Raw genomic sequence first — 111,814 nt, 5'->3', positions numbered from 1 at the left:
GCGTACATGGGCGCCGCCGCCTGGGCAGGCCACGAAGCACAGGACACAGACCTGGTGTGGCCCACCATGTTCGCCGCCGTAGCGCAGGAGTACGACCGCCGCTACGGCCTCGACCCCACCCACCTGCACGCCATCAGCGAACTGAATATCGCCAACGCCCGCCTGAACCCACTCGCACAGACCCGCGAATGGTCCTACACGCCGGAGAGTTTCACCACCGACGACACCGCCAACCCGCCGGTAGCGGGGCCACTCCGCCGGCAGGACTGCAGCCAGATGACCGACGGCGCGGCCGCGGTGATCCTGGTCTCCGATCGATTCCTGGAGCAGCACAGGAACTTCCGCACCAAACACGCGGTGATCACCGGGTGGGGACACCGGACGGCAGGACTGCCCCTGGACCAGAAGTTCGCCGCCTCGGCAGCCGAACCGTACGTCTTCCCGCACGTGCGGCAGACAATGCGGGATGCGCTGACCCGGGCGGCTCTCACCGATATCACCGAGGTGGATGCGGTGGAGGTGCACGACTGCTTCTCGATGTCCGAGTACATGGCCATCGACCACCTGGGCATCACCCCGCCCGGGGAGAGCTGGAAAGCCATTGAGTCCGGCGAGATCAGCCGCTCGGGAACCCTGCCCGTCAATCCGGGAGGTGGGCTGATCGGTATCGGCCATCCTGTCGGAGCGACCGGGACCCGCATGCTGCTCGATGCCTACAAACAGGTCACAGAGCAGGCCGGTGGCTACCAGGTTGATGGCGCTCGACGGGTTGCGACGCTGAACATCGGCGGGAGCACTACGACCTCCGCTGGGTTCATTGTCGAAACATGGGGTGTCTAGCCATAACCCGAAAAGACAAGAACCCGAAAAGACAAGAGACGCCTGGACAAGAAGGGCCAAAGGCCCAAGAGACAAAGACCCGCGTACACAGGTTCGGACGCGACAGCACGTTTGAGGACCCCGCAACACCTACACAAGCCGATGCGTTGAGGGCTCTTGGTTTTGGGTCTTCGCTCGAGATCGGGACCACAGCCATCCAGCCCGGCTGGGTGGTGAGAGTGCGGCTCCGGAAAGGGGAGCTAAAGCCGGGTACGGCACGCGACGCCACCAGCACTGCCGCGCTTGTTTTGCGTGTCCTCCCGAACCCCGCTGGGACCGTGAGGTTCTACTGGTTCCCTGCTACGTAGGCCCCTGGTAGTAGCCCGCTGGTCTTTCGACGGACCACGGCCCGAGTGGCAGCCCAGGCGGTGAAAGGCCTACGGGCGCAGAACAAACGCCTGTAGCACCGGCGGGTGGGTTCCCTGTCGGTGGTACAGGCTGCTCAGCGTCGCTATCGCCGGGTGTGGGAGGTGTTGCGGGTGTTGAGCCATTCCTCGAGCCGTGCCCGCTCGCGTTCGTCACGGGCGTGGATACGGGCCAGGGTCGCGGCCGTCAACTCTCCCGGATGGTGCCGGTGATTCACTTGGGGTGTGCCGGTGGGGTCGATGTGCGGGGGTGCGATCCACCCCGTGTGGCCGGGGTAGTCGGTGTCGGGGCCCATGACCACGGTTTTCCATCCGCCGGGGCCGTCGTGGACCAGGCCGTGGCAGGCATCGCACGCCAGTGTCAGGTTCTCGATATCGGTCGGTCCGCCCTTGACCCATTCGGTGATGTGATGCACCGCCGACAGCGAGGCGGGCGCGCTGCATCCCGGTCGGGTGCAGCCCTTCTCGGCGGCGATCAACGCCAGCCGTTGGGCTCCGGTGGCCAGGCGCTCGTTCTCACCCAGGTGCAGGGGCAGGTCGGAGACGCTGAAACCGGATGCGGGACTGGCCGATACGGCACCGACCGCGGCAGGCGTCGCACCACGAGTGGTGACCGGCGTCGCGCTACAGGCCGCGCCGGATGCGGCGCCGGTGGTGCGGGCCGCCTTTCCGCGAGACCCAGCGGAGGTGCGGCGGATGCGGGCCAGGTGGGTCGGGGCCCCGGCCTTGTCCAGCACCGCGACGAAAGTACTCGAATCAGTCGCGGTGGCAGCGAGTTTCAAGGCCTCGGACACCGACAGGGTGCCCCCGGTCGCGGTGGTCGCGATACCGGCACCACGCTCCACATCGGCCACCGACATACTCAACACCGCCGCGACCGGCAGACCACGATGGCTGCCGAGCATGGCCGGATCCACACCGAAACGCAGGAAACCCAGCAGCGCATCATGATTGCGTTGCGCGGCGGTGCGGCCATCACGCTTGGCCGCCGCCGCCAACACCCCACGGTCGGCGGCATCGGCGGTGCTACGAGGGCTGTCGGTGTCCTCGGGGTTACACACGCCCGGGCGCGCCCACTTGGCCAGCATCGGATCCAACACCGCACGCAACGCCGGAGTGATCTCCCCCGACACCGGGGACATCCCGTTCACCCGCTGATGCCCGATACTCAACCCACGCAAACGTTGACGATCACGCTCGGCGGCCAACTCCCCGTCCGGGTACACCCGGATCAGGATCTCGTTCCCCAACCGCGGCAGGGCATCGGGCAAACCCGCGCGCGCGTAGTCGGTCAGGATGCGTTCGGCGGTCTCCTTCCTCTCATCCGGGAGGGTGTCGGGGAGTTTGTGCAGCGCGGCCACGATGTGCCGGGTGTGATCAGCCGAGATCGCACCCGCACGCTGAGCCTCGGCAACCAAGGGCAGTATCGGGTCGAGTTCTCCGGTGGGAAACACCCGGGGCGACACCAGTTTCGCGGTGTTCCAGCGCCCGGTGGCCTCGGCATGGGACAGGCGCAGGGTTTGTTCCAGGAACTTGACCGGGGTCGACACACCCGCACGCGCGGCCAGGCAACGGACACCGGTCTCGACCGTGAAACGATGTTTGACGGCCTCCGTTTTGCGGATCGCTGTTTCGACCACCCGCATTACCTCGATGAATTCCTCATCGGAATGCGGCACCAAGGACGCGTCCAGGACAGAGTTCACCGCCGTGAGCAGCGCGGAAGCGCTGCTCACGAGTGCGGTGGTCCCTCCCGAATTCATGCCTTTATTCTACCGTGATAGAACAGGGCGGGAAAGGCTGATTCTATTGTGATACAAGAATATTCAGAAGGAATGGCCTTTCATTGCAGGGCGGAAAGCAAGTCCAATCTTTTCGAATCCCGAACCGCTCCACGGTCCGCGGAAGTGGCGAGCAACGCGTAACTCCGCAGCGCCACGGAGACTGCTCGCTCCCGCGCGATCGGACGATATCCTCCCGCTGCTTCCAGGTGACCGCGACGCTCATTCAGTTCGTCATCCTCGACATGCAATGTCATTGTCCGAGAGGGGATATCGATCGTGATCCGATCCCCGTCCTGGACGAGTGCGATCGCCCCGCCAGCTGCGGCCTCGGGTGAAACATGGCCGATCGAGAGGCCGGAGGAACCGCCGGAGAACCGCCCGTCGGTCACCACCGCGCATTTCCCGGCCAGACCCCGGCCCTTGAGATATGAAGTCGGGTAAAGCATCTCCTGCATTCCCGGCCCGCCGCGCGGTCCTTCGTAGCGGATCACCAGCACGTCTCCGGGCTGTAAGCGTCCGGAGAGGATCGCGTCGACGGCGTCTTCCTGAGATTCCGCGACGATGGCGGGGCCGGTGAACGTGTGCATGTGTTCGGCGACCCCGGCCGATTTCACCACCGCGCCATCGGGTGTGAGGTTCCCGCGCAGCACCGCCAGTCCGCCGTCGCGCGAATACGCGTGGGCGCGATCGCGAATGCAGCCCTCGGCGGCGTTCACGTCCAAGGAATTCCAGCGCTCGGATTGTGAGAAGGCGGTCGCGGAACGTTTTCCGCCGGGCGCGGCGTGGAACATCTCCATCGCCTCGGCGGATGCTTTGCCACCGCGCACATCCCATGCGCTCAACCATTCGTCGAGCGAATCCGAATGCACCGCCAGCACATCGCGATGCAGCAGTCCGGCGCGGTCGAGTTCGCCGAGGATGGCGGGGATGCCGCCCGCGCGATGCACGTCCTCCATGAGGTAGTCGCCATTCGGCGCGACCTTGCACAGGCACGGCACCTGAAGGGACATCTTCTCGATATCGGTCAGGCCGTAGTCGAGTCCGGCCTCTTGGGCGGCGGCCAGGAGATGCAACACCGTATTGGTCGAGCCGCCCATGGCCAGATCCAATGCCACCGCATTGTCGAATGCCTTGTGCGAGGCCAGGTTACGCGGCAGCACACGGTCGTCGTCCTCGTCGTAGTACCGCCGGGTCACCTCCATGACCGTGCGACCGGCGGCCTCGTACAGCGCACGCCGGGCGGTATGCGTCGCGAGCACCGTGCCGTTGCCGGGCAGTGCCAGTCCGAGCGCCTCGGTGAGGCAGTTCATCGAATTGGCGGTGAACATGCCCGCGCATGAACCGCAGGTGGGGCAGGCGTTCTCCTCGATGAGCGCCATATCCTCATCCGACACCAGCGGCGACACCGCCTCGGACATGGTGACGATCAGATCGAGTCGTGAGCGCACGGTGCCGTCGACCAGCACGGCTTTGCCGCCCTCCATCGGCCCGCCGGAGACGAAGACCGTCGGGATGTTCAGTCGCATCGCGGCCATGAGCATGCCGGGAGTTATCTTGTCGCAGTTCGAGATACACACCAGCGCGTCCGCGCAGTGCGCGTTCACCATGTATTCGATCGAGTCCGCGATCAGATCGCGCGAGGGTAGTGAGTACAGCATTCCGCCGTGGCCCATGGCGATGCCGTCGTCGACGGCGATGGTGTTGAACTCGCGGGCGATACCCCCGGCCGCCCGCACGGCCTCGGAGACGATGCGCCCGACGGGCTGAAGATGAGTGTGCCCGGGCACGAACTCGGTGAAGCTGTTGGCGATCGCGATGACCGGCTTGCGGCCGATATCCGCGGACGGCACGCCGCTGGCTCGCATGAGCGCGCGGGCCCCCGCCATATTCCGGCCGTGCGTGACCGTGCGTGAACGCAATTGCGGCACGATGCCACCTCCTTCAGAAACTGCAACCGTGTGGTTGGAGTTTGGCATATGAGGCGGGGCAACTGCAACCATGCGGTTGGAAATGGTTGGATGGAACACATGGCGTGGGATACCGAGGGAACCAAACAGCGGCTGCTCGATGCCGCCGTGCACGAATTCGCCGAGCGCGGGCCGGACGGCGCTCGCGTCGCCGCCATCGCCGCCCGCGCCTGCGTCAACAAAGAACGCATCTACCAGTACTTCGGCGATAAGCAGGGCCTTTTCGAAGCCGTACTCACCGACCAACTGGCCCAGCTCGCGGCCTCCAGCCCACTCGATCCCGAAAAGGCCGGGGACCTGGCCGAATACGCGGGGCGCGTCTTCGACTACCACCGCACCCACCCGCAATTCCTGCGGCTACTGCACTGGGAGGGCCTGCAGACCACCGGCGGTGAACTACCCGCCGAATCCGCCCGCGCCTCGCACTACGCCGACAAGGTCGCGGCACTCGCCGAGGCGCAACGCGCGGGCAGGCTCACCGCCGACGTCGCCCCCGGATACCTGATGTACGCCGTGGCAGCCCTCGCCGCCTGGTGGTTCGCGGTACCCCAGGTGGTACGAATGCTGCTCGTCGAGGACATCGACAACCCGGACGCCATGCGGGCGGGGCTCATCGGCCTGGTTCGCCGACTGGAGATCCGGGAGTAGGTGCGGCACGCGCCAGCCGCTCGGCCAGCGCGGTGAGTACCGTCGAGCAACCCGCCTCGATTTTGAGTTTGGCCAGTTCGTCGCCGCGGGTCTCGCCGCGGTTCACGATCACCACGTCACGGCCGGTTTTCGCGGCTCGGCGCGCGAACCGCAGACCGGACATGACCGTCAATGACGACCCGGCCACCAGTAGTACTTCGGCGGCCTCGACCATCGAAAACGCCTCGGCCACACGCTGTCCGGGCACACTCTCGCCGAAGTAGACGATGTCGGGTTTGAGCATGCCGCCGCAACGCGCACAGTCCACCATGCGAAAACCGCTGGTATCGGCGACGACCGCGTCCGCGTCGGGTGCGACCTCGAGGCCGGTGATGCGCATGGTCTCGGCGAAGCCGGGGTTGGCCGCTTCCAGCTGTGCGGCGAGGGTCATCCGGGACAGCAGCGCCTCGCAACCCAGGCAGCGCACTCGCGCGTACACCCCGTGCAGGTCGATGACCGCGCGTTGGCGTGCTTTGGTGTGCAGGAGATCCACGTTCTGGGTGATCACTCCGGTCACCACCCCGGCGCGCTCCAATCGCGCCAGCGCGTGGTGACCGGCATTGGGACGCGCCGCGTCCATGTACCGCCAGCCGACGTGGTTGCGTGCCCAATAGCGTTGCCGGAAAACGGGATCGCCGACGAACTGCTGATAGGTCATGGGATTGCGGGGTGGTGAATCCGGTCCGCGGTAGTCGGGGATGCCGCTGTCGGTGGAGATGCCCGCGCCGGTCAGCACCGCCACCCGGCGGCCGGTGAGCAGGTCGTGCAGCTGCTCCAGCGAGGTATCGGACATGGTCGACAGCTTACGAGCCCGGCCGTGTTGTGTGCCCGGTCACACGGTGTCGCACCTTGCCCGGCCGGCGAGATCGCCGCACCGGTCCGGTCCGGAATGGCCCGCGCTTGTCAGCGTGGGCCGTTGGTATTGAGGAAGACGACGGGGCCGCGGCCGAAGCGGCCCTGTCCGTTCATATCCAGCAGTGCGGCCATGGCCTTGGCGGTATAGACCGGCTCCAGGGTCAGCTGCTCCAGATCCGCCGAGAGTGTCTGCGCGGTAGTGGCTTCGGGGGTGGGACAGCCGTAGCCGGGGCCGAGATAATCGGTGACGATATCGAGATTGCCGGTGGTGGTGACGGTTTCGGGCAAACGCGCACCCCGTTCACGCAGCAGTCGCGCCGAGCGGTCGGCCAGCCCGGACAGCGTCGGTTCGTCCAAGCGCAGCGTGTCATTGACCACGACGCCGACCACCCGGGTGGCCAGCCCCGCCAGCCGCATCCCGAGCGACAGTCCGGCCACCGTGCCACCGGAGCCGACCGGGGTGACGATATGCGTGGGCTCGGGCAGCTCACCCGCCCGGACCTGCGCCGCGATTTCGAGCGCGGCCTCTACGTAACCCAGTGCGCCCACCGCCGAGGAACCACCCGCGGGCAGGAAGTACGGCGGCCGCCGACCGGAGAAGCTCCGGGCCAGAATGTACGGCGCGGAGAGAATCGTCCGCGTTTTGGTCTTGGTGAAGTACAGCTTCGCGCCCGATACCCGCAGCCGCTCCAGCTGTGCGCGCACATGCTCGTCCATCGGCTGATCGATAAGCGCCAGAACGGTTTTCAGCCCGTGTTCACGTCCGTAAAGCGCGGTCGCCAGCCCCCAGTTGGTGCCGAGCCCGCCCACGGTGACAATCGTGTGCCGGTGCTGACGCAGCGCGTCGGGCAGCAGCCACTCCAGTTTGCGGACCTTGTTGCCGCCCCAGCCGCCGTCGCCGAATTCGCTGTCATCCTTGACCCACAGGTCGGCCGCGACCGAATCGAGTGAGGTCAGCCGCCGCACCGGGGTCGGACTCTTACCCAGGGTGAGGTGCGGCAGGGTGTGCTCGAGTTCGGGGTACTGCTGATGCAGATGCGGCGTCACCTCACCAACGTATCGACTGCCCAGTCCTTATACGAGCGTGGCGAGGCGCACATGAGGCCTGCTGGAGCATGACCGGCTATTCGGAGCCGTCCCGGGACGCTTTTCCGGCGGGTATCGGCGGACATACCGTGGCCCTGGAGCGTTTCGTAATCATCGAAGTGCACTGCTGATCCGAGTAGAATGTCGGTGGCGGGCAGCGGGGACCGCGAAGGGGGCGAACACGATTCGGGTGGCTCGCCTATCGCTCATCTAGGAGCATCCATGCCTGGTGTCATCGACCGAGTCCTCATAGTCACCGGTGCGGGCGGCGGTCTGGGCCGCGAATACGCGCGATTGCTCGCCCGTGCGGGCGCACTGGTGGTGGTCAATGATCTCGGCGGCAGCCGGGACGGCACCGGATCCGGTACCGAGATGGCCGATGCCGTGGTCGCCGAGATTCGCGCGAACGGCGGTACGGCCGTTGCCAATTACGACAGTGTGAGCACCGAGCAGGGTGCGCGCTCGCTCGTCGACACCGCCGTGCGCGAGTTCGGCGCGGTGCACGGCATCGTCAACAATGCGGGCATCCTGCGCGATTCCAGCTTCGCCAATATGGGCGCGGACGACTGGGAAGCGGTGCTACGCGTGCACCTGTTCGGCGGGTACAACGTCACCCACGCCGCGTGGGGGCACTTCCGCGAGCAGGGCTTCGGGCGGATCGTCATGGCCACCTCCACCTCCGGTCTGTTCGGGAACTTCGGCCAAGCCAATTACGGCGCAGCCAAACTCGGCCTCGTCGGCCTGCTCAACACCCTTGCCATCGAGGGCCGCAAGTACGACATAACCGTCAATGCCGTCGCACCCATGGCCGCCACTCGCATGACCGCCGATATCGCCCCCGCCGATCTGCTGCAACGACTTCCACCCGCGCATGTCGCCCCGGTGGTCGGCCATCTGCTCAGTGACGAGTGCGAGGACACCGGCATGGTGTTCATCGTCGGCGGCGGTTCTGTGCAGCGTGTGCAACTGTTCACCAATAAGGCCGTGTTGTTCCCGGACGTCCCGAGCATTGACGAGGTGCGCGACAATTGGGGTCGTATCACCGATATGGCCGACGCTCAACCCGGGGCCAACCCAGTGGGCTGAGCTGCCCAGAAGGAGCCTCGCCATGAGCGGGAACCATTGGGACGCATTGGTTGTCGGAGCCGGGGCGGGTGGACTCTGCGCCGCCGCCCGGCTGTCGCACCAGGGCTACCGAACACTGGTGGTGGAGTGTCTGGACCGGGTCGGCGGGCGCGCCTCGACCATCGATATCGATGGCTTCAAGGTGAATACCGGGTCCATCGGCGTCGAACTGGGCGGTATCACCGAACAGACCTTCGCCGAGGTGGGCGCGAAATTCGAAGTGCGCCCGGCCAACCCGCCGATCCTGTATCGAATCGGCGGGCGCACGGTGGATATCACCACCGGCGGCTGGGAACTGTTGATCTCCCAGCTGATTCGACAGGGCGAACCGCTACTGAAGGACTCCGCGGCGCGCGTCAACGGCGCCATGCCCGACCGCGAGCTCTGTACCGCCGACTGGGTGCGACAGCACACCTCGAATGCGGCGGTGCACGGTGTCTTCCGAGCCATGTGCGGCACCGCCTTCGAGGTCGGTCCGGAGGAGCTGCCCGCGCGAGTCTTCCTGACGCACTTCTCCGATGCGGCCAAGTTCGAGAACTTCGGCTTCTGCCCGGAGGGCACCATCGGGCTCTGGAAGGCGCTCGCCGAGGTGGTCGAGCGCAATGGGGGAGGGGTGCTGCTCGATACCCAAGCCGAGCGGCTGCACGTCGAGGCCGGTCGCATCGCCGGGGCCCGGTTGCGGCGGGACGGCGAAATCATCGATATCACTTGCGATTTCGCGGTCAGCGATATCGGCCCGTCGGCGACCCTGGATCTGGTCGGACCGGAGCACTTCCCGTCGGAGTACATCGGCACGGTGCTCCAGGGTGATCTGCCCAGCGGTATGATCTCGGTCCATTTCGCCAGTCGCGAGCGCCTGCTGGACGCACCCGGACTACTCAGCTTCGTGAACACCCGAAGGCTCTGCTACGCGGCGGAATTCACCGCGACCTGCCCGGAGGTGGCACCCGAGGGCTGGTATCTGTACGCCGGCATCGGCGTACCCAAACCATCGGTCGGCGACTTCGACGCGGATGCCGAGGTCGCTCTCGTGCTGCACGATCTGCGCTGTGAGATAGCGGGTTTCGAGCGTGCCCGGCTGCTGTCGATCGATGTCACCCGTGACGACTGGCCACCGCAGCGCACCGTCGCCGGCTACGACCTGCCGCACGATACGCCGATCCCGAATCTCTGGAATGTCGGTGACGCGGTGAAGGAGTACGCGCACGGCGGCACCACCGCCTGTGCCGAGACCGCCAAGATCGTGGTGGACAAGATCGCGCTCAGCGGAGTTTCTCGGCCGTCCCAGGTAGCCGATCGACCATAGCCACCACATAGTCGGCCACGAGCTCGATGAGCATGGGCCGCTCCACCTTCAGGCCACCGTCCAACCACACCAGGATGAGTTCGGCGGCCCCGCCGGTGATGAACTGCGCCAGTGCGGTGAGCGCGATGTCGTCACCCTCGGGAATATCGAGCAGTACGCGGGTCTGCTCGATAATCGTCTCGGCCACCCGGCGCATACCCTCGAAGCGCATACGCATGAGCGCCTCACTGCCGTACGCCTGCGCGAAGGCGATCTGCGCGCGCCGCGGATCATCGGTGACGGCGATGATGAGCGCCGCGACACCCGCGCGGATCTTGTCCTCGGGTTCGCCGGGTGTCTCGATCATGGTGGTGCGGGCGTGATCCAGGGCAGCGGTCTGCACCTCCTCCAGTAGCGCCGCCGCCAAAGCGTCCAGATCGCTGAAGGATTCGTAGAAGAAGCGCGGACCCACCCGTGCCTGTTCGCAGACCCCGCGCACGGTCAGCGCGACCAGGCCCTGGGTGCCGACGATTTCCAGGGCGGCGTCCAGGAGTCGGCGTCGCCGCTGTTCCTTGCGCTCATCGGTGGAGGTTCCGCGATAGGTCCCATTGAAAGTTCGCGTCACCTTCACAGCTTGGCACAGATATCAGGAAACGACCGTTTACGGAAACGGGCGTTTCCGCTACCGTGGATACATGGTGCACCGTAGAGCCGTCCTGAACCATCGAATTCAGTGCCGGGCGGCCGGGGTACTGGAGCGCTACCCCTCCGCGCCGCGCGCCCTCGCCACCCCACCACCCGGTAGCGGGCTCAAACCCGTCATGGGTGATTTCGGCCCACCCGGTATCGGCCATATCGTGGGTCAGCTCGCCGATCCGATCGGCTTCTCACGCAAGCGGATGCAACAGTTCGGCCCGGTGCAGTGGAGCGGTGGTTTCGGGCGGCGCATCGTCGGGCTGCTGAGTCCGCAGGCCGTCGAGGAGCTGGTGCTGGATCGGCAGCATGTGTGGTCCGCGCAGCGCGGGTACGACTTCCTGATCGGACCGTTCTTCCGGGGCGGAATCCTGTTGCGGGACTTCGACGAGCACGCCTTTCATCGCCGTATTCTGCAGCAGGCCTTCACCCGCTCGCGGCTGATCGGTTATCTCGATCTGACCACCCCGCGCATTACCCGGGGCGTGGACGGCTGGCGGCCCGGGCCGGGCTTCCCGCTCTACGATCACGTCAAGGCCATGCTGCTGGAGCAGGCCACCGTGGTCTTCGCCGGAGCCGAACTCGGTCCGGAGGCAACACGTTTGGGGCATGCCTTCGAAGACGCGGTGCGCGGCGGGCAGGCCATGATGCGCTTCAATATGCCCGGCGGGATCTGGGGCCGAGGGCTGCGCGGGCGGCAACTGCTCCAGGATTACTTCCGCCGGGAGCTGCCCGCCAAGCGCGCGGGGCAGGGGGATGATCTGTTCAGCGTGCTCTGCCATGCCGAGACCGAGGACGGCGAATCCTTCACCGATACCGACATTGTCGATCACATGATCTTCGTGATGATGGCCGCGCACGACACCAGCACCAATGCCATCTCCATGATGAGCTATGAGCTCGCCCGGAATCCGCAGTGGCAGGACCGATTACGCGCGGAGTCGCGGGCGCTGGGCAAGCCGACCCTGGACTACGGCGATCTGGACCGACTCACCGGATTGGAGCTGGCGTTCAAGGAGACGCTGCGCATGTACGCGCCCGTCGGACAGCTGGTGCGCGAATCCATTGCCGATACCGAGATTTCGGGCTTCTACATCCCGAAAGGCACGCTGACCATCAGCGGGCCGTACGCGATGATGCGCACCGCCGAGTACTGGAAGAACCCGGACGTGTTCGACCCCGAACGCTTCGGACCCGAACGCGCGGAGGACAAATCGCACCGCTTCGCCTGGCCGCCCTTCGGTGGCGGCGCGCACAAATGTATCGGGCGGTACTTCGGCGGTATGACGGTCAAGGCGACCATGCATCGCATGCTGCTGAACTACCGCTGGAGTGTGCCCGAGGGCTATCGGGTGCCGCTGGTGGCGGGCACCGGTCCGCAACCGGCGGACGGGCTGCCCATCACCCTCGAAAAGCTTTAGCGCACGTCCCGTGGCACCCCGAGTTCCATATCGAGATAACGCAATTCGGGATCGCGGCGCTTACCGTTGCGGAACGCCCGGAACACCAGATCCTGCGGATGCCGTACCGCGAACACCTCGCGGAAGGTGATCACCGTGCGCCGGGGCGTATCGAACAGCCGCGGGTTGTAACCGGTCTGCGCGACCGGGCCCTCCCAGATCAGCGCCGCCCCGCCGGGCACACTGTGCGGGGCGAAGCTCCAGCCCAATTCCCGCATGCGCCGGTCGAATTCGCTCGCGCCGAGTCCGGCCACATCCCAGCCGCTGGCCTCGTTGAACAGTTGGCGTCCGTGCAGGAATTGCACGAAGCACGGATCCGGGCCGGGATGCGGGGTGCTGAGATTGATCACACCGTCCCAGGGCAGCGTGGTGAGCGCCCAGGCCAGCCGCGTCTCGAAATCGTCCCAGTCGGCGCAGAGGACGGGTGCGTCGCGCTCGCTGGGGCGCTCGGGGGCCAGGCCGTAATCGCCGACGGTATCGGGCGCGTCCAGGCTCCACGCGCTGAACCGCAGCCGATCCGGGCGCATGCCCAGGCCGCTACGCAGTACCGTCACAATCGATTCCGCGATCCGCTTGCGCTGTTCGAGACCGGCCCCGCGCCGCCAGCCGGTGCTCCACTCGCGGGCAGTGTGCGGTTGTTCGCGGACCCGCTTCACCGCCTGCCACTGCGCATCCGGTGCGGCGGAGTCGGTTTCGAGCGGTAGCGGGCACGGATCCCAGATGTCGTCGGGTTGAACGCGCAGTACCGAGACGAGTCGATCGGCGGCCTCGGTCCCGGTAGGCACCGCTACGACGGCCTCGATATCGCTGCCCTGCTTGGCGAAATGTATGTGCCGCCCGGTGCTTTCGTCGCGAACCTGGATGAATCGTGGATTCCACTCCAGTCCGAATTGATCGGCCTCCTCCTCGTCATCCTCCTCCAGGAAGAACGGCAGCCATTTCAGTAGTACATCCCAACCCTCTGCACCCATATCCGCCTCCCTCCAGGCTGCTCGCCAACCTACCGGGCGGTAGAGGCCGCGCCCGGCCATGGGTACCGGACAGTATGCCCGGCGTGGTAGAACCTGTTCTAGTTTTTCGACGAAGGACCCTGAATGAACTGGTACACCGGTAACACCGTTTATGACACCGTCTTGACGATCGCGTTCGGATTCGCCGCGTTCGTGCTGGTGGGAGGGTTGTTCGGGCAGAGCCCGTACGGCCGCTTCGCCACCGCCAAACTCGGCCTCAACCTCAATCCGAAGCTCGGCTGGTGGCTGATGGAGATTCCGGCCACCGTGGTCTTCGCGGTCGCCTACCTCAGCGGTCCGAACCGATTCGAGCCGACTTCCCTGGTGCTGGCGGCCATCTGGATTCTGCACTACGCCAATCGCGGCTGGTTCTTCCCCCTCTCGATTCGCCAGGTGCCCGGTAAGACCAGCAGTTTCAATGTTTCGGTCCTCGGCATGGGCATGTTCGTCACCGCCATGCACGGCTACCTCAATGGTGCGCTCTTCAGCCACGACTATCTGGGGCAATACGGCTCCGACTGGTTGACCGATCCGCGTTTTCTGATCGGGCTCGTCATCTATCTGAGCGGATTCGCCCTGCTGACCAGCTCCGAATGGATCGTTCGCAATCTTCGCGACAAGAACAATCCGGGTGCGACGGAGTACAAGGTGCCCTTCGGCCTCGGCTTCCGATTCGTCACCAGCCCCACCTATCTCGGTGAACTGCTGGCCTGGGCGGGCTTCGCGATCCTGACCTGGGCGCTGCCGGGCGTGGTCATCTTCCTTATCACCTTCGGCAATCTGGTGCCGCGCGCCTTCGCCACGCACACCTGGTACCGGGAGAAGTTCGCGGACTATCCGGCGGAGCGAAAAGCGCTGGTGCCCTTCGTGATCTGAGCATTGCGAACTAACGCCGCTGGCGGGTCGCCTTGTCGAGATACATGGCGGTGTCCACGGCGTGCATGAGCTCATCGATGGCGGTGGAGTGCGTATCCACCAGTGCGGTACCGATACTCGCGCCCACCGTCACCGAAAGCCCTGCCACATCGAACGGTTCGCGCAGTGCCGCCAGGATCTTCTCCGCGACCGCGGTCAATTCCGCTCCGCCCGTGCACTCTTCGACCAGCACGATGAATTCGTCACCGCCCAGGCGGGCCGCCACCGCGTTCTCCGGCAGCGCGGCGCGCAGGCGCTGCGCCACATCGCAGAGCACCCGGTCGCCGGCGGTGTGACCGCGCCGGTCATTGATCTCCTTGAACCCGTCCAGGTCCAGATAGCAGACGCCCACCTGACCGTCGGCCGCGGCGAGCCGGTCGAAGAAGAGCAGTCGATTGGGCAGGCCCGTCAGCGAATCGTGGTGCGCGTCGTACCAGAGTTGATCGGCGAGCTGTTTGCGTTCGGTGACATCGACGGTGACGCCGATCAGGAAGCGCGGCTTGCCCACACTGTCGCGCACCACCGACATGGACAGGTCGATGATCGTCACCGAACCGTTGGGCCGAGTGTGCACGGTCTCGGTGCGGAAGCTCTCCACCTGCCCGGTGATCAGCTGCTGGAAGCGCTCGAACGCGGTGCCGATATTGATCGGGCCGAGAATATCGGCCACCGACCGCCCCGGCATGGAATCGGCTGGGACACCGAGTGTTTCGGCCATGGCGCTGTTCACATCCACCACCCGGCCGGTGGTGATGTCGATGGTGCCGATACCGACCGACGCGCCGTCGAAGATGGCCTGGAAGCGGGCCTCGGACAGCTGCCGTCTGGCCTCGGCCTCGCGGGCCGCGACCAGCACCGCCGCCATGGTGCTCTCCTGTTCGGTCAGTGCGGCATTGCGCAATCCCGCCGTGAACGCGGCGGCGAATTCGGCGGCCACATCGATCGCGCGATCGCGCACCACCTCACCGTCGGGCGCTTCGGGATCGGCGCAGACGGCCCGCACCAGATCCTTGCAGAGCACCAGTACCGAACGGTGCACCGCGAGTGGGTCCCGGTAATTCGCCGCGACCAGCGCCTCGGCGGCCTCGCGGGCCACCTTCGAATCGGCGGTGCCGCGCACCGCGGCGATCAAGCCCTCGGCAAAGGGGTCCAGAAGCTGCTCGACCTGGGCGCGGGTGAGCGTGGGCGCGACCGCGCCGTCGAGCATGGCCGCCCACCGCACCGCCAGATCGTGTGCTGCTCCCACCTGAGACCCCCTGCCCCGAAAACCCTACCGCCGCTCAGGCTTTCCGGCCGACACCGGCCAAACCCAGAGAGCGGCCGGGTGTTTCGTGTTGATCGAGATCGGACTCCGGTCGCCACAGCGGTAATTCGACGACGCCCGGCTCCACCAGTTCCCAGCCGTCGAAGAAGGCGGTGATTTCCTCGCGGGACCGGAAGTGGATACCGACCTTGCTCTGATCGGCCGCGTTCGCACCGAGCTTGGCGGCATCCTCGGGGCGGGTCGCGGTGGTGAGATGCGAGATGGCCACATAGCTGCCCGCCGGTACCGCGGCATGCAGGGCGGCGACCGTCTCACCCGGACGGTCGTCCGCGCTGAGCAGGTGCAGGACCGCGAAGAGCAGGACGCCGACCGGACGCTCGAAATCGATGATGCCGGTCGCGCGGGCGGCGGCCAGCAGTTCGGCCGGTTTACGCAGATCCGCCTCGATGGCGGCGGCACCCGCATTGCCCTGCAGAATCGCGCGCGCGTGTGCGACGGCCACCGGATCGATATCGACGTACAGCACGCGGGAGTTCGGATCGATCTCCTGCGCCACCTCGTGCACATTGCCCGCGGTCGGGATGCCGGAGCCGATATCGAGGAATTGGGTCACGCCCTGATCCATCAGGAAGCGGACCGCGCGGCGCAGGAACGCGCGATTGCTGAGCGCCACCCGAGGCAGGTCCGGAACGAGAGTTTTGCCCATTTCCGCGGAGCGCCGGTCGATTTCGAAGTTATGCGAGCCACCCAGCAGTGCGTCATACATGCGGGCCGGGCTGGCCAGCGTCATGTCCACACCCTCCGGGGCCCATACCGGTCTTTCCATCCTGCACCCTCCTGCGATCGATCGAACCCGGCCGGAGGATCCCGTATTCCGATCACCCGGACGGTGCACCGCGATGTTAGCCCGGGTTCTCCAGAAATCCTGTAGCGGCATCGATCTCAGCGCAGCGGTACACCGGCCAACAGCAACCGGGCACCCAGGACCAGCGAGCCCAAAGCCACCAATCCGAACACCACCACCCACACTAGTCCCGGGATGTGCGTGAGGTGTGCCAGCTGATCGGCATCGGAGTTCGGCTCGTGACGGCGATTGCGCTGCAACTCGATCACCGGGCGCACCGCGGCCAGCAACAGGAACCACGCGGCGAAGTAGGCGAGTCCGGCCTGGGTCTCGTCGGTGCCGAACCAGGACACCGCGAAGAGCACGCCGCCCACCACGAAGATGGAGAGCAGGCCGTACCAGTTTCGCACCTTCACGAGCAGGACCAGCAGTAATGCGATGGTCAGCCAGAGCATCAGCGTGATTCGGTGCGCGCCGAGCAGTCCGGCGTACGCCAGACCCAGCAGCGCGGGCGCGGGATATCCGGCGGCGCTGGTGAGGATCATGCCCAAGCCATACGGTTTTCCGCTGGAGACCGTGAGTCCGGAGGTGTCCGAGTGCAAACGGATGCTGTTGAGTCGCCGACCCGTCAACAGCGCGGTGAAGGCGTGCCCGCCCTCGTGCGCGATCGTCACCACATTGCGCACCAGCCGCCAGGTCGGCCGGAACGCGACCAGTAGCAGGGCGATCACTCCCGTCACGATCACCAATTGCCACGGCGGCGCGGACTGGGTGGTGGTCAGTCGATCCACGATCGAGCTGCCGTGTTCGACGAACTCTGCGCTGTGCATCGCCGAACCATAGCGAGTGCGGCTGAGAGGAGCCAGACAGCCGCACACCGGCATCCGCTACCGGCATGTCACCTCGGGCGTGGCGGCGGCTGCCCGGCGCGCCGGTGAATCCCGGAGCGTGACAATGATGTTCACCGCCGGGGTGTCGCCATGGCAATGCTCGGGTTCGGCGGACGCGGCACCGAGGACGGCGCGATAATCGGCGCGGGCCCGCTACCGGGGCCGCCCCGCGGAGAGGAGACCACCGTGTCGGACTCGCAGGATCGGAAAACGTTCGCGGTGGGCACGCTCACCGGTGTCAATCCGCCGTTGGCCGCAGCGCGATCGGTGGTGCGGATGGCGCGGCTCGGGCGATTGGATTCGATACTCGCACCGGATCATCTGATCAGCGTATTTCCGCGGGCGATATGGGACTCCGACTTCACCGCGCAGGCCAGAACCGTCGAGAGTCCGGACGCGCAGCTCGACTTCGCACCGCTGCTCGCGCATCTCGCGGCGGGGGCGGGGCGGGTGCAGTTGGGGGTCGGGGTCACCGACCCGCATCGACGGCATCCGGTGCTGCTGGCGCAGACATTCCTCACCCTCGCGCATATGACCAAGGTGCCGCCCATTCTCGGAATCGGCTCGGGGGAACGGGAGAATCTCGATCCCTACGGATTCACCTGGAACCGGCCGGTGGATCGGCTGGAGGAGGCGCTACCGGTGTTGCGTGCCGCGCTGTCCTCGACCGAGCCGATCGACTTCTCCGGTCGCTACCATCAAATCGACAAAGCGCCAATGGATTTGACCTGTCCGACGAATCGTATGCCGCAGGTGTGGATCGGTGCGCACGGACCGCGCATGCTCGAGCTCACCGGGCGGTACGCCGACGGCTGGTACCCCTGGGAGTCGCTGTCGCCGGACGAATACGAGCGGCGGCTGCGGGTGGTCCGCAAATCCGCGGTCACCGCTGGTCGCGATCCCGATGCCATCGTCCCCGCCGCCATGCTGCAATTCCTCACCGCGCGAACAGAATCCGGTATCAGCCGACTGCTGCGTACGCCCTCGATGCGCTATGTCGGCCTGTTCGCCTCCGCTCAGGTGTGGGCCCGCTCCGGTGCGAAACATCCGCTGGGAGAGGACTTCCGCGGCCTCATCGACCTGATGCCGCACCGCCTCACCAAAACCGAAGTCCGCGAAGCCATCGCCGAGGTCCCCGAAGAGGTCCTGCGCAACTGGCTCATCGTCGGCACCCCGAACCAGGTACTGGCCCGCATCCGGGAGCTCGCCGACGCGGGCCTGCGCCACGCCATAATCCTGCCCTCCGCGGCCCTGGTCTCCAATGCCGACGCGGCCTTCGGCTACGGCGTCCTGCTCTGGCTCGCGGCCAAACTCCGTCGCCCGGGCGGTCAGCCGGTTGCGGCCGCGTGAAAGTGCGGGGCCAGATCGAGCGTGGCGGCTTCGGCGGGGGTGGCCCACCTGTGGGCGTCGTGTTCGGCCGGGTTGAGCGTTATCGAGGCCGGGCCCGGTTCGGCGGTGTTGTAGATATGGGCATGGATTCGCAGCGGGCGGCCGGTGATATCCATCCAGGAGTGGGTGGAGTGCGGGTCGGTGACTTCGACGGTGAGCCCGGTTTCCTCGGCCGCCTCGCGGATCGCGGCATGTTCGGGGTGTTCGCCGGGCTCGATGGTGCCGCCGGGGAGCTCCCAGCGCCCTGCGAGAAAGACACCGGGTGCTCGGCGGAGCAGCAGCACTGTGCCGTTGCGCTCGATGCGGCAGTAGGCGAGGTGCTTTTCTTTCATTCGATGATCATGATTGGCTCGTCGCCGGATGGCCAGCCGTCGTTGCGGGTGGTGGTGATCGACTAGCGGAATCAGCTGGGGGTCAGTCGGTTCCGGGCCTGCTCGGCGCGGCGCTCCAGCCCTTCCAGGGTTTGCTCGGCGCGGCGCAGAGCGTCCCGTGCGGAGCGCTCGGTGGCGGCGGTGAAGCGGCGCTGCTCCTCGGCGTGGGTCAATTCGGCGCGCAGGTCGGTAATGCGGGATTCGAGGCGAGTCAGGTCGGTGGCGGCACGATCGTGCTCGGATTGGGCGTGAGCCATTGCGGTGCGGGCCGATTCGAGCTCGGCGAGGGTCCGCTCGAGGTCGCGGCGAGCCTCGGCCCGCGGATCCGGCTCGGCGGCCGGAGCGGAGTCGCGGGGAGTCGCCGTCCTCGCAACGGGTTTCTCGGCCGGAGCGGCGGGAACGGAAACCAATGCGGCAGGACCGAATCCCTCGTAACTCGCAGCCGCCGTCAGCGTTCCGGATCGAACCTGGGCACCCACCTCGGGATCGGCCAGCGCCGCCTGCAAAGTGCTCCCGACATCACGCAGCACCGATTCACTCAACCGCTGCCCATGCTCCGCCGCCAATCCCGCCGCCTTGCGGGTCAGCCCGTTGACCGCCTGCTGTCGCTGCGTCGACAACGTCCGCAGCTGCTCACCGGACAACCGACGCTGCGCCTCCCGCAGCGCGTCCCCGACCTCGAGGAGCGCCAGCACGTCCTCCCGTGCCGCGCGAGCCAGCAGATTCACCGCCCACGCCGCCACGGTAGGCCGCCGCAATGCGCCGATAGCGGTGGCGAGGGCCTTGTCCCCGCCGTCCCGAACCTTTCGAGCCCGCTCGTCTCGCGCCGCCACGAACTCTCCGGGTGGCAATCCATAGAGCTCACCCGCAACCTCGTCGAGTGTCATACCACCCAAGCCTACGAGCCTCCCGTACCTCGAACGCGCATGTCCGCGCGCCCGCCGGCCGCGTCGAGGTTTGGCAGGCCGGGACGCGGGCATCGCTCCAGACGACAGGATCGCCCGCGAATACGTTCGAAGGAGCTGGCGGATGAGGGCTGGGGCCGGTTCGATCGCGCTGTGCGCGGTGACGCTCGCGCTGACACTCGGCGCCTGCGATTCCACTCCGGGGAGCGGTGTGCCAGGGACCTCCAGTGCGTCGGTCACCAGCGGTCCACCCGGCGCCGCCACCACGACCGAGGTCACCCTCCCGCCAGGGGGCTCGAAAACGGTTGCCGCGCCATCGGCGGCGTCACCGGATCAGGTGCGGCGCAAGACCTGTGAGGACCTTCGTCCGCGCTTCGACAAGATTCGCGCGGACTCCGGGCAGGCGGCGGTGGATCGGGCGGCCGATGAGGCGATCGAGGGATTCCCCTCCTCGACGGAGTGGGCGGTACTCACCGATGAGCAGCGGCAGGCCGTCATCGCTGGCGCGCATCAGGCGGCATCTGGTAAGTGCCAGTGAGGGAAGGGAGTTCGGATTCTCAGCCGCGCAGGCCGAAGAATGTCAGGCTTCCGATGCCCGCCACCAGGCAGTAGACGGCGAAGGGCGTCAGCGTCTTGGTCTCGAAATAGGCGACCAGGAATTTGATCGAGATATAGGACAGCACGCCCGCGACGATCGAACCCGCCAGCGCCGGGCCGAGGATGTCGTGATGCTCGGGCTTGAACAGCTCCGGCACCTTGAGCACGCCCGCCGCGAGAATGACCGGCGTGGCCAGCAGGAAAGCGAAGCGGGCCGCGTCCTCATGGTGCAGGCCCTTGAACAGTCCGGCCACGATGGTGCTGCCGGAGCGGCTGATACCGGGGAAAAGCGCTGCGATCTGGGCTGATCCGATCAGCAGCACATCTTTGGCGCTGAGCTGGGACAGGCGCAAATCGGAGTGGAGTTCGGGGTTCACCACCGGCAGTACGACGGTGTCGTCGAAGCGCGGATCGGCGTGATGCCCGGTCGGCATGGCAACCCGCGCGGGCACAGCGCGCTTGCGCATCAACTCGGCGGAGAGCAGCACGAATCCGTTGAGCGTCAAGAAGATCGATGTCGGGACAGGGGTGCCGAGATAGTTGCGCACCGCTTTCTCCAACAGCAACCCGGCCAACCCGACCGGAACGGTCGCGACAATCAACAGCACACCCAATCTGGCTTCGGCCGTGCGGATTTCGCGTATCCGCACCGCCTCCCAGAGCCCACCGGCAATGCGAATCCAATCCCGCCGGAAGAAGATCACCAGCGCCAGCGCGGTTGCCACATGCATCGCCACCAGCAGTGCCAGATACGGCGAATTCGGCGCGGCCATATCCAGATCCCGCGCCCACTGCCCACCGACCCATGCGGGCAGCAGAATGCTGTGGCCGAGGCTGGAGACCGGGAAGAGCTCACTGACTCCCTGCAATGCGCCGACGACTATCGATTCCGGATAAGAGATGGCCATAGCCGGTGAAGATACGCAGCACTGCCTGTGACGGCGCTGAGAGGTCGGCGAAGATTTCACAGATCTCCGCTGGACAATCCACTTTTCGAGGGGTAGATGAGTGGGTATGGCTACCGTTGTAAGGGGTAGTCGCGACGCTGTGCGGGAGGTGGTCCTGGTGTCGGAGGGTGCTTCCGCGTCAATGCGGCTGTGGCGGGTGCGGCCGTGGAATCCCAGTCCGCTCATGCGTGTTTCGGATCGGGTCGAGATCGTGGTGCGGGCACTTGCCGTGGTGGCGGTGGCGGTGGCCGTGCCGGTATCGGGTGCGGTCGGGACCGTGAGCTATACGGGGGCGGTGGCTCGTATCACCGCACAGGATGCCGGTAAGGAGCATGTCGATGCCACGCTGACGGCGGATGCGCGGCGACTACCGGCGGCGGATCGGTATGGGGTGCATCAGGATCGGTATCAGGCGCCCGCGACCTGGAGTCATGACGGGCGCACCGCGACCGCGACCATCGATGTGCCGGGGCCGCAGGCGGCGGGTGCGACCGTGCCGCTGTGGATCGGCGGGGACGGCAATCCGACTATCGCACCCGCGCGACCGGGAGCGGCCGCGGCCGAGGGTATCGGCACCGGGCTGGCCGTCCTGGTCGAAAGCTGGTGTGCGGCAGCGGCATCGGTGTGGATCACCGGGACCGCGCTGGAGGCGCGGCGCAACTCCAAGCTGGAGCGCGAATGGCGGCTGATGAACCGGCCGATCGGCAAGGACTCGCTGTAGCCCCGGTGGAATCCGCCGTGGTGGATCAGTATTCGCCGTGCACCAGATTCTCGGGAGCCGCACCCGAGAGATAGCGGCGGATCTGTTCGGTGGCAATGGCCCAGCCGCGCTGCTGACTGCCCCGGCTGCTGCCACCCACATGCGGGGTGATGAGTACGCCCGGCGCATCCCAGAGCGGATGCCCGGCGGGCAGCGGTTCGGGATCGGTGACATCGAGAATCGCGCGCAGACGGCCCTTCTGAAGTTCGGCGAGCAGGTCGTCGGTGCGTACCACCGGGCCGCGCGCGGCATTCACCAGGATCGCGCCATCGGCCATGCGGGACAGGAATTCGGCATCGACCATGCCGGTGGTCGCGGCGGTCACCGGCACCATCATCACCACGGCATCGAAATCGCCCAGTAGCGAGGGCAATTCGTCCACCCCGCGAATACCCTCGCGCGCCTGCGTGCCGACCATGACACAGCCGGCATCGAATGCGAGCAGCTTGCGCTCCAGCTCCCGCGCCAGATCACCCGCGCCGACAATCAGAATCCGCTTCCCGGACAACGTATCGGTCTGATGCTGCGTCCACCGATGCTCGCGTTGGGCCTGCGCGAACTCGACGAACTCCCGGTACACCGTGAGCAATCCGGTCACCGCCCACTCGGCGGTACTGGCCCCGTGCGCACCCCGCGCGATGGATAACAGCACCCCCTCTGGCACCTTGCCCACCCAAGCCTCCGCACCCGCGGTCAACAGCTGTACCAGCCGCAATTTCGGCAGCTCCCAGGTCATATGAACCGCCTCGGGCCCGACCAGGAACCCGGGCACCAGCACCTGCGCCTCCTCGGCCCCGGCGGGCAGCGCCTCCCCGAGCCGGAACCGCAGTCCCCGCACCCCTTCCAGGCGTGAGACCGCCGCGAGGCCGTAATCATCGGGAACCAGCACAGTCACCGTCATGGAGGTGACGCTAGCCGATGGGCCGCGCGGCGGTCGCGCGCCTATCTGGCGGGGGCGTCAGTAATACCAGCGCCGACCACCGACCGGGCGGCCCATCGAGCCGAGTGCCCACAGTACGAGCCCGGCCACCAGCACGATGATGCCGAGGGTGGTCAGCAGCGGGATACCCACCAGCCAGCCGACGACGAGCAGAACAAGTCCGAGAACAATCATGATGAATTCCTATTTCGAGGTTGTGGCGGGGTTGGCCGATTTATCGGCCGACGGCCGGTGCAGGAAGCGGTTCAAGGACCACTGCGGCTGCTGTTGTGCGGCCGGTGCGGGTTTCGCCGCCGGTTTCGCCATGACCGGTTTGGCCGCGGCCGGCGCGGCCGCGGGCTCGGCCGTCGGCGGTGCGAACCGCTTGGCGGGTGCAGCGGGGGTGACAGGCTTGCCGAGTTCCTTTCGCGCGGCGGCCATTTCGCGCCGCGACTGTCTCAGGTCCCGGCGCGCGGCTATCCCGCGCCGAGACGTGGTCCAGGTGCCCGCCAGCAGCATGATGAGCCCGCAGATGCCGATGGCTCCGATGAGGATGCCGTAGGCGAAGAGCAGGCCGGAGGAGCCGACGTAGGTATGACCGAAGACGGTGAATCCGCCCTGAAGCGTATGGCTTTCGCCGCTGTTGGCCACTATGCCCGCGACTCCGACGACCACGGCCGCGACCAGCACGATGAGCCCGATGATGGTGAACATGATTAGGCTATGCCCGCTGGTAGTGGCATGAAACCCCATGGACGGGGCGTTGTCCGCGGCTCGCCGAGCCGCTCTGTCCCCGCATCGTCCCGTCTCGCGCTCGAGCCTGCCCATCGCGGGGTTTCCGGCGGTGCGAGCGAAGACATAGTCGAGCGTGTGAGTGTCGGTGCCGGGCAGCTCCTGGACCCTCGCCCGCCATAATTACCCTTGCCTAACAAGGACTTTCGTCGCCAAGAGGGGGACCGATGGCCCGTGACAGTCGTTGCGACCGGGCGCAGACTCGAAATGCCCGCCGTTCATACCGCTCGAATCGCTTTCAGAGTGACGGCGCGCAGACCGCTTCGACCAGCTCTCCGACGGCTTGCTCCGGGAGTCGGCGCGCGATGTCACCCTCGGTGATGATCCCGACCAATCGGCCGTCCTCGATTACCGGCAGCCGTCGAATCCGACTGTGCTCCATGATGGCCAGCACATCGGTGACATCGCTCTCCGGGGACACGGTGAGTAGTTCCCCCTGCGCCAGTGCGCCTGCGGTCATGCTCATCGGATCCTGGTCACCGGCAAGACATTTCACGACGATGTCGCGATCGGTGACGATTCCGACCGGATAACCTTCGGAGTCGCATACCGGCAGCGCGCCGATGTCCAGATCGCGCATGCGATGTGCCGCCTGAGTCAGGGTGTCGGTGTCGGTGACGGTTTCAACGCCCGCATGCATGATTTCGCGTGCTGTGGTCATGACGAGAGTCCTCTCGAATTATGGTCTTGGGCAGGGGATGACTCTCATTCTCGAGGCAGCCCCCGACTCCGCCGCGATGCGATTGATCGATTCATACTCACCCCGCTGCCCTGTCCATGGGTAGAGCCGGAAGTCCCGCGGTCCGCGGCCGGCCATCGGTCGTGTCAGGGCAAGCTTTCGCACCCTTGGCAGGGCGGAAGCGGACCGCGTCGACAGGCGTTGCCCTCGATGTGGGTGACTTCGATGATCTACTCGTGCAACCGAATCCGATCACCTGGTCCTTTCGGTGTGATCCGGCCCCCGAATACCGTGCTGACAAAGAACCCTGGGCCGCAGGTGACCTTCGTCCCCCGGCGGGAGGATATCGTCCTCCAGATCCTCGACGTCCGCCGTGCAACGCTGGAGATCGCAGTGCGGTATGGGAGGAGTGTCGATGGCGCACAAGACTGTTGCCGATGTGATGACCCGAGATGTGGTCAGCGTGCCGGAGGATATGCCTTTTCACGAGGTGGTTCGGGTGCTGGCCGGGCACAATGTCAGCGGTGTGCCGGTGCTCGACCGCAAGCGTCGGGTGGTGGGCATGGTGAGTGAGGCGGATCTGCTCGATCGGCAGGCACGTCTCGGCGGTGCGCCCGGTATCAAGACGTGGATATCGCTGCGCCGCAAAGCATCTGCCCGCAAGGGCGTCGGACGGACCGCCGTTGAACTGATGAATCACCCGTTGGTGGCGGTCGGTCCGGATACCCGGGTGAGCGCGGCGGCGGCGGTGCTGGCCCGGCACGGCGTCAAGCGGGCGGCGGTGGTGGATCCGGGGGGAGTGCTGGTCGGTATCGTCAGCCGTAAGGATCTGCTCACGGTCTACCTGCGTAGCGATGCCGAACTCGCCGACGAGATTCGGGCCGAGGTGCTGGAGAAGGCCATGTGGCTGACACCGTCCGAGGTGGGCGTCGATATCCGTAATGGTGTGGTCACGCTGCGCGGGACGGTGGAGAGCTCTGGAATGATCGAGGTCATCACAGCGCTCACCGAGGCCGTGGACGGTGTGGTCGGGGTGCACAACGAGATCGTGGCCGACACCGCCCGCGACATCATGCATCCCGGGGTGCAGACGATCGCCGAGAGCGATTCGATCGCCGTGGCGGCGTGCCGGATGCGGGATCTCGGTGTGGGCGCGCTACCGGTCCACGACCATTACGGTGCACCGGTCGGGATCGTCACCGATCGTGATCTGCTCGTGAAATGTGTTGCCGCTGGTAAGGATCCGTATCGGACCTCGGTCGGGTCGGTCGCGACCGGCCAACTCGTCGCGGTGCGGGCCGACAGCAACGTCACCGACGCGCTGGGCTTGATGCGGCAACACCGGATCCGGCGGCTGCCGGTCGTCGAGAACAACCGGCTGATCGGCATCATCACCGAGGCCGATCTGGCGCGCCGACTGCCCGCGCGAACCGTCGGGCGCTTCCTGGCGAAGTTGTATACGCCGACCGGCTGACGGACGACCCGTCCGGCTCGCACATCCAAGCCGACCCGTCCACCCGCTCGGCGTGTGACCACTGCAACCGGTGTATGCCGACCATCTACACCGGTACCCGTTGCGTACATCGGTTGAATTCGCCTGCGCCACAGCGATGAACACGCCCCGATGGACTTCGGGTTTCACCCGCGGCGCGCCGGTCATTGCGGAGGTATCCGCGAAATCCGAACGAGAGGCAGGCACCATGAGCGCCTACACATTCCAGCTACCCCATTTCACCAGCGATGCCGATCAGGCCGAACGGGCGCTGCGGGGAATGGATTCGACCAGTGCGGTCAACGCCGACAAGGCGTCGGAGACCCTGACCGTGGACTCCTCGCTCAGCCATGGCGAGGTGCTGGACGTCCTGCGTCAGCAGGGGATATCCGCTCAGTAGAGCGGTAACGAAGCGATCGCTCACGGCGAGCCGCACCCTCGGATTGGCGATCATTAGGCAAACTCCCGGGGCATGTCCCTATTGCCCGATTGTCAGCGCGGGTAGCGGCTCGCCGTGGCGTGGCCGCTCCAGGGTGTCCCGGCCCCCATGCTCGCCATCGGTGGTGCGCCGCCGGACGAGCCGGGCTGGGCGCGGGAGATGAAGTGGGACGGGGTTCGGGTCATCGCGGTCTGCGCGGCGGGGGAGTGCGCGCTCTACAGCCGCAATGGCAATCGGGTCGGCGGCTCCTATCCGGAGCTCGTGACGGCGCTGCAGGGCCTGGCGGGTAAGCGAGCACTGATCCTCGACGGTGAGATCGTGGCCCAGGAGGCCGACGGCGCACCGTCGTTCGGGCGGTTGCAACGACGCATGCATGTGGCCCGGCCCGGCGAGCAGTTGATCGCCGAGGTTCCGGTGCGGTTGTTCGCCTTCGACATCCTCACGCTGGACGATCGCGACACCATGCGTGAGACCTATCTGATTCGCCGTGAGATCCTCGCCGAACTCTCCTTCACCGCACCGCTTTCCGCGCCCCCGCAGTGGCTCGAAATGGATGCGACCAAGTTGCTGGACGTGGCCCGTGAGCATCGCCTCGAAGGCATCGTCTCCAAGCGCGTCGATTCGGTCTATCTTCCAGGCCGTCGCTCGCCCGCCTGGATCAAGACTCCGCTGCGGCAGAACACCGAGGTGGTGATTGCCGGGTGGACGCCCGGGACCGGTGCGATGGCCCCGACCTTCGGTTCGCTGGTGCTCGGCGCGCACGACGAGACCGGTCGATTCGCCTACATCGGCAATGTGGGCACCGGCTTCACGCAAGCCGCCCGGCGCGCAATTCGCCGCACGCTGGATGAAATCGCGCTCTCGACAAGCCCTTTCGATCCGGCGCCGCCGGAAGCCGCTGTGGGCGGCTGGCACTGGGTGGAGCCGATCCTGGTCGGTGACGTCGAGTACCGCGAATTCGCCGGCGCCCGACTGCGTATGCCGAGTTGGAAGGGGTTGCGCACCGACAAGGCTCCGGCGCAGGTCGAAGTGCCTCCGGTGCGGTAAGGCTTTGCTACGAACCTCGTGTTGCGACAACGTAATTGGCGAAATTCGCAAGATTGGACCACAATCGGAGGAATGGGCGGTGAAGGGCACCGAAAGCTGCGCGAGCTCTCGGTTGCCGATTCCCTGAAACGGTTGGCGAGTGCGCAATACGGCCGAATCGTTTTCTCGCGCCGCGGAGTTCCGATCATCAGACCCGTGAACCATATTGTCGAGGCGGACACCGTGGTGGTGCGGGCGCATCTTGGCGCAAGTCTGCTGCGAGGTGACGGGCAGATCGTCGCCTATGAGGCCGACGACTTCGACGAACACACCCGGCGCGGCTGGAGCGTCATCGTCACCGGCGTGGCCCGGGTGGTCATGGATCCCGAACAGGTGCAGCGCTACGAGACGCTGCTGGACCCGTGGATCAATATGCCGATGGACCATGTGATTCGAATCGAGACCGAGATCGTCACCGGCCTCGAACTGGTCGACGAGAATCCGCGGTGACATTACCCATGAGTAGTTTCCCGGTACCGGGGACTGTGACGGCCGATACCTCTCCGGTAGCCTGACACGCCGTTGGACCGAGCGCGGCAACCCGCTCGCAAGCTCGGCGCGGCCCACGGGAATCGGTGTTCACAATGCCGGAAGCGTTGCGGCCGCACGCACGTGGAAGGAACACCATGACAGCATCGGATAGGCAGGCGGTCACCGCGACCGGGTCGACCACCGCCGACGAGGGCTATTCGCGCGGTCTGTCACCGCGCACCATCCAGATGATCGCCATCGGCGGCGCCATCGGCACCGGCCTGTTCTACGGTGCGGGCGGGGCCATCGAACAGGCGGGCCCCGCGCTCATCCTCGCCTACCTGGCGGCGGGCCTGGCCATCTTCGTCATTATGCGGGCGCTGGGCGAGCTGCTCACCTATCGCCCCGTCACCGGCAGCTTCGCCGAGTACGCCAACGAATTCCTGGGCCGCTTCGCCGGCTTCGCCACCGGTTGGACCTACTGGGCGGTCTGGGTCAGCACCTGCATGGCCGAGATCACCGTGGCCGGCAAGTACGTGCAGTACTGGTTCGATATTCCGCAGTGGGTGACCGCGCTGGTGGTGCTCGGCATTATGTTCGGGCTCAACCTGGTGTCGGTCAAGCTGTTCGGTGAGGGCGAATTCTGGTTCTCCATCATCAAGGTCACCGCCATCATCGCCATGATCTGCATCGGTATCGGCGTGCTCGTCCTCGGCTTCGGTCATGCGGCCGACCCGACCGTCACCAACCTCTGGAGTGACGGCGGCGTCTTCCCGAACGGCTTCAACCAGGCGCTGCTGGCCCTGCAGATCGTGGTCTTCGCCTACGTCGGTGTGGAGTTGGTCGGCGTCACCGCCGGGGAGGCCCGCGACCCGAAGCGAACCCTGCGCAAGGCGATCAACACCCTGCCGTTCCGTATCGGCCTGTTCTATGTGGGCGCGCTGGTGGTGATCATGTCGGTCTCCAGCTGGCGCAATTTCCACGCCGGGCGCAGTCCGTTCGTGGAGGTGTTCGAGCAGATCGGTATTCCGGGCGCGGCCGCGATCATCAACTTCGTGCTGTTGACCGCCGCGCTGTCCTCGTGCAACTCCGGTATCTACTCCACCGGCCGCATGCTGCGCAGTCTGGCGCAGCGCGATGAGGCTCCGGCCGGGCTGGGCACGCTGAGCTCGCGATCGGTGCCCGCCACCGGTATCGCGGTCTCGGCGGCGGTCATGGTGATCGGCGTCGGGGTGAACTACTTCTCGCCGGAGAAGGCGTTCGGCTATGTCACCTCGGTCTCCACCATGGGCATCATCTTCGTCTGGGGCATCATCCTGGTCTGCCACCTGATCTATCGCGCTCGGGTGAAGGCGGGGCTGCTTCCGGGCAGCGATTACCGACTACCCGGTGCGCCATTCACCTCGGTGCTGGCACTGGCCTTCCTGGCACTGGTCGTGGTGCTGCTGTTCTTCACCGAATCGGGTCGTACGGCCCTGGTGGTCGGCGTGGTCTGGGGCATTCTCGTCTGCGCCGCCTATCCACTGCTCACGGGTCGCCGCGCACAGCGCGAAAGCGTTTAAACAGCAACACGTTTCAACCGAACGCGGCACAGGCGCGCTCCCGGAGGACTACCTTGCCAGCAGAAGGCAATGGCTCCGGGAGCGCGAATGAACGATCCGCGACAGTATGTGGTGATCGGGGGCGGCCTCGCGGGTCTGGCCTCCGCGGTCTGGCTGGCCGAGGCCGGAAAACAGGTGACGCTACTGGAGCGCCGCGGGCGACTCGGCGGCCGCACCCATGCCCTGGAAGTGCCTGCGCTGCACGATATTCCGGACAATGGCCAGCATGTCATCGCCAGCGGATACGACCATCTGTTCCGCTATCTGACCAGTGTCGGCACCCGCGAATTCGTGAAATTCCCGCATCAGGGCGTCCTGCGCTGGCCCGGCGGGCGCACCACCGTCATGGGCACCAAGGGGGTTCGGGCGCTGCGCTCACTGCTCGGCGCGCATCCCGATGCCGGTCCGGCGGATCGGGCCCGCGCCGCGCTGGCCACCATGCGGATGGGCTGGCAGTGCCTGCGTCAGCCCGCCGATCTGGCGGATCTGACCACCGACCAATGGTTCCGGCGACTCGGTATGCCCGATACCGCGCGCGAGGCGCTGTGGGACTGGCTGGCGCTCGGCATCGCCGCGGAGCCGGTGCGCCAGGAGTCGGCCAAGGTCTTCGCCGATGTGCTGGCCACCGGAATCAGATTGGGCGTCAAGCATCGTCAGCCCGTCAGCATCGGCTATCCGACCACCGATCTCGATTCGCTCTTCGTGACCGGAGCGCACCGCGTGTTCGATCGGCACGGGGTGCGGGTGCGCCATCGCGCGGTGGCGCGGCGTATTCGGATCGAGGACGGCAGTGTGACCGGGGTGATCCTGGCCGGTGGCGAGGTGGTGCCCGCGGACGCGGTGGTGTGCGCGGTACCCAACTCCTATCTCGGCGGATTACTCGACGACCTGCCCGAACATGACGAAATCTATTCGGCCGCGGATAAATTGGGCTTCACCCCGATCGTGAGCACCAACCTGTATCTGGATCGCCCGCTCGGCACCGAGGGGGCGATGGAGGCGCTCATAGGCGGGGCCGATGTCATCGATCAGGTCTTCGATCGGCAGCGGATGCACGGACGCGGCACGGAACACGGCTGGCTGTACTGCCTCACCACCAGCGGGGCCTACGCCCAGATCCACAAACCCCACGACGAGGTGGTGGACGAGCAGATGGAGCTGCTGCGCCGGTACTATCCGGCCGCCAAGGATGCCAAAGTGCTGCACGCGCAGGTGGTTCCGATGCCCCGCGCCACCTTCTCCCAGGTGGTCGGGACCGACGGTCTGCGTCCCGGGCAGCGCACCTCGGTGCCGACGCTGGTCATCGCGGGTGATTGGACCCGAACCGACTGGTCGGCCACGATGGAGAGCGCCGCGCAGAGCGCCGCCCGCGCGGTCGATCTCCTGCTGGCCCTGCCCGCCCGGTAACAAGTGCGCCGCGTGGTCGGCCTACTCGCGTTCGACTCGTGGCCGGGGATCGCGGAAGTAGTTGAGCACCAGGCGGGTGATATCGGCCAGGAAGCGATCGCGCGGGATCGGCGGGTCGTCGAGTAGGTAGCGGATGGTCAGATGCTCCACGGCGCGCACCAACATCCAGGCCGCCGCGTCGAAGTCCACATCCGCGGGGACTTCGCGTGAGCGCATGGACAATCCGAGCCGCGCCAGCTCGCCGATCTGCTGTTCGAAGGCGAGTACCGTCGCCCCCGAGGACAGCCGCGGAGTCTGCTCCACCACCGCGCGCAGCAGCTCCCGATGGGTGCCGAGCGCATCCAGCAACTCCGAAATGGTCTCCGGCACCGCCACTTCCGGCGCACGGGTCATATTCGCCACCACCCGCGCCCGCACCCGTTCGGTGACCGTACCGGTATAGCGCTCGATGACCGCCGCCACCACGGCGTCCTTGTTCGGGAAGTATTGGTACAGCGATCCCGGGCTGATACCCGCCGCCTCGGCAATGCGATTGGTGGACGCACCGTCGTAACCGTGTGCGATGAGCACCCGCTCGCCCGCGTCCACAATCCGCCCGACCATGGCTCGGGAGCGCTCCTGCTGCGGTGATTTCCGGGGTGCGCCAGGGGTTTTCGGGGCTTGGCGTTTCGGTGGCATGTCATTTCCACTGCGGTTCGGAATGCGAATTGAATGCGAGTAAATATTCGTGTCAGCCTGTGGCCATGGTGTCACAAGCCGCAGTCGCAAGCGACCCCCGTCCCGAGCCGATACCCCTGGGCCCGGACTCGCTGACCTGGAAGATCTTCGGATCACTGTTCTACGCGCCGACCGGATTCTTCATGGGCATGGTGCAGAACATGCATCCCGGACTCGGGGCGGGCGTGGAGTTCCACTCCGAGATCGCGGGGGAGCCGTATCAACGCGTCCTGCGCTCGGCCTACCCGATTCTCGGCGTCGTCTTCGACGGGCCGCGGGCCAGGCGCACCGCACAGGAGATCGTCGGGTACCACCGGGAGATCAAAGGCGTTGACGCACAGGGCCGCCGGTATCACGCGCTCGATCCCGGCACCTTCTACTGGGCGCACGCGGTGTTCTTCGTGCAGACCCTGCGCACCGCCGAGCTCTTCATGGGCGGGTTGAGCGGTGTCGAGCGCGAACAACTCTGGCGTGAGCACTATCGATGGTACGAGCTGTACGGCATGAGTACGCGGGTGGTGCCGGAGTCCTGGCCCGCGTTCCAGCGCTACTGGCGCGATATGTGCCGGGACACCCTGGAGCCCACCCGCGCGGCCTGGGATGTCTACAACCTCATCGACACCGCACCGGTGCCGCCGTTCCCGGTATTGCGCCATCTCCCCGAACCGTTGTGGGAGAGGCTGATTCGTCCCGGCGGTGGGCGGCTGGTCAAATTCGTCACCATCGGCCTGTGCGATCCGGCGATTCGCCGCACCATGGGCTTCACCTGGACCGCCCGCGATCAGTGGCTCTTCGATCGACTGTGCGGGGCGCTCTCGGCCGCCAATCGGGTGACACCGGCCGAGCTGAAGTACTCGTTCCCGCGGGTGCGCGCCGCGCGCCGTCGAGTCGCAGGAAAGCGGCCGGACACCATGCCGCCCCCGGAGGCGCCCGAATTGCTGTGGCCCGCAACGGAACACCGCGGCGACCCCAAGCACTACTGTCCCGTCCACGCCGATCCCGGCGCGGGTTCGGTCACCAAATTCCGTCAGCTGACAGGGTTTTAGCGATGCGACCACACACCGGCGCACAGCCCGCGACCACCGGCGGGCATCCGTACGACTACTACTACCGGCCCGGAATGCCGTTACGCCCGCCGCCGCCCCGCGCGGTGGCCTCGGAGCTCTGGTACGAACCGCGCAAGGCCATGCTGTCCCCGTGGATGACGGTGCGCCGCGAACCCCGGGACACCCCGCGCACCCGATTGTTGGCCGATCATCTGTGGCAGGGCGACGAACCCATGGACGAGGTGGTCGCGGCCTTCGGTCGGCTGGGCACCGCGGGCGGTCGTCGCATGCTGAACCGGGCCTTGGAGCACGGCATCGACAGCGTCGACGATCCACCCGTCGAGCTCGTGAATCTCTTTGCGCGCATAGACAATCCGCCGCAGTGGTACGACCCGGACCGGTGGGAGTACGGCCGCCGACTCTGGATCAATGTCTCCACCGCCGGGAAGATGGCCATGGGCGTACAGGACTTCATGGGCACGTTCGTCGGTGCGGAGGTCGCCTCGGCGGTGGGGGAGACCGGGCGTTTCGTCAAAGATCCGTACCGCCGCAATCTCGAATCCGCCGTCTGGTTCGGGAGTGTCACCGCCCCCGGTGCGCTGGAGCGCCGCTCACCGATTCTGCACGACACCGTTCGCGTGCGGCTCATGCACGCTCAGGTGCGTGCCATGCTGCGCCGCCGCTGGGGCGCGGAGCACTTCGCCCGGCACGGGAACCCGATCTCCAATGCCACCACCATGGGTGCGGCCGTCACGTTCGGTCTGACCCCGATCTGCTTCGATCATGTACACGGAAGGCGCTGCACCACAGCACAACTCGATGCCGTCATGCACTACTGGGCCTATATCGCCTACTGCTTCGGAGTCGCCGACGAACTGATTCCGCGCTCGGCCGCCGAGGGGATGGAGATGGTCGATTACATGGTCGCCACCGCGGGCGTCGCACCGGAGCGGACCGCGGGTATGGCCGGTGCGGCAACCCGCGCCTTCTCCGATAGATCGTTGATGGGCAGAGTGCGGATCGCTGCCACCGCACCGGTATTGGGTGCCTTCGCGTTCTACAGCAGTGCACCGCTGATTCGAACCCTGCTGGCGGACACTCCACTTCGCGCGGTCCCGGTCGAGCCGTGGTCCACCGCGACCGCCCTGGCCACCACGGCATCGGTGCGCCTGCGCGCATTCGATGACCGGCTGCCGGGTGCGCGCGGGCGCATGATCCGGCGTACCGCGCACTCCGATCCCTTCTGGAATCGCAATATCGAAGTCGCGAGATTCCTGGCCGCGCGCGTGGGAATCCGCGGCACGCCATTCGATCATCACGATGGGTCCGCATGCCCGATGTGAATCAGGTGGAGCCACCCGCGATGCTCAGATAAACGATCATCACTGTGAATAGGAACCATCCGGCGCCCTGCCAAATAGGCCAGGTACGCCCCGCTCGCCACTCCCGAAAGGTAATCAGGAACGCGCCGATTCCACCGAAGAGCAGAACCAGCGCGGGCCCAACCCCACCGCCAGCCTCGAGGCCGAATCGCAGAGCATGGAATCGGAGTTCGAACACTCCGGCCGTGCGGCCGCCCACACCAGCGCCAGCGCCGCGACAATGGCGGTGAGTATCAGCACCCCGACGACATAACGCGCGGCGCGTCGAAAGGTCGGCGGGCTGTGCCACCGCTTCTCCACGTCATCAACCATCGCGCACCTCCTCGCCGGTGAATTGCCCGCGGCTGCCGAAACAAACAATTCAGCGGGCGTCGGCTGCCAGACCGATACCGAGCCCGATAAGGATCGCCGCGAGCGCCCGCTCGACCCGCTGCCGGATCTCGGTTCGCCGCAACCAGGCCCCGGCCCGATCGGCGGCGAGTACGACGCCCGCACACCAGAGCGTATCGATGACGAGTTGGATGGCGGCCAGAATGATCACCGTCGGCAATACCGGGCCGTTACTCGGCAGGAATTGCGGCAGGATGGTCAATCCGAATACCGCCGCCTTGGGATTGGCCGCAATGGAGATGAGCGAGGCGCGAAACGCCGCCGCCGGCGTCTTGCCACCGCGCAGGACCGAGGTCAGCGCCGCCCCGAAGGCATCCGCACCCGCGGACCGTCGCATACCGCGGGTGCTGCGCCAGGCTTGAATCCCGAGCCAGATCAGTACGACCGCGCCGAGAATATGGATGCCCACACTCAACATCCGGTTGGCGACCAGGAGCGCGGACAGCCCGGCTCCACCGGCGAGCGTCCAGCCGAACACCCCGATCTCATTTCCGGCCACCGCCGCGAGCCCGGCCCTGCGCCCATCGCGCACCGACCGCTGTAGGAACAATGCCGTCGCCGGGCCGGGCAAGGCGGCCAGGATCAGGCAGGCGAGGGTGAAGGCGGGGAGTACATGAACCCAATGCGGCATCACGCGATGCTGGCATGCGAATCGGTCCGCCGCCAGGTCTTTTCCACTTAGCGTCCGGCAGTGGCGAAGTCCTTACCGCCCACGTAGATGGTGTGGCCCGGAGCCGCGATGACCGTGGTCGCGTCGGCGACCGCGGTGGCGAACTCCTCGACGGTCGGCAGCTCACCGTGTTCGCGGCGGGCGGTCACCGCGCCGGGGTCGCGGCGCTCGAGGAGTCGGACGATGATGGTGCCGTCGATCATATCGCCGGAGACGACGGTGAAATCGATTCCATCCGAGATGAATTCGGGGATCATGGCGCGCAGTCCGTCCTCGCCGGCGCGTTTGCTCGCGGCGATGGGCTCATAGCCCGCGGGGACCGGGCGGGTGGGGGAGAAGTGGGCTTGGTGGCTGGTGACGAAGACGATCCGGCCGCCGCGCGGTAGGTGGGGTACGGCCAGTCGAGCCAGCCGGGTTTGCGCGTCGCGGTTGAGTCGCATGGCGTAATCGGGCGCGGCGTCGCGCTCCAGGCCGCCGGAGGCATTGAGGATCAGCACGTCCAGGCGGCCGAACTCGGCGATGACGGCTGAAATCAGACCTGCCGCGCTGTCGGTATCGGCGATATCGGCACCCGCGACCGAGGCGCTGCCCCCGGCCGCCGCGATCTCCGCGGCAATGGTCTCGGCACGTCTGCGCTTCTCCCGATAGTTGACGATCACGTGGTCGCCGCGGTGTCCGAGCACCCGGGCGGTCTCGGCGCCGATGCCGCGAGACGCGCCGGTGATCAACACAATTCGCTTCATATCCACTCCTCCGGCCCCGACCAACGCTTCTAATTCAGAACCAATATGGTAGTTCTGAATGAGAAGCGCAAGCCGAACCCCGGACCCGCACCTGGCCGCCATGGAGCTGCTCGGCCAGCGCTGGATGCTGCGCGTGATCTGGGAGCTCGAACCCGGTCCGCTCGGCTTCCTCGAACTGCGCCGCCGCATGGGTAACTGCTCGTCGAGCATGCTTTCGGTGCGCATGCAGCGGTTACAGGAAGCCGATGTGGTGCTGAAGAAGTCGGATAAGTCGTATGAATTGACCACGGCCGGGCGGGAACTGGCGGTGGCTCTGAAACCGTTGTGGCAGTGGTCCGAACGCTGGGGCACCAAGCTGGAGCGGGCCGTCGACGACAACGGATAGAGATCTTCATGCGACGCAAGCGGCTCATCGGCTCCGCCCTGGGCGCGGTGCTGCTGCTGCTCATCGCGGCCGGGCTCTATGTCTTGATGAACTCGCGCACCTTCCAGGTGGCGGGCCGGATCGTGCCGCGCGTGGACACCGATCGCAAGGTCGTCGCCCTCACCCTCGACGACGGGCCCTCCGACCGCACCCCACTGGTGTTGAAAGCCTTGGCGGACGCGGGAATTCCGGCCACCTTCTATCTCATCGGCTCGGAGCTGGCCGCACATCCACCGCAGGGCGCGGCAATCGCCCAGGCGGGCAATGAGATCGGCAATCACAGCTACACCCATCGCCGCATGATCCTGGTCGGCCCCGGTACCGTGCGCGAGGAGATCGAGCGCACCGATGCCGAGATCGCGAAGACCGGCTATCTGGGCGAGATCACCGTCCGCCCGCCCAATGGGAAGAAGCTCATCGGCCTGCCCATGTATCTGTCTCAGCATGACCGCACCACGGTCATGTGGGATGTGGAGCCCGATTCGGGTACCCGGGCGAGCACCGATGAGATCGTGGACGAGACACTGGCGCAGGTGCGACCGGGTTCGATAATCCTGCTGCATGTCATGTACGAATCGGGTGCGTCATCGCTGGCCGCGATTCCGCGAATCGCCGCCGGACTGAAGGCTCAGGGCTATACCTTCGTCACGATCTCGGATCTTGTGCAGTTGTCCGACTGAACACATACACTGTCTGGGACGTGAATCAGATGTGGAGAGGTGACACGATGGGAGACCGGACGGTCGTCGCTGACGTTGCCGACGAATTGGCGCGCCGCGTGGCATCGGGACAATACGCACCCGGTGGACTCATGCCGTCCGTTCGACAGGTGGCAGACGAGTTCGATCTGAATCGTGCGACAGCGCAGCTGATTCTGGGACGGCTCGAGTCGTACGGATTCGTGGATGCGCACCGCGGCAAGGGATTTGTGATCCGCGATGTGCGCGCCGCGGGCGGCGTGGATGTGTACCGGCGACTGTTCCGGCTCTCCATGCCCGAGCCCGAGGTGGCCGCGGAGATGTTCGGCAATATCGTCGAGGAGGAGCGCGGTATCGCCCTGGAGGCGCTGCTCGCCTACACCGGCAGTGACCGCGGGGTCGATCCGATCGATCTCAAGGCCGATATCGACGAGCTGGAAACCCTTGCACGCGGTGCTGATCCGGATCCGCACCGCATGCTGCGCATCGAGTTGAACCTGCTGCGCCGGCTACTCACCGCGCTCGGGCACGGTATGCAGCGCGCGGTGCTCAACTCCATCGGCGAGATGATTCTCGAGGTGCCCGAGGCGGTGGATGCCTACTTCGCGGTCTCACCGGATCTGCATGTGCTGGTCTGGCGCGCGCTGGTCGCGGTCTGGGACTCCGAGGGCGGGCCGAGCGAGGCGCAACTGGCGCTGTTCGAGGATCTGTTCGGGCTCTACCACCAGAAGGTGGTGGCCCGATTCGAGGAGTTGGTCGGCACCGCCGAGGGTGTCGAGGAGACAGTTCACGCGGCCACCGCGTAATTCGTCCGATTTCACGCCGCCGGGCCGGTCTTGTCTGAGACGACAGGACCAGCCCGGCGGTTTTCGGTCTACCCGGCTTGCGCTAGGTGCCGATGACGGCATTCATGATTGTGCCTGCGCTGGTGGCGATTACGCCGCCGACCAGCGCTCCGGCGATCTGCTTGGGGGCGGTGAGCGCGCCACCGCTCCATTTCTCCCAGGCGAAGCGGCCACCGGCGTAGATGATGGCGAGCAGTCCGGATAACAGGACGAACCACGTGAAGTAGCGGACCAGCTTCAACAGCTTGTCCGCCACCGGCGGCGTTTCCGGTGTGGGATTGAAGATTTGGGCCAGAACGTCTTGGCCCAGCAGATCGTGGGCGGCAGTCAGAATCATCTCGGCGCTCTTCCACGTGACGGCGGGTTCCTCTACGGAGTACCCGCCGGACGGTGGTTTGCGCAAGGTGTGCATCAAGTTTCGCGCGTGGCGCGCGACCCGATTGCCGCACAAGAGGATTCAGTCGACGTCATTGTCCGCGGAGAGATACGCGATGGCCGCTAGATACTGCCGGCACGCGAAGTGCTGATCGTGTGCGCGCAGAATGGTGCGGGCCCGGCGGTAATTCAAACCGCGCGGTTCTATTTCGCAGTCATCACCGGAGAGATCGGTGCTGTGGGCGAGCATCTGTGTCATTGGATGCCTCTGGCCGAGGGGGAATTGGTGCACCGAGTGTATGAGGCTGCAAGTCGCAGATGCAAGTGCATCTGTACGTTCGACGACACGTGTCGGATGTAGTAAGTCCGATTCGGTGTTGTTGGGGCGTATGGGATTACGCGTCTTGCGCCACTGTGACGAAATGTCCGGAATGGCGAAGCTCCCTCCGGATCACCCTGCCACATTCGGGGCGGTCGGTCGAATCGGCTCGGCAACCGTTTGCCATTCCGCCCGTCAGAGGGTCTGCCGCCCTTTATCTATGGCCCGCTTTGTGTGGCTCGAGGGTCGGCCGGGGTGTTCGCCAGATATTGCCCTGCGCGGGTCCGAAGACGTCACGCACCTGATCCGGGCAGACCGTCCGGTATGAAATGTCGGGATTTCTTCACAACTTCGCATCGCCACACCGGTCTTCAAGATCAAACATGTTGTGTTGCAAAGGATGTGCCGAAAACGAGGGATCGATAGCGGGCTACTCGCGTGCTATCGTTCATGTTGCGGTTGCAACTGTAAGAACATTTGACCGAACATTTGCAAGTACTGGGACACCACCCACGGGTGGTACTGGCAAGGAGTCTGAAATGATGGACAACCCGGCAACCCGTATCGACATCGACGGCGCTCAACTCGCTTGGCGCAAGAGCACTTTCAGCAACCCGAGCGGTAACTGCGTGGAACTCGCGAAACTGGCGAACGGCGAGGTGGCCATGCGAAACTCTCGTGATCCGGAAGGATCGGTACTGGTCTACACCCGCCCGGAGATCGAATGCTTCCTGTTGGGCGCCAAGAGCGGAGAGTTCGACGATCTCGCTCTCTGAGCGGTAGCATTGGCAACTGGCGCGGTGGTACGCGACGTTGCGGTTGCGGTTGTGGCCCACTGCCGGAAAACCCGAGCATCGGAGTGGACCCCATGATCGCAGAACCCGTTCCTCACGGTCGGGCGAATTCCGCTGTCGTAGACCGTGGTCCGACCGCATTGCGTATCGCAGTGGGCGGGCAGCTACGAAAGTTGAGGGAAGAGAACGGCATTACCCGGGAAGCCGCCGGTGAACACATCCGCGGCTCCCATGCCAAGATCAGTCGCCTGGAACTCGGGCGAACCGGATTCAAGGAGCGCGATATCCGGGACCTGTTGACCCTGTACAAGGTCGACGATCCCGGAGAGCGTGAACAGTTCCTGGATCTGGTCCGAAAGGCCAATGAGCCCGGCTGGTGGCATCGCTACAGCGACCTGCTCCCGCAGTGGTTCGAGACCTATCTCGGCCTGGAGTACGCGGCCAAGTCCATCAGGACCTATGAGGGCCAACTGGTTCCGGGCCTGTTGCAGACCCCCGATTACGCCCGCTCGATCGTCGCACTCGGCCATGACGAGGACGGCGAGCGGCGCGTATCGCTGCGCCGGACCCGTCAGGAATTGCTGACCCGTCCGAGCGCGCCCAGTTTCTGGGCGGTTCTGGACGAGGCGGTGCTACATCGCCCGGTCGGCGGTGCGGCCGTACTGCACGATCAGATCCTGCAGTTGATCGAATTGTCGAAGCTGCCCAATGTCACCATCCAGGTGTTGCCGTACACGGCGGGAGGGCATGCGGCGGCGGGGAGTTCGTTCACCATGCTGCGCTTCGCGGAGAATGAGTTGCCCGACATCGTCTATCTGGAGCAGCTGACGAGTGCGCTGTACCTGGATCGTCGACAGGATCTGGAGCTGTACCGTCAGGTCATGGATCAGCTGAGTGTGCAGGCGGAGCCGCCGGAGCGGTCCCGCAAACTCCTGGCGGAGGTTGCTGCCTCGCTCGTCTGAGAGCTCGAACTACCGTGTGACAGAAGAGCGGTCGCCGGATTCAACTTCGTGACACACAGCTGTGGGGCCCCATACGGGGCCCCTATCAGCGTGTGTCGGGCAGAAAACTATTGCGCTGATCTATTGCCGGATAAAGCTGGAAGCGATTCGCCAGAAAGCTTCGGGCTGCATCATGTGCAGATCCCAGTCGTTCACCATCGCGTGCGCGGTGGTGACTATTCGCTCGATATCGAAATCATACCGAGTGGCCGCTCCAGTCGATTCGACCTGATGAATGACGAAAGCGGTTGCCGTCTCATGCGAGCATGATTGCTCGGGCTGGGTTCTTTCGGCAAACCCGAGTCGGCTGAGGTTGATTGGCTGATTCATTAGAACGCCCCTGATGCCAAGCCGAGGGTTAAACCGATGGCGCGGAATCGCCGGTGATCCACCGCTCGGCTCCCTGGTTGTCCCCTACGGTGCCTTGCATGTTGAGTCTATGACCGTGCTCCGCACAGATGCAAGTACATCTGTAACCTCGAATATGTAGGGCGAGCAGGGATTTGGGGATGCTAAAAGTTTGCGAGCTACCTTTTATCGAAGTCTTTGTGGGCGTTCGGACGTATCGTCCGAGTGGGCCGCACGCCGTTGTTCAGCGAGTTCGATGGATATACCGAACCACAGCAGCAGGGCGCTGGCCAGACCGCTCAGAATCGCCCAGCCGGAAAAACCGTATCCGGCGATCGCCATGGTGAGCGCTACCGAGACGAGCCCGACCGCGGCGAGGGGCAAACCGATGTCATTCCGGGGCCTCTCGGCGGAATTCTCCGGCTCCGCGGCCATCACCACAGTCCTTCCCACATCGAATTCGCACAACCGATGTAGCGGGGATACCCGTACGGACACGCCCCAATCACGTTCGATGGGTGATGCTCCGCACGAGACATGTTGGCGCGCGCGGCGTTTCGCTCCGAGGGCCCCGGGTATCGCCGCTTTGTCAGGCAAATACCGACACTGTGGAGGTGAATCTCTTGTCCGAGCACGAAAAGGGCGGGTTCCGCGAAGGCTTCGAAGGCACCGTGGAGGGTGCCAAGGGCAAGATCAAGGAGGCCGCCGGCACCGTCGTCGGCAATGAGGATCTCCGTGACGAAGGCCGGGCCCAGCAGGGCAAGGCCGAGTCCCAGCGCGAAGCGGCCGCTCGTGAGGCCGAGGCCGAGAAGGCTCGCACGGAAGCCGAGACCGACAAACAGCGTCAGCGCGCGTACCAGCAGAACGACTAGTGGCTGATCGTGCACTGAGCTGACCGAGCACACCGGGAATCGCCCGGCGAGGAGTCCTCGCCGGGCGATTTCGCCGCATCCTGTGCGGTGCGTCCGACATTGCGGCACACTGGATTTCATGATCGATCCACGCAGTCTGGAGGCTCGCCGCACACAACTGCTGCGCGAGCTCGCCACACTGCGCGAACGCGTCGCCGACTTGCGGGCCGACTACGGCACGCTCGCGGACTCCGGCATGCTCGTCGACACCGAGGGCATTGCCGCACTCCTGACACCCGGCCGCTGTATCGCCGGTGCGCGCGAGGTCTTCGAGGAGGCCGAGATCGAGCTCGCCGCGGCGGCGGACGCGGTCGACCGCGCGAGCGTCTTCACCACCCGGCTGCGCCCGGTCCTGCTGGACTGAGCTGTGGGAAATGCCACCGCGTGGTAGCGGGGCGGCATATTGAAACCGGTTCCAACCCTGTGTTACGTCTGGGAGCAGTGGTTTCGATCAACTGAACCGGACAGGTGGACCCGTGGTGGATGTGCCCGCGTATTTCGATGAGGTGGACGGTGGCTTCCTGCCCACCGGGTTCGCCGCCAGTCAGTGGTCCTCGGCGCAGGTGGTCGGGCCCGCGCTCTGCGGGCTGATGGCGCGGGAGCTGGAGCGCGCGCACGCCACCGACGGTTTCGTCCCCGTACGCCTCACCGTGGACATGTTCAGCGCGGCGCGCTTCGAGCACACCACCACGCCCATGGTTCGGGTGCGGGACGGTAAGCGCATTCGCGTCGCCGATGTGACGGTGGTGCAGGGCGGCAAGGTGGCCGCGCGCGCCTCGGCGGTGCTGCTGCAACCCTCGGAACAGCCGCCAGGCGGGCTCTGGCAGCGTGAGTTCGAGCCGAGTCCGCCCGCGCTCGATATCGCGCCGCCGTCGCCGCTGCCGCAGATCCCGCTGTTCAACAGCGACGGTAATCCGAACCAGTGGTCGTCGGTGCCGACCGAGCATGAGAACGCCACCCGCAAGCGCACCTGGCAGAACCCGATCCGGGTGATCGCGGGGGAGGAGCTCTCACCCTTCACCCGCGCGGCGGTGGTCGGTGAGGCCACCAGCATGATGACCAACTGGGGTGACGCGGGCATCGGCTTCATCAATACCGATATGACACTTGCCCTTTCGCGTATGCCCGAGGGCTACGAGATCGGTGTGCAGGCGGACAGCCACTTCAGTGAGCGCGGTATGGCGGTCGGCGTGGCCACCCTGTTCGATCGGCGCGGATCCTTCGGCAGCGCCATGGTCACCTCGGTCTCCAATGCCGCCCGCCAGATCAGCAGTGCCCAACTCGACGCGGTGATGATCGCGCGCAGCTGAGGCGGGCTTGCTCGCCGGGCGCAGATGGGGTGGGGCGGAGCCGATTCCGGCCCCACCGATCCGCCGCCGGAAGCGCGGTCGGCAGCGGATAATCATGAGGTGATACCCAGCGGGGAACTCTCCAACGATGCGCAGTCGCTAGATCAGATAATCGGCAGCGGCCGGCCCCAGAGCGTCGGCAGCTTCCGATTCTGGTCCGCCGAGCGGCGGTGGGAATGGTCCGATGAGGTGGCGGCCATGCACGGCTACACCCCCGGAACCGTGGAACCGACCACCGAATTGCTGCTCACGCACAAGCATCCCGAGGACCGCGCTCAGGTGGCCACCTCCCTTGCCCGGGCGGTCGAGCACGGTGAACCGTTCTGCAGCCGCCACCGCATTCTCGATACGAGCGGTGCGGTGCACCATGTGATCGTGGTGGGTGACCATATGGTCGATGACGACGACAGGGTGGTCGGCACCGCGGGCTACTACATCGACGTCACCGACACACTGGCCGAACACCGGCAGGAGACCTTGGACGGCACGCTGCCCGAGCTGTATCGGGCGCGCACCGTCATCGAACAGGCCAAGGGGGCGCTCATGCTGGTCTACGGCATCAGCGCCGAACAGGCTTTTCGGGTGCTCACCTGGCGATCTCAGGAGACCAATACCAAAATTCGGACCCTCTCCCAGCAACTGGTCGCCGAGGCGGTCGATATGGGCGGCGCGGCGGTCGAGCTGCGCACCCGCTTCGATCATCTGCTCCTGACGGTGCATGAGCGGGTCGAACCGGATTAATTGCCCCGCAGACGTTTCGACACATAACGCTCGGGTATCGCACCCAGTGACGATGCCGGGTGCCGCTATCTGGCGTAAAAACCTCATGCGATCGACATCCGAGATACCAGTGAATGCTCGAAGATGATGCATCGGACGAATGGATCGGACAACGGCCGGGCGCGGCGTATTCCGTCTCTGTGGCTCGGCGACACGGGGACGGAGCGACGCATGAGTGAGTGGATATCACAGCCGATGACGGACACCAGTGTGGTGGGTATCCGGATACCGGCTGAGCTCGGACAGTTGACGATGTTGCGTGCTCTGGCCGAAACCGTGGCTCTCATAGGCGATTTCGCCCTGGACGAGGTGACCGATATCCGGGTGGCGGTCGATGAGGTGGCGACCGCGCTGATAGTCGCCGCCGTGCCCGGCAGCGGTATCGGCTGTGATTTCGACTATGACGGCCTGCGCATGCGGGTCCGAGTCTCCGGGGTGATGGTCGACAGTGGCAGTCTGGATCAGGGTGGATTCGGCTGGCATGTGCTCCGGACATTGACCGAAAGCATTGCCGCGCAGACGGGTCCGTACGACGCGACCACGGGGGGATTTCCGACAACCGTGGAATTCTGCCGATCTCGCGGTGAAAGCGATGGCGGATGAGCGCATTCCGAGCAAGGTCTGACCCGGCTCCGTGAGCGGGCCGTGGCCGATCGAGGCTCGGACAGCCCACTCGCGGAGTCGAATTGGATACGGCGACCTCAGATCACATCCGGCGGGGAGGGTGGCGGCTGTGGAATCGGCGGCACCGGCTCCGGCTGCGGATACGGCGGCACCGGCTCCGGCGCGGGGTCCGGTACGGGGGTCGGTGGCGGGGTGGGTATCGGATCGGGTGTGGGCAGCGGGGGTGCCGGCTCGGGAGCGGGTGGTACGGGCTGGGTCATTGTTCCTCCTGATTCGTATCGCGGCGGTCCGATCGGTTCGGGGGGCGCAGCAGCGCACCGACGCCTTCGGGCAGCGGCACTTCGCCTGTGACGGGTACGATTTCGCTCCCATCGGCGAGACCGGCCGCGGGGATGGCCTCATCGGCCCGGCGGATGACGGCGCGGCCGGCGAGTTCGTGCGCGGCGATGGCGACCATGGTGTGGTTCGCGCCGCGCAGGATTCGGGTGTGCTCGATCGCCGCGCCGTCGATGAGCAGGTGCGTGACCGTGTGCGCGCGCAGGGCGGCGGTGGTATCGACCAGGCCGCCGGTGGCCAGACTCGGACGCCCGCGCGCGGCCCGGAATCGATCGAATACGGTGCGCTGCTGGGCCTCGCTGGTCTCGGTGACGATCTTGTCGATCTGTGCGGCGGCGGAGCGCCGGTCACCGCCGACCTCCACAATGCGCCGGAGCGCGGCGGGGACCTGTGGTCGCGCGGTCGCCATCAGGGCGTCGCCGCACAGGGATTCGGCCCGGTCGGACTCGATCGCGGCGCGGACGGCGGCGCGGGCTACGGGTTCGCCGGTGAGGACGATCAGGGTCGCGTCGACCTGATCGGCCAGCGCGTCGGTCGCGTCGGCGATCCGATGCACCCCGTGCCGCACCAGATCGCGGGCCGGTCGGCGGGCGGTACGCGGCGGGCGACCGCGGTCGCGCGGGTTCGGTAGTTGGCCTGCGGTGTTGTCGACGGTGCGGGTCACGGTGTCGCCATTGCGATCGGTACCGATCAGGCGCGCGCCGTGATGTTCCACGGCGGCCACCACATGCGGCGCTCGTGGTAACCGCTGTTCGAGCAGGGGGAGCAGATACGGCAGTGGTGATACGCGGACCTCCTCGCGCGACGGCGGGGCCCGGAGCTGTTCATCCACCAGCACGGTGCCGGGATCGGCGATGAGGGCGCGGCCGGAGCGACCGGTATGCACCGGACCCGCCGCGATGGCGATGCCGAGCGCGCCGATCATCTGCTCGGACGCGCCTGCCGCGGTGAGCTTTTCGGTGATCTCGCGGTGGCGTGGGTCCGGGCCACGCGTCGGATCCTCGCTCGTATCGGTGCTGTCGAAGTACACCGAGGCGAACGGTCCGGTTCGGTCGATCAGTGCTCGGAGACTTGTTCTGGTCACCTTGGTCGCATACCCCCGCATCCCGTCGGCAATCATGACGACCCGGCGACACGCAAGACGCGATCGGCACGGTGTGGTCTCGATGCGGACTCGAACGGGGCACGGCGGAGTGTCGCCATATACCTCGGGTTTACGCTCGCCAGGACCGCCGAGCCGCTGAATCGTGTTGGGGGTGTCTTGTTCTCTGTCCGGCGAATCCTCGCCGCCGTCTTGCTGATCGGCGGATTCGCGGGAGTCGCGCACGCTCAACCTGCTGATCCGCAACCTTCCGGCATACCCATCTCCGGGGTATTGCCCGCCTTTCAACAGTGGATCGATTCGGTGGTGCCGCCTCCCGCGTTCCCCAATGCGCCCGCCACGCCGCTGGTGGACGCCGGGGGGCTGTCGCCGGATCTGGCGGCCCTGCGCGCGGCGACCCTGCCGACCCCCATCGGTGATGCGTTCGTGGACGAATGGCCCACGCGGCTGGAGGACTTCAGCGCAGGTCAGCTCATCGCCTGGCGCGATGTGACCGCCACGGCCGGGCCCGCGCTCATCGCACCGGTGAAGCAGGTGGTGCAGCTCAAATACCGCACCACAGATTCACACGGCGCGGCCTCGTACGCCATCGCCTCGCTGGCCCTGCCGCAGGGAGAGTGGACCGGCGGGGGTGAGCGGCCGGTGGTGGTGCACAATCTGCCGATCAATTCGCTCGGTCGCGATTGCAATCCGAGTTACACGCTGGCACATGGATTTTCGACCAGCACCAATCTGGCGGAGTATCTGCCGCCGACCACGCAGCTGGCTCTGCTGCGCGGGTACGCGGTGCTCATCCCGGACCATGAGGGTCCGCGGATGGCCTATGCCGAACCGTTCGTGGCCGGGCACGCGGTACTGGACTCGATTCGCGCGGTTCGCGGTTCCATGCCGAATGAGTTCGGGGACAGTCGCTTCGGGATCATCGGATACTCGGGCGGGGCCATTGCCACCAAGGGTGCGGTCAAGCTCATGTCCGATTACGCGCCGGAGCTGGCGGATGTGGTGGTCGGGGCGGCCATGGGTGGCGTGCCCGCCGATTACGAGCTGCTCTCGCGCAGTATGAACGCCAATCTGGCGTCGGGGGTGTTCATGGCCGCGACCTTCGCCATCGGCCGGGAGCGGCCGGAGATCCTGGCGCATATGAACAATCTGGCGCAGTGGATCGCCTTGGTCATGAAGGACACCTGTATGAATTCGTACGGGCTACCCGGAATTCTGCAGCTGCCCATGGATATCGCCGCGAACTTCCCGGATTCGCTGCACAGCGCGCTGGCCCAGGACATCTACCGGGTGACCCGGATGGACGGCATGAAATCGCCTGTGCCGCTGTATATCTACAACGGCGGGCAGGAGTTCTGGATCCCCTCAGCGGGGGCGAGGAACCTCTATGACGAGCAGTGCGCGTTAGGTGTACCGGCGGTCTATCGCACCGTGCTTGGCGAGCATATAATCGCCGCCTTCACCGGCTTCCCGGAGTCGCTGGAGTGGCTCGGCGAGAGACTCGGCGGTGTCCCCGCGCCCAACGAATGTTGAACGCGGGCAACTGATCTCGCCCTGCCCTACATCGGGAAGAGGTTGTGCTTGCGCGGGTTGTGCTTGCGCACCGCGCCCTTGTCGCGCAGCAGCTGCAAGGCCTTGCGGATCTCCAGGCGGGTGGCCGAGGGTTCGATGACCGCGTCGATGTAGCCGCGCTCGGCCGCCGTCCACGGGGTGGCGACGGTGGCATTGTAGAAGTCGATCATGCCCTGCCGCACCGCTTCCCGCTCCTGTGGCGGGGTGGCCTCGAGCTGACGCTTGCCGACGATCGGGATCATGGACTCCGCGCCCATGACCGCCAGTCGCGCGGTCGGCCAGGCCAGCGAGATATCCGCGCCGAGCTGCTTGCAGCCCATGACCGCGTACCCGCCGCCGTACGCCTTACGGGTGACGATGGTGACGATCGGAACGGTCGCCTCGATGAGCGCGCGGAACATGCGCCCGCCGCGCTTGATGACGTGATTGCGTTCCTCATCCACGCCTGGCAGCACGCCCGGGGTGTCGACCACGTAGACCAGCGGCATATTGAACGCGTCGCAGAGCCGGATGAAGTGCGCTGCCTTGTCCGAGCAGGCCGCATCGAGCGCACCGCCGAGTACCAGGGGCTGATTGGCGATGACACCGACCGGCCGGCCGTCGACACGCGCGAACCCGGTAATGAGATTCGCGGACGTCTTCTCGCTGATCTCGTGGAATTCACCGTCGTCGAAGATGCGCAGCAGAATCTCGTGCATGTCGTAGCCGACCTTGTCGGCGTCGGGCATGATCCGGTCCAGCTCGCGATCGGTATCGGTGAGCTCGGGCTCGAGCCCCGGATTGACCACCGGCGGCTGCTCCAGGCAGCTGGTCGGCAGGTAGCTCAGGTAGTCGCGCACCCACTTGTAGGCATCGGCCTCGGTCTTGGCGACATGGTGCACGGTGCCGTTCTGTTCGAGCGCCCGCGCGCCGCCCAACTCCTCGGCGGTGACGATCGACCCGGTCACGGCCCGGATGACCTCCGGACCGGTGACGAACATGTACGAATCCTCGGTCGCGACCAGGACATCCATATTGATGGGCCCGTACACCGAACCGGCCGCGCATTTGCCGAGCATGACCGCGACCATCGGCACGTAACCGGACAGGTCCTCCTGCAACCGGCACATGATGGCGTACCAGGCCAGCGAGGCGACGCCGTCCTGAATGCGCGCGCCACCGGAGTCGTTGATGCAGACCACCGGGCACGCGTTGTTGTACGCGAAGTCCATGGCCGCCTTCACGCGGCGGCCGAACATCTCGCTCACCGATCCGCCGTACACGGTCTGATCGTGCGAGATGACCACGACGGGGCGACCGTCGATATAGCCGCGCCCGGTGATCACGCCGTCGCCGTAGTAGGCGTTGGGGTTGCCGGGCTGGCGGATGAGCGCGCCCATCTCGACGAAGGTGCCCGGGTCCAGCAGCATCTGCGCGCGTTCTCGCGCGCTCGGGATGCCTTTGGCGCGTCGCTTGGCAATGCCCTTCTCGCCGGATGGTTCTTCGGCGATCTCCAGGAGCTTGCGCAGTTCCGCCAGCTTCTCCGCTGTACCCGTCATTACTTCGGTCTTGCCTTTCGCCTTCATCAGGTGGGCCGGATCCCAGCCCGGTCGAGCCGGATCGCGGCTCAGCCCGCCACGGTACCTGGCATAGCGGGGTCCTAACCACCGAACGCCTCGGTAACCTGTGCCGGGCACCACAGCGGACCGACCGGCTGGGACAGAGATACACTGCGCCCCGTGAGCTCACCGATGACAGTGCGGGCGGGGGCGCCCGAGGTGATCCGGCCGGACCTGGATACGTTCGGGTTCTCCGAGATGCGCCGAACGGCGATCGTGGGTGCGGTACTGGGCGGATCGGTTACGCGCAGCGTGCTACGCGGTGGTCTGCGCAAGGCCAAGCGCAAACGCGCGGTGGCCGAGGGCGTGGTGAACGGTTTCGAATCGCTCGGCCCGATGTTCGTGAAGCTGGGACAGTTGATCGCCTCCTCGCCGGGGGCGTTCCCGCGCGAACTCGCCGACGCCTGCCTGCGCTGCCTGGACGATATGGCCCCGTTCCCGGCGGCGGACGCGCGCGCGATCATCGAGGCCGATCTGGGCAAGCCGCTCTCGGAGCTGTTCAAATCGTTCGACGACGAACCGCTCTCGGCGGCCTCGATCGCCCAGGTGCACGCCTGCGTGCTGCTCGACGGCCGCCCCGCGGTGGTGAAGGTGCAGCGGCCCGAGATCGCCAAGCGCATGATCGTGGATCTGCGCGCGGCCATGAAACTGGCTCGGGCACTGGAGAAGCGCTCGGAGAACGCGCGAGTGGCCAACGCGCAGGCCGTGGTCCGCGATCTGTACGAGGCGACCGTCGCCGAATTGAACTTCCTCATCGAGGCCGATAATCAGACCCGCGCCCGGCAGAATCTGGCGGCGTTCGGCGATAACACCAATGTGGTTGTCCCCGAGGTCTACTGGGAGCATTGCGGCCCGCGCGTACTGTGCATGGAGCGCATGCGCGGTATGCCGCTGGACCGCTTCGACGATATTCGCGCGGTACACCCGGATTCGGAGCTGCTGATCCGCCGCCTGGTCAAGGCGTGGATGGAATCTGTCGCGGTGCACGGGCTCTTCCACGGCGATGTGCACGCGGGCAATCTCTGGCTGCTCGAGGACGGCCGAGTCGCCATGCTGGACTTCGGCATTGTCGGTCGTATGGAGACCGAATGGCGCGAATTCGTGCGCGCGCTGTTCTATGCCAGTGCCATCGACAACGACTTCCGCCCGGTGGCCCGTGCGCTGCGCAAGCTCGACCTGGTCGCCGATGACAGTGGCGATGACGCCACCATCGGCCGTCAGCTCGCGGTGGCCCTGGGCCCGGTGCTCTCGGGCAGCCTCGACAAGCTCGATTTGGGTGTCGTCGCGGCCCGGCTGCTCGAATTCGGTAAGCGCCGTGGGGCTTCCGGTCCGGAGCAGTTGATACTCATGGGGAAACAACTCGGGTACTTCGAGCGATATGCCGTGGCGTTGGCCCCCGGCTGGAAGCTCGGCCGAGACCTGTACCTGTTCCGTAATGTCTTCCCGACCGAAGTTGCAACCAAGATCGCCGAGGAAGGTACCGAGCTCCCCGTCGACTGACGTGGGGGAACGGTGACCACTGGATTGGATTTGACTGTTCGATGAAGCTCTCCGTACTACGCAGATCGTCTGCGAAGCACAGCGCGTCCGTTCTGCGGGCCACCGCTGTCGCGCTCACCGCGGCTCTCTCCGTGGCCATGCTCGGCACCTCCGCCGCCTCGGCGGACCCGGACAAGCCCTCCGCGATCAGCTCGATCACCAAGGAGGGCCGCACCTGGCATATGAAGGTGTACTCCGCTTCGATGGGCCGCGATATCACCATCGACGTGCAGCGCCCGGCCGACGAGTCCACTCCCGCGCCGAACCTGTACATGCTCAACGGCCTGGACGGCGGTGAGGGCACGGCGAACTGGAAGGCGCAGACCAAGGCCATCGAATGGCTGGCCGATAAGCCGGTCAATGTCATTCAGCCGATCGGCGGCCTGGGCAGCTACTACACCGATTGGGAGAAGACCGATCCCAAGCTGGGCCTGAACAAGTGGCGCACCTTCTTCACCGAGGAGCTGCCGCCGCTGCTGGACGACGCCCTGCACTCCACCGGCCTGAACGCGCTGACCGGTCTGTCGACCTCGGGCACCTCGGTGCTGCAGCTCGCCGAGGCCAAGCCGGGTCTGTGGAAGTCCGTCGCCGCGTACAGCGGTTGCGCGCAGATCGCCGATCCCGCGGGTAAGCAGTTCGTGAAGCTGGCCACCGAAACCTGGGCCGGCGGCAATACCGAGAACATGTACGGCCCGAGCGACAGCCCGCTGTGGGCCGCCAACGATCCGGTCATCAATGCCGAGAAGCTGCGCGGCACACTGCTTTACGTCTCCAGCGGCAGCGGTATCCCGCTCGCCTCGGATGTGCAGTACTACCTGGGCAGCGCCCCGGGCGTCATGGGCGGTATCAACCTCGGCCTCGGCATGATCATCGAGGGCGCGGTCAACGCCTGCACGATGAACCTGAAGTCCCGCCTGGAGAGCCTGAGCATTCCGGCCACCTACCAGTTCAACCCGGTGGGCACCCACTACTGGCCCTACTGGGACGAGGCCCTGCACAACTCCTGGCCCATCCTGGCCCAGGGCATGGGCATCCCCGCCTGATTTTCCGACGTGCGTGTAATGGCGCGGGCGAACGTCGAGAGACCGCCTGCGCGATTACATGCACGTTGTGTTTTCGGGCTGCGAGGATGACGGGATGTACGTTGTCGTAGCTAATCGCGGGGAAGTGGCCGTTCGGGTGGTGCGGAGTGCTCGGGAGTGGGGGTACTCCACGCTCGTACCGCATACCGCCGACGAGGGCGAGACCATGGCCGCGCGGTTGGCCGATGAGGCGGTGCGGGTGCCGGGGGCGGGTGCCTCGGCCTACCTCGATGTGGATGAGGTGGTGCGGGCGGCACGTAAGGCGGGGGATGGGGCGCTGGTGCATCCGGGCTACGGATTCCTCAGTGAGAGCGCCGAATTCGCCGCGGCCTGCGCGGCGGCCGGGCTGGTGTTCGTCGGGCCTGCGCCCGAGGTGCTGCGCTTGTTCGGCGATAAGGTCGCGGCGCGGGCGGCGGCCGAAAAGGCCGGGATACCGGTGATTCCGGCGACTACGGGTGCCGCGTCCCCGGAGCGGATCGCGGAATTGCTTGCGGCGCATCCGAAAGGCGTCATGGTCAAGGCCGCCGCGGGTGGCGGGGGTCGTGGGATGCGGGTGGTGCGCGCCGCCGCCGAGGTGGGCGAGGCGTATGAGCGGTGCCGGGCGGAGGCGATCGCCGGGTTCGGTGATGACACCGTGTACGCCGAGGCGCTGGTGAGCGAGGCGCGCCATATCGAGGTGCAGATCATCGCGGACGGCGAGCGGGCGATCGCCGTCGGCGATCGCGATTGCAGTGTGCAGCGGCGGCAGCAGAAGCTGATCGAGGTCGCGCCCGCGCCGAATCTGGCTGCGGGACTGCGGAAACGGCTGCATGAACAGGCCGTGCGACTGGCGGAGTCGGTGCGATGCCGTGGCGTGGTCACGGTCGAATTCCTGGTGAGTGCCGCGGAATCCTGGTTCCTCGAGGTGAATCCGAGGTTGCAGGTGGAGCACACCATCACCGAGGAGGTGACCGGACTGGATCTGGTTGCCGTGCAACTGGAATTGGCGCGGGGGCGTACACTCGCCGAGCTCGACCTGACAACGGTCGAGCCGCGTGGGTACGCGGTGCAGGTGCGGGTGAATGCCGAAATCGTCACCGCCGGTGGGGAAGTGCTGCCGAGTACCGGAACGCTCACCCAGTTCGCCGCGCCGACCGGCGCGGGCGTGCGGGTGGACACCGCGGCGAGCATCGGTATGCGGCAGGACGCCCGATTCGATTCGCTGCTGGCGAAGATCATCGCGCGCGGGCCCTCCTATCCGGCGGCGGTGCGGCGGGCGGCGGATGCCTTGGCGGAGACGGTGATCGCCGGTGTCGAGACGAATCTCGCGGTACAACGCGCGGTGCTGGACGAACTGGTCGCCGCCGGTCCGGTGTCGACCTCGTGGTACGAGGGCCGGGTGGGCGAATTCGTCGCCAAGGCAGCGGATTACGTTCCGATATCCCACGCCGTCGCGGATTCGGTTGTGGCGGTGGAGGTCCTGGAGCTGGCAACCGATGAGCAAGCGCTGCGCTCACCCATGGGCGGCACGGTGGTGTCACTGGTCGAACCCGGTACGGTGGTGGCCGCGGGCGCGGAGGTCATCGTGCTGGAGGCGATGAAGATGCAGCATGTGCTGCGCGCCGACCGGCCGCTGCGGGTACTGCGCCATCTGACCGTGCCGGGTGAGGTGATCGATCCGCATGCGCCCCTGCTGGTTTGGATCGAGGCGGACCATGCCGGCGCGGCTCTCGACGGTGCCGAGGTGGACCTGGATTCGATCCGCCCCGACCTCGCCGAGGTGCTCGCGCGCCATCGGGTGGGGCAGGACGCGTCCCGTCCCGAAGCGGTCGCCAAACGACATCGCCTGGGCCGCCGCACCGCTCGCGAGAACGTCGCAGATCTGGTGGACCCGGACAGCTTCCTCGAATACGGCGCACTGGCCGTCGCCGCCCAGCGATTGCGCCGCAGCCCCGAGGATCTGATCGCCAATACCCCAGCGGACGGTCTCATCGCGGGTGTGGCTACCGTCAATGCCGATCGTTTCGGCCGGGACCGCACCCGGGCCGTGGTCATGTCCTACGACTACACCGTGCTGGCGGGCACCCAGGGCATGCGCAATCACGCCAAAACCGATCGCATGCTGGAACTGGCACACGCACAACGACTTCCGGTCATCTTCTGCACCGAGGGCGGCGGCGGTCGCCCCGGCGATACCGACTATCCGGGTATCTCCGGCCTGGATGTGACCACCTTCCGCGCGATGGGCGCACTCTCCGGTCATGTCCCGCTCATCGGCATAGTCTCCGGCCGCTGCTTCGCCGGAAACGCGGCCCTGCTCGGCATGTGCGATGTGGTCATAGCCACCCCCGACGCCAATATCGGCATGGGCGGTCCGGCCATGATCGAGGGCGGTGGCCTGGGCGTCTACGCGCCGGAGGAGATCGGCCCGATCGAGGTGCAGCGCCGAAACGGTGTGGTGCACATAGTCGCCGCCGACGAGGCCGAGGCCGTGGCCATTGCCCGCAACTACCTGTCCTACTTCCAGGGCGACCGATCCGACTGGACCGCACCGGATCCACGCCTGTCCCGCCATGTCATCCCCGAGGATCGCCTGCGCGCCTTCGATATTCGCACCGCCATCGAATCCATCGCCGACCTGGACTCGATCCTGGAACTCCGCCGCGACTGGGCCACCGGCATCATCACCGCCCTGATCCGGGTGGAGGGCCGCCCCTACGGCCTCATCGCCAATAACTGCCACCACCTCGGCGGCGCGATAGACGCCCCCGCCGCCGATAAACTCAGCGCCTTCCTGCAACTCTGCGACGCCCACCAGCTCCCGGTCGTATCCCTCTGCGATACACCGGGTTTCATGGTCGGCCCGGAAGCCGAAACCCACGCCACGGTAACCAAATTCAGCCGCCTCTTCATAGACGCGGCCGCCCTGACCGTCCCCTGGGGCACCATCATCCTGCGCAAGGGCTACGGCCTGGGCGCACAAGCCATGGCGGCGGGCTCCTTCCGCGCCCCCAACTTCGTCATCGCCTGGCCCACCGGCGAAATCGGCGGTATGGGCCTGGAAGGCGCGGTCCGCCTGGGCTTCGCCAAGGAGCTCGCGGCCATCGAAGACCCCACCGCCCGCCGAACCGCCTTCGACAACCTCGTCCACCTCGCCTACGCCAACGGCAAGGCCCTCACCGCCGCCACCGTCCTCGAACTCGACGACGTCATCGACCCGGCCGACACCCGCCGCTGGATCACGACGTTGCGGTAGTGAGGGCCGGGGCGATCACCGCGATGATCTGATCGACGGCGCGGTCGATCGGGCCGGTCGGCTGGAACAGGTGGCTCAGGGCAAGGCGGACAAGGGTTTCCGTCAACGACCCGAGCTCGGTGTCCGATAGTGCGGTGAGTTCGTACTGTGCGCGGATCATGGTGGTGACCGCCTCGATGGCGCGGCCCAGGACCGGTTCGGGTTCGGTCATCAGGACCGGCAGGAGTGCGGTGTCGGGGGCGGTGCGGCCGGAGAGCACGGCCTTGAGCAGGGTGTTGTCCGCGCCGGTGCACAGGGTGTAGTCGATAGCCTGGCGCAGGCCGCCGACCACATCGTCGGGGGAGGCCGCGAGGGCGGCGGCGATGCCGACCAGGAAGGTGTCGACCTCCTGGCGGATGACGACCTCGGCGAGGTCGTGTTTATTGGCGAACTCCTTGTACATGACCGGGCGGCTGACGCCGACGTCCTTGGCGAGCCGGGACATATTCACCGCGCCCCAGCCCTCGGCGACGACGATGCCGCGCGCGGTGTCGATGATCCGCTCGCGCAGGAGTTGGCGCATTTCGGTCTGGAAGTTCGGCGCGTCTGCCACGACCCGATGGTACATGGGCTCGCCTTTCGTCTCTCTCGTTGACATTCTCTTAATGAGTGTATCTACTGAATACACTTCTTCAAGAAGTGTAAATGCGGTACATGCAAGGAGAACGACAATGACGACGTCTCGAACCGACCAGTCGACGCCCGTGGCCCCGCCGCCACAGTGGCGCGACCGTAAGCGCTACCTGTGGCTGTTCGGCCTGGTCGCGCCCACCGCGCTGTTTCTCACCACGGGTCTGGTGGCGGCGTTCAACCAATTCGGCTGGCAGGCCGTCGCCCCGGTGTGGTGGTGGATCGGCCCGCTGCTGGTGTACGTACTGCTGCCGATTCTGGATCGCTTCTTCGGGCCGGACGGTCAGAACCCGCCCGACGAGGTGATGGAGTGGCTGGAGAACGACCGCTACTACCGCTACTGCGTCTACGCGTATATACCGTTCCAGCTGCTGAGCCTGGTGTACGCCTGCTACCTGTGGACCGCGACGGATCTGTCCTGGCTCGGTATCGACGGCGGCCTGAGCCTGATCTCCAAGATCGGCCTGGCGCTGAGCATCGGCGTGGTCGGCGGTGTCGGTATCAATACCGCGCACGAACTCGGCCATAAGAAGGCCGAATTGGAGCGCTGGCTCTCCAAGATCACACTGGCCCAGACGTTCTACGGGCACTTCTATATCGAGCACAATCGCGGTCATCACGTTCGGGTGGCCACGCCGGAGGATCCGGCCAGCTCGCGCTTCGGTGAATCGTTCTGGACCTTCCTGCCGCGCAGCGTCTGGGGGAGTCTGCGCTCCTCCTGGGAGTTGGAGGCGGCGCGACTGCGTCGACTCGGCAAGCGCCCGTGGACGATTCACAACGATGTGCTGAACGCCTGGCTCATGTCGGTGGTGCTCTGGGGTGCGCTGGCCGCGGTCTTCGGCCCGATCGTGCTGCCCTTCCTGGTGTTGCAGGCGGTGTACGGCTTCGCACTGCTGGAGACGGTGAATTATCTCGAGCATTACGGACTACTGCGGCAGCGCACCGCGAGCGGGCGCTATGAGCGCTGCACGCCGGAGCACAGCTGGAACTCCGACCACATTGTCACCAATATCTTCCTGTACCACCTACAGCGGCACAGCGACCATCACGCGAATCCGACTCGGCGCTATCAGATCCTGCGCAGTATGGACGGCGCGCCGAATCTGCCCAGCGGCTACGCCAGCATGATCACGCTGGCTTACTTCCCGCCACTGTGGCGACGGGTGATGGACCGCCGCGTGCTGAACCACTACGACGGCGATATCACCCTGGTCAATATCCAGCCCGGCAAGCGCGATCGCGTGCTCGCCCGGTACGGAGCCCGGTGATGGCCGCCTACCGCTGCCCCGTCTGCGATTACGTCTACGACGAGGCCAAAGGCGCACCCCGCGAGGGCTTTCCGCCCGGCACCGCATGGTCGGCCGTACCCGACGACTGGTGCTGTCCGGACTGCGGTGTGCGCGAGAAACTCGACTTCGAATCCTACGAGAGGCGCGACCATGAGCACTGATTTCAAACTCTTCCGCTGCCTGGTCTGCGGCTTCGAATACGACGAGGCGCTGGGCTGGCCCGAGGACGGCATCGAACCGGGCACTCGCTGGGCCGATATCCCCGAGGACTGGTCCTGCCCGGATTGCGGTGCGGCCAAGGCGGATTTCGAGATGGTCGAGGTCAGCCGCTCGTGACCGAACGGATCGTGATCATCGGCGGTGGCGTCGCGGGCGCCACCGCCGCCAAGACCCTGCGAAGTTCGGGATACGACGGTGAGATCGTCCTGCTGAGCGCGGAGCGGAGCCTGCCGTACCGGCGGCCCATGGTCTCCAAGGAGCTGTTGGCCGGAACCGCGGTGGAGCGGCGCACCCTGCTCGAGCCCGCGGAGTTCTGGCCGGAGCGGGGGATCGAGTTGCGCACCGGGGTCACCGTCGAGAGCATCGACGCCGATCGTGCGGTGGTGCGCATGCTCTACGGCGGTGAGATCGGTTATGACGCACTGCTGCTGGCCACCGGTGCGCGTCCGCGTGCGCTGCCCGGGGTGCGACACGGTCTGCCCATGCTGCGCGGTCGCGACGATATCGAGGTACTGCGCCGGGCCATCGACGAGGGCTCGCTGCTCATCGCCGGAGCCGGGCTCATCGGGTGCGAGGTCGCCGCCACCGCCGCGAATCTCGGTGCGCGCGTGACGGTTCTGCACGCCGGAACCACTCCGCTGGATCGGATCGCCCCGCCGGTCATCGGCGACTATGTCCGGAAACTGCACGCGGACAATGGCGTCGATATCCACGGCGACGTGCTGCTGACCGGCGTGGAGCAGCTCGGGAACAGTGTCCGCGCGAGCGCGACCGACGGCCGGGAATGGCGTGCCGGAGCGGCTCTGATCGCCATCGGCGCGGTCGCCGATACCGCGCTGGCCGAGACCGCCGGGGTGAAGGTCGACGACGGAATCCTGGTGGACGAGGCGTATCGCACCTCGGTGCCCGGGATCTTCGCCGCCGGAGACGCCGCCGCCCGATTCGATCCAGGGCTCAATGCGTATGTGCGCGAAGAGCATTGGAACAGCGCCCAGGCGCAGGGGGCGGCCGCCGCGCAGTCCATGCTCGGTCTGCCGCCCACCCCCGTCGGTGTCAGTTGGGGTTGGTCCACCCAGTACGGGATCAATATCCAGTTCGCGGGCCGTATCCTGCCCGGCGATGACCTGGAGGTGCGGGGCACGCCCGGCACCCCGGATATCACCGTGCTGGCCTCCCGGGACGGCTGTCTCAGAGGCGCGGTCTCGATCGGCCGTCCGGCCGATATTCGCGCCGTCCGCGCAGAGCTGTCCGCGCGGAGCTAATCACGCGCAATAAGTGAAATACCGCCGAATCAATCCTATTGATCGGCGGTATCTCTGTTTGCCGGACCATTGCTGAATACCTTCTGACCTGGCCTATTTCGATATCGCGCGCGCATTTTTCACCGAATCCGCCCGGTTGGTCAAGCCCTAAGGTCAATCCAGTGAAGACTGACACGTCAGTCCGAAATCTGTATTACTGTCCGTCTGGGTCGGTACAGGCCCGAAGGGGTAGTGGGGTGGTAGGCATTGGTCGACAAGGTCATTCGGGGGCCTGAGCCGTTCATTCGGCAGGGCGTCGAGTTCGTTCTCTCCGGGTTGCGCACCTTCGGGCGCACCATTCAACTCGCGGTGGCGGCCTTCCGCTACCTGGTCACCGATATCGTGGCCCTCAAACATCCGTGGCGCGACACCCTGCAGCAGGGCTGGTTCATTGTCAGCGTCACCGCCATTCCCGCTGTGCTGGTGTCGATTCCCTTCGGCGTCATTGTCGCGGTGCAGGTCGGCAGCCTGACCCAGCAGGTCGGCGCCAGCTCGGTCTCCGGTGCGGCCGGCGGCCTCGGCGTCATCCGCCAGGGCGCGCCCATGGTGACCGCGCTACTGCTGGGCGGTGCGGCGGGTTCGGCCATTGCCGCGGATCTCGGCGCGCGCACCATTCGCGATGAGGTGGATGCGCTGCGCACCATGGGAATCGATCCGGTGCGCCGCCTGGTCGCCCCGCGATTGGCGGCCATGATCACGCTCACGCCGCTGCTGTGCATGCTCATCATCTTCATGGGCGTCTTCACCGGATACGTGATCGCGGTGGGCTTTCAGGGCGTCACGCCCGGCAGCTACCTGTCCGCCTTCGCGGCCTTCGCCAAGATGAGTGATCTGGCGGTGGCCATCGTGAAGTCGGTCATCTTCGGGGTGATCGTGCTGATCGTCTCCTGTCAGCGCGGCCTGGAGGCCACCCACGGGCCCAAGGGTGTGGCCAATGCCGTGAACGCGGCCGTGGTGATCGGCGTCATCGCCGCCTTCGGCGTGAATCTGGTTGTCACCCAACTGGTTTCCATGTTCATCCCGACGCAGGTGGGCTGATGACCCAGGTTCCCGCCCGCTATCAACCACTCGGCACGGTCGGCCGCGTCGCCGAGCGCGGCGCCCAGGCGCCCCTCGGAGTCTTCGAATCCCTCGGGCACCAGGCGACTTTCGTCTACGAGGTGCTGACCGCCATCCCGCATACGCTGCGGATCTACCGGCGCCAGACCATGCTCATCCTCTCCGATATCACCTGGGGCTCAGGGGCGATCATCGTCGGCGGCGGCACCGTGGCGGTGCTGGCCTTCCTCGGTATCGCGGTCGGCGGCTCCATCGGCGTGGAGGGTTTCACCGCGCTGAATATGGTCGGAATGGGCCCGCTCACCGGCTTCGTCTCGGCCTACGCCAATACCCGGGAGATGGCCCCCATGGTGGCGGCCATCGGTTTCGCGGCTCAGGCCGGATGCCGGATGACCGCCGAGATCGGGGCCATGCGCATCTCCGAGGAGATAGACGCCTTGGAGGCCATCGGGATTCGGCCTATGCCGTTCGTGGTGACCACCCGCGTGATCGCGGGCGTCATCACCATCGTCCCGCTGCACCTGCTCACGCTCATCCTGTCGTATCTGTCCTGCGCGACGGTGGTGAATGTGCTGCACGGGCAGTCCTCGGGCACCTACTACCACTATTTCAACGCGTTCCTGCAACCCGGTGATGTGATCGCATCCCTGATCAAGGCAACGATTTTCGTCATCACCATCATTCTCATCCACGGCTACCAGGGCTTCTACGCCTCGGGCGGCCCGGAGGGCGTGGGGCGGGCCTCGGGCCGCGCCATTCGCGCCAGCCTGGTGCTGGTGGTCATCCTGGACATGATCCTCACCATCGTGATCTGGGGCCTGGATGTCGGCATCAGGATCTCGGGGTGATGTGATGAGCGTATTCAAGGATCACTCCGGACGCAGTGCCGGACCGTGGCTGCTGCGCCTGCGCGGGGTGGTCATCGCGATCGTCATCGTCACCGTCGCGGTGCTCGTAAGTTCCTACGCGCGTGGTTCATTCGCCGATCGGTTCGGTCTGACCATCGATGCCGCCACCCTCGGTGAGGGACTGGCCCCGGGCGCGGAGGTGAAGTTCCGCGGCTATGCCATCGGCACCGTGCGCGAGGTCCGGACGGTCGGCTACGGTCATCAGCGCATTCGGGTGCAGATCGATCGCAACCAGGCGGCCGCGCTCACCGATGCGGTGACCGCGCGCTTCACCTCCTCGAATGTCTTCGGCTCCAGCGCGATCGAATTGGTGCCGGGCAATGGTGGTGCGCCACTGCGGGAGAACGCCACCCTGCAGATCGGCGAGAACGCCACCAATGCCACCGTCGCCGGGGTCTTCCGGCGCGCGGCGCGGCTCACCACGGTGCTCGACTCCGACACCGTGCGAAGGCTTTTCGACCTGCTGCTGGACAATGCCGACAGCCTCGGCCCGGTGCTGCGGTCGTTCTTCGAGACCGCGCGCATGCTGGCCGACGGGCAGCAGGCCCCGGTCGGGCACTACATCGAGATCGGCCGGGATATGACCGGCGCGTTCGCCGATCTGACGCCCTCGGTCGGGCACGCGATTCTGGCGGTGCTCGAACAGTCCGAGTACTTCGGTGACGCCACCAATCGCGCGCGCACCGACAAGGCCACCGACGGTGTGGATCAGGCTGTGCTGGTCGGCATTTCGGAGCTGTTGCGCCGCAATAATCCCGAGCTGGAGAAGGTACTCGGCGGCGTCCTGGATGTCGCGGTGCCGGTCAGCGTCGCGCTCGGCACGGTGGCTCCGGCCTACAACCGGATTCCGAATCTGCTGCGCGCCATGAACGAAGCCTTCCCGGAGGTGGACGGCGGGGTGCAGCTGCAATTGGAGCTGATCGTGAAAACCATGCCGTATCTGGCCGATTCGCTGGGAGGTGTACCGCAGTGAACGATGTCGCCAAGTCCTCGATCAAACTCGTGGTGTTCCTGCTCATCGTCTCGGCCTGCTCGGTCTTCATCGTGACCGCGCTGCGCACCCCCATTCCGGGTGACAAGGTCGGCTACGACGCCGTATTCACCGATGTGTCCGGGCTTTTCGCCGGTGATTCGGTGCGCATGTCCGGTGTCGCGGTCGGCAAGGTGGAGACGGTCGCCCTGGACGGCGCGCAGGCCCGGGTGCACTTCACCGTCGACACCGACCGGCCGATCTATGACAACACCAAGGCCGCGGTGCGCTATCAGAACCTCATCGGCCAGCGCTATGTGGAGCTGCTGACCGACGGCACCGGCGGTACGAAACTGAAAGCGGGAGCGACCATTCCGGTGCAGCGCACCATTGCCAGTTTCGATGTCTCCAAACTGTTCAACGGTTTCAAACCGCTCTTCGACACCCTCGATCCCGGACAGCTCAACCAGTTCGGTGACAATCTGCTGCGCGTCATCCAGGGCGACGGCTCGGGTATCGGCCCGGTGCTCTCGGATCTGGACACCCTCACCAAGCACGCCCGCAACAGCGAGGCGGTGATCGTGCTGCTCATCCGCAATCTGGGCCTGGTCTCGGACGAGATCGGCGGGAAATCCCAGGCGGTCGGTGATCTGGTGGCACAGCTGGCCGGAGTGCTGGGCCAGTTCAGCAGTAAGACACAGACCATTCTCTCCGCCATCGATTCGGCGAAAGCGACGCTGGGACCACTGGTTCCACTGCTCGAGGAGACGCGCGACGCCTACGACGTGGCCTACGGACCGGTCGACGGACTGCTGCGCCGGTTGGTGCCGCAGACCGATCAGCTCACCCAGATCCTGGCCATCACCCCGCAGTTGGTGACCGGTCTGAACGAGACCGTGCCCGGCGACGGGGTGAAGCCGCGGATCACCTGCTCCAACGGTGCGGCCGCCATGCCCGCCCTCGCCGATGTCATCCTGTCCACGCAGAACCTGGTGGTGTGCAAATGAGGGGATCGATCCGATACCTCGGAGAGCTGATACGCGACACCCTGACCGGGCGTGGTGATCAGCCCACCCAATTGCGCTGGGGCATGGCCGGTGTCGCGGTCTGCGCGGTGGCGCTGCTGGTGGCGGGCGCGCTGTATGTGATCCCGTTCGGGCAGCGTACCTATATCGCCGATTTCAAGATCTCCGGCGGGGCGCGCTCGGGTGACGAGGTCCGGGTGGCGGGTATCAATGTCGGCAAGATTCGCTCGGTGGACCTGGTAGGCGATCATGTCGAGGTCGCCTTCACGGTGAAATCCGATGTACGGGTGGGGGATCGGGCCGCGGTCGAGGTCAAGATGCTCACCCCGATCGGCGGGCACTACCTGGCGCTCACCCCGACCGGCGACAAGGAGCTGGGGTCCAGGCATATTCCGCCCGAGCGCACCGGAACGCCCTTCGAACTCAGCGATATTCTCGACAAGGGCACGCCGATCTTCGGCAAGGTCGACGCGGGCACCATGCGCGATACCGTCGGCGAGCTGAACAAGGCGCTGGCCGGACAGCCCGACGCCCTGCGCGGGGTCATCGCCAATGCCGATGAGCTGACCGGACTGCTGGCCGATCGCACCCAGCAGCTCAATACCGCACTCCAGGTGTCGGACGAATACATTGCCGCCATCGCCGATGACAAGGCGCTACTGGCCGATTTCGTCCGCCAGCTCGGCACGGTCGCCGATCGGCTGGGCAATCGCAAGGACGATATCGTCGGCGTCTTCAATCTGGTGAAGCGGGTGCTCGTCGTTCTGCACCGGCCGATCATGGCGTACGGCGATTCCATCGAACCGTCGGTGACCCAGCTCGAGCAGTTGTTCTCCAAGGTATTCGCCGATCCGAATCGACTCGACATCGTGGTGAACGGATTACGCGATGTGATCGCCAAACTCAATGGCCTGCTCGGCAATCAGGTGAAAGCGGATACGCCCGCCGATGGCGTGCGGATCTGTATTCCCTACGAAGGCAAGGCGTGCTGATGGGGTGGATGGGAAGCGGGAGAAGCAGAACCGCGCTCGTCGCGGGAGCCGCCGTGCTGGTGGCTGTCGTCGTGGCGGCCGGGGTCACCTGGGCGGGCACGGTGCGCGACGACAAACAGAGCGTCTGCGCCGAATTCGCCGATACCGTCGGCCTTTACCAGGGCAATAGCGTGACCATGCTCGGGGTGGAGATCGGCACCGTATCGAAGATCGAATCGCTCGGTGACCGTATGCGCGTCACCATGAGCGTGGGCGACAAGGTGAAATTGCCCGCCGATATCGAGGCCGTCACCATGTCGAGTTCGATTGTGACCGATCGGCATGTGGAGCTGACCAAGCCCTATACCGCCGGACCGCGTTTCGATACCTCGAAATGCATTGCGCTGGACCACACCAGGACGCCGATCGGTATCAGCGAGGCTCTCGATGCCATGGGCGGGCTCGCCGGAGATCTCACCGGTGGTACACCGAACGACACCCTGCTGAACGACACGCTGACCGCCGCCGACGGTGCCATCAGCGGCACCGGGCCGCAGTGGAATCAGCTGCTGCAGCGGCTCTCCACCGTGGTCGGCGACCCGTCCCAGCGCGATGTGGTGTTCCGGCGACTGGTCGACAATCTCGATCAACTCACCACCATGTTCGTGACCAATTGGCCGGATATGAAACTGGTGCTGGACAATCTGCGTGCCGGACTGCAACTCATCGGTGACTTCTCCACCGAATTCGCGAGCGCGGTGGATATCGCGGTGGAGTTCCTGCCGGTGCTGGCGCGCAATGTCGGCAAATACGATCAGCAGGCCTACGCCTTCCTGGACCTGTATCTGCCGCAGACGCACGACTTCCTGCAACAGCATCAGGGCGATATCGAGAGTCTGCTCGCCCAATTGCCGCCACTCGCGGCGCAGCTACCACGGGCGGGTGGCCGATGAGACGTATTGCCCTGCGGGTGATTCCGGCGTTGACCGCGGTCACCCTGTTACTCAGCGGCTGTGGCGTGCGGGCCACCGATATCCCCATTCCCGGCACCTATCCCAGCGGTGACACCTACACCGTGCGTATCGAATTCGGTTCGGTGCTGAACCTGCCCGACCGCGCCAAGGTGATCGCCGACGGTGTGGAGATAGGCATGCTCGATCACATCGACCTGATCGGCAATACCGCCGTCGCGACGGTCAAGGTGCACGCCGATGCCAAACTGCCCAGGACCACCACGGCGGAGCTGCGGCAGAGCACCATTCTCGGCGATATCCATATCGCGCTGGAGGCTCCGAAGAACGCGGAGACGAGCTTCCTGCGCGATGGTGATGTCATACCGATGTCGCAGACCGTGCCCGCCACCAATGTGGAGGATATTCTGCGCGCGCTCTCCAATATCATCACCGGCGGCCGGTGGGCGGATCTGCAACGACTGGTCACCGATGTCAACGCCGCCTTCCCGAGTGATCCGGCCGAGCTGGACCGGATCAATAACGCCGGGCGGGCGGCGCTGCGCGATATGGCCTCGCACAGCGCCGATATCGACCGCATTCTGATCTCGGCGCAACAGATCACCGGGAAGCTGGAGTCCGGGCGCGATGCGGTGGACCGCATTCTGACCTACGGCCCGGATCGGGCGGCCGGGTTGTCGGCGGTGCTGTTCAATGTGGTCAAGCTGATAATCAGCGGTGGCACGCTGGCCCGGAACGTGGGCGATCTCGCGCTGCCGCATGTCGGTGATCTCCAATCGATCGTCTCGATTCTCGCACCGACCGCGGTGACGGTCGGCTACTCCGACATCACCCTGGGCGCGAACCTGGAGACCTTCCATAATCTGCTGCGGGACAAGCTGATTCCCTTCCTGGAGTCCCCGGATGTGCGGGTGGATCGGGTCTCGGCGGATGTGCGGGCCGATCAGCTGGTGCCGATCATGCGAGCGATGGGGCTGGTGCCGTGAAACTCTCACTCTCCGGACCGGTTTCGCTGGTCCTGCTCATGGTGCTGACGCTGATCTGCGGCAGCTATATGGCCGTGGGTGTGTTGAATCTGGATCCGCGCCGGGAGAACAACACCGTCACGGTGTTGCTGGACTCCTCCGGCGGGCTCATGAAGACCTCCGAGGTGACGCTGCGCGGTCTGCCGATCGGGCGGGTGCGCGATATCGGCGCGACAGCGCGCGGACTGGCGGTGACGCTGGAATATGATGCCAAGTACCGGATTCCGGTGGACAGCGCGGTGCGGATCGCCAACCTCTCCGCGGCGGGGGAGCAGTTCATCGACTTCCGGCCCACCGGCAGCGCCGGGCCGTTCCTGCACGACGGCAGTGTGGTGCCGCCACGGCAGGTGCGGATCGCCAGCACCGTCGGTGACGCACTGGCGAAGATGGATGCCCTTACCGCGCAATTGGATCCGATCAAACTGGAGCATCTGGCCACCACCGTGGCGGCCGGATTCGAGGGCCGCGACGCCGATGTCGCCAACCTCACCAGGGCCCTGGTCGGCACCGCGAATCTGTTGCGGGACAAGCGCGATGCGATCGCCCGGCTGTACTCGAATGTGCAGACCCTCGGCGACGGGTTCGACGGTCGTGCCCCCTCGCTCAGTGCCGCCGCCGGTGATGTGGATTCGGCGCTGCCGGAGCTGCTGCACATTATCGCCGCGTTCCAGAACTACTCGTATGCCGGTGAGAACATCTTCGACGATCCGCTCGGGCCGCTGGTCACGCGGATCGATCAGTACCTGTCCCTGATCGGACCGGATCTGGGCTTCATCGCGACCGCCCTGAAGCCCTCGACCAGTGCGATCAAACCGCTGCGCGTGGATGCCGGATCGATTGTGGATCTGCTGGCCACGGTATTTCCCGGCGATGGCAAAGCCCATGTCGGCGTCGAGTTTCCGCGATAGGAAGGCCAATCATGAGTGAGAACGAGAAAGCGCGGTCCGAATCCACCGTGGTGCTGGAGAAGTCGGAGCCCAAAACCGCACCTGTGTCGGACGAGCCCGCTGAACCGTCGCGGTTCAAGGGAATTCGTGACCGCCTCCAGGTCATCGCGCTGTCGGCCGCCGCGGTGCTGGCGGCCGTGGCCCTGGTGCTCGGCGTCTGCTGGCATAACGCCTCCGGTGATCTGAACGCCCTGCGCACCGGCAACTCCGATCGCGATCGCGCCGCCGAGGTGGCGACCGACTACGCCATGCGCTCGCTGACCTATGACTACAAGAACCTGCCCGCCTTCTTCGACGGCGTGCAGCGCGGTACCTCGACCGCGTTGCGCGACAAGTTCACCCAGACGCACGATGCCCTCACCAAGATCATGACCGGGGCGCAGGTGGTGGCGACCGGACAGGTGGTGGGCACCTCGGTGCAGGCCCAGGGCAATGACCAGTACGCGGTTACGGTGTACGCCATTCAGCGCACCCGGAATCTGCAGCAGCCCGAGCCCGCCGCCAAGCCGAATCTGCTGGTGGTCACGGTCGCCAAGCGCGAGGGTGTCTGGCTGGTGGTCGATTACGGACCCAAGGAGGGGATGAGCACCGACGGTGTCGCCAAGGATGGGGCCACCAAGGACGGGGCCGCGAAATAGCCCCGCGCACACCTCGGCCGCCGCGGTCCGAGCTTCCACTGCGGCGGCGCCGGCAGATTATCGAAGCCGCCTACGAGGTGTTCACCGCCGCGGGTTACGAGGCCACTGCCATCTCCGCGGTCGCCACGCGGGCCGGGGTCGGACAGGGCACCATCTACCGGTACTTCGGCAGTAAACGCGAAATCCTGGACCACGTCATCGATTTCGGTGTGGACAAGGTGATCGACTCGGTGCGCTTGAACGAACTCTTCGGTACCGCGGGCAGTCTCGACGAGCTCATGGATACCGTGCGCGCGGCCGTGGAGCGGGTGTACGGCCTGCTCGAGCGGGAGCCGCGGGTATTGCGGTTACTGCTGGTGGAGGCGGGAGCCATCGATGCCGAACTGGCACAGCGACTGCTGGGGCTGGAGGCGGTGGTGGCGTCACTGGTTGCCGGTGAACTCGTGCGCGGAATCTACGCGGGCTGGATACGCGCGGATCTGGATCCGGAGGTGACCGGGCATGCCGTGCTGACGCTGGTGGGTCCGGCGCTCATGCGGGAGTTGCACGGCACACCCGATCCGGATGCCCGCGAGCGCAGTACCGCGATGGTGCTGCGGTTATTGGAGAAGGCGTTGCGGGTGCGGACGGTGGCCTCGTGAGCGATCCCGGCCGCGATGCCCGGCGGGCGGCGCGCGCGGAGCTGCGACGCGTCGAATTGGTCAGGGCTGCTTATCATCTGGTGATGGCACGGGGCTTCCGCACCATCGGCGTCGACGATATCGCCCTCGCCGCGGGTGTCTCGCACGGCACCTTCTACAACTACTTCGAGAACAAGCGCGACATTCTCGATGCGGTGATCGACCACTGTTTCGAGCATATTCGCGAGCGCCTGCTCGGACCCGAGGCCGATGACGCACCCGCCACCATGGCCGCGTTCGGCGCCCGGTACGCCCGGGTGATCGACCGCTGTTACGACCTGGTCGCCACCGAACCCGGGCTGGTGAATTTCCTACTACTGGAGGCGTCTTCGATCGACGACCGGGTGATCGAGCGCTGTCTGCACAATGCCAGGCGCTATGGCGCGCAGGCGGTGGAGCAGGTGCGTCAGGGGATGGCCCACGGCTTCCTGGACGCCCGCCTCGATGCCGATATCGCGGCCGAGGTGCTGCTGTCGGTCCTGGTCTCCGCGCTCTTCTCGGCCCTGCGCGCGGGCGCCGACGGACTCACCCAGGAGCGAGTCCGCGTGCAGCTCACCGCATTTCTCTGCACCGCCCTCGGCGCGGAGGATCAGTGCACCGAGAATCCGCCGTCGACGTGAATGGCCTGTCCGGTGATGTACGCCGAGGCTCGACTCGCGAGAAAGACCGCCGCACCGGCGAAATCGTCGGCCACCCCGTTACGGCCGATCATGGTGCGCGCGGCCAGCGCTCGCACCCGCTCCGGATCGTCCTGTAGCCGCTGGTTGAGCGGCGTCAATACGAAACCCGGCACCAGGGTATTGCAGGTGACCCCGTGCGGTGACCAGGTCTCGGCCTGCGAACGGGCCAGTGACTCCAGCGCGCCCTTGGACACCCCGTAGGCGCCACTGTTCACGAAGGCCCGATGCGCCTGCTGCGAGGTGATGTGCATGATCCGCCCGAATCCGCGCTCGGCCATCGCGGGGCCGAATCGCTGCCCGAGCAGGAATGGCGCGTCCAGATTCACCGCCATGGTCTGATCCCAGACCCGCTCATCGAGCTCACCGAAGGGTGGCCGCAGATTGATCCCCGCGCAATTGACCAGAATATCCGGCTCGCCGAAGACCCGCACCGCCTCGTCCGCTGCCGTCCGCACACCCGCGCGCGAACCGAGATCCGCACTCACCCAACCTATTTCGCAGCCGTCGGCGGTGAACTCCGCGACGGTCTCGGCCAGCCTGTCCTTTCCGCGCGCCGCGATCACGACCCGTGCTCCGGCCTGTGCCAGCGCGCCCGCGATCGCCCGCCCGATGCCGGAGCTGCCGCCGGTGACGAGCGCGACCCGTCCCTGAAGCGAGAACAATCCGGAGAGGTAGTCCTGTGTAGTCACGGCCGACACCCTAGAGGGTCAACCCGAACGGAAATATCCACTTGAGTCTCCACCAGGGGGAGACGCCAAGCTGGTGATCATGGACGACGAAGCGCTGTACCCCATCGGGGCCCTGGCCGAACGGACCGGGCTCACGGTGAAGACCATCCGGTTCTACGCCGATCGCGGAATCGTCCCGCCCACCGAATACAGCCCCGCGGGCTATCGCCTCTACAACGCCGAAGCGATCGCCCGCCTCGAATTGGTCCGCACCCTGCGCGATCTGGGGGTCGACCTGGCCACCATTCGCCGCGTGCTTGCCGGTGAATCCACCGTCGCTCAGGTCGCCGCGACCCATGCCGAGGCGGTCGACCTGCAGATCACCCTGCTATCCCTGCGCCGCGCCGTCCTGCGCGCGGTGGCCAAACGTGAATCCGATCCGAAGGAGATGACCCTCATGCACAAGCTCGTCCAACTGTCCGAGGCCGAACGCCACCGCCTCATTCACGATTTCATCGACGACACCTTCGGCTCGGCCGACGGTAATCCCGAAATGGCCGATCTGGTCCGGGCTGCCATGCCCCAACTGCCCGAGGATCCGAGCCCCGAGCAGGTGGAGGCGTGGATCGATCTGGCGGATCTGGTGCAGAACAACGACTTTCGAGCCGCGGTACGGCGCATGGTCGACTATCAGGCGCGGGAGCGGGCCGACGGGGAGACCACCGGTCTGCATCACGCTCTCACCGAGGCCGTCACCACCGAGGTCGGAGCCGCTCTCGAAAACGGTATCGCGCCCGAGTCCGAGGAAGCCGCAACGATTCTCGACTCCCTGAGCGCCCGCTACGCGGAAACCTTCGCCAAACCGGACGATGCGGTCCTGCGGGAGTGGATCCTCAACCGCCTCGGCATCGCCAATGATCCGCGCGTGGAACAGTATTGGCGGCTGCTGTCCGTCATCAACGGCTGGCCGCCCTTTCCCAACGTGACCCCCGTCTTCAGCTGGTTCGCGGCCGCCCTCCGCGCCCACCTGCCCGAGGGGAGCTGACCCGCCGCTTCAGAACACGAACCCCCGCAGTGCCAGGAACCGCATCCCACCGACCGCGGCCATGATGACGATCACCGCACCCGACTGAGCGATCGAGCTCAGGCCGGGTGCCCAGAATTCGAGGGCGGCCAGGGCGGCCGTGCTGATCAACAATCCGATCAGCGCGAGCCCGCCGCCCTCGATCTGGGCATTGAACCAGCCGACACGTCCGGCCGCGCTTACACCGGACTTACGCTGCCCTGACACGTGCCTGGCGGGGCCTCGATCACGCGGCGATGCGTTCATGGCGCAGCAGCACGATGTGATCGTCCAGCACCCGCGATTCGGTCAGCCGCAGCGGCGCGCATGTGTTGACCTCGGTGAATACGGTTCGGCCGCCGCCGAGTAGGACCGGATGTACGAAAATGTGGAACTCGTCGATCAATCCCGCGCGGGTCAGTGACGATGCCAGCTCGGACCCGCCGCAGAGCAGAAAGGTCCCGGGCTCTCCCGCCGCGGTCTCCGCCAGCGATGCGATATCGGGAAATACGCGCACGTTTCGCGGTACGTCTGTCAGCGTGCGTGAGACCACGGCCTTCGGCTTGGCCCGCCACACCGGTGCGAACTCCGCATCGCCCGGATGGAATGCCAGCTGTTCGGCGCGCGGCCAATAGTCGGACATGAAATCCCAGGTGACTCGGCCGTAGAGCAGGGTTCCCGCCGTCCCGGTCAGCTCCCGCAGGTACGCCGAGACGCCCATATCGTTTGCAGGCCAATAAAATTCACCGTTCGGCCCTTCGATATAGCCGTCCAGTGATTGATGGACGAGGTGAACGATCTTCCCCACGGAGGACCTCCTGTCGCTACTATGTATCGCTATGTACCAGTATATAGTAGCACTGAGTACCGGAGGTGCAAGAGCGCTCGCATGGATAATGCGTGGGTGGTCATGACACGGCGGATCGCGGTCGAGGGCACCTCGGGTTCGGGCAAGAGCTCACTGGCGCGGGATATTTCGCGGCGCTTGGGGATCGCGCATATCGAACTCGATGCCATTCACCATCAGGCGGATTGGACGCCGCTGGGTGCGCCGGAGTTCCAGGCGGCGGTCGGTGCGCGGATCGCGCGGGACGGCTGGGTGGTCGACGGCAACTACCACGGCAAGCTCGGCGATCTGGTGTGGAGCCGCGCCGATACCGTGGTCTGGTTCGATCTGCCGCGGTGGCGGGTGATGACGCAGATCATCGCGCGGACCCTCCGGCGTGTGCTCGCCGGTCATGAACTCTGGAATGGCAATCGGGAACGCTGGCGAAATCTGTTCTCACTCGACCCGGGGCAGTCGGTGATCGCCTGGGCCTGGACCACGCACACCGGGAATCGGGCACGCTATCTCGCCTGGCAGGACGATCCCGCGTATCGCGACATCACCTTCGTGCGGGTGCGTTCACATCGCGATGCCGCCGAATTTCTGGCCGGTCTGCGCTAGACCAATTCCACCTCGTCGAATCCGACGGTCAGGCCGTGGCGGCGCTCGCGCAGTACATTCCCCGCACGGTGGACGGTGCCCTCACCGAATTCGATCCGCAGCTTGGCACGATGGACGTCCACCTCCCGGACGACCCCGCAGATACCGCTGAACGGGCCCTCGGGGAAGTAGACGACATCGCCCGGACCATATTCGGTGGCAGCCATGTCGACACAGTAATCGACTGGGACGCGGACCTATTGGAACCAGTGCAGTGGCGAGACTTCACGCACGTGGATGAGCACGTCGAAGGCGGCGGGCAGGTCCGCGATCGTGAGGTACGCGGCGGTGTCCTGCGCGGGGTTGTAGACACCGCTGATCACTCGCATCTTGACCGGGCCGAAGGAGTGCGCGGGGCGCAGGTCCAGCCAATTGGTCTCGGGCTCAACCGAACCCAGTGCCGCGTCGAGGAAATCCGGTGCGGGGGAGGGGATATCGGCAATGCCGACATCGCCGTGATGAAAGCCGATGGCGATGGAGGCGTAGTCCGATCCGTAGTGCCGGCGCAGCACACTGCCCGCGGTCGGCGGGGTGCTATCGGTGGGATCGGCTCCGAGCGGCGTCGCCGCGCTATGCGCGATGCCGTCCCAGTACACGATTCGCTCGCCCGTACGGGTCTGGTGATCGATGATGACCGCCGCCCAGCGCTCGTCATCGCCGATGAAACTGTCGCGCCCCGCGACGCTGTTCTCGTGGAAGTCGACTATCGACCGCATGAGGGTCAGCGCCTCGGCCGAGACGGGCAGCGAATTCACCAGGGCCGCGGCGTCATCGGCATGTTCGCGAAAGAGCCGCCCCGGATGGATGCCCTGAGCCCGCTGCACATGTTCATCGATGGTGTGCGCACTGCGAATCGGATCCAGATGCGCCGCGACCTCGCCCACGCGCTCGGGGGCGACCGCCCGAACGGCCTCGAGCACCGCATCGTAATCCGCCGCTTTCGCCTGGGGCGGTTTGACCGCGATGATCCGCACCGGATCTCCCGCGTGCTCGCGATTGAAATCGCGAATCCACTCCAGCGCGGTTGCCATCTCCCGATGCCGCCATGGCCGCCAAGCGGTTTCGAGCGCCGTGGTGGCCGACCCCGCGCCGGTCACCACATAGTCGTCGAGAATCGCCGCGACATCCGCACTGTCCTGCAGCGCGACCACCCGAAATCCGTACTGCCGCACCAGCAGATGGAAGAGCGAATCCCGCAGCGCGAAGGTCTCCGGGGCGAACCGAGTGGATTCCCCGATTCCCACCACCTTGGCCGAGGCCACCGAGCGCGCGATCTCGGCGAGCCCCGCCGCATCCAGCGCCCGCGGTGCGGACGGCAGCTCGGCGAGGCGCGGCCCGATGGAAGTGCTTGCCGGAGTGGAGGTCGTGTTCATACCGCCCACTCTGGTACCTGAACCATTGTTTAGGTCAAGCGCTACTTCAGGTCGGATCCCTTGGCCACGACCACGGCGTACACATCCCCGATGGTGGCCAGCGCGCTCTGCTGCAGTTGTTCGGCCGATACCTCGGCGACCACGGTCGCCAGTGGCCGGGTGGCGCAGGCGTCGGCGACCACGGTGGGTGCGTTGCCGCGCAGGAACGCGCCCTCGGCGGTGAACTGCACGCACATATGCGTCATGAATCCGGCGAGGATGAGGTTCTTATTGCCCGCGGCGTCGATGCGGTCGCCGAGGTCGGTGCCGACGAAGCCATTGGGTGCGGTCTTGACCACCACGGCCTCGCCCTCGAGGGCGGCGACCGTCGGATGGATCTGCCCGATCTCGGCGGTGATGTCGTAGGGCGTACCCTCGCCGCCGTCATTGATGACGTGGATGACGGTCGTGCCGGCCTGCCGGGCCCGGGCCAGCAGGTCGGCCGCGGCATCGAGTGCGGCATCCCATCCGGTCAACTCCATCACGCCGCGCGTATAGGTGTTCTGGTAGTCGATCAGCACCAGGGTGGCATCGGCGAGCGAGGCCGGGGTGGGGTCGAGACCGTCGAGTTCGCGCAGGGTAGTGGCAGCCATTGCATGTCCTTCCAGGGGTTGAATATCTATCACGCTACGGCCGATCAGGCATGTCGGAAATGTCATGTAACCTGCAAATCCGGACACCATCACCGATGCCCCTGGAGTCGCCCATGCGCACCATCGAACGCCTGATGGTCGTCGTCCTGTTCGAGGGCGTCGACCTCCTCGATGTCACCGGACCGCCCGAGGTCTTCGCGCTGCTGCAACGCGAAATGGATTCCCCCACCGGCTATCAGGTGGTGCTGGCCGCCGAATCGCTGGACCCGATCATCACCTCGGCGGGGGTGCGCGTACTGCCCGATGCGACCTTCGAGGAGCTCGGCGCCCGCGCCATCGACACCCTGATCGTCCCCGGCGCGGTCGAGGTCGACGCCGATCGCCGGGTGCGCGCGGTCAGCGATCCGACGGTCGTGCACTGGGTGCGCGCCCTGTCGGCCAATGCCCGCCGCATCGCCTCGGTCTGCGTGGGCGCGCATATCCTCGCCGATGCCGGACTCCTGGATGGCCGCCGCGCCACCACGCACTGGTCGACCGCGGCTCAACTCGCCGCCGATCACCCGGCGGTCGAGGTCGATGCCGACCCCATCTACATCCGCTCCGGGGAGGTGTGGACCGGTGCGGGCCTGACCGCCTGCCTGGATCTGGCCCTCGCGCTGGTGGCCGATGATTTCGGTGACGCCCCCGCGCTGCGAGTCGCCCGCCAATTGGTCATGTATCTCAAAAGACCAAGCGGGCAAAGCCAATTCAGTGTTTCGCTGGAGCCGCTCTCGACCACCCGCCGCATCGACGAGCTACGCCTCTACATCACCCAGCACATAGCCGAACCACTGACCGTCACCGATCTCGCGGCGCAGGCGCACGTGAGTGAGCGCCAACTCAGCCGGGTCTTCAAAACCGACCTCGGAATGACCCCCGCCGCGTACATCGAATCGGCGCGGGTCGAGGTGGCGCGCAATCTTCTGGAAACCACCGATCACACGCTCGAGCGAATCGCGACCCTGTCCGGTTTCAATACCACCGATACCCTCACCCGCGCCTTCCGTCGCAAACTCGATATCACCCCGACCGAGTATCGAAATCGGTTCCGCATCGAACCGGCTATTTGACCAGCGTGAATTGCATGACGTCGAGGTGTCCGGCGTGGAAGTAACGCGCGCATCCGGTGAGGTATTTGAGGTATCGGGCGTAGACCTCCTCAGAGGTGAGCCGCACCGCCTCTTCGCGATGCGTTTGCAGCGCCCGCGCCCACAGCTCCAGCGTGCGCGCGTAGTGCGGTCGCAGCGAATGAATCCGCTGGGTATGGAATCCGGCGGCCTCGGCCAAACCGGTCACCAGCGTGGGCTGCGGTAGCTGCCCGCCCGGGAAGATCTCCCGCTTCATGAAGATATGGAAGAGCGCGTCCGCGCGCGTGACGGCAAGGTCGCGCGCCCGCAATTCGGCCAGGGTGAGCCCGATAATGCTGTGCAACAGCATTCTTCCGTCGGTGGGCAGCATGGCGTGGCAGCGCGCGAAGAACTCCGGATAGCGTTCCTTGCGGAAATGTTCGAAGGCCCCGATGCTCACAATGCGATCGGCGCGACCGGTGTACTCCTCCCAACCCTGTAGCCGCACTTCGGCATTGGTGAGTCCGAGCTGATCGATGCGAGCGCGCGCGTAGTCGTACTGATTGCGGCTGAGCGTGAGCCCGATGACCCGTACGCCGTACTGCTGTGCGGCGCGAATCATGGTTGCGCCCCAACCGCATCCGATATCGAGCACTGTCATATCGGGTTGCAGTCGCAGCTTGCCGAGCGCGAGATCGATCTTGGCGGCCTGCGCCTGTTCGAGAGTCATCGCGGGATCGGCGAAGTAGGCGCAGCTGTAGGTCATGGAGGGGTCGAGGAACAGGGCGTAGAAGTCGTCGGAGAGGTCGTAGTGGGCCTGCACCTGCTGGTAGAAGGGCGCGAGATCGGCGGGCATGAGGGGTGCTCCTGAAGTCGGTGGACCACAGGGGATACGGATCGAAGCCGCTCTCCGTTCTAGATCCATGACACACCGGCGACACACCGGGTTTTCCACTCCGAGTTTCCGATTCGAGCCCTGTACGACCGGCCAGGCTGCTTTCCTGAAAGGGGTTCAGCATCGTTGCAGCAAACACAATTCGGAGGTTGGGGAACAGCCATGCACCGCACAGGACACGAAGAGGTCCGGTCCGGCAGACCGTGGCTGTGGACGGCGCTCGCGGCAGTGGTGGTGGCCGGGACGGCGACCTGGGTCATGCGCCCGGAACCGGTGGCCTGCCGTACCGCCGCGCCCATCACCACGGTGGTCACCCTGCCGCCCAGCACCACGTCGAGTGCGGTTACCACACAGCAGCTTCCGGCCCCGCAGCCGCCCGCCCCCGAGACCGCCGAGGCCCGCTACTACGCCTTCGGCCCCGGTGTGGCCTGCTCACTGCCGGACCTGCCCCCGGACGGCTACTACGTCGGCGTCTCGACCGGTGAGTACGAAGACTCCACCCCCTGCGGCTCCTATATCGATATCGACGGCCCGCTCGGCAGTGTCCGCGCCCAGATCGTGGACCGCTGCCCCGGCTGCGCCCCGCACCAATACGACCTCAGCAGAGCGGCTTTCGAGGCGATCGCGCACACCACCGATGGTGTCGCGCCGATACGTATCAACCGGGTCCGCGACCCCAATCCGGCCCCCGAGCTCTTCTATCGCGTCCAGCAGGGCGCGTCACCCTCCTGGCTGGGGCTGCTCTTCTCCGGCGGCGGAAACCCGTTGCGCGAGGTCGCCTTACGTCCGGAGTCCGGTGGCGACTTCAAAGTCCTGCGCCGCGGCTACGACAACTACTGGTCCATCTCCGGCGCGGGCCCCGGGCCGTTCGTTGCCCGGATCACCGATATCTACGACCATGTGGCCGAGGTGCCCGGGGTGGTGATCGATCCGGGTCAATTGCGCTACACCGGAATTCGCCTCTATGACATCCCCGCCCCGATTCCCTTCGTCACCACCACACCCCCGGCCCCGCCTCCGGTGGTCGTCACGACGGTGATCGCCGCGCCGTCGCACTGCGATGCGTGATGCCGACCGCGCGATCAGTCATGCGGATCGGCAATATGTTCCATATCGTGCCCGGACACCCCGGCGGGATTATGGCATCATCAAGTGAAACGTGTTTCATTTTCGCCTGTTGACGCAGCTCGCCGGGAGGCCCTTCGATGTCGAACCCCAGCTCGGATCAAAGCACGGAGACCACTGCTCGGAACAAGCCTCGCGGGCGGCGGCTGTCACCGCGTATCGCCAGGTTGACGGAGGTTCCGGAGGGTTCGATGGTGGAGCTGCCGGGGCGCGGAAGCGCCTACGTGGTGGATCTGGCCGGGCCCGCACCGGATTCGCCGACGGTGCTGCTGCTGCACGGTATGGCCACCACCGCCATGCTGAACTGGTTCCCGTCCCTGCGTGAACTCAATGAGCGATATCGCGTGGTGCTCTTCGATCAGCGCTGGCACGGACACGGAATCCGGTCCGAGCGTTTCGATCTGGATGATCTGGCCGACGATGCCATCACGCTGACCGAGGTACTCGGGATCGACCGTCCGATTCTGGCGGGTTACTCCATGGGCGGTGTGGTGGCTCAGCTTGCCGCACACCGGCATCCGGACAAGGTGGGCGGAATGGTGCTGGCCGCCACCACCTATCGCTTCCAGGAGACCCGGCGCGAGCGCGCCTTCCATAAGACCTGGAGCCTGTTGGCCGCCTCGCTGGCCGAATACTCCACGCGCAGAACGGAAATGCATCTGAGCAAACTCCCCGTGCTGCCGGAGTCGTCGTGGCCGGTGGGCCGCATGGACCGCTGGGCCATGTCGGAGATGCGCAGTACGAGTGGCTGGGCGCTGGCGCAGGCGCTGGCGGTGCTGGGGCAATTCGATGCGTCGGAGTGGCTCTCGACGCTGAAGGTGCCGACGGCGGTGGTGATCACCACCCGGGACCGGGCACTGCCGGTCTATCGGCAATTGGAGATGGCGAAGGCTATTCCGGGATCGGAGATCTTCCTCGCCAAGGCAGGTCACGCGGCCTGCGCACTCGAGGCGGACGTCTTTGTCCCGGTATTCCTCGAGGCCGTGCAATCGGTGGCCGATCGGCTGTAAGCCGCAGCGGCTCAGCTCTTTTCGCGGGCCGCCTTGAGCAGCTCGGTGATCACCTCGGGGACGGCTTCGGCGATCTTCTCGATATCGGGCACCAGCTCCCGCGCGGCAATGAAGCCGAAGTCCAGGTTGCCGTTATTGGAGATGACGGTGGCGGTGAGCCCGGCCCCGTGGAACACCGGTCCGAACGGATACATCGAGGCCACCCGCACGCCCAGGAAGTACATGGGGAAGTTGGGTCCGGGCACATTCGAGACCACGAGATTGTGCACCACCGGATGATGCTCGGCCAGCTTCAGTGACGAGTAGGCACGCGCGGCGAGCTGAAAGGTGTTGGGCGGGGCGTACTTCGCCCAATCCATCAGGAAGTCCGCGCCGATGAGATGGTGCTCCTCCTTGGCGCCCCGATTGTCCGCGGCGATGGCCGCCATCCGCTCCACCGGATCCTCGATATCGGTGTAGAGCCGGGAGAAGATGGTGGAGACCTTATTGGTGCCCTCTTCATGCCTGGAGGTCTCGTGCACCGATACCGGAACCGAGGCGATGAGCGAGGTTTCGGGTAGTTCGTCATGCAGTTCGAGGTAGCTGCGCAGCGCACCGGCGACCACGGCGAGCACCACATCATTGACCTTGACCCCGAACGCGGTCTTTATCTCCTTGATATCGGCCAGATCCGACTGCACGAAGGAGACCGAGCGATGCGGGGTGATCGCTCGATTGAAGGGTGTGCGCGGTGCGGTGAACGGCAGTGCCATACCGCGACTCGCGTCGCCATTACGCCGGCGCTCCACCAGACCGCTGAGTACGCCGACGGTCTGCCGCACCATACCGACCATGCCGAGCTTGCCCGGGAACTTCGCCAGCGCCTCGGCGGCGAGCAGCAGATCATTGGGTTCGGCTTCGGGGGCGGGTGTTTCGGCCGGCGGCGGATGGGAGACGCCCGGCTCGATATCGCACAGGTGCATCATCATATTCGTGCCGGTGATGCCGTCCACGATGGCGTGGTGGTACTTGGAGACCACCGCGACCTTGCCGCCGGGCAGTCCCTCCACCACCCACATCTCCCACAGCGGCCGTCCGCGGTCCAGGGCTTGACCTGCGATATCGGCGGCGACCACGGCCAATTCGCGTTTACCGCCCGGAGCGGGCAGTCGCGCCCGCCGCACGTGGTAGTCGAGATCGAACCGGGAGTCGTGTACCCACACCGGATGATCGAGGTTGAACGGCACCGCGTGCAGGCGACGCGTCATCGCCGGGATGAGGTGGAGCCGTCCGCCGAGTTCGGCTTTGAATGCGTCGTAATCGAATTCGACGCCGTCCGCGGCCGGATCAAGTATGAGCATTGCGCAGACGTGCAGGAGTTGAGTATCGGTTTCGAGATAGAGGAAGCTCGCATCGAGCCCGGTAAGTCGTTCCATACCAACACCCTATGAGAACTGGTTCCATATTGCGCGCCGTTCGCGGCGCCCTCACGGACCGGTTCGATGCCGGTTCGTTGCCTCAAAGTAGCTTGTAGATAACAAGTTTCGTAGTGATACGGTTGGGCTTCGATTGGGTATCTCTCCAGTGCAACGCGTTGCCGCCCCTTGAAGCTCTCCCTACCTTGGGTCACATAGCCCGGTGAAGTGTCACTTGTCACTGACAAGAGTCACCGGGCTACTCACAATGGCGTGAGAGGGTGAGAACAATGGCCGACCGGAAGGTTCTGCTGGCGCAAAAGTGGCGTATCGCTTGGGTTTTCGCCGCCATGCTGATGGTGGTGAGCATCTTCTTCCCGATACCGAAGGCACATGCGGAGTGGTGTTCGGATGTCGATGTGGTGGTGGCGCGGGGGACCGGTGAACCCGGATGGCTCGGCGATGTGGTCGGCAATCAGCTGTACGGCATGCTGCAGGACCGGTTACCCGTCTCGACCACCGCGTACCCCGTCGCCTATCCCGCGGACTACTCGTTCAATGTCGGTGCGGGCACCGCGGATCTGGTGGGGCACTTGGCAGCTCAGGCCGCATCCTGTCCGGACCAGCGCTTCATTCTGGTCGGTTATTCGCAGGGTGCGGCGGTCGTGCACGCGGCACTGGGTACCGGCGCGGTGACCTGGTACCCGGGTCGCGTCCAACTGCCGGGCGATCTCGGTTCCCGGGTGGCGGCCGTACTGCTCTTCGGCGATCCCATGCGGGCCATCGGCTGGACCGTGCCGGACTGGTTCACCGGTCGCACCGGAGATTGGTGCACCGGAGGCGATCCCGTCTGCGGCGCCGGTATGAACGCACCCTCACATGTGTCCTACAGCGACAGCCTGGTCGCCGCGGCGAACTTCGCGGCCGTGCGCATCTGAGCCCGGGGGATAAGGTTCGGCCCGGTGAGACCTGCTCTCACCGGGCCGAATCATGTTGTACTACTGACGATTACCAGTTCAACCCGGGAATCGTATTGGCGATCCGTGCCGCCGGGCCGGGAAGACCCATGAGCGGCTGCACAATCGGCGCGAGCGCCAGCAGCGGACTCCTGGATTCCGGCTTGGCGCCGGCGGTTTCGGCAGCGACCGAGCGATCGGGCCTGGCCGCCTTGGACTCTCCGAACATCCGGAACCCCTGCGACAGGATCGCCCGCTTCACCGACGGCATCACCGTATCCACCAGTTGCGCGAAAGTGCCGATGGGCGTATCGATCCGGTTCGGCCGGTGCTCGAGCGCCCGCACCACGATATCGGCGGCCTGCTCGGGCGAGTGCACCGGAATCGACTTGTACAGATCCGTGGGCGCGATCATCGGCGTGCGCACCAGCGGCATCCGCACCGAGGTGAAGGTGATTCCCGCGTCGGCGTTCTCGACCGCGGCGATCTCACTGAAGTTGTCCAGGGCCGACTTGCTCGCCACGTAGGCGGCGAAGCGCGGCAGCTTGGTCTGCACCGCGATGGAGGAGATATTCACGAAATGCCCGAACCGGCGCTCACGCATGGACGGCAGCAGCGCCAGGATCAACCGCACCGCACCGAAGTAGTTGACCGCCATGGTCCGTTCGAAGTCGTGCATGCGATCGGTGGAGTTGAGCACCGAGCGGCGGATGGAGCGTCCGGCATTGTTCACCACGAAGTCGACGTGCCCGTGATCGGCGAGCATCTGCTTGACCAGCAGCTCCACCGACTTCTCATCGGTGATATCGCAGGTATACGCCTGTGCCGCACCGCTTTCGGCACGCACCTGCTCGGCGGCGGCCTCGATATCCTCCGGTGTGCGCGCCACCATCAGCACGGTGGCCCCGCGCCGGGCGACCGCGTGCGCGGTGGCCAGCCCGATTCCGGAGGAGGCGCCGGTGACCAGCACGATCCGCCCGGCCAGCTTCTCCCGCCCGCGCCGCGCGCGATCGGGGTCCAGATTCCGCTCCCAGAAGCTCCAGAGCTTGTCGGCATAGCTGTCGAACGCGGGCACCTCGATCCCGCTGCCGCGCAACTGCGCCCGGGTGAAGTCCGAGGAGAACGCGGATTCGAAGGCGGTATGCGGCGCCACCTCGGCCGGAATCCCCAGACGTTCCAGCACGAAATCACGCACCGCCGGAACCCCCGGCAGCCCGCCCAGTGCCGCGAGCGCGGAGTGGCTGCCCGGTAGCGGTCCGATTCCGGTCGGTGCACCGGCGGCCCGCGCCAGCGCTGCGTAGATCTGGCCGAACGGCTGCGGTTCGGGATTGGTGAGGTGGAAGGTGCGTCCGATCAAACCGGGTTTGGTGATCAGCTCGACCATGGCCGCGGCCACATAATCCACCGGCACGATATTGGTCGCGCCCAGATCCGGCAGCGGCACCGGCAGTTCCGAGGGCAGCGCGGCGAGTCCGGCGATAGCGGGGAAGAAGTAGTACGGCCCGTCGATCTTATCCATTTCACCGGTGCGCGAATCGCCGACCACAATGGCCGGGCGATACACCCGCCAGCGCAGGTCGCGGCTGTCCCGGACCAGTTTCTCGGCCTCGAATTTGGTGCGGTGATAAGGCGACTCGAGGCGCTGTCCGAGATCGAAGTCGTCCTCGAAGAACTTGCCCTTGTGATCGCCGGCGACCGCGACCGAGGAGACGTGGTGCAGTACCGCGCCGAGGCCGGTCGCGAGTGCGACGACCGCGCGGGTGCCCTGCACATTGGCGGCGTAGGTGGTGTCCTCGTCGGCGGTCATGTCGTAGACCGCACCGAGGTGGATCACATGATCGGCGCGCGGGGCATCGAATTCGCCATCCGCGTCCAGCAGCCCGAGTCCCGGCGCGGTGAGGTCGCCGACCAGCGGGAATACGCGATCCGCGGCCTCGAAGCCCTGCGCCATCTCGGCCAGCTTGGCGACCGACGCCTCACGAACCAATGCGTGGATCACCGCCTGCGGGTCGCGTGCGAGCAGTCCGGCAACCACACGGCGGCCGAGAAATCCGGTGCCGCCCGTCACGATGTAGGAAACCATCGCCCCTCCTAATTACGAACTTGTTGGTGCTCAACGTTGTTCGTCCGACATGCGTCGGTGGATGTGGACGAGAGAATGCGGCCCCTTAGCAGAATGCCGGGCCGAGGTAGGGACACCATCGTGCCTAACTGGTGGGTAACTTTACGGGCCGCTCATAACGGCTTCAACCGAATCGGCTGTTTCGGGCCTGTGGGACTGGTCACCCGGTCCCAATTCGAGTTTTTGTATGTGACAACGAGTTTGATGTAACCGCCGGATGCAGTTGTCGACTTTACGTACGCGAATTGCCGAGCCGATAGGTATCGAAGGCGTTTGTCCGATAGAAGAATTCGGCTTCCTGTTCGGTGGCATCGGTGCCGACCAGATGGTCGACGGCGGCCAGCAGTTCGCCGTAGCTGCCCGCCATGGTGTCGATCGGCATATTCGAGCCGAACATGAGCCGCCGCCAGCCCCACAGCCGCACGCTGGATTCGAGCCAGTACTCGAGCGTCTCCCAGGACAGGTCCGGGCAGATCATCCCCAGCCCGGAGAGTTTGCACAGCCACTGGGTCTCCTTGGTCGCCAGGGAGAGCGCGTTATGCCAGCCGGTGCGCTCATCGGGCGCGGTGCCCTGCGGTAGTCCCAGGTGTTCGAGCACCACCCGCAGCGTCGGATATCCGGCCAGGAAATCGATCCAGTCGAGCATGTCGTGCGGATGCGCCACCAGATCGAAGACGCCGTCGCGCTCCTGGAGCCACGCGGCAATGATCTCGGCGGCGGGGGTATTGGGCGACAGGCCCTGGAATACCCGCACGCCGCGAAAGCGCGGGCTCACCGCCTGCTGCTCCAGGTGCGCGATCAGATCATCCTTGGGCAGCGTCGGATCCACGGTCCCGACCATGGCCACCGGACGCCCCGCGGTCTCGGCGATCCCGTCGATCCAGCGCCCCTCGGCCAGATACATATGCGGTGCGGTGGCGGCCGAGACATGCACCAGCCCCGCCACTTCGGTACCTGCCGCCCGGTCGTAATCCGCGAGCAGGAAGTCGTCGGCCACCTCGGGTCGGCCGCCCGCCGCGCCGAATTCGCGCAGCCGGGGATACCAGTCGTGTGCGGAGGTGTGCCACAGGTGCAGGTGGGCGTCGACTATGGGGATGGTGGGCATGGGTGGCGTCTCCTTCACTGCATGGTGATGCCGCCGCTGACGCTGATCAGCTGGCCGGTGAGGTAACTGGCTTCCGGGCTCGCCAGCCAGGCGATGAGGCTCGCGACCTCGTCCGGTCGGCCCAGGCGTTTCATGGGGATGGCCTTGCGCAGGGCTTCGAGATTGCCGCTGTGGTGCTCCATGGCGCGGGTGACCATGCGGCCCTCGATGGGGCCCGGGCAGACGACGTTCACGGTGACTTCGTGCCGGGCCACCTCGCGGGCGAGCGACTTGGCGAACCCGAAGAGTCCGGATTTGGAGGCGGCATAGGCGGATTCACCCGCAGCGCCCGCCCGCGCGCCGTCCGAGGAGACGAAGACTATGCGCGCGTCCCCGGCCTCCTGTAGCGCCGGGAGCAGTTGCTGGGTGAGCTGCATGGGTCCACGCAGGTTCACCTGATGCATGAGATCCCAGTGCGCGACGGTGCTGTCCAGGAACGGCTCCACAATGGCAGCGCCCGCGCACTGCACCAGCGCCGAGATACTCCCGCGCACGGCCTGCGCCGCGGCCTCGATACTCGCCGGATCGGTCAGATCGAGGTGCAGCGCAACCGCTTTCGGGCTCAGCTCGGCGGCGAGTGCGGCGGCGGCCTCGAGATCGACATCCGCGATCACCACTTCGCGCCCGGTCGCGGCGAGCCGCCGCACCACCGCGCTGCCGATATCGCCCGCACCGCCCGTCACGAGAGCGCCCGTCGCGCTGTCGCTTTCACCCACTGCCCGCACCCGTCATCCATGAATCCTTCGCAATCCATGAATAGTCGTTCAGCGCGGGATTTGCGATACAACTTCCGCAATTCGAGCGAAATACGGCGTGCGTAAACCTACCGACGCGTTGGTATGTCAGGAAGTCGGCGCGGTGCGGCATTGCGCCGCAGCGCCGGAGCCACCGGGCGGCCGCTCAGGAAGCCGTCGACGGAGCCGTGTTCCAGCGCTTTTCGATAGCTGAGGGCGGCCTCCCGGCAGGCCGCGACGGTGTGATCGATATCGGCATCGGTATGCGCGGCCGAGGTGACGAAGGACTGGCCGAGCACGCCGCGCTCGAGCAACTCCTGAAGGAAGAGGGTGCGATAGGGCTGCGAGGGATTCCCGTTCGGATCCTTGGTCAGGAACACCAGGCAGGACGCTCGCCCGCGCACCTGAAGATGATCGGCGATACCCATCTCGGCGGCGACGGCGTTCACTCCCTCGGCGAGGCGGCGACCCGCGTGCTCCATTCGTCCGATGGGATCGATATCGCGATACGCCTCGACGACCGCGCGAAAAGCCGCCAGCGAGGCCGTCTCCGGGCCGTGCGTGGTGGAGAGCAGGAAGACCCGATCGGCGTCCGTGCGCAGCCCGCCGAGCTCCATGTACTCGCGTTTACCGGCGAGCGCGGAGAGCGGGAAGCCATTGCCCATGGCCTTGCCCCAGCAGGACAGGTCCGGGCGGACGCCGTACAGCTGTTGTGCGCCACCGAGAGACCAGCGGAAGCCGGTGATCATCTCATCGAAGATGAGCAGCGCGCCATGCCGATCACAGAGTGCGCGAACACCTTCCAGGAATCCGAGCGCGGGCTCGGCCAGGGCGGTGGCCTGCTCCATGACCACGCAGGCGACCTGCTCGGACTCGAGAATCTCCGCCAGCGAGCCGAGATCGTTGTACCGGAAGGTGAAGGTGGGCGAGGTCGGTATGCCCGCGTTCATATCGGTGAGCCCGATGAACCAGTCGTCCACCGAGAAGAAGGGCTGATCGCAGACCACGACGGTCTCACGTCCGGTGACCGCGCGCGCCAATCGCACTGCCGCGGTGGTGGTGTCGGAGCCGTTCTTGGCGAACTTCACCATGTCGGCATTGGGCACCAGGCTCAGGAAATCCTGTGCCGCAAGCAATTCCAGTTCGGTGGGGCGAGAGAAGTTGACGCCGTCGGCGATGGTGCGCGTCACCGCCTCGACCACCGGCGGATATCCGTGCCCCAGGGTCACCGACCGCAATCCCATGCCGTACTCGACGTATTCGTTGCCGTCGCAGTCCCAGACGCGAGCCCCATACCCGCGCACCAGGATCGGCGCTTTGGACTCCGGATACTGATCCGATCCCCGGGCGTACGTATGTGCCCCGCCCGGCACCAACTCATGTAGGCGGTCCTGTATCTCGTTGCTGCGAGTGAATTCAGGCATACATTCCTCCTGCTGCGCGCCAACGGGTTTCGCTCAGTGTGGGCGTGCACAGGGTGGGTTCGCGGGTGGAATCGGTGATATCGAAGTCGGCGGCGCGTATGCGGGCGGCCTCGGCGAACTTGGTGCGCAGCTCCTGATCAGTGATGAGAGTGTCCAGGGCGCGCGTCAATCGAGCACGATCACCCGGGTCGACAAGCAGGCCGTTGATACCCGGTTCGATGATCTTCTCGGCACCGAGCGGGCGGGTGGCGATCACCGCGCAACCGGCCCGCATTCCCTCCCGCACGACGCGGCGGAACGGCTCGGGTCGCAGTGAGCACTGCACGAGGATATCGGCGTGGCGCAGATAGGGTTCCAGCTCCTCCACCCGGCCGGTGAAGGTGACCGGTAGATCCAGGGCCGTGGTGAGCAGTTCGAGCTCGGAGACATAGTTCTCATCACCCGGGTAGAGCCCGCCGATCAGGAAAACCTCCCGCGGCAGTATCCGCGTTCCGGCGAGCGCGCGCAGGAACACATCCTGCCCCTTCTCCGGTGCGAGCCGCCCCACCACCGCGATGACGCTCTGCGCCGCCGGCCGCTGTTCACTGCTGAAAGGTTCATCCATGGTCGTCACCCCCGGGCTGTCCACCGAATATTCGCGGTCAGGCCCCGACGCCCGTGCAGGGCAAGTCTAGAGGCTGTCGGCGCGGAGCGCGTCCCGCGCGTGCGTTACGGTGGGCGGCAGTATGTAGCCGGTCGGAGGTAGTGAGGTCGTGGCGAGGACCCTCGCGCAGGGGCAGACATTCGCGGGCTATCTCATCGAGCGACTGCTCGGGGTCGGCGGAATGGGTGAGGTGTACCTCGCCCGCGATCGAGATCTGCCGCGGCTGGTGGCATTGAAACTGTTGAGCCCCGCGGTCGCCGACGACTCCGAGGTCCGCGCCCGATTCCTGCGCGAAGCGGATACCGCTGCCCGCCTGGCACATCCGAATATCGTCGCGGTCTACGCCCGGGGCCGCACCGATGACCGGCTGTGGATGGCCATGCAGTACATCGAGGGCACCGATGTGGCGGCGGTACTGCGCGATGGACCGCTGCGCCCCGATCACGCGGTGCGAATTCTCGGCGAGACCGCACGGGCGCTGGACCACGCGCATCAGGCCGGGGTGCTGCACCGAGATGTGAAGCCCGCCAATATTCTGCTCGCGTGGGGACCGGAACAGCGGGTCTTCCTGGCGGACTTCGGGATTGCGAAGGCCCTCGACCAGACGAGTGCGCTGACCCGCACCGGGCAGATGTACGCCAGCTTCCAGTACGCGTCCCCCGAACAATTCGAGCTGCGCACCGATATGGACCAGCGCTCGGACGTGTACGCCCTCGGCTGCACGCTTTACCACATGCTCACCGGTGAGCTGCCCTATCCGGGCGGGAGTACCGCGCAGCTGGTGAACGGCCACCTCAACGGACGGATTCCGCAGCCGAGCGAACGGAATCCCGCGGTATCACCGGAATTCGACGCGGTGATCGCGCGGGCCCTGGCGAAGGATCGTGAACACCGATACGGCAGTTGCGGTGAATTCGCCACAGCCGCCGCACAAGCGCTGACCGGCACCGATCCCGGTGCGGCACCCTGGACTCCGCCCGAGCAGGGAACCCGGCCGCAGGTATATCCGGCCGGATTCTCCGGCACGACCCAGACGAGTGCGCCCACACAACTCCGGGACGCGACCCCGGACCACGTCCCCGCCCCGACCCACCGACCGCGCCGACGAGGCCGCAAACGACTGATCGCGGCCGCGGTCGTGGCGGCAATCATCGTCGGCGGAGCAGGTGCCGGATTCGGCAGCGGCGCACTGAAATTCACCATCGGCGCGGGTTCCCCGCCGCTCGCCTCCACCCCCGGCGGTGTGCCGACCGACGCGTCTCGCGATGGCGCGGTCAAAGCGGCCTGCGATTACGGCATCCTGATGACCACCTACGACTACGGCGACGGCGACGGCTGGCAGGCAAAAGTCGTGAACGGCGCGACCGGCACCTGGAAAACCCAAGCGCAGCAATTGCTCCCCGCAATCCGCCTGCTCCTGGACGCGGACTCCGAACACACCCGCGGAACCGATGCCAAGTGCACCATCACCTCCGGCAACACCACCCACTACGAACTCGCGGTCGACGTAACCCAGGTCAACTCGACCAAGGGCAGAGCCGACACCACAGACCATCAAAACGTCACGATGTCGATGGACTACGTAGACGGACAATGGCTGTGCAGCAAATGGGTAAGCCCCCTCTTCCCGGCCTGAGCAGGTTCTGAACTCTGTCGAACCCTGGGCAGGCATGCAGGCGTATACCTATCCCGGGGGCCAACCGGAGGACCAGATGTCGCCTGTTTCCAAAACCATTGCGATCCTTGCCGTCACAGCTACAACGGTGCTGGTGGCAGCCGGTATCGGCACCGCCGAACCCAGTTCGCTTCAAGAGCGCCTACAGATCGGTTTGGATGAAACGATATCCGGCGCAGATGTCCCGGGAGCTCAACTGATCCTGACCGAAGGTGACAAGATCCTGCAAATCAACAGCGGCGTAGGTGATCTCGGAACCAAGGCCGGATTCCCCGACAACGCTCAGGTGCGGATTGCCAGTAATACCAAGGCTTTCGTCTCGTCGGTGATGTTGCAGCTCGTAGGAGAAGGCAAGGTCGACCTGGATGCGCCGGTGGAGCGGTATCTGCCCGGGGTGGTGCAGGGCCCCGGCGGGGATGGGAAGGTGATCACCATTCGGAATCTGCTGCAGCACACCAGCGGTATTCCCGACTACCTGACGGATCTGAATCTGGAGTCGGTGACCGCGTTGCGGCAGGCCAAGCCGATCGGCGACTTGATTCGGATCGGTTTGGACAAGACGAAGGATTTCGAGCCCGGCGCGCGGTCGGAGTATTCGAATACCAACTACCTGATCGCCGGGCAGGTCATCGAGCGGGTGACGGGATTGCCGATCGGGGTGGAGGTTACGCGACGGGTGCTGATTCCACTCGGGCTGCAGGACACCTACTGGCCGCTGTACCCCGCGGAGCAGGTGATTCGCGGACCGCATGCGCGCGCCTATCACGAGTTCGACGGGAATCTGGTGGACGTCACCGATATCGATGCCGGGTGGGGCCTTCCCGATGGCGCGATGGTGTCGACCGGCGCTGATCTGAATCGCTTCTTCATGGCCCTGCTGCAGGGCCGCGTGATCGGTGCGGCCGAACTCGCCCAGATGCAAAGGACTGTGCCGAGCGGTGATTGGCGCAGGTCCGAGGATTTCGGGCTGGGCCTGTTCCACTGGACCACCTCGTGCGGAATCGAGGCGTGGGGTCACGGCGGAACCATGCACGGCACTTTCGTGTACGGCGGCGCGACGGCGGAGCGCTCGGTCACGGTGAGTATGAATGAGCTTCCCGATATTCTCGGCGCCCGCCAGCGCAATATAGACCTCGACGAGGTGGTGGACGCCGCCCTGTGTGCGGCGAGGTAAAACTGTACGTGAACCGGTCCATAAGATAGATTCGCTGCGTTCGGGTGCTTGGCAGGGCGAGCAGAGCGAGTGCGGGGAATTGAAGATACTGGTCGAGAACGGCGAGTATGGGTTACACAATCGCGGCGATATCGCCACGATGATCATGACGGTTCACCGGTTGCGGGAGCGTTGGCCGCACGCCCGGATCGGCATGCTCACCGGCGAGCCACGAGTGTTGCGTGCGGTGCTTCCCGAGGCCGAACCCGTGCATGCCGGTGGTGGATGGCAGTGGGGCAGAGGCGGTTTGGTCGGCCAGCTGGATCAGCTGGCCGCGACGAAGCTGACCGGACCGGCGGCCCTGAAGTGGCGGGAGACCTCCGAGGCTCCGCTGCGGCAGCTACGCGGAATCGGTGATCGGCTCCGGATCGAGGCGCAGACTCGTATCGGACTGGAACCCCCGGCGTTCAGCTCCGAGATTCCACCGCTGCCACCGGTTCCGGCCGCGGTCGCGGAGGCCGGATTGGTGATCGCGCAGGGCGGCGGGTACCTCGCCGATATCGACCCGTATCAGGCGCATCGCACCCTGAATCTGCTGGAACATGCTCAGGCCCTTGGCATTCCGAACATTATGATCGGTCAGGGTATCGGCCCGATCCGGGACCGCGAGCTGCTGCGCCGCGCCGCCGAGGTGCTGCCCGGCGTGGACCTGATAGCCCTGCGCGAGGGGGTGCGCGGCCCGAAGCTGCTGGCCGAGCTCGGCGTCCCCGCCGAGCGGGTCGAGGTGACCGGTGACGATTCCGTCGAGTTCGCCTACCGCCTGCGCCGCGCGGAGATCGGTGCGGAGCTGGGTCTGTGCCTGCGCGATTCCGAGCGGGAGCGGTTCGCTCACACGCTGCCGGATGCGATGGATATCGCCCGCGGCGGCTCGGCCGAGGAGGTTGCCCGGCGGGTTTCGCGCTGTCGCGTGCTGGTCACGAGCGCCTATCACCTGGCGGTTTTCGCATTGTCGCAGGGTATTCCGGCGGTTGCTGTAACGGGATCGGAGTATTCGGACGACAGGTTCTACGGATTGGCTGATCTGTTCGGCACCGGCTTGCGGGTCGTGCGGCTGGGCGCGGAGCACCTGGAATCCGAACTGCCGCAGGCGGTCCGGGAATTGTGGGAGTTCGCGCCGGAGCTGCGCGATACGCTGCAGCAGCGGGCCGTCGAGCAGATCGATTCCTGCTCCGCGGGCCTGGACCGAGCGTTCCGGTTGGTGGAGCAGCGACCTGCGTCGATCCGTTAACCCGCCGCACCAGCTCAGGGGGAACGATGGCCAACCTGTCGGTGTGCGTCCCGGTGCACGATTCCGGGCGTACCGTGGGCGCGACACTGCGCTCGATTCTGGAGCAGGACAACGACTTCCAGGTAATTGTGCTCGACAATGCCAGCACCGACGATACCGTCCGGGTGGCGAATTCGTTCCATGACGCACGCCTGCGCGTGGTGCGCAATACCGCACCACTGCCCATCGGCGAGAACTGGAACAAGGCCGTCTCGCTGGCCACCGGCCGCCTGGTGAAGGTGGTCTGCGCGGGCGATATCCTGCTGCCGGGTTCGCTGGCCAAGCAGGTGGCGGTCATGGGTGACCAGGGTATTGCGGTGTGCGCCTCGAAGTTTCAGGTGGTGGACGCGGACGGCCGGGTCGAGCAGACCGGTCTCGGCCTGCCGAATCTGCTTGGACAACGCGATGCCCGGACACTGCTGCGCACCATTGTGCGGCGCGGTCCGGCCGATTTCGGCCCGACCGCCACATCCATGTTCCGGCGGATGGATTTCGAGCGGGTCGGTGGCTTCCGCGGTGATCTGGCGCTGCCCATGGATGTCGACCTGATCGCCCGGGTGAGTGCCTTCGGGCTCTTCTACGGGATGTCGGAAACCCTTGTCGCCTGGCGTGATTCGAGGTTCAACCGCTACGGTGGCAGCACCACTGCCGCCAAGTTCGCCGAACTGCTGCGTTTCCAGCATCGCCTGGGCCGGGAGTATCCGCAGCTGATCGGCCGCCCGGCGGTGCTCGGCGGTGATCTGCGCCTGGTGGGTGCGGTACTGGACCGCGTGCGCGTGCGGGCGGCGGCTGCCCTGCTTCGCCGCCCGGCACTACTGCGTTGAAAAGCTTTGCCCGGGAACGGAATCAGTTGGTCCAGAGGGTTCCGTAGGTGGTGACGCTGTCACCATTGCTGCTCACGATCTTGACCCACGGCCGGATGGTGGTCTGGCCGAGTACACCGCTGACGGTGGCGTGGAAGCCGGACATCTGGATGAAGCCGTCGGTGCCGGAGATATCCCCGCCCGCCGCCTCGACGGACTGGATGCCCGGTCCGAAGCCGACCGCCAACTCCACGCCGAGCTGTGGGATCAGGCTGTTCACATCGACTTTGGAATCAGTGCCGAGCTCCAGTCCGAGGCTGGGGGTCCACCACTGGAACTTGATTCTGCCGTCCAGGGTGGCGGGATAACCAACCTGGTAGCCGATGGTGATGTGTCCGCTCCAATCCTCGGCGTGCGGGCCGGTGATCCGGAATTCGGCCTTGCCGTCGTGGAACCATTCGCGGGTCAGTGGATTGCCGTCCAGCGGCGGCACGAAGGTGATGTGCGTATCGGACTGGATGGCTTCGACCGTGCGCTGCTGCCGGTCGAGAATCGAACTGCTGCTGTCCACCCCCGCGAGGGAGGTGCTGGTGCCTACGGCCAGGCCGATGGAGATGGCGGCCGCAATGGCCAGGGTGCGCGTCGTAGCGCGCTGGGTGGAGCGCTTCATGATGTTCCCATTCCCTCATCAGGTTGTTGCGATCTGCGTAATCTCAGTCCTGCGCGGTTGGATTGAGCACCCACCTCCCTTCCAGCTCCGGCCACTGCGCGCGGATCTCCGGCAGTAGGTCGGGCAGGGTGAGCAGTACCCGATCGGGCTGGGCGGCAACGAGTTCCGCCGGAGCGATGATCGGGACGTCGGTGCCGGGCATGCGGCGGCCCTGCTTGGCGGGCGAGGCATCGGCGACGGCGGTGAGCAGCGCCTGGTGCACACCCGCCAGATGCAGTAAGGCTACCGCTCGCGATGCCGCGCCGTAGGCGAAAACCCGGTGACCGGAGGCGGTTTCGCGCTCGAGCCAGGCACGTAGGGAGCTCGCCTGGCTGTCCGCGGCCCGTTGCAGGCCGCGCACCGCAGCGGCGGCTGTCTCGGGATCGTCGCCGAACACAGCGGATTCGGCGGCGAGTATTCGTGCCAGTGTCGGATCGGCCGGGGCGCTGTGGAGTTCGGCCGGTCCGTGCACGGCGGCGACCAGAACCGTTCCACCGTAGAGGCTGAACTCCCACGCCGCCGCCGCGCGCATCCCTGCCGCGGCGAGTAACCGGCGCAGCGTGTGAAGGCTGTAGTACGCGAAGTGCCCGTGGCGCAGCGCATTCCACTGTCCCTGTTCGACAATGGCCGCCAGGGAATGGAATTGGAGCAGCAACGCGCCGTCTGCGGCGGTCGCCGCGGCACGAGCGGTGAAAGCGGCACGCTGATCGGGCTCATGCATGATGCCGAAGCAGTCGACCACCACATCGGCCGGTCCCTCGGTCACGGTGAATCCGCGTGACTCCAGCAGCGGCAACCAGCTCCCGCCGTGCGGACTACCGAATTCGGCGGCGGTCGCGCCACTCAACCATCCGGCCTCGGCGACCCCGTCCAGCGCGGCGGCGGCCTGATCGCGTAGTGCCCGCGGCTCCACCCCGCGCGGCTCCGCCGTCACGGTGTCATCCTCCGCCAGCTGTGCCAGTCCACACACCGGACAGAGGTCCATGGCCAGCGGATGGGTCGCCTCGCCGGTCCCGAACGGCGCATCCAATGGTGGAAAGTCGTCTGCCGCAGGCATTTTGCCCAGATCCAGTACGCGCGTCAGCTCGACCGCCCCGCACCCCCGGCATCCCGGCCGTATCCCGGCGCTCATGGCACGATGTCCTGATGCGCATCGAAACCACCGAGCTCGCCGACGTGCTGGTGCTCACCCCGGAGCCCTTCCGGGACGGCCGCGGACTGTTCACCCGTACCTTCGATGCCGAGGAGTTCGACGCCCACCTGGATCAGCCCGGCTTCTCGGCGGCCTTCATCCAGGATTCGCAGTCCCGCTCCTATCGCGGTGTGGTGCGCGGTATGCACGGCCGGGCGGGCCGGGGTGAGGCGAAGCTGGTGCGCTGCGCCCACGGTGCGGTGCACGACGTACTGGTCGATATCCGCCCGAACTCGCCGACGTTCGGGCGGCAGCAGGCCTTCACCCTGGACGACACCGACTTCCGGAACCTGTATGTGCCGCCCGGCTTCCTGCACGGCTTCCAGGCGGTGAGCGCGGTCGCCGATGTCTGCTACCGCATCAATCGAGCACACGATCCGGCCGAGGACATCGGTATCGCCTATGACGATCCGGATCTGGCGATCGAGTGGCCGCAACCGGTCACGGTGGTCTCGGACCGCGATGCCTCCGCGCACTCCTGGCGTGAACTGCTCGCGGCCTTCGGGTTGTAATCCCACTCAGGCTCCGATCCGGCGCAGATCGTCATCGAGTGCACCGGACTCCTTGAGCGCGGTGAGATGCGCGAGCCGGGTGAAGCGCTGGAAGAACGCGTCGGCGGTGAGCCCGCGCGCCACATATTCGCGGTAGAGCTCGGCCGCGCCATCGGGAATACTCCACGTCGCCTCGAACCCGAGTTCCTTTCTGGCGTAAGAGAAGTCGACGCGGTAGGAGCGCGGGTCGGCACCGCTCTCACCGGTGATCACCAACTTGGAATCCGGTACCGCCTCGACCACCGCCTGGGCGATCTCGGCGACGGTGAGGTTATTGGCCTCGGTGCCGACGTTGTACGCCCGGCAATGGACGGCCTCGGTGGGAGCCTCGAGACAGGTGGCGAAGGCGCGGGCTATGTCCTGCGCGTGAACCAGCGGCCGCCACGGTGTGCCGTCGGAGAGCACTCTCACCTCACCGGTGAGCACCGCGTATCCGACGAGATTGTTGAGCACGATATCGGCGCGCAGTCGCGGCGAGAATCCGAAAGCCGTGGCATTGCGCAGGAATACGGGGGAGAAGCTCGAGTCGGCGATGGCCGCGACATCGTCCTCGACCCGCACCTTGGATTCGGCGTAGGGGGTCAGGGGCCGCAGTGGTGCGTCCTCGGTGACCAGACCGTCTCCGGCTGCCCCGTAGACCGAGCAGGTCGAGGCGTACAGGAAGCGGCGTACGCCCGCCTCCTTGGCCAATCGGGCCAATCGCACCGAGGCGTGGTGGTTGATGTCGTAGGTGATCTGCGGAGCCAGCGCCCCCAGCGGATCATTGGACAGCGCCGCCAGATGTACGACGGCATCGAATCCCGCCAGCTGTGCGACGCTCACATCACGCAGATCAACCGTGATACCCGGCGGCGGCTCGGGTGCCTCGCCCAGTACACAGTCGGCGAAAAACCCACTGTCCAAACCGGTTACCTCGTGTCCGGCCGCCTGTAGCTCGGGCACCATGACCGTGCCCAGGTAGCCCTGATGTCCGGTGACGAGTACGCGCATGGTCATTGCCCTCCGAAAGTGATGGTCGCCTTGTCGAGCAGGAAGCCCTCGGCATGCCGCACCCGGCACTGCACGCCACGCAGCCGGGTCAGCGCGAGGAAGGACTGTTCGTCGAACCAGTCCCGATCCCGTTGGGACGGATAGTGTTCGAGTAGGAGCTCGGCTTTGAGCTCGGCAATGCCCGCGGGCAGCGGATGAAATACCGTCGGTCGCGGGGTGTCGGTCTCCCACTTGAGGATCTCGTAACCGAGCACCAGATGATCGCGGAACTCGGTGGGCGTCAGCTCGGCCAGCAGCCGGTGATCCTGATGGGCGTCGCCGCGGTGCGGGGCGAAGACCAGATCCGGATCACCGTCGCGCCGCAGTGCCGCCACGGCCTCCTTGGCCCGTGCCCAGTGCGCGGGTGCGTAGCCGTCGGGGATATCCAGAATCCGCAAATCCAATTCGGCTCCCGGACAGAACGCCTCGAGCGCCAGCCGCTCCTCCCGAGCGCGTTCGGTTCCGGCACCGGTGAGTACAAGCGCTCGAATACGCAGTCCCGGAACACTATTGGCCAGACTCAGCAGTGTCCCGCCGAGTCCGATGGCCAGATCATCGCAGTGCGCGGCGAGCAGTGCGATCTCCCGCACCGCTCCGGTATCGAGTCCGATCATGCGCGTGGCTGCTCCCATACCATCCAGGGCCGATCGCCCCGCATATATCCGGTGTCGAGTTCGGCGCGCTCCTTGAAGGTGTCGGCGGGCTTCCAGAAGCCGTGATGCTGATACCCGAAGAGCCGCCCCTGCGCCGCGAGCGCACCGCACGCGTCCTCGACCAGATCACCGCCGGGTGGTAGGTGATCGAAGATCTCGGGGGTGAGTACGAAGTAGCCGCCGTTCTCCCAGATGGGCAGCTGTGAGACCGGGGTGATGTTCTTGACCTCACCGGCGGCGTTCACATCCACGCAGTGGAATGAGGATTGCGGGGGCACGATCATCATGGAGGCCGCGGCCTTGGAGGTCTGGAAATCCTGGATCACTCGATCGAGCGGGGCATCGGTGAGCACATCGGCGTAGTTGGCCAGGAAGTACGGTTCACCGTCGAGGTGTTCGCGCACCCGGCGTAGTCGCTCGCCGATGGGCGACTCCACCCCGGTGTCCACGAAGGTGATGGTCCAGTCGCTGATATCGGATTGCAGCAGTTCGACTTTCCCGTCGCGGATCACGAAGTCGTTGGAGACCGACTCCTGATAGGTCAGGAAGAAGTTCTTGATGTGCGCGGCCCCGTACCCCAGGCACAGGATGAAGTCCTTATGCCCGAAGTGCGCGTAGTACCGCATGACATGCCAGATGAGCGGGCGCGGCCCGACCATCTGCATCGGCTTGGGGATCATGTCCTCGGTGCCGTTGCGCATGCGCATGCCGTAGCCGCCGCAGAACAGTACAACCTTCATTTCTCCGGCCTCTCAGCGTGGTGGAGGGTGGGAAGCGGGTACACGATCTCGCCGCCCCAGCCGGTCACCGGGCGCAGTTGCGCGGTGAGCTCGGTCTCGAGATTCCAGGGCAGCACCAGCACCACATCGGGCCGGTCCTGATCGATACGTTCGATCGGATGGATGGGAATACGGGTGCCCGGGGTGAATCGCCCGTGTTTGTACGGATTTCGGTCCACCGTGTACGCGAGCAGATCGGTGCGGATGCCGCAGTAGTTGAGCAGGGTGTTGCCCTTGCCGGGTGCGCCGTAGCCGACGACGGTCTTACCGTCCGCCTTGGCCTCCAGCAGGAAGCGCAGCAACTCCTGGCGTACCGCCTCGGTGCGCGGGCGTAGCGCGAGATAGCCTGCCACGTCATGTAATCCGGCCTCGGCTTCGATCCGGAGTACGTCTCCGACCCGTTCGCCCGGTTCGGCAACCGCATCGGGTCGTGCCCAGATGCGTAGCGAGCCACCGTGTGTGGGCAGCAGTTCCACATCCACCACGGTCAGACCCGCCGTCGCGAGGGCTCGCTGTGCGGAGAGCACCGTGTAGTACTGGAAGTGCTCGTGATAGATGGTGTCGAATTGCCCGAGTGCCACCAGATTCAGCGCATGGTGCACCTCGATGGAGAGCCAGCCGTCATCGGCCAGCAGGGCCCGCAGCGACCGGGTGAATCCCAGCAGGTCCGGGATGTGCGCGTAGACATTGTTGGCCACAACGAGATCGGCCGGCCCGTGTTCGGCCCGTACGCGTGCTGCGAGATCCTCGTCCAGGAAGGCGGTTTCGGTCGGAACGCCCTTTTCCCGCGCTGCCGCACCGACATTCACCGATGGTTCGATTCCCAGGGCTGGGATGCCCGCCGCCACAGCGTGTTGCAGCAGGTAGCCGTCATTACTGGCGACTTCGATCATGAATGAGTCGCCGTCGAGTCCGAGACGGTGTGTAGCCTCCTCTACGAACAGTTTGGCGTGTTGTACCCAACTGTCCGAAAAGGAGGAAAAGTAGGCATATTCGGTAAATGTCTCCGCGGGCGTGATGAGTGCCGGAATCTGTAGCAGTAAACAGTTTTCGCACACCCGCAGATGCAGCGGAAAGGTGGGTTCGGGCTGGTCCAGCTCCTCGGCGGTGAGGAATTTCTCGCATGGTGGCGTCGCACCAAGATCGAGAACACTCACCAGAGCACTGGCGGAACACAGACGGCATTGCACGCGAAATCCCCACCTTTCACCGAGACCGAGCCCGGCGGCGAACCGGGCTGCACTGAGGTCGGCTCGATCCGGCCTTACGTTACAACAGGTTTGGTGTTCGTCGCGGGGCTCCGGGGGTGACCGGACGGTATCCGGGAGGCGGATTTCTGCGAGTCGCAGAACGGGGGCGGCGTTCTGATATCGATCGAGTCTTGCAACGCGAGGTTTCAACGCCCCCCGGCTAACTCCCGGAAACATTGGTGGCGCGTGGTTTTCGCTGTCGCGGTATGTCCCCGGTGTGTAACATTCGGCTTCTTACCGCCGAAAAGCCGACATCCCCTGCGGTACGGCGGGGACCGATATCAGCCCGTTCTGTGGAACTGATCAGTGGGGATCGGAACCGTGTTCTCCCGTGGGGGAGGTGTGTTCGTTCATGAGCTTCGAGATTTCCGCCGGTCGCATTGTGCGCGGAGGCCGGTTCGCCAGACCGGTGCCGCGTACGGATCACGAACGACGGCAAAGTGATTACGCCCGCAGGGTTGGTGCGACCGATCTCGCGACCCTCGGCATCGCCGTGGCAATCGCGCAGGCCGGGTGCGTGGGCGAATCGTCCGGTGCACTGTCGGTGGGCCTGTGCTACACCGCGCTCTCGCTAGTCCTGGTCGCTGCCTGGAGCGTGGGACTGACGCTCGCCGGCACCCGCACGCTGCGCGCGATCGGGGGTGGCACCGAGGAGTCCCGGCAGGTTGTCGCGGTGTCGCTCAAGGTATTCGGCGCTGTCGCCACCGCCTCCATGATGCTCGACCTGGGTATCTCGCGAAGCTACCTGATTGTCGCGCTGCTGCTGGGCGGCTGCGGACTACTGGTCGAGCGGGCGCTGTGGCGCGGCTGGGTGGCGCGCCGGCGCGCGCGGGGCGCGTACCGCGCGGCCCTGCTGGTGGTCGGCAATCCCGAAGCGGCACAGGCGATGGCGGCGACCTTCGCGCGCGATCCGGGTCAGGGATACGAGGTCATCGGCGTATGTGCCGGTGACGGTGGTCCGCGCACGGTGCTCGCGGTGGCGCGGGCCACCGGCGCCGAGGCCGTGGCCGTCACTCGCACCGATACCCTCGAGCGCGACGACTTCCGCAGCCTGGCTTGGGAATTGGACGAACTGGGCATCGAATTGCTGGTGACGCCGAGCCTGGTCGGTATCGCCGGAACTCGGCTCACACATCGGATCGTGGCCGATATGCCGGTCCTGCGGGTCGCGAAGCCGCGGTACGGGCGATCCAAGTCGATTCGCAAGAGCGTCTTCGATTTCTGCTTCGCGTTGATCGCGCTCGCGGCCATCGCGCCGATGCTGCTGGCCATCGCCCTGGCGATCAAAGCGACCAGCAGCGGCCCGGTGTTCTACCGTTCCGAGCGCATCGGGCGGGACGGTCGGCCGTTCGGCATGTTCAAGTTCCGGAGTATGTATGTCGAGCCCGAGGTGCACATAGAGGCCCTGCTCGAGCCGGGCGAGGATCCGCGACTGACGCAGGTGGGCAACCTGATTCGCCGATACCGCCTGGATGAGCTACCGCAGTTCCTCAATGTGCTGCGCGGGGAGATGGGCATTGTCGGCCCACGTCCGCAGGTGCGACTACCCGGGGATCCGGTGACCGGCGAGGTGAGCGGCGGTCTGCTGATGCGACCGGGGGTGACGGGGTTGTGGCCGGTGCGCGGGCGCTCGTACCTGACACCGGAAGACGCCATGCGCCTCGATCTTTCGTACGTGGAGAACTGGTCGGCACTCTTGGATCTGCTCATGATCGTCAAGACGATCGGCGCGGTGAGCCGGGGTCAGGCGCTATAGCGGCGCCAGGGCCGACTCGCACGTCGCCGCGGTGAAACCGTCGTGGTAGACCACGCCCGGCGCGCTGATGGCGGGATCGCGGTAATAGCCCTGTTTGAAGTAGGTGCCGCCACCGCGCGGCATGAGAGTGCGGACCATACAGCGGGTTTCGCCCGCGCACGGTTCGCCGCCGAAGATCTGTGGGACACCGCCGATCCAGAGTTCGATGAAGCCGACATTGTCGTGGATCGACCACTTCACATGCAGTCTGATATCGATCCAGGAGTCGGTGACGATATCCGCGCTCCACGGTGTGTAGGTGGGGCCGGGGCGGCCGGGGGCGGCATAGGTCGAGATCACCACTCCCCAGCGGTTCATGCCCACATTGGTGGGTCCCGACGCGATGGCCAGCGGGGGTGGACCGTCTTCGTCGGCATGCCACTGGGACAGTACGGTCCAGCCCCGGTCGGCGGGGAAGCCGGCGCCGAAGCGGGTGCTCCACTGGTACCAGCGGTCGTCGCCCTCATCCGAGCGGGTGGCCTCCTCACCGCTCACCTCGGCGCGGTCGCCGCAGCAGAGGCTCGCGGGCGAATCACCCTGGTGTACTTCGAATCTCGCGGCATAGCGGCCTTGCCGGACCACCGCCGACTCGACCTCCATCCGACTGGTCGGATCGTGGTAGCTGGTGCACGGCGCACTGCGCACCGCCACGTTCTGACAGTTGGCCCACTGGTCGAAATTGCCGGTCTCGAAGTCGCCGACGAAGCGGTCCGTCACCACCGGTTCGGCAACGGTCGTCGTGACGGTGGGGGAGAGGGGAGTGACATCCGTGTCGGCACAGCCCGCGAGCAGGGAGAGCAGCACGATACCGAGAGCGCGGACCAACCGCAACGAGCTACTCCTGTGTTCGTCGACGCCAAGCGGCATCGGTCAAAGACTCGAACCAGGCTACCGTGCTGGTCAAGCCCTGGTCGAAGTCGGTGAGTGGTTGGTAGCCAATGGCATTGAGCCGGGAGATGTCCACCACCAGCTTCTCCGGATCGCCGGGGCGATTGCTACCGCTGTAGTCGAGTTCGGGGGTGAGGCCGGTAATGGAGCAGAGCGATTTGGCCAGCTGGTCGATGGTGTACTCGCGGCCCGCGCCGACGTTGTAGACCTCACCGCGCAAGGGCGCGTTGGCCGCCACGATCATGACCGAGCGCGCGGCATCGCCGACGAAGAGGAAATCACGCACCTGGGTGCCGTCGCCGTGGATGAACAGGCGCTGCTGATCGCGGTCCAGTTTGGCCAGCAGATCGAAGACCACCTGTTTGCGCTGCCGCGGTCCGAAGGCCGAGAAGAACCGCACCGAAGCCATATTCAGCCCGTACAGCTGCGCGAAGACCGCGAGATAGCGTTCGGCGGCCAGCTTGCCGACCCCGTAGGGGGAGATCGGCACGGTGGGATCGTCCTCGCTGATGGGGATGCGCACCGAATTGCCGTAGACGGCGGCGCTGGAGGCGAAGACCAGGCGGCCCGGCCAGTTCCGGGCGCGCAGGGCGTCCAGCAGCCGGAAGGTGGTCTGGAAATTGAGTTCACAGTCGAAGGCGGGATCCTCGACCGACGGTGGGACATAGGCGTTGGCGGCCAGATGCAGGATCACCTCGGCCGGATGCTCGGTGAGGTACTCCTGCCAGTCCAGCTGCCGAATATCGGTCTCCCGCAGCGTGATCACGTCCGCCACGGCGCTGAGATTATCGCGGCTGCCGGAGGTGAGGTTGTCCAGCACGCTCACCTCCGCCCCGGCCGCGACGAGTAGTTCGACCAGGTGCGATCCGATGAATCCGGCTCCGCCGGTCACCAATACCTTTGTGCCGGTCCAGTTCAGGTCCTGCTGTGCTGCGGTCACGGTCTCTCCCCCGTTGGGTGCTCGACGTCCACTACATCCCGGCGACGCGGAGATATGTTTCCACCGTCCGGCGCGCCACCGCGTCCGGCTCGAATTTCTCCAGGGCCTTCGCATGCCCGCGGTGGCCGAGATCCAATGCCAGTTGCTGATTTTCGAGCAGCTCCACCATGCGCGCGGCGAAGGCGGTGACATCGTCGGGGGCTACGAGATAGCCGTTCTCGCCCTCGATCACCATCTCCGGAATCCCGCCGACGCGGGAGGAGATGACCGGCTTTCCGGCGGCCATGGCCTGGGCCAGAATGGTCGGGGAGGTCTCCTCCTGGGAGAAGAGCACCACCGCCCGCGCCGCGGCGATCTCCGCGCGCAGTCGGTCGTTGTCGACCATGCCGGTGAATTCGATGTGCTCGTCCAGGCCGAGCGCGGTGGCGTGTTCGCGAATCGCGGTGGCGTATCCGGGATCCGGCTGTGGGCCGACCATGATCAGCCGCGCCTTCGGAACCTGTTGCACCGCAAGGGCGAAGGCGGTGAGCAGACCCTCCGGATTCTTTCGGGGTGAGAGCACCCCGGCGAACAGCAGCCGGGGTTCGGTCTCGGTCGAGGGCGCCAGGGCGAAGAATTCCGGGGCGGTCGGATTGGGAATGCTGATGTGCTCACCGTGCACCATGCCCGTGAGGGCCTTCGCGTCGTAGTCGGAGATGGAGATGACGACCTTGGCGCGGCGCAGGACCCGGCGCACCATGGCCTCGACCAGGTGGACCCGGATGCGCTCCTTGATGCTCGCGCGCGCTTGCAGTTTCGTCTCCAGGTGCACCAGTCCGTGCACGGTGACAATGGTGTTGCGGCTGATCTGGGTGGCGATATCGCCGCGCAGCCCGATCTCCTGGGCGTGCACCACATCCGGGGCGAGTTCGGCAATGATCTTGCGCGCCTGGCGCATATCGAGATACGAACCGGTGGCGACCCCGAGGCGGCGCTGTCCGCGCAGGTAGCGGATCTCCACCTTCGGCCCCTCGCGCCGGGTGTGCACCGGCGCCTCCCCGGTGTGGAAGCGCAGCACCGTGAGACTGTCGATCTCGTCTCGGGCCGCGAGCGCGGGAACCAGTGTGCTGGTGACGGATTCGATACCGCCCACGATTTTGCCCGGTTCCAGCGGATAGGTCGCGATCATGACAACGTTCAGGCCCACGTGTGCTCCTCGATGCGTCACCGCCACAGTCGTCCCCCGCTGACCTGGGCTACGCGCACTCTATATCGCGGCCCAGAGTTCGACATTGTGAAAGCGGCCGTCCGGGCCGATTCGGGCTCCGGTGAGCACGCCCTCGCGGTGCAGTCCGGCCGCCTCGGCAATGGCGGGCAGATGGGTGGCGGCGGGATCGAGGCAGGCTTCGACGCGGTCCAGGCGCAGCTCGTCGCGGGTGTAGTCGATCAGCAGCTGCAGTGCGGTGGCGGCGGCCTTGGTGTCGGCGGGGTCCGGAGTGAGCTCGAGGGTGAGTCGGGGGTGCGCGCCGTCGGTGTCGAGAATGAGATTGCCGAGGGGGTGGCGTGCGGCGGTGACCTCGTAGCGAATACTGGCGTCGCGGCGAGACCTTATGCGGGACTGGTGCTTACGGAGCGATATGGGGTGATTGCCCGTGTCGTGGGTGTAGAGGGCGTCCGGCAGCGGTAGGGCATTTCCGGTGCCGTGCCGCAGCGGGGCGCCCAGGTAGTACCGCGCGGCGACGGTGAGCACCGATATGGGCGCGGCCGCGCGGACGGTCCGCCAGCGCTCGGCCAGGCGGGTGAGCCCCGACGTTGACTCCGCCGAAATCCGTTCGGTGGCAACGCCGGAAGCAATGAGGGCCGTCACATACCCACCGGTCGGTGCCTTGTCCGCGGTGACCGCCCACAGCTCATGATCACGCGGCTGCCCGCCCACACTCATGGCGCGAATCATGGTGGCCTCCAGGGACATTCCACCCCGGACACTGGCCCCTCGCGCTGGGTAGTTGCCCACGCACACCGGCGCGGTGATCCGGTGCAGGCCGAGTTCATGGAAGCCGAAGTCGGTGGTGAGCGCGCCGGCCACCGTCCCGACCCCGTGTCCGGCCCGCCGCGAATCCAGCCAAATGCCCAGCTCGGCACTGTGATTGCGGGGATCGATCGGAGCCAGGGCGCACTGACCGGCGAGGGCTCCGTCGACCAGCACACTGAGCTGGACCGCGCGACCGGCCGCACGGGCCCGCCGCTGTCGCAGGAATTCTCGTATCCACCAGGGCCGCGAATGCCGCTGTTCCCAGCTCAGCGCCGAGGAGGTCCAGTACGGTTCGATGAGTTCGCGGTCGCGCAAACGTATTGCGCGCCAGGCTTCGAAATCCGATAGCCGAGTGGTGCGCAGCGCGACACGATGCCCGGCGACCAGGACCGGGCCGAGCTCGATGCGGTGGCGGGCGGACCCGGTGACCGCGGCGAGTGGCGGCATGTCATCGACGCTACCGGAGAAACGCGCGCCGGGGTGCCGCGTAGTGGTGAATCCGCTGCGCATCGGGGTGCGAAGAGTTGCAAAGCGGTTGTGGGTGTGGCTAATTGAGATACTGTTGCAGAGCAATCGGAGCCGAACGCAAGGTACGGCACGGATGCGTGGCCGGGGGAGGTCGAAGATGGGAACCGGACTGCCGTGTGGGGGATCCGGGCACCGGGTCCTCATCGAGAACAGTGAGTACTGGCTTCGCAATTACGGCGATGTGGCCATGCTCGAGGTGACGGTGCGCCGGTTACGGGCGCGCTGGCCCCTGGTGCGCATCGGAATCATGACCGAATCGCCCGCATTGGTGGCGGCATACTTCCCCGGGACGGTGGGGATCACCGTCGGCGACCGCGATCCCTGGGGCGATCCGGGGCTGCGCGAGCGAGTAGCGGCCGCTCTCGGACCGGCGGTGGTGGGCCCGGTGGCGATCGGCTGGCTGCGCGCGCGAGCCTGGCTGCTGCCCAGGGCGATTCACGTGCGGGACACGCTGCGCAACCGGGGTGGAGGCCGAGCCGAGGTCACCGAGGGCCGCACCGAGACGACATCGGACAACGAGCCCCGGACGGTCGACGCTGGCATCGCTCCGCGACCGGATTCGGGAACGGTTGCCGACACCACGCCGCGTATCGAGCAACGACATCCGGGCGCGGCGCGGGCGGTGCGCGGAGCGTCGCTGGTGGTCGGGCTCGGCGGTGGATATCTGACCGATGCCGATATCCCGCAGGCCGGTCGAGTCTTCGATCTGCTCGAATACGCAAGCGACACAGGTATTCCCACCGCGCTGGTGGGTCAGGGCCTGGGCCCGCTGCGCGATCCCGAGCTGTCGGCGCGGGCGGCGCGGGTACTGGCCGGGCTGCCGCTCATCGCCCTGCGGGAGCGGCGGCGCGGACCGGCGCTACTGGAATCCTTCGGTGTGCCACCGGGCGCGGTGACCGTAACCGGTGACGACGCGATCGAACTCGCGCGCGATGCCCGCTCGCCGGAGCTGGGTGGTGATATCGGCGTCTGCCTGCGGGTGGCGAAGTACTCACCGGTCGCGCGGCGCGCACAGGACGGTGTCGGTATTGCCGTGCGTGCGGCGGCGGCCGAGTTCGGGGCCCGACTGGTACCGCTCATCATCGCCGAGACGCCGGGCTCACCCGACCGCGCCACCACCCTGCCGCTGGTGCGCGGTAGCGCGAATCCGGCCGCACCGCTGCCCCTGTTCGTGCGCCCGGCCGATGTCGCCGAACAGCTCGCCTCGTGCCGTGTCCTGGTCACCGGTGCCTACCACCTCGCGGTCTTCGCTCTCAGCCAGGGCATTCCGGTCGTAGCGCTCACCTCCACCGAGTATTACGACGACAAATTCCTGGGCCTGGACGATATGTTCAAGGGCGGGGTGCGCCTGGTGCACTTCGACGATCCCGACTTCGTCGAACGACTCGGGGCCGCGATCGCCGATAGCTGGGAGGACGCCCCGCAGCTGCGGGACAGTCTGCGCGCCCGGGCGGATGAGCAGGTGGTGAGCGGTCAGCAGCTCTACGAGCGGCTATTCGAACTGCTCGAACGGACGCATATCGAGCATGCATAGACACGACGGAAACAATCCGGACCGGGCCTCGATCCGAGCCTACGACCTGATTCTGCGGCATATACACGATGCCGAAACTGTCGAGATCTATCTGCCCACCGCCCTGACCCGGGTGGAGCCGGGTGCGCCGCCCACCATCGAATCCGTCGGGCCGGGAAGCGAATCCGGCGTATCCGACGGCGGTTCGACGCTCACCAAACAGGTCGGCAGGGTGGCGGTCGCATCCGCGGCGGCACTGGCCTTCGGCGAACTGGTCTCCTTCGGGCAGACCATCGCGCTGGCACGCCTGCTGAGCCCGACCGAGGTGGGCATCTTCGCCGCGGGCACCGTACTCACCATGCTGCTGACCACCTTCGTCGAGGGCGGCCTCAGGTCCGGACTGGTGCAGCGCGAGACGGAGGTGGCGGACACCGCCGAGACCGTCTTTCGCGCCTCGCTCGTCAACGGTCTGGCGATGACGCTCGGCGCACTGGCCGCCGCGCCCCTCATCGGCATGATCTTCCACAATCGCACCATCGGGCTGATCGCGGCGACCACATCGGGCTTCCTGCTCATCTTCGCGCTCACCAATGTGCCGGAAGCCCTGCTACAGCGCGATTTCAGCGTCAAGCGCCGCATTGTCGTCGGCCCGGCGGTGTCGGTGAGTTTCGCCGTCGTCTCGGTGGCCTTGGCCGCCTGCGGATTCGGCGTCTGGAGCATGGTCATCGGCAGCTATGCCTCATATGTGGTCTGGGTGATCACGGTCTGGTGGCTGGCGCGCTGGCGGCCGGGGCGCGGACGCGCGTCGATCCGACTGTGGCGGGAGCTGGCGCGGTACGGCTCACCGGTTGTGGTGAATATGCTGGGCGCGCGGGTACAGAGCACCGTCGAGGCCGCGGTGGTCGGGCGCGGACTCAGTTCCGCGGCGCTCGGGCACTATCGATACGGTCAGCGGATCGCGCAGATTCCGGTGCGATTCATTGTGGAAGTCGGTGCGTTCTCGCTGTTTCCGGCTTTTGCCCGAATCGCCGAGGAGCGGGATCCGGCGCGGATGGAGGCCGCCTATCTGCGCGCCATTCGGCTCACCACGGTGGGCGCGGCGGCCCTGTCCGGATTGATCATCGCGCTCGGGGAACCGGCCGTGGTGGTGGTCTTCGGCGAGCGCTGGCGCGAGGCCGGTGCACTGGTGGTCGCCATGGCGGGGCTCGGCCTCGGCAAAGCCTGGATGAGCGTCAGCGAGGAAGCCATCAAGGGTGTGGGCCGTACCAAACTCCTGAACTGGCAGACCGCGACCGAGATCGTGGTCGGCCTCGGGCTGTTGCTGGTGCTGGTGAAGCACTTCGGCTTGGTCGGGGTGGGGCTCGCGACCTCCGGGACCATGCTGGTGGTCGCCGTGCTGGTGACCACGCTGGCCCGATCGGCCATGGGGATATCGCTGCCGGCGCTGCTGCGCGCGGTCGGTCCGCCGTTGCCCGCGGCAGTGCTGGCGCTGGCCGCCACCTGGTACCTGGAACATCAAGTGCTGCACTCGGATTCACGTCCGATTCTGCTCGCGATCGGATTGCTGACGCTGGACACCATCGTCTTCATGCTGATCTACCTACTGGTGCTGGGGGTGCTCGCGCCCGAGGTGATTCGCGGATTCGCGCGGCTGACAGGCCGACTGACGCCACGCCGACGACGTAACGATGCCTCCGGGACGGCGATACCCAGGAACGCGGAGCCCGGTCCTTCGAGGGAGACGAATTGAACAGCGCCGCAAGTGTTCACGCGCAACGGATCTGGCGTCGCAAATGGCTGGTCCTGGCGCTCACCGCGCTCGCGGTGGCGCTCGGGTTCGTGAGTACGCTCGGCGCCCAGCCCGCGTACACCGGCCGGGTGGCCATGACGGTCGGCTCACCCAACCGCGCCCCGGATCAGGACGCGGTGCTGTCGGTGGGTTATGCGACGTACTTCGGTGATCCGGCGTATCAGGCGAAGCTCAAATCCAGTACGGGCCTGCCCAAGGGTGTGACGCTGTCGGCCAGAACCGTCGCGTCCAGTCCGATCCTCTATATCGAGGCGACGGCGGACTCCCCGCAACAGGCGCAGGATGCCGCGACCAAGGCGGGCACCGCCTTTCGCGATGAGATCAATGCCCGGCTGCGCGCCGCCCAGGATGCCGCCATCGCCGCGGTGCGCAAACCGTTCGACGATATTCGCGCCGCCAATGGTGTGGTCAGCGATGTCTCGCTGACCCAGATGCAGGATGCGATCAACCGCATCAATGCCGACACCTCGAATAAGCTCATCGACCTGCAATTGGCCTCGGATGTGGTGCGCCAGGATCCGGCGCGCTGGCCCACGCTCATGTCGTACGGTGTCGGCGGATTGCTGATCGGCGCGCTGGTGGCGCTGGTGCTCGGGGTGGTGTCGCGGCGGCTGCGCACCGCCGGTGACCTCGAACAGAAGGTCGGTGTGACCGCGCTCGCCGTGGTGCCGGACGAGTCGGAGAAGTATGCGGCGGAACGGGATCGGGCGCTCAAACAGGTGGTGACCGCCGTCGGATTGGCCGCACCCGCCGAACGGGCGGCGGTGGCCATTGTCGCGCCGGAGCCGGGCGCGGGCGTGGAGATCGTGGCGCGTGCGATCGCCGACGAACGCGCCCGCCAGGGTGTGCGCACCATTCTGGTGCATGCCGACCTGCGCAGGCCCAGTGGCGCCGGGGTGGCCGAAATACTCGCCGGGCGCGCCGATCTCGGCAAAACGCTGATCCAGACCAGGAATTCGTATCTGCGCGAACTACTACCCGGCAGCACCGGCGATGATCCGTTCACGGCGCTCAGCCGGGAGCGCTTCACCCGCCTGCTGGCGCAGTTGCACGAGCGCGCCGACCTGGTCGTGGTGAGCGCGCCGCCCTTGCTGGATGCGGTTGAGGCGCAGGTGATCACGGCGACCGCCGGGCTCACCGTCCTGGTCTGCGATCGCGGCAGCACCAAGTCGGGTCCGGCCCGGCGTGCCTACCGCCTGCTCGAGGCGGTCGAGACCACCGTGCTCGGCGCGGTCCTCATCGATGCGCCGGGACGGGCCAGCGGCGATGACGCCGCGCCCGCGCCGTCGCGAGCGGTAGCGCCGGGCGAGCGGGTCTTCACCCCCTCGCGCGGACCCGAATAACGCGGGCGGCGATGAAACGGCAACGAGCCCTGTGGGTATCGACGAGCATGAACACGCGCGGCGGGGTGGCGACCTTCGTCCGGGAGATGCGCGAGACGCCGATCTGGACCGAGTGGGATATCCGGCATGTGGCCACCCATCGGGACGGCGGGGTCGGGACGAAGCTGATGGTCTATGCCCAGGCGCTGTTCGTCTATCTGTACCGGCTGGTGGTGCACCGGCCCGTCATCGTGCACCTGCATCTGTCCTCGTACGGCAGTTTTCCGCGCAAGTATCTGTTCGAGTTGATCGCGCGGGCGGCCCGTAAACCCGTTGTGCTGCATGTACACGGCTCCGATTTCAGTGTGTTCTACGACGAAGCGCCGGGGCTGCTCCAAGCCGCCATTCGAGACGCGCTGCGCGGTGCGGCGGTCGTGGTGGCGCTGGGCGAGCCGTGGGCGGTGGCATTGCGTGGTATCGCGCCCAGCGCGCGGATCATTGTGGTGTCCAATGCGATTCGACCCGAGGCGCAGGTCGAACAGCGTTCGGATGCGCCGGTGCAGGTGCTGTTCCTCGGCGAGATCGGTGCGCGCAAGGGCACCTTCACCCTGCTCGAAGCTTGGCAGCGGATGATCGCGGCGACCGGCGAGACCGGCGCGCGACTGATCATCGCGGGGGACGGCGCGGTGGACCGGGCCCGCAAGATGGTCGCCGACCTCGGGATCGACACCAGCGTCGAGGTCACCGGATGGGTAGGCCCGCAACGTATTCCAGAGCTGCTCGCCGCATCACAGGTATTGGTGCTGCCCTCGCATCGGGAGGGCCAGCCGATGGCGATCCTGGAGGCCATGGCGCGCGGACTCTGCGTGGTGACCTGCCCGGTCGGTGGCATCCCGGACCTCGTCGACGAAACCTGCGGGCTCATGGTGCCGCCCGGCGAGGTGGAACCCCTCGCCGAGGCGCTCGGACGAGTGGTGGGCGATACCGAGCTGCGCGTGCGACTGGGGGCGGCGGCACTGCGGCGGGTGCGCGAGGAGTTCGACATCGCCGTGGTATGTCGGCGCTTCGACGGTATCTACCGGGAGATTGTGCGATGAATGCTATGGCGCACCAACCGATTCGGGTGCTCTATGTGGTCCCGGACCTGCGGGTCGGTGGAGCTGAACGGCACGTCACCACCCTGCTGCCCAACCTGGATCGCACGCGCTTCGAACCCTCGGTCATCTGTATCGGTGAGGAGGGTGAGTTGTTCGCCCACCTGACCGCGGCGGGTGTGCCCGCGCGAGCACTGCGCCGCACCAAACGGCAGGCGGGTCCGGCGCTGCGGGATCTCGTGCGAGCCATGCGGGAGCAACGCCCGGATGTGGTGATCACGCGCGGTTACAACGCCGAGGCGCTCGGCCGGATCGCCGCCTGGTGGGCCGGGGTGCCGAATTCGGTTGTCTGGGTGCACAACTACGGCGATATCGAGCCGCGCGGGCGATTCCGGACCGCCGTGGATCGGATTCTGGACCGGCGCACCTCGGCCTATTTCGGTGTGGCCCGCGCCCAGATCCGGTACCTGGCCGACGATCTCGGCTATCCGGAGTCCAAGGTCAAGGTGATCTACAACGGCGTCGATCCCTCGGCCTTCGAGATCGCCGATGACCGCGGTGCCGTGACCGAACTGGGCATCGGCGCCGACGATCTGGTGGTCGGCATCATTGCCGCGCTGCGTCCGGAGAAGGATCACGCCACCTTCCTCGCGGCGGCCCGCATCGTCGCCGAAAAGCTGCCCGCGGCAAAGTTTCTCATTGTCGGCGACGGTCCGATGCGGGGCGCGATCGAGGACCGGGCAGCCGATCTGGGCGGCCGGGTGGTGCTGGCGGGCAATCGCCCCGATATCGCGACCCTGCTGCGCGCCATGGATGTGTTCGTGCTCAGCAGTTACAGCGTCGAATGCTTCCCCATGGCGCTGCTCGAGGCCATGGCTGCCGCCCGCCCGGCGGTCTGCACGGCGGTCGGCGGCGTACCGGAGATGATCGCCGACGGTGAGACGGGATACCTGGTCCCGCCACGCGATCCGGAAGAACTGGCACGACGGCTCATCGAGGTGCTGTCCGATACCCCGGCCCGCAGACGTATGGGCCTGGCGGCGCGCGATCGCGTCGAAATGTTTTTCACCCTGAAATCGAGCATTGCGGCCGCGGAGCAGGCCCTGGAAGAGGTCGTGAACAGGTGAGTGGACACATTCTGATCCTGGTGGAGAATCTCTCGGTCCCCTTCGATCGGCGGGTCTGGCAGGAGAGCCGGGCGCTGGTCGACGCGGGCTATCGGGTCACGGTCATCTGCCCCATGGGCGGTAAACAGGACCGGGAACCCGAGGCGACCATCGACGGGGTGCGCATTCTGCGGTACCCGCTGCGCGCGGCCACCGGCGGACCCGGCGGCTATCTGCGGGAATACTCTCTCGCGCTGTGGCATACGCTGCGCCTGGCGTTGCGGGTGCGGCGCGAGGGGCCGATCGATGTGGTGCAGGCGTGCAATCCGCCGGATCTGCTGTTCCTGATCGCCCTGGTCCTGCGGGTCGGCGGGACGCGCTTCGTCTTCGATCACCATGACCTGGTGCCCGAATTGTTCCTGTCCCGATTCGGCGGCACCGGAGTGCTCTATCGGGTGTCGAAGCTGCTGGAGCGCTCGACCTTCGCCTGCGCCGATGCGGTCATCTCGACCAATGAGAGCTATCGGCAGGTCGCCATCCAACGCGGCCGAATGGTCCCGGAACTGGTGACGGTGGTGCGCAGCGCACCCGATCTGTCCAAATTCATCCCGCGCGAACCGGATTCGGAGCTCAAGCGCGGAAAGCCCTATTTGGGTGCGTATCTCGGCGTGATGGGCCCGCAGGACGGCGTCGACTACGCCCTGCGCGCGATAGCCCAGCTGCGAGACAAATTGGGGCGCACCGATATCCACTTCATCTTCATGGGCAGCGGTGACGCCTTCGATGATCTGGTGGCGCTGTCGAAAGAACTCGGCTTGGACGACCTGGTCGAATTCACCGGCCGCGTCTCCGACGAGTTCCTGCAGACCTGCCTGTCCACGGCCGATATCTGTCTCTCACCGGATCCGCGCAATCCGCTCAATGACGTCTCGACCATGAACAAGGTCGTCGAATACATGGCCATGTCCAGGCCGCTGGTCTCCTTCGACCTCACCGAGGCGCGCGTCTCGGCGGGTGCGGCCGCGGTCTATGTGCCCGACAATGACGAGTTGGGGTTCGCCGAGGCCATCGCCGAACTGCTGGACGATCCGGCCCGGCGCGACCGGATGGGTAGCCTCGGCCGCGCGCGGGTCGAGCGCGAATTGTCCTGGGACACTTCGCGCGAGAACCTCGTCGACTTCTACGCCAGGGTCTTCCGCGCGCGCAGGGCGGCGCGGTGATCCGCGCCCGCGGCGAGTGGATCGACCCGCGGGCGTTCGGATGCGCGATCCGCCGCGCCGACCGCCGCGCCCACCAGCGCGAAGACCATGGTGCTCGGATAGTCGAACATCCGCAGATCCACGAAGAGACCGCCAAGCACCAGTGACAGGAACGCGGTCACCGCGATGAAGGCGAGCGGGCGGCCCATCAGCCCGTCGGCGGGCAGGCGCAGATAGGCCGTGAACAGGTGGCGGGCCAGCAGCACCAGCACGGTCAGCCACAGCAGCAGTCCGACGATACCCAGCTCGGCGAGGATGCCGAGCTCGGTCTCGTGCGCGGGGATGCCGAGCCCGCGCTCCCACGGCGTACTCGGCGAATACTGTTGGTGCCGATAGGTGTTCACCGACACGAACCGTCCGAGACCCCAACCGCCGAACGGCTTCTGCAGGAACGCCCACACCGCGGTGGCATCGGCGTTGAGCCGGTCGTAGACCTCGTTGGTCGAGGCGACACCG

General features: G+C 66.1%; 116 protein-coding genes (2 of these 116 only partly in view). 64 read left to right on the top strand and 52 right to left on the bottom strand.

The window, feature by feature from the left end; translation table 11 throughout:
• Positions 1-840: the 3' portion of an acetyl-CoA acetyltransferase gene (locus tag OHB26_RS34420; RefSeq protein ID WP_330181421.1), read on the top strand. The gene continues 381 nt to the left of window position 1, outside the view; only the last 840 of its 1,221 coding nucleotides appear in the window; its start codon lies off the left edge, out of view; the stop codon is at positions 838-840.
• Between the two features lie 490 nt (positions 841-1,330).
• Here OHB26_RS34420 and OHB26_RS34415 read toward each other — a convergent pair whose 3' ends face one another.
• Together OHB26_RS34415 and ilvD are read right to left on the bottom strand one after the other, a co-directional pair.
• Positions 1,331-3,007 carry an HNH endonuclease signature motif containing protein gene (locus tag OHB26_RS34415; RefSeq protein WP_330181420.1) on the bottom strand — a complete coding sequence of 559 codons (1,677 nt, stop codon included), beginning with the start codon at positions 3,005-3,007 and terminating at the stop codon, positions 1,331-1,333.
• Positions 3,008-3,087: 80 nt separating this feature from the next.
• On the bottom strand, positions 3,088-4,956 hold the full coding sequence (ilvD, locus tag OHB26_RS34410) for a dihydroxy-acid dehydratase (protein WP_330181419.1): 1,869 nt from the start codon (positions 4,954-4,956) through the stop codon (positions 3,088-3,090).
• A 99-nt stretch (positions 4,957-5,055) separates the two neighbouring features.
• Here ilvD and OHB26_RS34405 point away from each other — a divergent pair, with 99 nt between their 5' ends.
• Positions 5,056-5,643 carry a TetR family transcriptional regulator gene (locus tag OHB26_RS34405; RefSeq protein WP_330181418.1) on the top strand — a complete coding sequence of 196 codons (588 nt, stop codon included), beginning with the start codon at positions 5,056-5,058 and terminating at the stop codon, positions 5,641-5,643.
• Here OHB26_RS34405 and OHB26_RS34400 read toward each other — a convergent pair.
• Both OHB26_RS34400 and OHB26_RS34395 read right to left on the bottom strand, forming a co-directional pair.
• Entirely contained in the window at positions 5,606-6,475 is an 870-nt protein-coding gene (locus OHB26_RS34400) for a Sir2 family NAD-dependent protein deacetylase (RefSeq protein WP_330181417.1), read from the bottom strand. The genes OHB26_RS34405 and OHB26_RS34400 overlap by 38 nt on opposite strands.
• A gap of 110 nt (positions 6,476-6,585) precedes the next feature.
• Positions 6,586-7,584 (bottom strand): 1-aminocyclopropane-1-carboxylate deaminase/D-cysteine desulfhydrase, encoded by a 999-nt coding sequence (locus OHB26_RS34395; RefSeq protein ID WP_330181416.1) that lies wholly within the window; start codon positions 7,582-7,584, stop codon positions 6,586-6,588.
• 261 nt (positions 7,585-7,845) lie between these two features.
• Between OHB26_RS34395 and OHB26_RS34390 the strand changes: the two genes are divergently transcribed.
• Together OHB26_RS34390 and OHB26_RS34385 are read left to right on the top strand one after the other, a co-directional pair.
• Positions 7,846-8,709, top strand: a complete 864-nt coding sequence (locus tag OHB26_RS34390) for an SDR family oxidoreductase (protein WP_330181415.1) — start codon at positions 7,846-7,848, stop codon at positions 8,707-8,709.
• Between the two features lie 22 nt (positions 8,710-8,731).
• Entirely contained in the window at positions 8,732-10,054 is a 1,323-nt protein-coding gene (locus tag OHB26_RS34385; RefSeq protein ID WP_330181414.1) for a phytoene desaturase family protein, read from the top strand.
• Here the strand turns inward: OHB26_RS34385 and OHB26_RS34380 are convergent.
• Entirely contained in the window at positions 10,011-10,658 is a 648-nt protein-coding gene (locus OHB26_RS34380; RefSeq protein ID WP_330181413.1) for a TetR/AcrR family transcriptional regulator, read from the bottom strand. The genes OHB26_RS34385 and OHB26_RS34380 overlap by 44 nt on opposite strands.
• A gap of 70 nt (positions 10,659-10,728) precedes the next feature.
• Here OHB26_RS34380 and OHB26_RS34375 point away from each other — a divergent pair, with 70 nt between their 5' ends.
• Entirely contained in the window at positions 10,729-12,147 is a 1,419-nt protein-coding gene (locus tag OHB26_RS34375) for a cytochrome P450 (RefSeq protein ID WP_330181412.1), read from the top strand.
• Here OHB26_RS34375 and OHB26_RS34370 read toward each other — a convergent pair.
• A complete protein-coding gene (locus OHB26_RS34370; RefSeq protein ID WP_330181411.1) occupies positions 12,144-13,157 on the bottom strand; it encodes a TY-Chap domain-containing protein in 1,014 nt (337 codons plus the stop codon). The genes OHB26_RS34375 and OHB26_RS34370 overlap by 4 nt on opposite strands.
• 123 nt (positions 13,158-13,280) lie before the next feature.
• Here OHB26_RS34370 and OHB26_RS34365 point away from each other — a divergent pair, with 123 nt between their 5' ends.
• A complete protein-coding gene (locus OHB26_RS34365) occupies positions 13,281-14,072 on the top strand; it encodes a 3-oxo-5-alpha-steroid 4-dehydrogenase (protein WP_330181410.1) in 792 nt (263 codons plus the stop codon).
• Positions 14,073-14,082: 10 nt separating this feature from the next.
• Here the strand turns inward: OHB26_RS34365 and OHB26_RS34360 are convergent, their stop codons facing one another.
• From OHB26_RS34360 to OHB26_RS34350, 3 genes are all read right to left on the bottom strand, one after another.
• Positions 14,083-15,357, bottom strand: a complete 1,275-nt coding sequence (locus tag OHB26_RS34360; RefSeq protein ID WP_330181409.1) for a diguanylate cyclase domain-containing protein — start codon at positions 15,355-15,357, stop codon at positions 14,083-14,085.
• 34 nt (positions 15,358-15,391) lie between these two features.
• The gene (locus OHB26_RS34355; protein ID WP_330181408.1) at positions 15,392-16,201 is read right to left on the bottom strand and encodes an SAM-dependent methyltransferase; all 810 of its coding nucleotides are present in this window, start codon (positions 16,199-16,201) and stop codon (positions 15,392-15,394) included.
• Between the two features lie 116 nt (positions 16,202-16,317).
• Entirely contained in the window at positions 16,318-17,049 is a 732-nt protein-coding gene (locus tag OHB26_RS34350) for a M50 family metallopeptidase (protein WP_330181407.1), read from the bottom strand.
• A 150-nt stretch (positions 17,050-17,199) separates the two neighbouring features.
• On the opposite strand from OHB26_RS34350, the gene OHB26_RS34345 reads away from it, so the two are divergent.
• Positions 17,200-18,459: an LLM class flavin-dependent oxidoreductase gene (locus OHB26_RS34345; protein WP_330181406.1), complete on the top strand. Its 1,260-nt coding sequence runs from the start codon at positions 17,200-17,202 to the stop codon at positions 18,457-18,459.
• Here OHB26_RS34345 and OHB26_RS34340 read toward each other — a convergent pair.
• Positions 18,438-18,830 carry an NUDIX domain-containing protein gene (locus OHB26_RS34340; protein WP_330181405.1) on the bottom strand — a complete coding sequence of 131 codons (393 nt, stop codon included), beginning with the start codon at positions 18,828-18,830 and terminating at the stop codon, positions 18,438-18,440. The genes OHB26_RS34345 and OHB26_RS34340 overlap by 22 nt on opposite strands.
• Before the next feature lie 71 nt (positions 18,831-18,901).
• Complete coding sequence (locus OHB26_RS34335) at positions 18,902-19,756, bottom strand: hypothetical protein (RefSeq protein ID WP_330181404.1); 855 nt, start codon at positions 19,754-19,756, stop codon at positions 18,902-18,904.
• 142 nt (positions 19,757-19,898) lie between these two features.
• Here OHB26_RS34335 and OHB26_RS34330 point away from each other — a divergent pair, with 142 nt between their 5' ends.
• Entirely contained in the window at positions 19,899-20,312 is a 414-nt protein-coding gene (locus tag OHB26_RS34330) for a hypothetical protein (RefSeq protein WP_330181403.1), read from the top strand.
• A gap of 19 nt (positions 20,313-20,331) precedes the next feature.
• Here OHB26_RS34330 and OHB26_RS34325 read toward each other — a convergent pair whose 3' ends face one another.
• A complete protein-coding gene (locus OHB26_RS34325) occupies positions 20,332-21,279 on the bottom strand; it encodes an undecaprenyl-diphosphate phosphatase (protein WP_330181402.1) in 948 nt (315 codons plus the stop codon).
• 157 nt (positions 21,280-21,436) lie between these two features.
• Here OHB26_RS34325 and OHB26_RS34320 point away from each other — a divergent pair, with 157 nt between their 5' ends.
• The gene (locus tag OHB26_RS34320; protein ID WP_330181401.1) at positions 21,437-22,039 is read left to right on the top strand and encodes an Rv1733c family protein; all 603 of its coding nucleotides are present in this window, start codon (positions 21,437-21,439) and stop codon (positions 22,037-22,039) included.
• 25 nt (positions 22,040-22,064) lie between these two features.
• On the opposite strand, the gene OHB26_RS34315 is transcribed toward OHB26_RS34320, so the two are convergent.
• From OHB26_RS34315 to OHB26_RS34300, 4 genes are all read right to left on the bottom strand, one after another.
• Positions 22,065-22,979 carry a 2-hydroxyacid dehydrogenase gene (locus OHB26_RS34315; protein WP_330181400.1) on the bottom strand — a complete coding sequence of 305 codons (915 nt, stop codon included), beginning with the start codon at positions 22,977-22,979 and terminating at the stop codon, positions 22,065-22,067.
• A 57-nt stretch (positions 22,980-23,036) separates the two neighbouring features.
• The gene (locus OHB26_RS34310) at positions 23,037-23,192 is read right to left on the bottom strand and encodes a DUF6131 family protein (RefSeq protein ID WP_330181399.1); all 156 of its coding nucleotides are present in this window, start codon (positions 23,190-23,192) and stop codon (positions 23,037-23,039) included.
• 9 nt (positions 23,193-23,201) lie between these two features.
• Positions 23,202-23,711 (bottom strand): LapA family protein, encoded by a 510-nt coding sequence (locus tag OHB26_RS34305; RefSeq protein WP_330181398.1) that lies wholly within the window; start codon positions 23,709-23,711, stop codon positions 23,202-23,204.
• A 316-nt stretch (positions 23,712-24,027) separates the two neighbouring features.
• Positions 24,028-24,450 (bottom strand): CBS domain-containing protein, encoded by a 423-nt coding sequence (locus OHB26_RS34300; protein WP_330181397.1) that lies wholly within the window; start codon positions 24,448-24,450, stop codon positions 24,028-24,030.
• Positions 24,451-24,883: 433 nt separating this feature from the next.
• On the opposite strand from OHB26_RS34300, the gene OHB26_RS34295 reads away from it, so the two are divergent.
• The 6 genes from OHB26_RS34295 to hpnE all read left to right on the top strand — a co-directional run bounded on the left by OHB26_RS34295 (position 24,884) and on the right by hpnE (position 30,964).
• Positions 24,884-25,942 carry a CBS domain-containing protein gene (locus OHB26_RS34295; protein WP_330181396.1) on the top strand — a complete coding sequence of 353 codons (1,059 nt, stop codon included), beginning with the start codon at positions 24,884-24,886 and terminating at the stop codon, positions 25,940-25,942.
• A gap of 226 nt (positions 25,943-26,168) precedes the next feature.
• On the top strand, positions 26,169-26,360 hold the full coding sequence (locus OHB26_RS34290) for a hypothetical protein (protein WP_330181395.1): 192 nt from the start codon (positions 26,169-26,171) through the stop codon (positions 26,358-26,360).
• Between the two features lie 114 nt (positions 26,361-26,474).
• Positions 26,475-27,446, top strand: coding sequence for a non-homologous end-joining DNA ligase (gene ligD, locus OHB26_RS34285; protein ID WP_442942784.1), 972 nt, complete (start codon positions 26,475-26,477; stop codon positions 27,444-27,446).
• A 72-nt stretch (positions 27,447-27,518) separates the two neighbouring features.
• Positions 27,519-27,935, top strand: a complete 417-nt coding sequence (locus tag OHB26_RS34280) for a pyridoxamine 5'-phosphate oxidase family protein (protein ID WP_330181394.1) — start codon at positions 27,519-27,521, stop codon at positions 27,933-27,935.
• A gap of 176 nt (positions 27,936-28,111) precedes the next feature.
• Entirely contained in the window at positions 28,112-29,518 is a 1,407-nt protein-coding gene (locus OHB26_RS34275) for an amino acid permease (protein WP_330181393.1), read from the top strand.
• Positions 29,519-29,605: 87 nt separating this feature from the next.
• Positions 29,606-30,964, top strand: a complete 1,359-nt coding sequence (gene hpnE, locus OHB26_RS34270) for a hydroxysqualene dehydroxylase HpnE (RefSeq protein ID WP_330181392.1) — start codon at positions 29,606-29,608, stop codon at positions 30,962-30,964.
• A gap of 21 nt (positions 30,965-30,985) precedes the next feature.
• Here hpnE and OHB26_RS34265 read toward each other — a convergent pair whose 3' ends face one another.
• Positions 30,986-31,567 carry a TetR/AcrR family transcriptional regulator gene (locus tag OHB26_RS34265; RefSeq protein ID WP_330181391.1) on the bottom strand — a complete coding sequence of 194 codons (582 nt, stop codon included), beginning with the start codon at positions 31,565-31,567 and terminating at the stop codon, positions 30,986-30,988.
• 140 nt (positions 31,568-31,707) lie between these two features.
• Between OHB26_RS34265 and OHB26_RS34260 the strand changes: the two genes are divergently transcribed.
• Positions 31,708-32,727 (top strand): oxygenase MpaB family protein, encoded by a 1,020-nt coding sequence (locus OHB26_RS34260; protein ID WP_330181390.1) that lies wholly within the window; start codon positions 31,708-31,710, stop codon positions 32,725-32,727.
• Between the two features lie 2 nt (positions 32,728-32,729).
• Complete coding sequence (locus OHB26_RS34255) at positions 32,730-34,070, top strand: oxygenase MpaB family protein (RefSeq protein WP_330181389.1); 1,341 nt, start codon at positions 32,730-32,732, stop codon at positions 34,068-34,070.
• A gap of 114 nt (positions 34,071-34,184) precedes the next feature.
• On the opposite strand, the gene OHB26_RS34250 is transcribed toward OHB26_RS34255, so the two are convergent.
• The 3 genes from OHB26_RS34250 to OHB26_RS34240 are packed head-to-tail and all read right to left on the bottom strand — an operon-like array spanning position 34,185 to position 35,912.
• Positions 34,185-34,421 carry a hypothetical protein gene (locus OHB26_RS34250; RefSeq protein WP_330181388.1) on the bottom strand — a complete coding sequence of 79 codons (237 nt, stop codon included), beginning with the start codon at positions 34,419-34,421 and terminating at the stop codon, positions 34,185-34,187.
• Positions 34,422-34,470: 49 nt separating this feature from the next.
• Positions 34,471-35,130, bottom strand: coding sequence for a LysE family translocator (locus OHB26_RS34245; protein ID WP_330181387.1), 660 nt, complete (start codon positions 35,128-35,130; stop codon positions 34,471-34,473).
• Between the two features lie 47 nt (positions 35,131-35,177).
• Positions 35,178-35,912, bottom strand: a complete 735-nt coding sequence (locus OHB26_RS34240; protein WP_330181386.1) for an SDR family oxidoreductase — start codon at positions 35,910-35,912, stop codon at positions 35,178-35,180.
• A 58-nt stretch (positions 35,913-35,970) separates the two neighbouring features.
• Between OHB26_RS34240 and OHB26_RS34235 the strand changes: the two genes are divergently transcribed.
• From OHB26_RS34235 to OHB26_RS34225, 3 genes are read left to right on the top strand one after another with little or no spacing between them, the layout of a single operon-like run.
• Positions 35,971-36,297: a winged helix-turn-helix transcriptional regulator gene (locus tag OHB26_RS34235; RefSeq protein WP_330181385.1), complete on the top strand. Its 327-nt coding sequence runs from the start codon at positions 35,971-35,973 to the stop codon at positions 36,295-36,297.
• Positions 36,298-36,305: 8 nt separating this feature from the next.
• The gene (locus OHB26_RS34230; protein WP_330181384.1) at positions 36,306-37,016 is read left to right on the top strand and encodes a polysaccharide deacetylase family protein; all 711 of its coding nucleotides are present in this window, start codon (positions 36,306-36,308) and stop codon (positions 37,014-37,016) included.
• Between the two features lie 47 nt (positions 37,017-37,063).
• Positions 37,064-37,840 carry a GntR family transcriptional regulator gene (locus OHB26_RS34225; RefSeq protein ID WP_330181383.1) on the top strand — a complete coding sequence of 259 codons (777 nt, stop codon included), beginning with the start codon at positions 37,064-37,066 and terminating at the stop codon, positions 37,838-37,840.
• An 82-nt stretch (positions 37,841-37,922) separates the two neighbouring features.
• Here OHB26_RS34225 and OHB26_RS34220 read toward each other — a convergent pair whose 3' ends face one another.
• Positions 37,923-38,216 (bottom strand): hypothetical protein, encoded by a 294-nt coding sequence (locus OHB26_RS34220; protein WP_067570479.1) that lies wholly within the window; start codon positions 38,214-38,216, stop codon positions 37,923-37,925.
• A 120-nt stretch (positions 38,217-38,336) separates the two neighbouring features.
• Positions 38,337-38,504 (bottom strand): hypothetical protein, encoded by a 168-nt coding sequence (locus tag OHB26_RS34215; protein ID WP_169812618.1) that lies wholly within the window; start codon positions 38,502-38,504, stop codon positions 38,337-38,339.
• Between the two features lie 608 nt (positions 38,505-39,112).
• Between OHB26_RS34215 and OHB26_RS34210 the strand changes: the two genes are divergently transcribed.
• Positions 39,113-39,349 carry a DUF397 domain-containing protein gene (locus OHB26_RS34210; RefSeq protein WP_330181382.1) on the top strand — a complete coding sequence of 79 codons (237 nt, stop codon included), beginning with the start codon at positions 39,113-39,115 and terminating at the stop codon, positions 39,347-39,349.
• A 92-nt stretch (positions 39,350-39,441) separates the two neighbouring features.
• Positions 39,442-40,329: a helix-turn-helix domain-containing protein gene (locus OHB26_RS34205; RefSeq protein ID WP_330181381.1), complete on the top strand. Its 888-nt coding sequence runs from the start codon at positions 39,442-39,444 to the stop codon at positions 40,327-40,329.
• A 120-nt stretch (positions 40,330-40,449) separates the two neighbouring features.
• Here the strand turns inward: OHB26_RS34205 and OHB26_RS34200 are convergent, their stop codons facing one another.
• Positions 40,450-40,698 (bottom strand): hypothetical protein, encoded by a 249-nt coding sequence (locus OHB26_RS34200; RefSeq protein WP_067570383.1) that lies wholly within the window; start codon positions 40,696-40,698, stop codon positions 40,450-40,452.
• Positions 40,699-40,902: 204 nt separating this feature from the next.
• On the bottom strand, positions 40,903-41,151 hold the full coding sequence (locus OHB26_RS34195) for a hypothetical protein (RefSeq protein ID WP_330181380.1): 249 nt from the start codon (positions 41,149-41,151) through the stop codon (positions 40,903-40,905).
• Positions 41,152-41,339: 188 nt separating this feature from the next.
• Between OHB26_RS34195 and mbp1 the strand changes: the two genes are divergently transcribed.
• From mbp1 to OHB26_RS34170, 5 genes are all read left to right on the top strand, one after another.
• Complete coding sequence (mbp1, locus tag OHB26_RS34190; protein ID WP_330181379.1) at positions 41,340-41,588, top strand: microaggregate-binding protein 1; 249 nt, start codon at positions 41,340-41,342, stop codon at positions 41,586-41,588.
• A 118-nt stretch (positions 41,589-41,706) separates the two neighbouring features.
• Positions 41,707-41,991, top strand: coding sequence for a hypothetical protein (locus OHB26_RS34185; protein ID WP_330181378.1), 285 nt, complete (start codon positions 41,707-41,709; stop codon positions 41,989-41,991).
• Positions 41,992-42,103: 112 nt separating this feature from the next.
• Positions 42,104-42,937: an acyl-CoA thioesterase domain-containing protein gene (locus OHB26_RS34180; RefSeq protein ID WP_330181377.1), complete on the top strand. Its 834-nt coding sequence runs from the start codon at positions 42,104-42,106 to the stop codon at positions 42,935-42,937.
• Between the two features lie 99 nt (positions 42,938-43,036).
• Positions 43,037-43,717, top strand: coding sequence for a PAS and ANTAR domain-containing protein (locus OHB26_RS34175; protein ID WP_330181376.1), 681 nt, complete (start codon positions 43,037-43,039; stop codon positions 43,715-43,717).
• Positions 43,718-43,927: 210 nt separating this feature from the next.
• Entirely contained in the window at positions 43,928-44,359 is a 432-nt protein-coding gene (locus tag OHB26_RS34170; RefSeq protein WP_330181375.1) for an ATP-binding protein, read from the top strand.
• Between the two features lie 98 nt (positions 44,360-44,457).
• On the opposite strand, the gene OHB26_RS34165 is transcribed toward OHB26_RS34170, so the two are convergent.
• The gene (locus OHB26_RS34165) at positions 44,458-44,640 is read right to left on the bottom strand and encodes a hypothetical protein (protein WP_330181374.1); all 183 of its coding nucleotides are present in this window, start codon (positions 44,638-44,640) and stop codon (positions 44,458-44,460) included.
• Entirely contained in the window at positions 44,637-45,800 is a 1,164-nt protein-coding gene (locus OHB26_RS34160) for a baeRF2 domain-containing protein (protein WP_330181373.1), read from the bottom strand. The genes OHB26_RS34165 and OHB26_RS34160 overlap by 4 nt, the downstream gene beginning before the upstream one ends.
• 177 nt (positions 45,801-45,977) lie before the next feature.
• Here OHB26_RS34160 and OHB26_RS34155 point away from each other — a divergent pair, with 177 nt between their 5' ends.
• Positions 45,978-47,351, top strand: a complete 1,374-nt coding sequence (locus tag OHB26_RS34155) for a lipase family protein (RefSeq protein ID WP_330181372.1) — start codon at positions 45,978-45,980, stop codon at positions 47,349-47,351.
• A gap of 26 nt (positions 47,352-47,377) precedes the next feature.
• Here the strand turns inward: OHB26_RS34155 and OHB26_RS34150 are convergent, their stop codons facing one another.
• Positions 47,378-48,928, bottom strand: a complete 1,551-nt coding sequence (locus OHB26_RS34150; protein WP_330181371.1) for an acyl-CoA carboxylase subunit beta — start codon at positions 48,926-48,928, stop codon at positions 47,378-47,380.
• Between the two features lie 192 nt (positions 48,929-49,120).
• Here OHB26_RS34150 and OHB26_RS34145 point away from each other — a divergent pair, with 192 nt between their 5' ends.
• The 3 genes from OHB26_RS34145 (at position 49,121) to OHB26_RS34135 (ending at position 54,844) form a co-directional block, all read left to right on the top strand.
• On the top strand, positions 49,121-50,488 hold the full coding sequence (locus OHB26_RS34145; RefSeq protein WP_442943058.1) for an ABC1 kinase family protein: 1,368 nt from the start codon (positions 49,121-49,123) through the stop codon (positions 50,486-50,488).
• Between the two features lie 41 nt (positions 50,489-50,529).
• Positions 50,530-51,570, top strand: coding sequence for an alpha/beta hydrolase (locus OHB26_RS34140; protein WP_442942783.1), 1,041 nt, complete (start codon positions 50,530-50,532; stop codon positions 51,568-51,570).
• A 94-nt stretch (positions 51,571-51,664) separates the two neighbouring features.
• A complete protein-coding gene (locus OHB26_RS34135) occupies positions 51,665-54,844 on the top strand; it encodes an acetyl-CoA carboxylase family protein (RefSeq protein ID WP_330181369.1) in 3,180 nt (1,059 codons plus the stop codon).
• On the opposite strand, the gene OHB26_RS34130 is transcribed toward OHB26_RS34135, so the two are convergent.
• Positions 54,828-55,436 (bottom strand): TetR/AcrR family transcriptional regulator, encoded by a 609-nt coding sequence (locus OHB26_RS34130; protein ID WP_330181368.1) that lies wholly within the window; start codon positions 55,434-55,436, stop codon positions 54,828-54,830. The two genes, OHB26_RS34135 and OHB26_RS34130, sit on opposite strands and share 17 nt — an antisense overlap.
• A 118-nt stretch (positions 55,437-55,554) precedes the next feature.
• Between OHB26_RS34130 and OHB26_RS34125 the strand changes: the two genes are divergently transcribed.
• From OHB26_RS34125 to OHB26_RS34055, 15 genes are all read left to right on the top strand, one after another.
• Positions 55,555-56,781 (top strand): alkane 1-monooxygenase, encoded by a 1,227-nt coding sequence (locus OHB26_RS34125; protein WP_330181367.1) that lies wholly within the window; start codon positions 55,555-55,557, stop codon positions 56,779-56,781.
• Positions 56,781-56,963 carry a rubredoxin gene (locus tag OHB26_RS34120; RefSeq protein WP_330181366.1) on the top strand — a complete coding sequence of 61 codons (183 nt, stop codon included), beginning with the start codon at positions 56,781-56,783 and terminating at the stop codon, positions 56,961-56,963. Before OHB26_RS34125 ends, OHB26_RS34120 begins: the two co-directional genes overlap by 1 nt.
• Complete coding sequence (locus OHB26_RS34115; RefSeq protein WP_330181365.1) at positions 56,953-57,138, top strand: rubredoxin; 186 nt, start codon at positions 56,953-56,955, stop codon at positions 57,136-57,138. Before OHB26_RS34120 ends, OHB26_RS34115 begins: the two co-directional genes overlap by 11 nt.
• The gene (locus tag OHB26_RS34110; RefSeq protein ID WP_330181364.1) at positions 57,135-58,283 is read left to right on the top strand and encodes an NAD(P)/FAD-dependent oxidoreductase; all 1,149 of its coding nucleotides are present in this window, start codon (positions 57,135-57,137) and stop codon (positions 58,281-58,283) included. The genes OHB26_RS34115 and OHB26_RS34110 overlap by 4 nt, the downstream gene beginning before the upstream one ends.
• A 246-nt stretch (positions 58,284-58,529) precedes the next feature.
• A complete protein-coding gene (locus OHB26_RS34105) occupies positions 58,530-59,360 on the top strand; it encodes an MlaE family ABC transporter permease (protein ID WP_442942782.1) in 831 nt (276 codons plus the stop codon).
• Entirely contained in the window at positions 59,360-60,229 is an 870-nt protein-coding gene (locus tag OHB26_RS34100) for an MlaE family ABC transporter permease (protein ID WP_330181363.1), read from the top strand. The genes OHB26_RS34105 and OHB26_RS34100 overlap by 1 nt, the downstream gene beginning before the upstream one ends.
• A 4-nt stretch (positions 60,230-60,233) precedes the next feature.
• Positions 60,234-61,262 (top strand): MlaD family protein, encoded by a 1,029-nt coding sequence (locus tag OHB26_RS34095; RefSeq protein ID WP_330181362.1) that lies wholly within the window; start codon positions 60,234-60,236, stop codon positions 61,260-61,262.
• Positions 61,259-62,266: an MlaD family protein gene (locus OHB26_RS34090; RefSeq protein ID WP_330181361.1), complete on the top strand. Its 1,008-nt coding sequence runs from the start codon at positions 61,259-61,261 to the stop codon at positions 62,264-62,266. Before OHB26_RS34095 ends, OHB26_RS34090 begins: the two co-directional genes overlap by 4 nt.
• On the top strand, positions 62,263-63,276 hold the full coding sequence (locus tag OHB26_RS34085) for an MlaD family protein (protein ID WP_330181360.1): 1,014 nt from the start codon (positions 62,263-62,265) through the stop codon (positions 63,274-63,276). Before OHB26_RS34090 ends, OHB26_RS34085 begins: the two co-directional genes overlap by 4 nt.
• Positions 63,276-64,208 (top strand): MCE family protein, encoded by a 933-nt coding sequence (locus OHB26_RS34080; protein ID WP_330181359.1) that lies wholly within the window; start codon positions 63,276-63,278, stop codon positions 64,206-64,208. The genes OHB26_RS34085 and OHB26_RS34080 overlap by 1 nt, the downstream gene beginning before the upstream one ends.
• Positions 64,205-65,212 (top strand): MlaD family protein, encoded by a 1,008-nt coding sequence (locus OHB26_RS34075; RefSeq protein ID WP_330181358.1) that lies wholly within the window; start codon positions 64,205-64,207, stop codon positions 65,210-65,212. The genes OHB26_RS34080 and OHB26_RS34075 overlap by 4 nt, the downstream gene beginning before the upstream one ends.
• Complete coding sequence (locus OHB26_RS34070; RefSeq protein WP_330181357.1) at positions 65,209-66,159, top strand: MlaD family protein; 951 nt, start codon at positions 65,209-65,211, stop codon at positions 66,157-66,159. Before OHB26_RS34075 ends, OHB26_RS34070 begins: the two co-directional genes overlap by 4 nt.
• 11 nt (positions 66,160-66,170) lie before the next feature.
• Positions 66,171-66,836, top strand: a complete 666-nt coding sequence (locus tag OHB26_RS34065) for a hypothetical protein (protein WP_330181356.1) — start codon at positions 66,171-66,173, stop codon at positions 66,834-66,836.
• Positions 66,746-67,477, top strand: coding sequence for a TetR/AcrR family transcriptional regulator (locus OHB26_RS34060; protein ID WP_330185867.1), 732 nt, complete (start codon positions 66,746-66,748; stop codon positions 67,475-67,477). Before OHB26_RS34065 ends, OHB26_RS34060 begins: the two co-directional genes overlap by 91 nt.
• On the top strand, positions 67,474-68,136 hold the full coding sequence (locus OHB26_RS34055; protein WP_330181355.1) for a TetR/AcrR family transcriptional regulator: 663 nt from the start codon (positions 67,474-67,476) through the stop codon (positions 68,134-68,136). Before OHB26_RS34060 ends, OHB26_RS34055 begins: the two co-directional genes overlap by 4 nt.
• On the opposite strand, the gene OHB26_RS34050 is transcribed toward OHB26_RS34055, so the two are convergent.
• Complete coding sequence (locus OHB26_RS34050) at positions 68,106-68,885, bottom strand: SDR family NAD(P)-dependent oxidoreductase (RefSeq protein WP_330181354.1); 780 nt, start codon at positions 68,883-68,885, stop codon at positions 68,106-68,108. The two genes, OHB26_RS34055 and OHB26_RS34050, sit on opposite strands and share 31 nt — an antisense overlap.
• A gap of 79 nt (positions 68,886-68,964) precedes the next feature.
• On the opposite strand from OHB26_RS34050, the gene OHB26_RS34045 reads away from it, so the two are divergent.
• Positions 68,965-69,909, top strand: a complete 945-nt coding sequence (locus OHB26_RS34045; protein ID WP_330181353.1) for a helix-turn-helix domain-containing protein — start codon at positions 68,965-68,967, stop codon at positions 69,907-69,909.
• A gap of 9 nt (positions 69,910-69,918) precedes the next feature.
• On the opposite strand, the gene OHB26_RS34040 is transcribed toward OHB26_RS34045, so the two are convergent.
• Both OHB26_RS34040 and OHB26_RS34035 read right to left on the bottom strand, forming a co-directional pair.
• Positions 69,919-70,155, bottom strand: a complete 237-nt coding sequence (locus OHB26_RS34040) for a hypothetical protein (protein WP_330181352.1) — start codon at positions 70,153-70,155, stop codon at positions 69,919-69,921.
• 19 nt (positions 70,156-70,174) lie between these two features.
• Positions 70,175-70,735, bottom strand: coding sequence for a dihydrofolate reductase family protein (locus OHB26_RS34035; protein ID WP_330181351.1), 561 nt, complete (start codon positions 70,733-70,735; stop codon positions 70,175-70,177).
• A gap of 81 nt (positions 70,736-70,816) precedes the next feature.
• On the opposite strand from OHB26_RS34035, the gene OHB26_RS34030 reads away from it, so the two are divergent.
• On the top strand, positions 70,817-71,374 hold the full coding sequence (locus OHB26_RS34030; RefSeq protein ID WP_330181350.1) for a hypothetical protein: 558 nt from the start codon (positions 70,817-70,819) through the stop codon (positions 71,372-71,374).
• Here the strand turns inward: OHB26_RS34030 and OHB26_RS34025 are convergent.
• Genes OHB26_RS34025 through OHB26_RS34015 form a run of 3 tightly spaced genes read right to left on the bottom strand, consistent with a single transcriptional unit; the run spans position 71,371 to position 73,418 of the window.
• A complete protein-coding gene (locus OHB26_RS34025; RefSeq protein ID WP_330181349.1) occupies positions 71,371-71,580 on the bottom strand; it encodes a hypothetical protein in 210 nt (69 codons plus the stop codon). The genes OHB26_RS34030 and OHB26_RS34025 overlap by 4 nt on opposite strands.
• A gap of 30 nt (positions 71,581-71,610) precedes the next feature.
• Positions 71,611-72,786, bottom strand: a complete 1,176-nt coding sequence (locus tag OHB26_RS34020) for an erythromycin esterase family protein (RefSeq protein WP_330181348.1) — start codon at positions 72,784-72,786, stop codon at positions 71,611-71,613.
• 41 nt (positions 72,787-72,827) lie between these two features.
• Positions 72,828-73,418, bottom strand: a complete 591-nt coding sequence (locus OHB26_RS34015; RefSeq protein WP_330181347.1) for an isochorismatase family protein — start codon at positions 73,416-73,418, stop codon at positions 72,828-72,830.
• Positions 73,419-73,531: 113 nt separating this feature from the next.
• Here OHB26_RS34015 and OHB26_RS34010 point away from each other — a divergent pair, with 113 nt between their 5' ends.
• A complete protein-coding gene (locus OHB26_RS34010) occupies positions 73,532-74,527 on the top strand; it encodes a GlxA family transcriptional regulator (protein WP_330181346.1) in 996 nt (331 codons plus the stop codon).
• Here OHB26_RS34010 and OHB26_RS34005 read toward each other — a convergent pair.
• Positions 74,520-75,380 (bottom strand): cyclopropane mycolic acid synthase family methyltransferase, encoded by an 861-nt coding sequence (locus OHB26_RS34005; protein WP_330181345.1) that lies wholly within the window; start codon positions 75,378-75,380, stop codon positions 74,520-74,522. The two genes, OHB26_RS34010 and OHB26_RS34005, sit on opposite strands and share 8 nt — an antisense overlap.
• Positions 75,381-75,581: 201 nt before the next feature.
• On the opposite strand from OHB26_RS34005, the gene OHB26_RS34000 reads away from it, so the two are divergent.
• Together OHB26_RS34000 and OHB26_RS33995 are read left to right on the top strand one after the other, a co-directional pair.
• On the top strand, positions 75,582-76,487 hold the full coding sequence (locus OHB26_RS34000; protein WP_330181344.1) for an expansin EXLX1 family cellulose-binding protein: 906 nt from the start codon (positions 75,582-75,584) through the stop codon (positions 76,485-76,487).
• Positions 76,488-76,735: 248 nt separating this feature from the next.
• The gene (locus OHB26_RS33995; RefSeq protein WP_330181343.1) at positions 76,736-77,554 is read left to right on the top strand and encodes an alpha/beta fold hydrolase; all 819 of its coding nucleotides are present in this window, start codon (positions 76,736-76,738) and stop codon (positions 77,552-77,554) included.
• 11 nt (positions 77,555-77,565) lie between these two features.
• Here the strand turns inward: OHB26_RS33995 and OHB26_RS33990 are convergent, their stop codons facing one another.
• Complete coding sequence (locus OHB26_RS33990; protein ID WP_330181342.1) at positions 77,566-78,969, bottom strand: WS/DGAT/MGAT family O-acyltransferase; 1,404 nt, start codon at positions 78,967-78,969, stop codon at positions 77,566-77,568.
• Between the two features lie 269 nt (positions 78,970-79,238).
• Here OHB26_RS33990 and OHB26_RS33985 point away from each other — a divergent pair, with 269 nt between their 5' ends.
• Positions 79,239-79,886 carry a cutinase family protein gene (locus tag OHB26_RS33985; protein ID WP_330181341.1) on the top strand — a complete coding sequence of 216 codons (648 nt, stop codon included), beginning with the start codon at positions 79,239-79,241 and terminating at the stop codon, positions 79,884-79,886.
• Between the two features lie 70 nt (positions 79,887-79,956).
• On the opposite strand, the gene OHB26_RS33980 is transcribed toward OHB26_RS33985, so the two are convergent.
• From OHB26_RS33980 to OHB26_RS33960, 5 genes are all read right to left on the bottom strand, one after another.
• Positions 79,957-81,987 (bottom strand): SDR family oxidoreductase, encoded by a 2,031-nt coding sequence (locus tag OHB26_RS33980; RefSeq protein WP_330181340.1) that lies wholly within the window; start codon positions 81,985-81,987, stop codon positions 79,957-79,959.
• Between the two features lie 271 nt (positions 81,988-82,258).
• Positions 82,259-83,131, bottom strand: coding sequence for an amidohydrolase family protein (locus OHB26_RS33975; protein ID WP_330181339.1), 873 nt, complete (start codon positions 83,129-83,131; stop codon positions 82,259-82,261).
• Positions 83,132-83,145: 14 nt separating this feature from the next.
• On the bottom strand, positions 83,146-83,886 hold the full coding sequence (locus OHB26_RS33970) for an SDR family NAD(P)-dependent oxidoreductase (RefSeq protein ID WP_330181338.1): 741 nt from the start codon (positions 83,884-83,886) through the stop codon (positions 83,146-83,148).
• A 107-nt stretch (positions 83,887-83,993) separates the two neighbouring features.
• Complete coding sequence (locus OHB26_RS33965; protein WP_330181337.1) at positions 83,994-85,328, bottom strand: glutamate-1-semialdehyde 2,1-aminomutase; 1,335 nt, start codon at positions 85,326-85,328, stop codon at positions 83,994-83,996.
• On the bottom strand, positions 85,321-85,932 hold the full coding sequence (locus OHB26_RS33960; protein ID WP_330181336.1) for a glycosyltransferase: 612 nt from the start codon (positions 85,930-85,932) through the stop codon (positions 85,321-85,323). The genes OHB26_RS33965 and OHB26_RS33960 overlap by 8 nt, the downstream gene beginning before the upstream one ends.
• A gap of 148 nt (positions 85,933-86,080) precedes the next feature.
• Here OHB26_RS33960 and OHB26_RS33955 point away from each other — a divergent pair, with 148 nt between their 5' ends.
• From OHB26_RS33955 to OHB26_RS33940, 4 genes are all read left to right on the top strand, one after another.
• Positions 86,081-87,607: a serine/threonine-protein kinase gene (locus OHB26_RS33955; protein ID WP_330181335.1), complete on the top strand. Its 1,527-nt coding sequence runs from the start codon at positions 86,081-86,083 to the stop codon at positions 87,605-87,607.
• Between the two features lie 76 nt (positions 87,608-87,683).
• Positions 87,684-88,820, top strand: a complete 1,137-nt coding sequence (locus OHB26_RS33950) for a serine hydrolase domain-containing protein (RefSeq protein WP_330181334.1) — start codon at positions 87,684-87,686, stop codon at positions 88,818-88,820.
• A gap of 79 nt (positions 88,821-88,899) precedes the next feature.
• Complete coding sequence (locus tag OHB26_RS33945) at positions 88,900-90,087, top strand: polysaccharide pyruvyl transferase family protein (protein ID WP_330181333.1); 1,188 nt, start codon at positions 88,900-88,902, stop codon at positions 90,085-90,087.
• A gap of 26 nt (positions 90,088-90,113) precedes the next feature.
• Positions 90,114-90,950: a glycosyltransferase family 2 protein gene (locus OHB26_RS33940; RefSeq protein ID WP_330181332.1), complete on the top strand. Its 837-nt coding sequence runs from the start codon at positions 90,114-90,116 to the stop codon at positions 90,948-90,950.
• A gap of 22 nt (positions 90,951-90,972) precedes the next feature.
• On the opposite strand, the gene OHB26_RS33935 is transcribed toward OHB26_RS33940, so the two are convergent.
• Positions 90,973-91,599, bottom strand: coding sequence for an MspA family porin (locus tag OHB26_RS33935; protein WP_330181331.1), 627 nt, complete (start codon positions 91,597-91,599; stop codon positions 90,973-90,975).
• A gap of 43 nt (positions 91,600-91,642) precedes the next feature.
• Positions 91,643-92,770 carry a class I SAM-dependent methyltransferase gene (locus OHB26_RS33930; RefSeq protein ID WP_330181330.1) on the bottom strand — a complete coding sequence of 376 codons (1,128 nt, stop codon included), beginning with the start codon at positions 92,768-92,770 and terminating at the stop codon, positions 91,643-91,645.
• A gap of 14 nt (positions 92,771-92,784) precedes the next feature.
• Between OHB26_RS33930 and rfbC the strand changes: the two genes are divergently transcribed.
• Entirely contained in the window at positions 92,785-93,342 is a 558-nt protein-coding gene (gene rfbC, locus OHB26_RS33925; RefSeq protein WP_330181329.1) for a dTDP-4-dehydrorhamnose 3,5-epimerase, read from the top strand.
• 6 nt (positions 93,343-93,348) lie between these two features.
• On the opposite strand, the gene OHB26_RS33920 is transcribed toward rfbC, so the two are convergent.
• The 4 genes from OHB26_RS33920 to OHB26_RS33905 are packed head-to-tail and all read right to left on the bottom strand — an operon-like array spanning position 93,349 to position 97,032.
• Positions 93,349-94,371 carry an NAD-dependent epimerase/dehydratase family protein gene (locus OHB26_RS33920; protein ID WP_330185866.1) on the bottom strand — a complete coding sequence of 341 codons (1,023 nt, stop codon included), beginning with the start codon at positions 94,369-94,371 and terminating at the stop codon, positions 93,349-93,351.
• A gap of 2 nt (positions 94,372-94,373) precedes the next feature.
• Positions 94,374-95,024, bottom strand: a complete 651-nt coding sequence (locus tag OHB26_RS33915; protein WP_330185865.1) for a PIG-L deacetylase family protein — start codon at positions 95,022-95,024, stop codon at positions 94,374-94,376.
• Positions 95,021-95,803 (bottom strand): glucose-1-phosphate cytidylyltransferase, encoded by a 783-nt coding sequence (locus OHB26_RS33910; protein ID WP_330181328.1) that lies wholly within the window; start codon positions 95,801-95,803, stop codon positions 95,021-95,023. Before OHB26_RS33910 ends, OHB26_RS33915 begins: the two co-directional genes overlap by 4 nt.
• Positions 95,800-97,032, bottom strand: a complete 1,233-nt coding sequence (locus tag OHB26_RS33905) for a class I SAM-dependent methyltransferase (RefSeq protein ID WP_330181327.1) — start codon at positions 97,030-97,032, stop codon at positions 95,800-95,802. The genes OHB26_RS33910 and OHB26_RS33905 overlap by 4 nt, the downstream gene beginning before the upstream one ends.
• A gap of 412 nt (positions 97,033-97,444) precedes the next feature.
• Here OHB26_RS33905 and OHB26_RS33900 point away from each other — a divergent pair, with 412 nt between their 5' ends.
• Positions 97,445-98,848: an exopolysaccharide biosynthesis polyprenyl glycosylphosphotransferase gene (locus OHB26_RS33900; protein ID WP_330181326.1), complete on the top strand. Its 1,404-nt coding sequence runs from the start codon at positions 97,445-97,447 to the stop codon at positions 98,846-98,848.
• Here OHB26_RS33900 and OHB26_RS33895 read toward each other — a convergent pair.
• Genes OHB26_RS33895 through OHB26_RS33880 form a run of 4 tightly spaced genes read right to left on the bottom strand, consistent with a single transcriptional unit; the run spans position 98,843 to position 103,173 of the window.
• A complete protein-coding gene (locus tag OHB26_RS33895) occupies positions 98,843-99,718 on the bottom strand; it encodes a polysaccharide lyase (RefSeq protein ID WP_330181325.1) in 876 nt (291 codons plus the stop codon). The genes OHB26_RS33900 and OHB26_RS33895 overlap by 6 nt on opposite strands.
• 4 nt (positions 99,719-99,722) lie before the next feature.
• Positions 99,723-100,715: an NAD-dependent epimerase/dehydratase family protein gene (locus OHB26_RS33890; RefSeq protein WP_330181324.1), complete on the bottom strand. Its 993-nt coding sequence runs from the start codon at positions 100,713-100,715 to the stop codon at positions 99,723-99,725.
• 31 nt (positions 100,716-100,746) lie between these two features.
• Positions 100,747-101,901 carry a glycosyltransferase family 4 protein gene (locus OHB26_RS33885; protein ID WP_330181323.1) on the bottom strand — a complete coding sequence of 385 codons (1,155 nt, stop codon included), beginning with the start codon at positions 101,899-101,901 and terminating at the stop codon, positions 100,747-100,749.
• A 60-nt stretch (positions 101,902-101,961) separates the two neighbouring features.
• Entirely contained in the window at positions 101,962-103,173 is a 1,212-nt protein-coding gene (locus tag OHB26_RS33880; RefSeq protein WP_330181322.1) for a GNAT family N-acetyltransferase, read from the bottom strand.
• Positions 103,174-103,351: 178 nt separating this feature from the next.
• Here OHB26_RS33880 and OHB26_RS33875 point away from each other — a divergent pair, with 178 nt between their 5' ends.
• The 6 genes from OHB26_RS33875 to OHB26_RS33850 are packed head-to-tail and all read left to right on the top strand — an operon-like array spanning position 103,352 to position 111,319.
• Positions 103,352-104,788, top strand: a complete 1,437-nt coding sequence (locus tag OHB26_RS33875) for a polysaccharide pyruvyl transferase family protein (protein ID WP_330181321.1) — start codon at positions 103,352-103,354, stop codon at positions 104,786-104,788.
• A complete protein-coding gene (locus OHB26_RS33870) occupies positions 104,781-106,517 on the top strand; it encodes an oligosaccharide flippase family protein (RefSeq protein WP_330181320.1) in 1,737 nt (578 codons plus the stop codon). The genes OHB26_RS33875 and OHB26_RS33870 overlap by 8 nt, the downstream gene beginning before the upstream one ends.
• Positions 106,514-107,920, top strand: coding sequence for a Wzz/FepE/Etk N-terminal domain-containing protein (locus OHB26_RS33865; RefSeq protein WP_330181319.1), 1,407 nt, complete (start codon positions 106,514-106,516; stop codon positions 107,918-107,920). The genes OHB26_RS33870 and OHB26_RS33865 overlap by 4 nt, the downstream gene beginning before the upstream one ends.
• A 47-nt stretch (positions 107,921-107,967) precedes the next feature.
• A complete protein-coding gene (locus OHB26_RS33860) occupies positions 107,968-108,996 on the top strand; it encodes a glycosyltransferase family 4 protein (RefSeq protein WP_330181318.1) in 1,029 nt (342 codons plus the stop codon).
• 5 nt (positions 108,997-109,001) lie between these two features.
• On the top strand, positions 109,002-110,120 hold the full coding sequence (locus OHB26_RS33855; RefSeq protein WP_330181317.1) for a glycosyltransferase: 1,119 nt from the start codon (positions 109,002-109,004) through the stop codon (positions 110,118-110,120).
• Positions 110,117-111,319 carry a glycosyltransferase family 4 protein gene (locus OHB26_RS33850; RefSeq protein ID WP_330181316.1) on the top strand — a complete coding sequence of 401 codons (1,203 nt, stop codon included), beginning with the start codon at positions 110,117-110,119 and terminating at the stop codon, positions 111,317-111,319. The genes OHB26_RS33855 and OHB26_RS33850 overlap by 4 nt, the downstream gene beginning before the upstream one ends.
• On the opposite strand, the gene OHB26_RS33845 is transcribed toward OHB26_RS33850, so the two are convergent.
• Positions 111,280-111,814, bottom strand: partial view of an O-antigen ligase family protein gene (locus OHB26_RS33845; RefSeq protein ID WP_330181315.1) — the 3' end only. The gene runs 980 nt beyond the window's last position; 535 of the gene's 1,515 nt are visible here — the last part of the coding sequence; the start codon falls outside the window, past its right edge — the gene reads right to left on this strand; the stop codon is at positions 111,280-111,282. The genes OHB26_RS33850 and OHB26_RS33845 overlap by 40 nt on opposite strands.

The organism is Nocardia sp. NBC_01503 (assembly GCF_036327755.1).
Classification (GTDB): Bacteria; Actinomycetota; Actinomycetes; order Mycobacteriales; family Mycobacteriaceae; genus Nocardia.
This window is presented reverse-complemented; position numbering and strand designations above follow the sequence as displayed.

What these genes read in the sequence shown, in the direction of transcription:
- OHB26_RS34415 (WP_330181420.1), bottom strand. Translation starts at nt 3,007, where the DNA reads ATGAATTCGGGAGGGACCACCGCACTCGTGAGCAGCGCTTCCGCGCTG.
- OHB26_RS34405 (WP_330181418.1), top strand. Translation starts at nt 5,056, where the DNA reads ATGGCGTGGGATACCGAGGGAACCAAACAGCGGCTGCTCGATGCCGCC.
- OHB26_RS34400 (WP_330181417.1), bottom strand. Translation starts at nt 6,475, where the DNA reads ATGTCCGATACCTCGCTGGAGCAGCTGCACGACCTGCTCACCGGCCGC.
- OHB26_RS34390 (WP_330181415.1), top strand. Translation starts at nt 7,846, where the DNA reads ATGCCTGGTGTCATCGACCGAGTCCTCATAGTCACCGGTGCGGGCGGC.
- OHB26_RS34385 (WP_330181414.1), top strand. Translation starts at nt 8,732, where the DNA reads ATGAGCGGGAACCATTGGGACGCATTGGTTGTCGGAGCCGGGGCGGGT.
- OHB26_RS34375 (WP_330181412.1), top strand. Translation starts at nt 10,729, where the DNA reads ATGGTGCACCGTAGAGCCGTCCTGAACCATCGAATTCAGTGCCGGGCG.
- OHB26_RS34370 (WP_330181411.1), bottom strand. Translation starts at nt 13,157, where the DNA reads ATGGGTGCAGAGGGTTGGGATGTACTACTGAAATGGCTGCCGTTCTTC.
- OHB26_RS34365 (WP_330181410.1), top strand. Translation starts at nt 13,281, where the DNA reads ATGAACTGGTACACCGGTAACACCGTTTATGACACCGTCTTGACGATC.
- OHB26_RS34355 (WP_330181408.1), bottom strand. Translation starts at nt 16,201, where the DNA reads ATGGAAAGACCGGTATGGGCCCCGGAGGGTGTGGACATGACGCTGGCC.
- OHB26_RS34350 (WP_330181407.1), bottom strand. Translation starts at nt 17,049, where the DNA reads ATGCACAGCGCAGAGTTCGTCGAACACGGCAGCTCGATCGTGGATCGA.
- OHB26_RS34345 (WP_330181406.1), top strand. Translation starts at nt 17,200, where the DNA reads ATGGCAATGCTCGGGTTCGGCGGACGCGGCACCGAGGACGGCGCGATA.
- OHB26_RS34340 (WP_330181405.1), bottom strand. Translation starts at nt 18,830, where the DNA reads ATGAAAGAAAAGCACCTCGCCTACTGCCGCATCGAGCGCAACGGCACA.
- OHB26_RS34335 (WP_330181404.1), bottom strand. Translation starts at nt 19,756, where the DNA reads ATGACACTCGACGAGGTTGCGGGTGAGCTCTATGGATTGCCACCCGGA.
- OHB26_RS34330 (WP_330181403.1), top strand. Translation starts at nt 19,899, where the DNA reads ATGAGGGCTGGGGCCGGTTCGATCGCGCTGTGCGCGGTGACGCTCGCG.
- OHB26_RS34325 (WP_330181402.1), bottom strand. Translation starts at nt 21,279, where the DNA reads ATGGCCATCTCTTATCCGGAATCGATAGTCGTCGGCGCATTGCAGGGA.
- OHB26_RS34315 (WP_330181400.1), bottom strand. Translation starts at nt 22,979, where the DNA reads ATGACGGTGACTGTGCTGGTTCCCGATGATTACGGCCTCGCGGCGGTC.
- OHB26_RS34310 (WP_330181399.1), bottom strand. Translation starts at nt 23,192, where the DNA reads ATGATTGTTCTCGGACTTGTTCTGCTCGTCGTCGGCTGGCTGGTGGGT.
- OHB26_RS34305 (WP_330181398.1), bottom strand. Translation starts at nt 23,711, where the DNA reads ATGTTCACCATCATCGGGCTCATCGTGCTGGTCGCGGCCGTGGTCGTC.
- OHB26_RS34300 (WP_330181397.1), bottom strand. Translation starts at nt 24,450, where the DNA reads ATGACCACAGCACGCGAAATCATGCATGCGGGCGTTGAAACCGTCACC.
- OHB26_RS34295 (WP_330181396.1), top strand. Translation starts at nt 24,884, where the DNA reads ATGGCGCACAAGACTGTTGCCGATGTGATGACCCGAGATGTGGTCAGC.
- OHB26_RS34290 (WP_330181395.1), top strand. Translation starts at nt 26,169, where the DNA reads ATGAGCGCCTACACATTCCAGCTACCCCATTTCACCAGCGATGCCGAT.
- OHB26_RS34280 (WP_330181394.1), top strand. Translation starts at nt 27,519, where the DNA reads ATGGGCGGTGAAGGGCACCGAAAGCTGCGCGAGCTCTCGGTTGCCGAT.
- OHB26_RS34275 (WP_330181393.1), top strand. Translation starts at nt 28,112, where the DNA reads ATGACAGCATCGGATAGGCAGGCGGTCACCGCGACCGGGTCGACCACC.
- hpnE (WP_330181392.1), top strand. Translation starts at nt 29,606, where the DNA reads ATGAACGATCCGCGACAGTATGTGGTGATCGGGGGCGGCCTCGCGGGT.
- OHB26_RS34265 (WP_330181391.1), bottom strand. Translation starts at nt 31,567, where the DNA reads ATGGTCGGGCGGATTGTGGACGCGGGCGAGCGGGTGCTCATCGCACAC.
- OHB26_RS34260 (WP_330181390.1), top strand. Translation starts at nt 31,708, where the DNA reads ATGGTGTCACAAGCCGCAGTCGCAAGCGACCCCCGTCCCGAGCCGATA.
- OHB26_RS34255 (WP_330181389.1), top strand. Translation starts at nt 32,730, where the DNA reads ATGCGACCACACACCGGCGCACAGCCCGCGACCACCGGCGGGCATCCG.
- OHB26_RS34250 (WP_330181388.1), bottom strand. Translation starts at nt 34,421, where the DNA reads ATGGTTGATGACGTGGAGAAGCGGTGGCACAGCCCGCCGACCTTTCGA.
- OHB26_RS34245 (WP_330181387.1), bottom strand. Translation starts at nt 35,130, where the DNA reads ATGCCGCATTGGGTTCATGTACTCCCCGCCTTCACCCTCGCCTGCCTG.
- OHB26_RS34240 (WP_330181386.1), bottom strand. Translation starts at nt 35,912, where the DNA reads ATGAAGCGAATTGTGTTGATCACCGGCGCGTCTCGCGGCATCGGCGCC.
- OHB26_RS34235 (WP_330181385.1), top strand. Translation starts at nt 35,971, where the DNA reads ATGAGAAGCGCAAGCCGAACCCCGGACCCGCACCTGGCCGCCATGGAG.
- OHB26_RS34230 (WP_330181384.1), top strand. Translation starts at nt 36,306, where the DNA reads ATGCGACGCAAGCGGCTCATCGGCTCCGCCCTGGGCGCGGTGCTGCTG.
- OHB26_RS34225 (WP_330181383.1), top strand. Translation starts at nt 37,064, where the DNA reads ATGGGAGACCGGACGGTCGTCGCTGACGTTGCCGACGAATTGGCGCGC.
- OHB26_RS34220 (WP_067570479.1), bottom strand. Translation starts at nt 38,216, where the DNA reads ATGATTCTGACTGCCGCCCACGATCTGCTGGGCCAAGACGTTCTGGCC.
- OHB26_RS34215 (WP_169812618.1), bottom strand. Translation starts at nt 38,504, where the DNA reads ATGCTCGCCCACAGCACCGATCTCTCCGGTGATGACTGCGAAATAGAA.
- OHB26_RS34210 (WP_330181382.1), top strand. Translation starts at nt 39,113, where the DNA reads ATGATGGACAACCCGGCAACCCGTATCGACATCGACGGCGCTCAACTC.
- OHB26_RS34205 (WP_330181381.1), top strand. Translation starts at nt 39,442, where the DNA reads ATGATCGCAGAACCCGTTCCTCACGGTCGGGCGAATTCCGCTGTCGTA.
- OHB26_RS34200 (WP_067570383.1), bottom strand. Translation starts at nt 40,698, where the DNA reads ATGAATCAGCCAATCAACCTCAGCCGACTCGGGTTTGCCGAAAGAACC.
- OHB26_RS34195 (WP_330181380.1), bottom strand. Translation starts at nt 41,151, where the DNA reads ATGGCCGCGGAGCCGGAGAATTCCGCCGAGAGGCCCCGGAATGACATC.
- OHB26_RS34185 (WP_330181378.1), top strand. Translation starts at nt 41,707, where the DNA reads ATGATCGATCCACGCAGTCTGGAGGCTCGCCGCACACAACTGCTGCGC.
- OHB26_RS34170 (WP_330181375.1), top strand. Translation starts at nt 43,928, where the DNA reads ATGAGTGAGTGGATATCACAGCCGATGACGGACACCAGTGTGGTGGGT.
- OHB26_RS34165 (WP_330181374.1), bottom strand. Translation starts at nt 44,640, where the DNA reads ATGACCCAGCCCGTACCACCCGCTCCCGAGCCGGCACCCCCGCTGCCC.
- OHB26_RS34150 (WP_330181371.1), bottom strand. Translation starts at nt 48,928, where the DNA reads ATGACGGGTACAGCGGAGAAGCTGGCGGAACTGCGCAAGCTCCTGGAG.
- OHB26_RS34145 (WP_442943058.1), top strand. Translation starts at nt 49,121, where the DNA reads ATGACAGTGCGGGCGGGGGCGCCCGAGGTGATCCGGCCGGACCTGGAT.
- OHB26_RS34140 (WP_442942783.1), top strand. Translation starts at nt 50,530, where the DNA reads ATGAAGCTCTCCGTACTACGCAGATCGTCTGCGAAGCACAGCGCGTCC.
- OHB26_RS34135 (WP_330181369.1), top strand. Translation starts at nt 51,665, where the DNA reads ATGTACGTTGTCGTAGCTAATCGCGGGGAAGTGGCCGTTCGGGTGGTG.
- OHB26_RS34125 (WP_330181367.1), top strand. Translation starts at nt 55,555, where the DNA reads ATGACGACGTCTCGAACCGACCAGTCGACGCCCGTGGCCCCGCCGCCA.
- OHB26_RS34120 (WP_330181366.1), top strand. Translation starts at nt 56,781, where the DNA reads ATGGCCGCCTACCGCTGCCCCGTCTGCGATTACGTCTACGACGAGGCC.
- OHB26_RS34115 (WP_330181365.1), top strand. Translation starts at nt 56,953, where the DNA reads ATGAGCACTGATTTCAAACTCTTCCGCTGCCTGGTCTGCGGCTTCGAA.
- OHB26_RS34100 (WP_330181363.1), top strand. Translation starts at nt 59,360, where the DNA reads ATGACCCAGGTTCCCGCCCGCTATCAACCACTCGGCACGGTCGGCCGC.
- OHB26_RS34095 (WP_330181362.1), top strand. Translation starts at nt 60,234, where the DNA reads ATGAGCGTATTCAAGGATCACTCCGGACGCAGTGCCGGACCGTGGCTG.
- OHB26_RS34085 (WP_330181360.1), top strand. Translation starts at nt 62,263, where the DNA reads ATGAGGGGATCGATCCGATACCTCGGAGAGCTGATACGCGACACCCTG.
- OHB26_RS34080 (WP_330181359.1), top strand. Translation starts at nt 63,276, where the DNA reads ATGGGGTGGATGGGAAGCGGGAGAAGCAGAACCGCGCTCGTCGCGGGA.
- OHB26_RS34075 (WP_330181358.1), top strand. Translation starts at nt 64,205, where the DNA reads ATGAGACGTATTGCCCTGCGGGTGATTCCGGCGTTGACCGCGGTCACC.
- OHB26_RS34065 (WP_330181356.1), top strand. Translation starts at nt 66,171, where the DNA reads ATGAGTGAGAACGAGAAAGCGCGGTCCGAATCCACCGTGGTGCTGGAG.
- OHB26_RS34045 (WP_330181353.1), top strand. Translation starts at nt 68,965, where the DNA reads ATGGACGACGAAGCGCTGTACCCCATCGGGGCCCTGGCCGAACGGACC.
- OHB26_RS34030 (WP_330181350.1), top strand. Translation starts at nt 70,817, where the DNA reads ATGGATAATGCGTGGGTGGTCATGACACGGCGGATCGCGGTCGAGGGC.
- OHB26_RS34025 (WP_330181349.1), bottom strand. Translation starts at nt 71,580, where the DNA reads ATGGCTGCCACCGAATATGGTCCGGGCGATGTCGTCTACTTCCCCGAG.
- OHB26_RS34020 (WP_330181348.1), bottom strand. Translation starts at nt 72,786, where the DNA reads ATGAACACGACCTCCACTCCGGCAAGCACTTCCATCGGGCCGCGCCTC.
- OHB26_RS34015 (WP_330181347.1), bottom strand. Translation starts at nt 73,418, where the DNA reads ATGGCTGCCACTACCCTGCGCGAACTCGACGGTCTCGACCCCACCCCG.
- OHB26_RS34010 (WP_330181346.1), top strand. Translation starts at nt 73,532, where the DNA reads ATGCGCACCATCGAACGCCTGATGGTCGTCGTCCTGTTCGAGGGCGTC.
- OHB26_RS34005 (WP_330181345.1), bottom strand. Translation starts at nt 75,380, where the DNA reads ATGCCCGCCGATCTCGCGCCCTTCTACCAGCAGGTGCAGGCCCACTAC.
- OHB26_RS34000 (WP_330181344.1), top strand. Translation starts at nt 75,582, where the DNA reads ATGCACCGCACAGGACACGAAGAGGTCCGGTCCGGCAGACCGTGGCTG.
- OHB26_RS33995 (WP_330181343.1), top strand. Translation starts at nt 76,736, where the DNA reads ATGGTGGAGCTGCCGGGGCGCGGAAGCGCCTACGTGGTGGATCTGGCC.
- OHB26_RS33990 (WP_330181342.1), bottom strand. Translation starts at nt 78,969, where the DNA reads ATGGAACGACTTACCGGGCTCGATGCGAGCTTCCTCTATCTCGAAACC.
- OHB26_RS33985 (WP_330181341.1), top strand. Translation starts at nt 79,239, where the DNA reads ATGGCCGACCGGAAGGTTCTGCTGGCGCAAAAGTGGCGTATCGCTTGG.
- OHB26_RS33980 (WP_330181340.1), bottom strand. Translation starts at nt 81,987, where the DNA reads ATGGTTTCCTACATCGTGACGGGCGGCACCGGATTTCTCGGCCGCCGT.
- OHB26_RS33975 (WP_330181339.1), bottom strand. Translation starts at nt 83,131, where the DNA reads ATGCCCACCATCCCCATAGTCGACGCCCACCTGCACCTGTGGCACACC.
- OHB26_RS33965 (WP_330181337.1), bottom strand. Translation starts at nt 85,328, where the DNA reads ATGCCTGAATTCACTCGCAGCAACGAGATACAGGACCGCCTACATGAG.
- OHB26_RS33960 (WP_330181336.1), bottom strand. Translation starts at nt 85,932, where the DNA reads ATGGATGAACCTTTCAGCAGTGAACAGCGGCCGGCGGCGCAGAGCGTC.
- OHB26_RS33950 (WP_330181334.1), top strand. Translation starts at nt 87,684, where the DNA reads ATGTCGCCTGTTTCCAAAACCATTGCGATCCTTGCCGTCACAGCTACA.
- OHB26_RS33940 (WP_330181332.1), top strand. Translation starts at nt 90,114, where the DNA reads ATGGCCAACCTGTCGGTGTGCGTCCCGGTGCACGATTCCGGGCGTACC.
- OHB26_RS33935 (WP_330181331.1), bottom strand. Translation starts at nt 91,599, where the DNA reads ATGAAGCGCTCCACCCAGCGCGCTACGACGCGCACCCTGGCCATTGCG.
- OHB26_RS33930 (WP_330181330.1), bottom strand. Translation starts at nt 92,770, where the DNA reads ATGAGCGCCGGGATACGGCCGGGATGCCGGGGGTGCGGGGCGGTCGAG.
- rfbC (WP_330181329.1), top strand. Translation starts at nt 92,785, where the DNA reads ATGCGCATCGAAACCACCGAGCTCGCCGACGTGCTGGTGCTCACCCCG.
- OHB26_RS33920 (WP_330185866.1), bottom strand. Translation starts at nt 94,371, where the DNA reads ATGCGCGTACTCGTCACCGGACATCAGGGCTACCTGGGCACGGTCATG.
- OHB26_RS33915 (WP_330185865.1), bottom strand. Translation starts at nt 95,024, where the DNA reads ATGATCGGACTCGATACCGGAGCGGTGCGGGAGATCGCACTGCTCGCC.
- OHB26_RS33910 (WP_330181328.1), bottom strand. Translation starts at nt 95,803, where the DNA reads ATGAAGGTTGTACTGTTCTGCGGCGGCTACGGCATGCGCATGCGCAAC.
- OHB26_RS33900 (WP_330181326.1), top strand. Translation starts at nt 97,445, where the DNA reads ATGAGCTTCGAGATTTCCGCCGGTCGCATTGTGCGCGGAGGCCGGTTC.
- OHB26_RS33880 (WP_330181322.1), bottom strand. Translation starts at nt 103,173, where the DNA reads ATGCCGCCACTCGCCGCGGTCACCGGGTCCGCCCGCCACCGCATCGAG.
- OHB26_RS33875 (WP_330181321.1), top strand. Translation starts at nt 103,352, where the DNA reads ATGGGAACCGGACTGCCGTGTGGGGGATCCGGGCACCGGGTCCTCATC.
- OHB26_RS33870 (WP_330181320.1), top strand. Translation starts at nt 104,781, where the DNA reads ATGCATAGACACGACGGAAACAATCCGGACCGGGCCTCGATCCGAGCC.
- OHB26_RS33860 (WP_330181318.1), top strand. Translation starts at nt 107,968, where the DNA reads ATGAACACGCGCGGCGGGGTGGCGACCTTCGTCCGGGAGATGCGCGAG.
- OHB26_RS33855 (WP_330181317.1), top strand. Translation starts at nt 109,002, where the DNA reads ATGGCGCACCAACCGATTCGGGTGCTCTATGTGGTCCCGGACCTGCGG.